This window comes from Rufibacter immobilis (genome assembly GCF_003721565.1).
In the GTDB taxonomy this organism is placed as follows: Bacteria; Bacteroidota; Bacteroidia; order Cytophagales; family Hymenobacteraceae; genus Nibribacter; species Nibribacter immobilis.
Genome location: NZ_RJJE01000007.1, coordinates 57,672 through 150,322, shown reverse-complemented (window position 1 = coordinate 150,322; position 92,651 = coordinate 57,672). Strand labels below are relative to the sequence as shown.

At 48.2% G+C, this 92,651-nt stretch carries 79 protein-coding genes; 24 read left to right on the top strand and 55 right to left on the bottom strand.

Annotated elements, in window-relative coordinates; all coding sequences use genetic code 11:
• The 13 genes from EFA69_RS07290 to EFA69_RS07230 form a co-directional block, all read right to left on the bottom strand.
• Nucleotides 1–310 (bottom strand): inositol-3-phosphate synthase (locus tag EFA69_RS07290; RefSeq protein ID WP_183906720.1); only part of this gene is annotated, 310 nt, incomplete at its 3' end.
• Nucleotides 311–630: 320 nt separating this feature from the next.
• Nucleotides 631–834: an Arc family DNA-binding protein gene (locus EFA69_RS07285; RefSeq protein WP_123132445.1), complete on the bottom strand. Its 204-nt coding sequence runs from the start codon at nt 832–834 to the stop codon at nt 631–633.
• 3 nt (nt 835–837) lie between these two features.
• Nucleotides 838–1,689: an SPFH domain-containing protein gene (locus tag EFA69_RS07280; RefSeq protein ID WP_123132444.1), complete on the bottom strand. Its 852-nt coding sequence runs from the start codon at nt 1,687–1,689 to the stop codon at nt 838–840.
• Nucleotides 1,690–1,918: 229 nt separating this feature from the next.
• Nucleotides 1,919–2,878, bottom strand: a complete 960-nt coding sequence (locus tag EFA69_RS07275; RefSeq protein WP_123132443.1) for a bestrophin family protein — start codon at nt 2,876–2,878, stop codon at nt 1,919–1,921.
• 45 nt (nt 2,879–2,923) lie between these two features.
• Nucleotides 2,924–3,814 carry a hypothetical protein gene (locus EFA69_RS07270; protein ID WP_123132442.1) on the bottom strand — a complete coding sequence of 297 codons (891 nt, stop codon included), beginning with the start codon at nt 3,812–3,814 and terminating at the stop codon, nt 2,924–2,926.
• 130 nt (nt 3,815–3,944) lie between these two features.
• A complete protein-coding gene (locus EFA69_RS07265) occupies nt 3,945–4,379 on the bottom strand; it encodes a PepSY-like domain-containing protein (protein ID WP_221175692.1) in 435 nt (144 codons plus the stop codon).
• Between the two features lie 235 nt (nt 4,380–4,614).
• Nucleotides 4,615–5,889: a sensor histidine kinase gene (locus EFA69_RS07260; RefSeq protein ID WP_123132440.1), complete on the bottom strand. Its 1,275-nt coding sequence runs from the start codon at nt 5,887–5,889 to the stop codon at nt 4,615–4,617.
• Nucleotides 5,886–6,563, bottom strand: a complete 678-nt coding sequence (locus tag EFA69_RS07255) for a response regulator transcription factor (protein WP_123132439.1) — start codon at nt 6,561–6,563, stop codon at nt 5,886–5,888. The genes EFA69_RS07260 and EFA69_RS07255 overlap by 4 nt, the downstream gene beginning before the upstream one ends.
• Nucleotides 6,564–6,766: 203 nt before the next feature.
• Nucleotides 6,767–7,027: a hypothetical protein gene (locus tag EFA69_RS07250; RefSeq protein ID WP_123132438.1), complete on the bottom strand. Its 261-nt coding sequence runs from the start codon at nt 7,025–7,027 to the stop codon at nt 6,767–6,769.
• An 11-nt stretch (nt 7,028–7,038) separates the two neighbouring features.
• Nucleotides 7,039–7,227, bottom strand: coding sequence for a hypothetical protein (locus EFA69_RS07245; RefSeq protein WP_123132437.1), 189 nt, complete (start codon nt 7,225–7,227; stop codon nt 7,039–7,041).
• 24 nt (nt 7,228–7,251) lie between these two features.
• A complete protein-coding gene (locus EFA69_RS07240; RefSeq protein WP_123132436.1) occupies nt 7,252–7,680 on the bottom strand; it encodes a hypothetical protein in 429 nt (142 codons plus the stop codon).
• 374 nt (nt 7,681–8,054) lie between these two features.
• Nucleotides 8,055–9,401 carry a hypothetical protein gene (locus EFA69_RS07235; RefSeq protein ID WP_148041292.1) on the bottom strand — a complete coding sequence of 449 codons (1,347 nt, stop codon included), beginning with the start codon at nt 9,399–9,401 and terminating at the stop codon, nt 8,055–8,057.
• Nucleotides 9,402–9,738: 337 nt separating this feature from the next.
• Nucleotides 9,739–11,997: a Tex family protein gene (locus EFA69_RS07230; protein ID WP_123132434.1), complete on the bottom strand. Its 2,259-nt coding sequence runs from the start codon at nt 11,995–11,997 to the stop codon at nt 9,739–9,741.
• Between the two features lie 258 nt (nt 11,998–12,255).
• Between EFA69_RS07230 and EFA69_RS07225 the strand changes: the two genes are divergently transcribed.
• A complete protein-coding gene (locus EFA69_RS07225) occupies nt 12,256–12,642 on the top strand; it encodes a hypothetical protein (RefSeq protein ID WP_123132433.1) in 387 nt (128 codons plus the stop codon).
• Nucleotides 12,643–12,819: 177 nt separating this feature from the next.
• Entirely contained in the window at nt 12,820–13,005 is a 186-nt protein-coding gene (locus EFA69_RS07220; protein WP_123132432.1) for a hypothetical protein, read from the top strand.
• A 281-nt stretch (nt 13,006–13,286) separates the two neighbouring features.
• Here the strand turns inward: EFA69_RS07220 and EFA69_RS07215 are convergent, their stop codons facing one another.
• Nucleotides 13,287–13,895 (bottom strand): hypothetical protein, encoded by a 609-nt coding sequence (locus tag EFA69_RS07215; protein ID WP_148041291.1) that lies wholly within the window; start codon nt 13,893–13,895, stop codon nt 13,287–13,289.
• A gap of 243 nt (nt 13,896–14,138) precedes the next feature.
• Here EFA69_RS07215 and dinB point away from each other — a divergent pair, with 243 nt between their 5' ends.
• Nucleotides 14,139–15,200 (top strand): DNA polymerase IV, encoded by a 1,062-nt coding sequence (gene dinB / locus EFA69_RS07210; RefSeq protein WP_123132430.1) that lies wholly within the window; start codon nt 14,139–14,141, stop codon nt 15,198–15,200.
• 111 nt (nt 15,201–15,311) lie between these two features.
• Nucleotides 15,312–16,121, top strand: a complete 810-nt coding sequence (locus EFA69_RS07205; protein WP_123132429.1) for a class I SAM-dependent methyltransferase — start codon at nt 15,312–15,314, stop codon at nt 16,119–16,121.
• A gap of 19 nt (nt 16,122–16,140) precedes the next feature.
• Here the strand turns inward: EFA69_RS07205 and EFA69_RS07200 are convergent, their stop codons facing one another.
• Nucleotides 16,141–16,677, bottom strand: coding sequence for a DUF7935 family protein (locus tag EFA69_RS07200; RefSeq protein WP_123132428.1), 537 nt, complete (start codon nt 16,675–16,677; stop codon nt 16,141–16,143).
• 204 nt (nt 16,678–16,881) lie between these two features.
• Here EFA69_RS07200 and EFA69_RS07195 point away from each other — a divergent pair, with 204 nt between their 5' ends.
• Nucleotides 16,882–17,232 (top strand): HesB/IscA family protein, encoded by a 351-nt coding sequence (locus EFA69_RS07195; RefSeq protein ID WP_123132427.1) that lies wholly within the window; start codon nt 16,882–16,884, stop codon nt 17,230–17,232.
• A gap of 540 nt (nt 17,233–17,772) precedes the next feature.
• Here the strand turns inward: EFA69_RS07195 and EFA69_RS07190 are convergent.
• From EFA69_RS07190 to EFA69_RS07140, 11 genes are all read right to left on the bottom strand, one after another.
• A complete protein-coding gene (locus EFA69_RS07190) occupies nt 17,773–18,648 on the bottom strand; it encodes a ChaN family lipoprotein (RefSeq protein WP_123132426.1) in 876 nt (291 codons plus the stop codon).
• A gap of 115 nt (nt 18,649–18,763) precedes the next feature.
• Entirely contained in the window at nt 18,764–20,074 is a 1,311-nt protein-coding gene (locus EFA69_RS07185) for an ABC transporter permease (protein WP_123132425.1), read from the bottom strand.
• The gene (locus tag EFA69_RS07180) at nt 20,074–20,988 is read right to left on the bottom strand and encodes an ABC transporter ATP-binding protein (RefSeq protein ID WP_123132424.1); all 915 of its coding nucleotides are present in this window, start codon (nt 20,986–20,988) and stop codon (nt 20,074–20,076) included. Before EFA69_RS07180 ends, EFA69_RS07185 begins: the two co-directional genes overlap by 1 nt.
• Nucleotides 20,989–21,970: 982 nt before the next feature.
• The gene (dnaJ, locus tag EFA69_RS07175) at nt 21,971–23,122 is read right to left on the bottom strand and encodes a molecular chaperone DnaJ (RefSeq protein WP_123132423.1); all 1,152 of its coding nucleotides are present in this window, start codon (nt 23,120–23,122) and stop codon (nt 21,971–21,973) included.
• Nucleotides 23,123–23,129: 7 nt separating this feature from the next.
• The gene (locus EFA69_RS07170) at nt 23,130–23,702 is read right to left on the bottom strand and encodes a nucleotide exchange factor GrpE (protein WP_123132422.1); all 573 of its coding nucleotides are present in this window, start codon (nt 23,700–23,702) and stop codon (nt 23,130–23,132) included.
• Nucleotides 23,703–23,944: 242 nt separating this feature from the next.
• The gene (locus EFA69_RS07165) at nt 23,945–24,274 is read right to left on the bottom strand and encodes a DMT family transporter (RefSeq protein WP_123132421.1); all 330 of its coding nucleotides are present in this window, start codon (nt 24,272–24,274) and stop codon (nt 23,945–23,947) included.
• 47 nt (nt 24,275–24,321) lie between these two features.
• Nucleotides 24,322–25,317: a GTPase ObgE gene (obgE, locus tag EFA69_RS07160; RefSeq protein ID WP_123132420.1), complete on the bottom strand. Its 996-nt coding sequence runs from the start codon at nt 25,315–25,317 to the stop codon at nt 24,322–24,324.
• A 136-nt stretch (nt 25,318–25,453) separates the two neighbouring features.
• Nucleotides 25,454–26,035: an adenylate kinase gene (locus tag EFA69_RS07155; RefSeq protein WP_123132419.1), complete on the bottom strand. Its 582-nt coding sequence runs from the start codon at nt 26,033–26,035 to the stop codon at nt 25,454–25,456.
• 135 nt (nt 26,036–26,170) lie between these two features.
• The gene (gene hpt / locus EFA69_RS07150) at nt 26,171–26,710 is read right to left on the bottom strand and encodes a hypoxanthine phosphoribosyltransferase (RefSeq protein WP_123132418.1); all 540 of its coding nucleotides are present in this window, start codon (nt 26,708–26,710) and stop codon (nt 26,171–26,173) included.
• Between the two features lie 414 nt (nt 26,711–27,124).
• On the bottom strand, nt 27,125–29,359 hold the full coding sequence (locus tag EFA69_RS07145) for a sodium-translocating pyrophosphatase (protein ID WP_123132417.1): 2,235 nt from the start codon (nt 29,357–29,359) through the stop codon (nt 27,125–27,127).
• A 106-nt stretch (nt 29,360–29,465) separates the two neighbouring features.
• Nucleotides 29,466–30,380 carry an aminopeptidase gene (locus EFA69_RS07140; protein ID WP_123132416.1) on the bottom strand — a complete coding sequence of 305 codons (915 nt, stop codon included), beginning with the start codon at nt 30,378–30,380 and terminating at the stop codon, nt 29,466–29,468.
• A 211-nt stretch (nt 30,381–30,591) separates the two neighbouring features.
• Here EFA69_RS07140 and EFA69_RS07135 point away from each other — a divergent pair, with 211 nt between their 5' ends.
• The gene (locus EFA69_RS07135) at nt 30,592–31,860 is read left to right on the top strand and encodes a tetratricopeptide repeat protein (protein WP_123132415.1); all 1,269 of its coding nucleotides are present in this window, start codon (nt 30,592–30,594) and stop codon (nt 31,858–31,860) included.
• Nucleotides 31,861–31,875: 15 nt separating this feature from the next.
• Here the strand turns inward: EFA69_RS07135 and EFA69_RS07130 are convergent, their stop codons facing one another.
• The 4 genes from EFA69_RS07130 to EFA69_RS07115 form a co-directional block, all read right to left on the bottom strand.
• A complete protein-coding gene (locus EFA69_RS07130) occupies nt 31,876–32,964 on the bottom strand; it encodes a glycosyltransferase (protein WP_123132414.1) in 1,089 nt (362 codons plus the stop codon).
• A gap of 111 nt (nt 32,965–33,075) precedes the next feature.
• Entirely contained in the window at nt 33,076–33,777 is a 702-nt protein-coding gene (locus EFA69_RS07125) for a polyphosphate polymerase domain-containing protein (RefSeq protein ID WP_123132413.1), read from the bottom strand.
• Between the two features lie 10 nt (nt 33,778–33,787).
• Entirely contained in the window at nt 33,788–34,480 is a 693-nt protein-coding gene (locus EFA69_RS07120; RefSeq protein WP_123132412.1) for a DUF4956 domain-containing protein, read from the bottom strand.
• A gap of 190 nt (nt 34,481–34,670) precedes the next feature.
• On the bottom strand, nt 34,671–36,377 hold the full coding sequence (locus EFA69_RS07115; RefSeq protein ID WP_183906719.1) for a CotH kinase family protein: 1,707 nt from the start codon (nt 36,375–36,377) through the stop codon (nt 34,671–34,673).
• A gap of 590 nt (nt 36,378–36,967) precedes the next feature.
• On the opposite strand from EFA69_RS07115, the gene EFA69_RS07110 reads away from it, so the two are divergent.
• Nucleotides 36,968–38,344, top strand: coding sequence for a hypothetical protein (locus EFA69_RS07110; RefSeq protein ID WP_123132410.1), 1,377 nt, complete (start codon nt 36,968–36,970; stop codon nt 38,342–38,344).
• On the opposite strand, the gene EFA69_RS07105 is transcribed toward EFA69_RS07110, so the two are convergent.
• The 14 genes from EFA69_RS07105 to asnB all read right to left on the bottom strand — a co-directional run bounded on the left by EFA69_RS07105 (nt 38,295) and on the right by asnB (nt 54,969).
• The gene (locus EFA69_RS07105) at nt 38,295–39,014 is read right to left on the bottom strand and encodes a transglutaminase domain-containing protein (RefSeq protein ID WP_123132409.1); all 720 of its coding nucleotides are present in this window, start codon (nt 39,012–39,014) and stop codon (nt 38,295–38,297) included. The genes EFA69_RS07110 and EFA69_RS07105 overlap by 50 nt on opposite strands.
• Before the next feature lie 145 nt (nt 39,015–39,159).
• Complete coding sequence (locus EFA69_RS07100) at nt 39,160–40,335, bottom strand: glycosyltransferase (protein ID WP_183906718.1); 1,176 nt, start codon at nt 40,333–40,335, stop codon at nt 39,160–39,162.
• A 25-nt stretch (nt 40,336–40,360) separates the two neighbouring features.
• Complete coding sequence (locus EFA69_RS07095; protein WP_123132407.1) at nt 40,361–41,347, bottom strand: GDP-mannose 4,6-dehydratase; 987 nt, start codon at nt 41,345–41,347, stop codon at nt 40,361–40,363.
• Between the two features lie 27 nt (nt 41,348–41,374).
• Complete coding sequence (locus EFA69_RS07090; protein ID WP_123132406.1) at nt 41,375–42,577, bottom strand: glycosyltransferase; 1,203 nt, start codon at nt 42,575–42,577, stop codon at nt 41,375–41,377.
• 1 nt (nt 42,578) lies between these two features.
• Nucleotides 42,579–43,478, bottom strand: a complete 900-nt coding sequence (locus tag EFA69_RS07085) for a glycosyltransferase family 2 protein (protein ID WP_123132405.1) — start codon at nt 43,476–43,478, stop codon at nt 42,579–42,581.
• A gap of 199 nt (nt 43,479–43,677) precedes the next feature.
• Entirely contained in the window at nt 43,678–44,598 is a 921-nt protein-coding gene (locus EFA69_RS07080) for a glycosyltransferase family 2 protein (protein ID WP_123132404.1), read from the bottom strand.
• A 92-nt stretch (nt 44,599–44,690) separates the two neighbouring features.
• Nucleotides 44,691–45,809, bottom strand: a complete 1,119-nt coding sequence (locus tag EFA69_RS07075) for a polysaccharide pyruvyl transferase family protein (protein WP_123132403.1) — start codon at nt 45,807–45,809, stop codon at nt 44,691–44,693.
• 3 nt (nt 45,810–45,812) lie between these two features.
• Complete coding sequence (locus tag EFA69_RS07070) at nt 45,813–47,099, bottom strand: ATP-grasp domain-containing protein (RefSeq protein WP_123132402.1); 1,287 nt, start codon at nt 47,097–47,099, stop codon at nt 45,813–45,815.
• Nucleotides 47,100–47,157: 58 nt separating this feature from the next.
• A complete protein-coding gene (locus EFA69_RS07065) occupies nt 47,158–47,856 on the bottom strand; it encodes a WbqC family protein (RefSeq protein WP_123132401.1) in 699 nt (232 codons plus the stop codon).
• Between the two features lie 32 nt (nt 47,857–47,888).
• Complete coding sequence (locus tag EFA69_RS07060) at nt 47,889–49,361, bottom strand: lipopolysaccharide biosynthesis protein (RefSeq protein ID WP_123132400.1); 1,473 nt, start codon at nt 49,359–49,361, stop codon at nt 47,889–47,891.
• Nucleotides 49,362–49,430: 69 nt separating this feature from the next.
• Nucleotides 49,431–50,513, bottom strand: coding sequence for a DegT/DnrJ/EryC1/StrS family aminotransferase (locus EFA69_RS07055; RefSeq protein WP_123132399.1), 1,083 nt, complete (start codon nt 50,511–50,513; stop codon nt 49,431–49,433).
• 149 nt (nt 50,514–50,662) lie between these two features.
• Nucleotides 50,663–51,655 (bottom strand): UDP-glucuronic acid decarboxylase family protein, encoded by a 993-nt coding sequence (locus tag EFA69_RS07050; RefSeq protein WP_123132398.1) that lies wholly within the window; start codon nt 51,653–51,655, stop codon nt 50,663–50,665.
• A gap of 1 nt (nt 51,656) precedes the next feature.
• A complete protein-coding gene (locus tag EFA69_RS07045) occupies nt 51,657–53,009 on the bottom strand; it encodes a UDP-glucose dehydrogenase family protein (protein ID WP_123132397.1) in 1,353 nt (450 codons plus the stop codon).
• Nucleotides 53,010–53,061: 52 nt separating this feature from the next.
• Nucleotides 53,062–54,969 carry an asparagine synthase (glutamine-hydrolyzing) gene (gene asnB, locus EFA69_RS07040; protein ID WP_123132396.1) on the bottom strand — a complete coding sequence of 636 codons (1,908 nt, stop codon included), beginning with the start codon at nt 54,967–54,969 and terminating at the stop codon, nt 53,062–53,064.
• A 650-nt stretch (nt 54,970–55,619) separates the two neighbouring features.
• Here asnB and EFA69_RS07035 point away from each other — a divergent pair.
• On the top strand, nt 55,620–56,705 hold the full coding sequence (locus tag EFA69_RS07035) for a mannose-1-phosphate guanylyltransferase (RefSeq protein WP_394342820.1): 1,086 nt from the start codon (nt 55,620–55,622) through the stop codon (nt 56,703–56,705).
• Between the two features lie 28 nt (nt 56,706–56,733).
• On the opposite strand, the gene EFA69_RS07030 is transcribed toward EFA69_RS07035, so the two are convergent.
• From EFA69_RS07030 to EFA69_RS07000, 7 genes are all read right to left on the bottom strand, one after another.
• On the bottom strand, nt 56,734–57,996 hold the full coding sequence (locus EFA69_RS07030) for a Y-family DNA polymerase (protein ID WP_123132394.1): 1,263 nt from the start codon (nt 57,994–57,996) through the stop codon (nt 56,734–56,736).
• Between the two features lie 10 nt (nt 57,997–58,006).
• Nucleotides 58,007–58,435 carry a LexA family protein gene (locus EFA69_RS07025; RefSeq protein WP_123132393.1) on the bottom strand — a complete coding sequence of 143 codons (429 nt, stop codon included), beginning with the start codon at nt 58,433–58,435 and terminating at the stop codon, nt 58,007–58,009.
• Between the two features lie 334 nt (nt 58,436–58,769).
• Entirely contained in the window at nt 58,770–60,560 is a 1,791-nt protein-coding gene (locus EFA69_RS07020; protein ID WP_123132392.1) for a hypothetical protein, read from the bottom strand.
• 205 nt (nt 60,561–60,765) lie between these two features.
• Nucleotides 60,766–61,572, bottom strand: a complete 807-nt coding sequence (locus EFA69_RS07015) for a 2OG-Fe(II) oxygenase family protein (protein ID WP_123132391.1) — start codon at nt 61,570–61,572, stop codon at nt 60,766–60,768.
• A 334-nt stretch (nt 61,573–61,906) separates the two neighbouring features.
• Nucleotides 61,907–62,833 carry a glycosyltransferase family 2 protein gene (locus EFA69_RS07010; protein ID WP_183906716.1) on the bottom strand — a complete coding sequence of 309 codons (927 nt, stop codon included), beginning with the start codon at nt 62,831–62,833 and terminating at the stop codon, nt 61,907–61,909.
• A gap of 97 nt (nt 62,834–62,930) precedes the next feature.
• Nucleotides 62,931–63,866 carry a GNAT family protein gene (locus EFA69_RS07005; RefSeq protein ID WP_123132389.1) on the bottom strand — a complete coding sequence of 312 codons (936 nt, stop codon included), beginning with the start codon at nt 63,864–63,866 and terminating at the stop codon, nt 62,931–62,933.
• Nucleotides 63,857–64,258 (bottom strand): sugar 3,4-ketoisomerase, encoded by a 402-nt coding sequence (locus EFA69_RS07000; RefSeq protein WP_221175691.1) that lies wholly within the window; start codon nt 64,256–64,258, stop codon nt 63,857–63,859. Before EFA69_RS07000 ends, EFA69_RS07005 begins: the two co-directional genes overlap by 10 nt.
• A gap of 394 nt (nt 64,259–64,652) precedes the next feature.
• On the opposite strand from EFA69_RS07000, the gene EFA69_RS06995 reads away from it, so the two are divergent.
• Entirely contained in the window at nt 64,653–66,230 is a 1,578-nt protein-coding gene (locus tag EFA69_RS06995; protein WP_123132388.1) for an NAD(P)/FAD-dependent oxidoreductase, read from the top strand.
• Entirely contained in the window at nt 66,208–67,791 is a 1,584-nt protein-coding gene (locus EFA69_RS06990; RefSeq protein WP_123132387.1) for a hypothetical protein, read from the top strand. Before EFA69_RS06995 ends, EFA69_RS06990 begins: the two co-directional genes overlap by 23 nt.
• Before the next feature lie 126 nt (nt 67,792–67,917).
• Here the strand turns inward: EFA69_RS06990 and EFA69_RS06985 are convergent, their stop codons facing one another.
• From EFA69_RS06985 to EFA69_RS06975, 3 genes are all read right to left on the bottom strand, one after another.
• Nucleotides 67,918–70,002 carry a ComEA family DNA-binding protein gene (locus EFA69_RS06985; protein WP_123132386.1) on the bottom strand — a complete coding sequence of 695 codons (2,085 nt, stop codon included), beginning with the start codon at nt 70,000–70,002 and terminating at the stop codon, nt 67,918–67,920.
• Nucleotides 69,999–70,835 (bottom strand): PorV/PorQ family protein, encoded by an 837-nt coding sequence (locus tag EFA69_RS06980; protein ID WP_123132385.1) that lies wholly within the window; start codon nt 70,833–70,835, stop codon nt 69,999–70,001. The genes EFA69_RS06985 and EFA69_RS06980 overlap by 4 nt, the downstream gene beginning before the upstream one ends.
• Before the next feature lie 951 nt (nt 70,836–71,786).
• A complete protein-coding gene (locus tag EFA69_RS06975) occupies nt 71,787–74,096 on the bottom strand; it encodes a S46 family peptidase (protein ID WP_183906715.1) in 2,310 nt (769 codons plus the stop codon).
• 65 nt (nt 74,097–74,161) lie between these two features.
• On the opposite strand from EFA69_RS06975, the gene yidD reads away from it, so the two are divergent.
• The 6 genes from yidD to EFA69_RS06945 all read left to right on the top strand — a co-directional run bounded on the left by yidD (nt 74,162) and on the right by EFA69_RS06945 (nt 78,207).
• A complete protein-coding gene (yidD, locus tag EFA69_RS06970; protein WP_123132384.1) occupies nt 74,162–74,392 on the top strand; it encodes a membrane protein insertion efficiency factor YidD in 231 nt (76 codons plus the stop codon).
• 137 nt (nt 74,393–74,529) lie between these two features.
• A complete protein-coding gene (locus tag EFA69_RS06965; protein ID WP_123132383.1) occupies nt 74,530–75,273 on the top strand; it encodes a DUF4184 family protein in 744 nt (247 codons plus the stop codon).
• Nucleotides 75,274–75,283: 10 nt separating this feature from the next.
• Entirely contained in the window at nt 75,284–75,724 is a 441-nt protein-coding gene (locus EFA69_RS06960; protein ID WP_123132382.1) for a nucleoside deaminase, read from the top strand.
• Nucleotides 75,725–75,878: 154 nt separating this feature from the next.
• The gene (locus tag EFA69_RS06955; RefSeq protein WP_123132381.1) at nt 75,879–76,418 is read left to right on the top strand and encodes a metal-dependent hydrolase; all 540 of its coding nucleotides are present in this window, start codon (nt 75,879–75,881) and stop codon (nt 76,416–76,418) included.
• A gap of 173 nt (nt 76,419–76,591) precedes the next feature.
• Nucleotides 76,592–77,173: a peptide-methionine (R)-S-oxide reductase MsrB gene (gene msrB / locus EFA69_RS06950; RefSeq protein ID WP_123132380.1), complete on the top strand. Its 582-nt coding sequence runs from the start codon at nt 76,592–76,594 to the stop codon at nt 77,171–77,173.
• Nucleotides 77,174–77,367: 194 nt separating this feature from the next.
• Entirely contained in the window at nt 77,368–78,207 is an 840-nt protein-coding gene (locus tag EFA69_RS06945; protein ID WP_123132379.1) for a hypothetical protein, read from the top strand.
• 114 nt (nt 78,208–78,321) lie between these two features.
• On the opposite strand, the gene lgt is transcribed toward EFA69_RS06945, so the two are convergent.
• Nucleotides 78,322–79,149: a prolipoprotein diacylglyceryl transferase gene (gene lgt / locus EFA69_RS06940; RefSeq protein ID WP_123132378.1), complete on the bottom strand. Its 828-nt coding sequence runs from the start codon at nt 79,147–79,149 to the stop codon at nt 78,322–78,324.
• Between the two features lie 208 nt (nt 79,150–79,357).
• Here lgt and EFA69_RS06935 point away from each other — a divergent pair, with 208 nt between their 5' ends.
• The 8 genes from EFA69_RS06935 to EFA69_RS06900 all read left to right on the top strand — a co-directional run bounded on the left by EFA69_RS06935 (nt 79,358) and on the right by EFA69_RS06900 (nt 92,592).
• Entirely contained in the window at nt 79,358–80,371 is a 1,014-nt protein-coding gene (locus EFA69_RS06935; protein ID WP_123132377.1) for an NAD(P)/FAD-dependent oxidoreductase, read from the top strand.
• 4 nt (nt 80,372–80,375) lie between these two features.
• Entirely contained in the window at nt 80,376–80,699 is a 324-nt protein-coding gene (locus EFA69_RS06930) for a 2Fe-2S iron-sulfur cluster-binding protein (RefSeq protein ID WP_123132376.1), read from the top strand.
• A gap of 218 nt (nt 80,700–80,917) precedes the next feature.
• Complete coding sequence (locus tag EFA69_RS06925) at nt 80,918–81,682, top strand: helix-turn-helix transcriptional regulator (RefSeq protein ID WP_123132375.1); 765 nt, start codon at nt 80,918–80,920, stop codon at nt 81,680–81,682.
• Between the two features lie 447 nt (nt 81,683–82,129).
• Nucleotides 82,130–84,646, top strand: a complete 2,517-nt coding sequence (locus EFA69_RS06920) for a TonB-dependent receptor domain-containing protein (protein ID WP_123132374.1) — start codon at nt 82,130–82,132, stop codon at nt 84,644–84,646.
• A gap of 367 nt (nt 84,647–85,013) precedes the next feature.
• Nucleotides 85,014–85,868, top strand: a complete 855-nt coding sequence (locus tag EFA69_RS06915) for a carboxypeptidase-like regulatory domain-containing protein (protein ID WP_221175690.1) — start codon at nt 85,014–85,016, stop codon at nt 85,866–85,868.
• Nucleotides 85,869–85,994: 126 nt separating this feature from the next.
• Nucleotides 85,995–86,909: a carboxypeptidase-like regulatory domain-containing protein gene (locus EFA69_RS06910; protein ID WP_123132372.1), complete on the top strand. Its 915-nt coding sequence runs from the start codon at nt 85,995–85,997 to the stop codon at nt 86,907–86,909.
• A 300-nt stretch (nt 86,910–87,209) separates the two neighbouring features.
• On the top strand, nt 87,210–89,729 hold the full coding sequence (locus EFA69_RS06905) for a TonB-dependent receptor domain-containing protein (RefSeq protein ID WP_123132371.1): 2,520 nt from the start codon (nt 87,210–87,212) through the stop codon (nt 89,727–89,729).
• Nucleotides 89,730–90,162: 433 nt separating this feature from the next.
• On the top strand, nt 90,163–92,592 hold the full coding sequence (locus tag EFA69_RS06900; RefSeq protein ID WP_123132370.1) for an outer membrane beta-barrel family protein: 2,430 nt from the start codon (nt 90,163–90,165) through the stop codon (nt 92,590–92,592).
• Nucleotides 92,593–92,651 lie beyond the last annotated feature (59 nt).

The window sequence follows — 92,651 nt, the reverse complement described above, 5'->3', positions numbered from 1 at the left end:
CGTGCAGCAGCATGGGCTCCAGCACCCTGGCCTTCGAGGCCGCCTCGAACACGTTGTCCGAGTACACGTCCCAGCCCCCGAACACGATATCCTCCAGACTAGCCAGGGGAACGAACTCCCTGATGAGCGGGAACCGGCCGTCGGTGCGCTTGCCCAGCCGGATCCGGCCCATCTGCGTGAGCGAGCCCACCGGCTGCGAGAAGCCCTTCTTGATCGACTCAACCCCCGCGATCAGCGTCGTCGCCACCGCCCCAAGGCCCGGCAGCAGGATCCCCAGCTTACCGCTCGCCTCTTCTACTTGATACTCCATGATTTTAATTTGATGTAGTGTGATGAGTGGTTATTACTGATAACCAAAGATTAACTTTGGCTTAAGTTATCTATATTTTATTCAAGTACAATCAGAATAATTCTCAATTTACAGTCGTATTTCTACCAATTCAGCCTCTCTGAGGTAAAATTGGCAAACCTGACAAAATAGTAACCGGTAAATATATAGAACAGCAGTCATACCCAATGCTATGGAATAAGAGATTTTCTACAGCAATGGAGCTAAAAAAAAGGGCGCCAGTGGCCGGGAAATGATGGTTCCTAGCCACTAGCGCCAATAATTCACTATACCTCAATTGATTAGGCACCCTCAGCAGTACCTGAGGGCTTTTCTTTATTGTTCTCGTGTCCAGGGGCAGGCAACCGCCCAGATTTTCTCAAAGCTTCCTGGATGATCCACTCAATCTGGCCGTTGGTGCTTCTGAACTCGTCGGCTGCCCATTTCTCCACTGCCTTCATCATCTCTGCGTTCATGCGCAGGGCAAACGATTTTTTATCGGCCATAGGCTAGTGGTGTAAGGTTCCGGCATTTACCACGGGGTGGACGCTTCGGTCTGAGCAGAGGACCACCATGAGGTTGGTAACCATGGCGGCTTTGCGCTCTTCATCAAAGTCAACGAGGCGTTTATCATTTAGTTGGGCCAGAGCCATTTCTACCATGCCTACCGCCCCTTCCACTATCTTGGCGCGGGCGGCCACAATGGCAGTAGCCTGCTGGCGCTGCAACATGGCGCTGGCAATCTCCTGGGCATAGGCCAGGTAACTGATACGGGCTTCCAGCACATGGATACCGGCAATAGCCAGCCGCTCCATGAGTTCGCGCTCCAGCTCATCGTTCACTTCCTGGCTGCTGCCCCGCAGGGAGATTTCGCTTTCGTCTTCAAAGTTGTCGTACGGGTAGGCGCCCGCCAGTTTCCGCATGGCAGATTCGCTTTGCACTTTCACGAAGGTCTCATAGTTGTCTACCTCAAAAGCGGCCCTAAACGTCTCTTCCACGCGCCACACCAGCACCACGCCAATCATGATGGGGTTGCCCAGTTTGTCGTTCACTTTGATGGGATTGGTATCTAGGTTGCGGGCGCGCAGGGAAATGCTTTTGGCCGCGAAGAATGGATTTACCCATAAGAACCCGTTTTGCTTGATGGTGCCTTTGTACTCGCCAAACAACGTGAGCACCCTTGATTCATTGGGGTTCACAATCTTAAAGCCTTTGCAGAGCAAGATAAATACCAACCAGAAGGGCACCATGGCGCCCGTTCCCAGATAATAGACTGTAGCACCGGCGGCTCCCAACAGCAACAGCAGCAGGATAAGGAAGGTATAGCCCGAGGCCGGATGATAAGGTTTCTCTGTTTTCATAGCTTATAATTTATTTTGATATCATTTTAATATCAACTAAGATAGTAAACTCACCGGCTATTCCAAAGAAAGGCAGTAAAAACCCATAACCAGCAACTATTTAATCTTTAAGCGGAGAGAAAAGACAAAGACAGCCCCAAACAGCGAAGGCTTCTCTGTTCTAACACAGAGAAGCCTTCGCTGTTTGGGGCTGATTCAGGAAAAAGAGCCGCTAAACGCATTTCATCCGTTACAGCACCACCCCGTTAGAGGAATCTTTTTGGGCCGGGAAATTGCGGTCTCCCAGGTGCTTTTTGAGGTTAGTCTCAATACCCAATGACAGAGCCGTGAGCGGTACGTCTTCCAAGCGGTTCTCAAAAGGATCTTCGGTGCGTTCGCCTACCAGGTCCAGGCACAGGAACACAAACGAGATAATCACCGACACCGGAATACTGGCCCACCTTAGCTCCTCCACAAACACAAACGGCAGCAGAGACGCATGGATGAACACAAACACCCGTGAGAAGAAACTGTACTGCCGCGGAAAAGGCGTGTTCTTGATGCGCTCACTGCGGCCCTGGATGTTGTTAAACTCCACCAGCGTCTGCTCCAACTGCACAAACCGGTAATCTGACAGCCAGCCCCGGTCATAGGCGCGGCGCAGATCATCGCCCTGCAGGTTGAGCAGGTAGTTGGGCGGGTTGTTCTTGTGGCAAAACACCTTGTACTCGTTAGGGGAGAGAAAAGAGACCGTGTCTGTGTATTCATTGGTCTCTTCGTAAATCTCCTCCTGGCGGGTTTCATTGTACGCCTTGGGCCTACGCAGGAACACCCGCAGCCCGTGCACGAATGCCAGGTGCCGGTACACCATACGTTTCTGCAACGCCCTAACCTCCTGGGCTTCCTGAGCATTGGCCGGAATGATCATGGTAATGACCTGCCGGGCCCAGGATCGGCTGCTGTTCACCAACTGGCCCCAGATCTGCCGCGCCTCCCACCAACGCTCATAGGCATTGCTGTTCTTAAAGCCCAGGAAAATGGCCAGCGCCGTGCTCAAGGCGGTGAGCGTACTGAACGGCAGATGCAGCTTTATAACCTCAAAATAGTCATGCAGTAAAAACACCGCCACAGAGAGCAGCAGGTAATAGAGCATACTTTTCCAGGTATAGTAGGCAATGGCACTCCAACTTAGATTCCGATGAACGAGCATAAAGAAACCTTTAGAATCAACAGAACCACTAACGGGCTATCTTGTTTACTTTAAACTGACCAATAGAATATTCCCCTGCTCTTTTTTGCCCTCATTGGAAATAAACAACTCCCCTTCCGGGCTGAATGTAATGCCCTCCGGTTTATAGAAGGCGGTGTCGCTCAGTTTGTGCCGGGTTCTGATGCTGCCGTCCTGGTTGAGGATGAACAACTGCGGATTGGAAGCCTCGGTCAAATAAATGTCGCCGGTTTTAGGATGGATGGCGATTTCTGAGGGCTGCCATGCTTTGCTCAGGCTTTTCTTCTGGTTGGGGGCCAGCAAAGAATCGCGCAGGCTCAACTTGAAAATCGGCTCCGCCGATAGTTTCTTGGCTCCCAGACTGAACGCGTAAACGCCTTTGTAGTCTGCCCCGTTGGCTTCCTCGCCTTTGATGGCCAGCAACAGCCGCTCGTTTTTAGGGTCATAGGTTAAACCTTCCACGTTGTGCGCCTCCGTAAGAGAGGTGGTGTGCTCCTGAATTTTAGGGGCCTGTGACTGCCAATCGGCTACTTCAAACAGATGCCCATCGCTGCGTACCACGTAGGCTGTGGTGCCTACCAGCGCAATGCCCTCATAGTCACCGGCCGCCCCGAAGGTAACCTGACGGTCAATCTTCTGGGTTTTGGTGTTGTAGATGAAAATCACGCCAGCTTCGTCCTGCACGCAGGCAAACTGGCCGTTGCCCAGATACGCAATGCCAGACACTTCGCGCAGTATCTCGGGCACCTCCCATTTCTGGTTAATAAGCACCGCCGCAGAAGCAGCCTCTGGCGCTTTTTTCTTTTTTTTGGCTTTTTTAGGTTTGCCCTCTGCCATGGCATGGGCATTGCCGTTGTCGCAGGCCAGCACGGCGCAGGACAGCAGCAGACTCGCTAAAATTATCTGAAAGCGTTTCATAGGTTTATTCTTTTGGGGTTATAGATATCGGGCCCCGGCGGGAGCCCTGTTGATCTTCTACTTCTCATTTTACTGTTTAGGGGCTCTTTTTCCTAAAATTGGCCTAAAACAGCGGCCGTGGAGACGCTCATTAATCCCAGTAAGGCACGTCTGCCACAGAACCATCCAAGGCATATACTTTCTTAAGGTCCTGGTTGTTGTTCTCCAACTCTACCTGGTAATACGTTTGGCCGTTTTTCTCCACTTTCTCCACGTCATCTACCAGATACGCCTGATAATCTCTTTGGAGAGCCCCGGAAACCGGTTGGGGTAGCTCAGCAGTGGCTACGTCTTGTTTGCGCATGAGCACCTGGCCGCTGGCATCAATCAAGACGGTGTGTTCCTGGCCCTGAATGTCGAACTCAGCCTCAAAGTGGTCCCCTTTCTTTTCCCACTCCGGGTTGGTGGCCGCAGGGTAATGGTTCTTCAAGCTGTTTTGTACCACAGAAGGCAAGTTGCTCATGTTGATGCGCTGGGTGCAGTTCATCAGTAATCCACTCAACGCCAGCATAGAAAGCCATGTCATTTTCATCGTCTATCTCTTTAAGTTAAACTCTAATTTCAGCCCAAAGCTCGGGCACAAAACAGGAAAGACTTGGGAATGAACAGCAGAGGAAGGATTTTTTTGAAAAAATTTCTAAGCGTAAAGAAGCTGAAATAAGCCTGATGCCCAGCTACTTATTCACGCCACAAAAAGCCGGGAAGGCTTAATTGCCCACCATTTATTTTCCGTTTAGGGGCTGTTTTTGGAAAAAGAGCCCCTAAACGGAAGGTCTGAACTGTACCCGCAGGATATGTTTCTGCTGGTAGTCATAGCTGATCTGGAAACCGTAGAGGTCACAGATGGCTTTGGCAATGGCCAGACCTAAACCGGTAGACGCGCCGGAGGTGTCTTCTTTGTAAAACCGGTTGAACAGCTTCTCAGGGTGCAGCGGCGTGTCTTTGCCCAAATTTTCTATGGTAAAGGAAGTAGCCGTCAGCAGGACTTTGATGGAACCTCCGTTCACGTTGTGTACCATGGCGTTCTTGAACAGGTTGAGGGACAGCATCATGGCCAGGTCTGGGTTCATGGTCACCTGCGGAGCTTCTTCTCCCTCTAACGTGACCGTGAGGTTCCGGAAGTGGCACTGGTCTGAGAAATCGCTTATAATATGCTCCAGAAGGGTCTGAAAGTTAACCGGCTCCTCAGCGGCGAACTGCCGGTTCTCAATCTTGGACAAGAGCAGCAAGGACTTGTTCAGACGGGTGAGCCGCTCCAGGCTCTGCATCACAGTGCCAATCTGCTCCAGTTGCGCTTCCTGGAGGTTGTTGCTCTCCGCGAGCAGCTCCAGTTTGTTCAGGCTGATGGCCAGTGGGGTCTGGAGCTCATGCGAGGCATTCTCAATGAAGGCTTTCTGGCTGTTGTACGTACTGATGTTGCTTTGCAGCAGCTTCTCTACCGTTTGGTTTAGGAGCCTGAACTCGTCAATGTTGGTTTCTTCTACGGCAATGGGCTGGGGGTCTTCCAGCCTGAACTGCCGGAGCCGCTGCAGGAGCTGGTAAAACGGCCGCCAGATTCTTTTCAGCAACAGATTGTTGAGCAGCAGAATACTGGCAATCAAACCCACGTACAACCCTAGCAGGGAGTAGAAAAGGTCTTCTATGAGGTCGTCTTCCTCCACCATGGAGGTGATGAGGCGCAGCTCGTAGAACTTACCCTGGTGCCGGAAAACGGTGGTGAGCAGCCGCACGGGCTCAAAGTCCTTCTCGTTCTGCATGTACATGAGGGTGTCCTGATACAGGTCTTTCTGCTGCCGGGCCACCGCCAGGGGCACTTCCCTGAACTTGTAATAGCCTTCCTCAAACTCGGTCTGCTGCAGGATGGTACTGTCCCGCGCGGCTTTCTGCATCACCAGTATTTTCTGGTTCTCCAGGCCATCGTCCATGCTGTCATAGATTTCATCCAGCATGTTCACGTAGAAAAGCGCCGCCCACACCGAGATGACCACCAGCAGGATTCCGGCCAGATAGGAAGTGGCGTGGTTGAGTAGTTTCATGGCGTGACCAGTTTATACCCAATGCCGTAAATGGCCTGTATCTCTACTTGGGCGGCGTGGTCTTTGAGTTTCTTGCGGAGGTTCTTGATCTGGGAATAGATGAACTCGTAGTTATCGGCTTGGTCAATATAATCGCCCCACACGTGTTCCGCTAAAGCGGTTTTGCTCACCAGCCGGTCTTTGTTAGTGACCAGGTACAGCAGAATGTCAAACTCTTTGCGGTTGAGCACCAGCTCCTGCCCGTTTACCCAAACCAGGTGCTTGTCTAAATCAATTTGCAGGTTTTGGAGTTGGTGCAGATTGCTGCCGTCAAACTTGCGGCGGCGCAGCACAGACTTTACGCGGGCGTGTAGCTCAGCCATGTGGAAGGGCTTGGGCAGGTAATCGTCGGCGCCCAGCTCCAGACCGGTGATGCGGTCGTCCAGTGAATCCTTAGCCGACACGATGATCACGCCCTCGGTTTTCTGTTGGTTCTTGAGTTCTTCCAGAAGCTGCAGACCACTGCCGCCGGACAGCGTGATGTCCAGTAAAATGCAGTCATAGCCGTACAACGAGATTTTCTCCAGCGCCTCGTCAAAGGTGGCGGCCGTCTCCACCAGGTACTGTTCCTGCTTCAGTGACTGCACCATGTTCTGCTGCATCTCGGGCTCGTCTTCAATCACCAGTATTTTCATAGTGTGGGCGGTTTTCCGCAAATACGCAATAGAATCTGGAAAGAGTTGGGAATTGAGACAGATCTATTCCCTACAAAAGATTAAACCCGGCGGAGGTATTGGCCACGGTTCTACATACAGGTAAACCTGAACTAAGAAGTGCGCCCCAAGAACGTGGGAAGGATTTCCTGTTTAGCGCCCGTTTTTCCGAAAACAGACGTAAACTAGGAGCGGGTTACTTTGCCTTTGTTTTCCCAGTGACTGGAGATTAAGGTTACCCCGTCTGGCCCCAACTTGAGCCGCCGCACGTAGCGTTCGCCGGTGATGGCTCCATCTGGGCGGCGCTTGCCAATGAACAAGGTAATGGGGTGCCCCTGTTGGTCTGTGATAAACGTGAGGTCATTGCCGGCAAATACGTCATCTATCCGACTATCTGGGGCGTACAGCTTGTTCAGTTTGGCTTCCAGTTTGGGGCTCAGGGGCATAGGCAGAAAAATTAGGCGGTGTACGATTGCATAATGGCCAGGGCCTCGGTCTCGCTGGCTTCCACCACCTCATCAATCACTGACTGTATTTCCTGATCAGACCACTGGGCTTGCTCAGCGGCTTTCACAAATACACCAAGGGCCACAAAACGGCCACCTTCCAGCGGAAGAATCACTTTCACTTTTTTCCGGATGTTCATGCAGGGTAAAAATGGGTTTAGGTGCTATTTTACGGAAAACAGGCCAAAATCGCTAAGCCCACCGGTATTTTCCTGCGCCCAGCGCGATGCTGAAACCAGCTCCTGGAAATACTCCACATCTGAGTGGAACTTGGGGCGTAAGGTAGCCACCATGCTACTTACGGCCATTTGGTTGAAGATGTCATCAGAAACCACAAAGGCTAAACGCCTGATGCCCAGCAACTGGAACTGCGGAAACCAGGTATTGATGGTCCAGTCCTGATCGGCCTGCCGGATCACCTTCATGAGTTTCATGTCCATGACCCAGTTCTGCAGCCCTTCCCTCCTGGATACCTGAATTGCTTCCAACAGCCCCTCGCGGTATACCTCACTGGGCACAAAATCCTTCCAGTGCAGCACCAAGGCATGGTGCAGCCGGTCGACTTCCAGTTGTAGGTATGGGTCTGTTTGCATTTACTTCAACACATCTATAAGTGCCCCTCTTCCGCAGACTGCAGGAAAGGTATTGGCTATCATTGTATTAACTTGATTTCAATACTTCAGGTTTTGCAAAGAATTAATAAATGCATTGTACAAAACGCATATATTATCTTCCTGAGAGTTACTACTGTTACTATATAAAACGCACCACTCAACACCTAACATCTTATTTATTAACGCGTTGATAAAAAATCTTATCTAGTAAACCCTACCTAAACCTAGCGCTGTGGTTTAGACCTATTTCTGGAAAAAGAGGCGCTAAACGGCAGCAGTTCCTAATTAGAAACTAGAAACAAAGAAGGCCAGAGAAATTCTCTGGCCCTTTGGCTTTTAAAGTTTATTCAAGATTACAACTTAGTACCCGCTGGCATAGCGGCCACCTGCTTTAGGTGCTCGTTTCTGGGGTCATAAGCAAGGCCTTTCTTTGCATATTCTTTCATTCCCGCAGGACTCTTTGCCCGATAGTAAGACTGGCAGGCTACCAGAAACAGCTCACCCATCATACGATCTGTAATATCACCTTTATTTTGCTTATACAACGCCTCAAGAGAAAGAAGCATTTTCTTACCTTCGGTTCGTTTATCTTCGCTGAAGGCGTTCTGCACGGCACGGGCATACGCCAGAAGACAGACATTGTGGAACGTTTGGTCTCCTTTCAAGAAGCTGAAGTTCTTCTGATACTGCTCTACTGTCTTAGAGAGATCCTCTGAAAACCGGTTACGGTTTAATTGGTCATAAATAACAGATTTCATCACTCCTGTTAATTCCGCACTGGCAGGGTTGAACCCATAGGCTTTGGTCAGATACTCCATAGCCTTGGGGTATTGGTTGTTCATTGCCTGCACACGCCCGTTGTGGAAGTGATAGACATAGCCAATATCTTTCATGGAAACACTATCTCTAGCGGTACCCTTGAAAGCTGCGTAGATCTTGTTGTAGAATGCAGTGTCTGGTTTTTCCAGTAGATGCTTTTGCGTAAGGCGTTTGAAGTCATTGGCAAACTCATCTCTGAAAGCATCGCCGGGTTGCATGGCATAGAAGTTTGTTAATAATTCTATCTGTTCCATTTTGTCATAGTTGATGCCTTCCAATTGTTGGGCTAACGATGATGTGAGTAGATAACGTGTCTCATGGTTAGGATAGAGGCGGTACGCTTTTTGAAACGCTTTGCTGGCCTTTTCATAAGCCTGCTCCTCATATTGCTTTACCCCTTCGTTATAGTACTGTAGAGACACCAGCTGTTGGAAGTTAATGTTCTTGTCTGCCCTGAACTGCTCATTGAAAACACCTTCTACCCCTTTGGTCCGGACATCTTCTTCACTTACCAGTTTACCTTTCTGTAAGTATTCTACATAACTCTTTTTGAATTTGGGGTCTGGCATAAAATAACCACCCGCTGGATCTGTGGTTTCCACCATAATATGACTGCCTTTAGGATCTGCCACCAGATAAACGTGCGTAGGTAATTGCTTTATTTCATAGCCAATATTATAATGCTCTAAAACAAGAACATACAGGGCTGTGGCGCTGACACAGTTGTAGGTGCCCGTTTTCATGATTTGGTCAAATGAGGCAATATTCTCATACTTCTTAAGGAAGTTTCTGTGCGCCATTTCAAAGATCATCTTCACCTGTTTGTTGAGTGGCTTATCCCGAACTTTGGCCAAGTCCAGAGCTGTGTAAAGCTGCTGCATCTTTTGTCTGGCATTTTCTAGCTCTGTCTCTGTGATAGCTGGATTTACCACCAATAAAAGAGCCAGTTTGTTTAAGTCACCAGTGTCTACAGCGCCTAGATACTTTTGCTCGAACGGGGAAGCATAGGTGATATTTTTAATGCGTAAGGTGTCTTTCTGAGCCTGAACAGTAACAGTAAAAAATACCAGTAAAAGGAAGGGTAAAAGTTTTTGCATTGAAAAATGAAATTATAAATAATTGAATATTTTGCACTTAAAGTTAAAGAGAAGTAAAGAAACTAGAAACAAAGAAGGCCAGAGAAATTCTCTGGCCTTCTTTAGTAAATGTATGTATGCCTTACCTGAACATACTCTTCAGCTTGTTCAGCTTGGTAGCCATATCTTCTTCCTCTACCGGCGCTTCCCGGCGAGCACCGCTTTGCTTGCGGTCATTGCCGCGGCTTGGTTTAGCACCGGCAGCGGTGGGGTCGCCTTTCATGGAGAGGGCAATGCGCTTGCGGCCTACTTCTACTTCCAGCACGGTCACTTCTACCTTCTGCCCCACTTTCACCACGTCATGCGGGTTGCTCACGAAACGGTCAGACAGGTGGCTCACGTGTACCAGACCGTCTTGGTGCACCCCAATGTCCACGAATGCCCCGAAGGCGGTGATGTTGGTCACAATGCCGGGTAGTTTCATGCCCGTGCGCAGGTCTTTGATTTCATTTACCCCTTCGGTGAAACTGAAAGCTTCAAAAGATTCACGTGGGTCACGGCCCGGCTTGGAAAGTTCGCTTAAGATATCTTGCAGGGTAGGCAAACCCACGGTGTCAGACACGTATTTCTTCAGGTCAATCTGCTTGCGCAATTCTGCGTTTTTCAACAGGTCTTCTACCGTAGCGCCTAAATCTTTGGCCATCTGCTCTACCAACTCGTAACGCTCTGGGTGCACGGCGCTGGAATCCAATGGGTGTTTCCCTTCCCTGATGCGCAAGAAACCGGCCGCCTGTTCAAAGGCTTTATCGCCTAAGCGGGCCACCTTGCGCAGCTCGTTGCGGGTCTTGAACGGACCGTTCTGGTTGCGGTACTCTACAATGTTCTGGGCCAACTGCGGCCCTAAACCAGATACATAGGTCAACAATTGCTTGCTGGCGGTGTTCACTTCCACGCCCACGGCGTTCACGCAACTCATCACCACATCGTCCAGACTGTGCTTGAGTGCGTTCTGGTCTACGTCGTGTTGGTACTGGCCTACACCAATGGATTTAGGGTCTATCTTCACCAACTCCGCCAATGGGTCCATTAACCTACGACCGATGGAAACGGCACCCCGAACGGTGATGTCCTGGTCTGGGAACTCCTCCCGGGCCACTTCTGAGGCTGAATAGATAGAAGCACCGCTTTCATTCACCATGATGATGGCAATAGAATTGGGCAGGCCGAGGCCGCGCACAAAGGTTTCAGTCTCGCGGCTGGCGGTTCCGTTGCCAATAGCGATGGCTTCAATGTTGTATTTATGACATAACACCATCACTTGCTGTCCGGCCAGAGTGGCTTGGTTGGCGCCGTTGTGCGGGAAAATGGCCTCGTAGTGCAGGAGTTTGCCTTGCTCATCCAGGGCTACTACTTTACAGCCGGTTCTAAAGCCCGGGTCAATGGCCAGCACGCGCTTCTGCCCCAGCGGAGCCGCCAGCAGCATGGGCCGCAGGTTATCGGCGAACACTCTGATGGCTTCTTCATCGGCGCGTTTCTTGGAAGACAGCCGCACCTCCGTTTCCATGCTCAGGCGCAGCAGACGCTTATAGGAATCTTTCACGGCCAGCTTCACCTGTTGGGCAGCGGCATTATTGCCTTTCACGAACTGACGTTCCAACGCTTCAATGGCTTGTTCCTCATCGGGTTGGGCATCCAGCATGAGCACCATCTCCTTTTCGCCGCGGCGCATGGCCAGAATGCGGTGACTGGGGGCTTTCTCAATGGGCTCGTCCCACTCAAAATAATCTTTGTATTTCTGGCCTTCCTCTTCCTTGCCGGGAATGACGCGGGCTTTGAACACGCCTTGTTTCTCAAACAGGTTCCGGATGCTGGCACGGGCTTCGGGGTTCTCGTTCACCCACTCGGCAATGATGTCACGGGCTCCGGCCAGGGCTTCCTCAGAAGATTTCACTTCTTTTTCTTCGCTCACGAATGCGGCGGCTTCGGCCTCCACGTCCACGTTCGCCTGCTCAAACAGGGTTTGGGCCAGAGGCTCCAGTCCTTTCTCGCGGGCGATGGTGGCGCGGGTGCGGCGTTTGGGTTTGAACGGCAGGTAAATGTCTTCCAGCACGGCCATGGTCTGGGCGGCCAATACCTGCGCCTCCAGTTCCGGGGTGAGTTTCTCCTGGTCTTTCAGGGACTTCAGGATGCTCTCACGGCGTTTGTCCAGGTCGCGGAGCTGTTCAATGCGGTCCCGGATGGCGGCAATGGCCACTTCATCCAGCGTTCCGGTTACTTCTTTGCGATAACGGGCAATAAAAGGGACAGTGGCACCTTCATCCAGCAATTGCACGGTGGCTTCTACCTGACGCTCACTTACCTGCAACTCCCCCGCAATCTTCTTGAAATGGTTTTCTGGCATGCTAAATTTAATCGTTCTAAAAGACTCTGTTCTCTGTGTGCTGCGTTCTGGAATAGCGGACCACAGATGTCAAAGATACGGCGAAAATAGCGGAACCTGTATACCCGGGCAACGGCTTTTGTGGCCCTTAACCGCCTGGGCAGACTGGCCCGGTTTTTGTAAATTGCCGCTCTGTTACCGGAACTATTCCGGTGCGCCCGGGCTTCTGCCAACGGATGCCGAGCCTCGGGTTCCTGAGCATTAATGCGAATAACCAATATGAAGAAGTTTATTTTTTTGCTGGCCCTGGCCTTCACCACTTTCACGAGCCAGGCTCAGACGGCCCAGGCCAATCCAGAGGCCCGCGCCCAGGCCATGACCACCACCATGACCCAGCACCTGAAGCTAAACCCGGCGCAGGCGGCCAAGGTGAAGGAAATTAACTTGGCTAGCGTACAGCAACTGGAGAAAGCCAAGAAGGACCACAAAAACGACCCGCGCCAGCTCAAAGCCACCATGGACCTGATCAGCGCCACCCGTCTGGAGTCCCTCAAAGGGGTACTCTCCGTGACCCAGTTCCAGCAGTACCAGCAGCAGCGCGAGCGGAAATTAGGCATTCCGTCCCAGGCGGGTACCGGCGGCGTGCCGCAGGAATACAACAACTAAGCCTAAGGCCGGTTACTCTCCATCTTCACCCGCCCGCGTTTAGGGGCCGTTTTTAGAAAAACTGCCCCTAAACGCGGGCGATCTTTTTTTAGATTCTCTCGCAATGCTTTGTGGAATATGGCGGGCAACTGCATCATTTGCTATATTCATACTGTACCGCTTCCTAACTGTTCTTCTATGAAATACTTGGGCTTGCTTATCTTTCTGATGGGGGTGGTTTCTCTGCTGGTGGCTTCGTTTGGGGCCAATCATTTCCTGCTGCTGTGGGTAGACAACTGGGGCCGACCCTTAGGCTGGATACTACGGGCATCCATCACTATTGCCGGTTACGTGCTCTACTACCTCCACCGCCATGATGATTAGCTTCTTTGAAGCTCTTTGAGCTTTTATGTAAAGCTGGTTAACGAACTGCGGTAATCTCCTTTCCTTGGGGAAAAAGTATGCTCTTCTGAGTTTGAAGTACAGAAGCATTGGAGCGGGAATTATAATCGCATCGGGAAAGTCAATCTGAACTTTGAATGGCAGCCAGAGCCCCTAAACGTATAGGTTTACGTTTAGGGGCCATTTTTCTAAAATCGAGGCTAAAACAAAAGGCACCGCCCAGAGAGAGCGGTGCCTTTTGCGTGAGAAGGAATGGTGCGGGGTTACATTTCCAGCAAGCCCAGCAAGATGAACACCAGACCTACAATGGCGGCCAGCGCTCCCACCAGTCCTAAGCCTGGGATCACGCTCAGCAGCACACCGGCCACCAGCAGGATCAAACCAATTTTCACGTACTGGTTCAGGGCGTTCGTTTTTTTAACGGCTTTGGCCTCCCGCATGATTTTCTTGGTAGCCATTTTCACGTCTTTCTTGCTTTTGGCAGACGCCAGTTCATTGGCCAGACCCTTCACGTGCGGGTTGGCTTCCAAGGCAGACGCTACCGCTGCCGAGGTAAGCGGGGCTGTACGGGCTACCTCTCTTGAAGCGGTTGGTTTGGCGGCGTTGGCTTCCATCACGGGTGCTTTCTCCGCCTTAGCGGTGGCCAGCGGGGCAACAGTTGTTTCAGGCTCTCCCGGGGCTACCACCGCCACGGCCTCTGCCTGCGTGGCGGCCGGGGCTATAGCAGTTGTTTCCGTAGACTTGGGAGCCGCTTTATGGTAGGTGGTGGCAGGCACACTGAAGTCAAAATACTGATTAGAGGAGCTGCAACCAATCATGAGCTGGCTAGCCACACCACAAGCAACAAGAGACAGTAAAGATTTGAGTTTCATAGTAAATTGGATTAATAGAGGTTGGTTGAAAGCATTGTTTAAGGTTGTCCCGTTTCCCGGTTAGTCCAAGAGCTTTTTAGGAGCTAACTTCGCAGTACGTAGGGGAAACGCCGCAAGTTCATGAATCATTTTACAAGGATAAACCTTTAAAAGTTTTTGGCTTGTAAATCAAGGAAATAAAATTCAGATTACCCGGCTGCTTCCCTTTTTGGCCCTGTTTAACCTAGAAACCAACCCTGCCCGTTGCGCAAAATCATTCACATAGACATGGATGCCTTCTTCGCCTCCGTGGAGCAGCGCGACAACCCTGCGCTGCGCGGAAAGCCGGTGGCCGTGGGCGGCACCAAGGCCCGGGGCGTGGTGGCGGCGGCCAGCTATGAGGCGCGGCAGTACGGCGTATTCTCAGCCATGCCCTCACAGGTGGCCCTGCGCAAATGCCCGCACCTCATCATGGTGCCCACGCGCTTTGAGGTGTACCAGCAGGTGTCCAGGCAGATACGGGAGATTTTCCTGCGCTACACAGATTTGGTGGAACCGCTTTCCCTAGACGAGGCCTATCTGGACGTGACCGAAAATAAGATGGGGCTCAAATCGGCGATGTTCATCGCGCAGCGCATTAAACATGAAATTTTGCAGGAAACCGGGCTCACGGCCTCGGCGGGGGTGTCCTTCAATAAGTTTCTGGCCAAAGTGGCTTCCGGCAAGAATAAGCCGAATGGGTTGACGGTGGTATTGCCAGACGAGGCCGAAGCCTTTGTGGAAGCTCTGCCCATTGAAAAATTCTATGGCATTGGCGATGTGACGGCGGCCAAGATGAAGCAACTGGGCATCCACAACGGGGCCGACCTCAAGGCGCGTTCTGAAATGGACCTGCGCCGGCACTTCGGCAAGTCTGGGTCTTATTTCTACCAGATTGCGCGGGCCCTGGACGAACGCCCCGTGGAACCCAACCGCATCAGGAAGAGCATTGGCTCTGAGCGCACCTTCGGCGAGGACCTGGAAACCGAAGACGAGATGCTGCCCCAGTTACAGCGGCTCGCCGAGGAGGTGGCCTATGACCTGCACCGGCTGGAAGCCAGCGGCAAAACCATCACGCTCAAACTCAAGTACCACGATTTCACCCTCAACACCCGCAGCAAAACGTTCTACTCCAGCGTACGCGCCGAGGAAGTGCTCCTGGACATTGCCACCGATTTGCTGCGTACGCCCTTTCTTCCCACCAAACCCGTCCGGCTGCTGGGCATCACCGTCTCCAACCTCAGCTACGGCAAGCACCAGAGCGGGCAACTGTCGTTTCCGTTTTAAGGAGGTTTGTCTTCAGATCTAGACGATAGACGTCAGAAATGCACCAAATACTATTTTAGATAGGGATAATTCTTCTTTCAGTTGTCTATTATCCAACCTCTAACGTCTATCATGGAATCTTCTATTGACTACTTTGAGATCAACCGCCACGCCTGGAACCTGCGCACCGGCGTGCACAAAGACTCGGCCTTTTATGATGTGGAAGGGTTCAGGCAAGGTAAGAACAGCCTGAATCCGCTGGAGTTGGAAGCCTTGGGAGACGTGAGCGGCAAAACGCTGCTCCATCTCCAATGCCACTTCGGGCAGGATACCCTCTCCTGGGCCCGCTTGGGCGCTAAAGCTACCGGAGTGGATTTGTCTGACGAGGCCATCGCCCTGGCGCGGCAACTGAACCAGGAGCTTGGCTTAAACGCAGAATTTGTGCACTGCAATGTGTATGACTTGCCCCAGCACCTCAAGGGCCAGTTTGACTACGTGTTCTCCTCCTACGGTGTCATCGGCTGGTTGCCGGATCTGGAGAAGTGGGCGCGGGTGGTGGCGCATTTCCTGAAGCCGGGCGGCACGTTCTTCCTCGCTGAGTTCCACCCCATGGTCTGGGTGTTTGACAATGATTTCACGCGCGTGCAGTATTCTTACTTCAACAACGGCGGCCCCATTGTAGAGGAATCAACGGGAACGTACACAGACCGCGAGGCCCCCATTTCCTATACCGAATACTCCTGGAATCATTCCCTGAGCGAAGTCTTAGGCGCTCTGCTGCGGCAGAAACTGCAACTGGTGGAACTTCAGGAACTGCCGTACTCTTACTACAACTGTTTCGCCAACATGGTCTCTGGGCCCGACGGTTACTGGCGGATCAAAGGGTTAGAGGAGAAACTTCCCCTCCTGTACAGCCTCAAACTTCTGAAACCGCAGGATTAATCACCTAACCCGCTGATTCTCAGAAAATCTCATGTAGCTCCCGCTTTAAAAGTTGCAGGGCCTGGCTGGTGGGGTCTACTTCATTGTGCAGTACGGTTTCCAGTACTTTTTTGGCCAGATCGGTTCCCCGCGCTTTCTCGGGCAGGTGCTGGTAATTCTGGTTGATCATGGACACCACGTCTTCCTTCGCCCGCTTTACCTGCTGCCAGGCCACTTCGCTCATATACAGCTGCTGCGAAAGGTTGTGGGTGTACTCGGCTCTGATCTCCTGCAACAGGTGCGCCTGGTATTCGGTGGCCGTCAGCCCGGCGGGGCTCACCCTGATCAGCAGATTGCTGGGCGTGATGCGCTCCAGAAACAGAATAATGCGCTCGTAGGCCTGTAACCTGATGGGCAGGATAATCTCGCTGTTCTTCAGCCTTACCTCCAGCAGCTTTTTACGGTAATCGCGCTCCAGGTAACGCTGGGTGAGCAGGTACATAGCGGCCCCCACCAATAAAGCGGGTATGGCGCTGAGCAGCACTAAAAGAACAATAGAGGAAGTGTCGGTGGTCATGGCGGTGCTATTTGGCTGTATTTGGAGAATCCCCTTCGGGCATTTCTGTACGTTTTACAGGCAGGTCTTGCCGGGTAAATATCGGTAAAAAAATGATGCGGCCCCGGCTGAATCATTTTCTGGCGTATTTGGTTACCCTTAGTATAGCGCCTTTGTTTAGAAACAGTCTAGTTTTTAGTAAATTGCAGCGCAAACCTTACTACGATGGAAAGCACAACTGTAAAAAAAGCCCCAATTTCACTTACTGAGCGTGCCCTGCACGAGGTTAAAGTGATCATGCAAGATAAAAACGTACCCGAAGAATACGGTTTACGCATTGGTGTACAAGGCGGCGGCTGCTCCGGCATGTCTTACCTCTTAGGGTTTGACAAAGCCAAAGACGCCGATGAAATCTATGAACTGGACGGCGTTCAGCTCATCATGGACAAGAAGCACGCGATGTACGTGCTGGGCATGGAAGTAGATTTTCAGGATGGCCTGAATGCCCGTGGTTTTGTCTTCAACAATCCGCAGGCCAAGAGCACCTGTGGTTGCGGAAGCTCCTTCTCAGCGTAATTTTTCGTTTTAATGTTTTAAAAGGGCCTGCTTCTTGAGCAGGCCCTTTTTGTTTTATTCATGTTGCAAATGGCTGCTGTTGTATTGGGCTGATGCCTTGGCTGTGTGGCTTCTCTATGGCTTTATGAGCATTATTATTTCATCTTTTCAGGTAAGCGCTCACGGCCGCGGGGCCTCGTCTTCCCCTCTCGCAAGCCCTTGCGGCCAGGCAATGCAGCTTCCTCTTAGCTCTTGTTTTCTTTGGCCACAAGCGAGGCGCTCTAGGGAAAGACTGGAAAGGGTGCGGGTAGTGGAGGCTGTTGCAGCTTGAGGCAAGAAATCACCTCCATTTAGCTGCCGTAAACCACTTAAAGGAGGCTTCTGGCGCGAGTCTCCTGACTCGTGCCTTTGGATGAAGGGGAGTCTCCAGACTACCCTCGCTGCTTTGCAGCAAAAACGGGACAGCAGATAAAATCAGTGGCAAAGAAAGGTCTTCCGCAATGCCAGATGCGTTTAGGGGCTCTTTTCTGAAAAAGAGCCCCTAAACGCATCTTTGCTTTCTTAATACGTTTTGGTCATGCTTTCTGGGACGGCCAGCACAATGTCGGCGCGGTTCAGGTGTTCTTTCTGTAGTTTCTCCAGGTGCGGCTGTAGCACGGTGGAAATGGTTTTCACCTTCAGTTCGGGCCGAAGGCGGCGCAGGAACCAGATGATGCCTTCGTGGTGGTCTGAGTGGTAAGCGCCGTTGAGGTGCAACAAATACTGGCCTTTCTGGAGGTTTTTGCTGATGAACTGCGCCATGGTGGCGTCTTTGAGCGCCTGGGCCTCCACAATCTGCGCCGAAGCCATGGAAGAGCCGTGGGTCTCGCCCCCGAACATCTGGAGCATATTCTTATAAGCCGGCAGTTCCAAGTCAACGGTGAGGGGCAGCAGCGCGAGCCACTGCTTTTCCTGGGCGGGCACGGCATCCAGGCCTTTCAGGCTCTCGCGGGCCACCACCCGGGCTAGGCGGCGCGGCGCGTTGGTGGCAATCACTTTGATTTTCTTTTCCCTGGCAAAGAGCAGCAGCGGTTTATAGTCGGTGAGGTAGTTGGGCCAGGCCCGGCTGCTTTGCTGGAACGTAGGCTCCTCCAGTTGCCCCAGCAGAAACGAATCCAGGGCGGTTTGGGTATCGGTTTCCCACATTTCGGCGCCCAGGAGCAGTTGTTGGCCGTGCCGCTGGTATAGGTCTTTGGCCAGCTCCAACTGGAGCCAGTGGGCAATGGGGTCATTGTGCTGCTCACCAAAGAACACCACATCGGCGGAAGCCAGCTCCTGGAGCATTTTCTGGTACGTGACCGCTTTGCCGCCGCCCGTGAACAGCCGGTACGCCGGTTTGTCAGATTGGAAGGAACTTAACACCATCACCAACAGCAGGAAGGGGAATATCTTTTTCATGTACAGGAATCTTCATCGGGCCAGCGGCCCCATGGGAAATTTTGCCTTTGCGTTTAGGGGCTCTTTTTTAAAAAACGGCCCCTAAACGCAAAAGCGGGGGGAAGAGGACGCCGGTTCAGCCTTTGTAGAACATCCATTTAGAGAGTTCGCGGTAGGTGATCTTTTTGCCGTACATGAGAATGCCCACGCGGTAAATGCGCGCTGCCACCCAGATGGTGCCCACAAAACCGGCCATGAGCAAGACCATGGAAAGGGCCAGCTCCCAGCCCGGCACCCCGAACGGCAGGCGCAGCATCATGACCACCGGCGAGGTGAGCGGAATCATAGACATCCAGAAGGCCACCGGGCCGTTGGGGTCTTTCATGATGATGGTCTGGGCCACAATAAAGGACAGAATGAGCGGAATGGTGATGGGCATCATGAATTGCTGGCTATCTGTCTCGCTGTCTACGGCGGCGCCCACGGCCCCGAACAGCGCCCCGTACAGCAGATATCCGCCTAAGAAGTAAAACAGGAAGCCCCCCACCAGCAACGGCAGGTTCAGGTTTTGTACCGCGCTTAGGGCTTCATGGATTTCCTGCGCCTGGGCCGCGTCTTTTTCGGTCTGCATGGTCTGCACGGTCTGCCCTATCTTGGCCTCTGAGAAACGGTCTAGCTTGAAGGCAGACGACACGCCCGCGTACACCGCCGAGGTGAGCACGATCCAGAGCAGAAACTGCGTGAGCCCCACAGCGGCAATGCCCATGATTTTACCCGCCATGAGCTGGAACGGCTTCACGGAGGAAACCATCACCTCCAGAATACGGCTGGTTTTCTCCTCAATAACGCCGCGCATGATCTGCGCCCCGTAAATGAAAATGAACAGATAAATAAGGAAAGCCCCCATGAAACCAGCCAGCGACGTGATGCCTACGTTGCTGCTTTTCTCGCCCTCGGTGCTCAGATTCACTGTGTTAATGTCTACGCTGGTTTTGATCTGGTCCAGCACTTTCTGGTCAATGCCCGATTTGGCAAACTTGATGGCCTCCAGCTCCTGCTTCACCTGTTTTTCCAACGCGGAGATTACCGTCATGCTGGCACTCTTCTGCGAAAACAACTGGATGCCGCGCGGCTTGTCTATGTCCAACTGAGGGATGTAGAGCAAACCGGCATCTTCTGAGGCCAGGTAGTTGGTTTTGGCCGCCTCCACGGGACCGGGCACGGGCACATACCGGAAGTCTTCATTAGACACGAATTTGTCTGCGAACAGCCCGCTTTCATCCAGCACCTGAATGGTTTTGGTGTCGTCAGACATCATCATCAGCCCCACGGGCACAATCATGACCAGGGCCATAAGCAGCGGCCCCAGAATGGTCATGACAATAAAACTTTTCTTGCGCACCCGCACCAGGTACTCGCGCTGAAACACTAGCCAGATTTTATCCATTATTGACGGGAGGTTTGCTGAACGGTTTGAACAAAAATATCATGAATGCTGGGCACCGTCTCCTGGAGCAGATGCACCTCTACCCGCTCAATGAGGTAACGGAGCAGGTCATTGGGGCCGGTATTGTTCTCCAGCTGCACCTGGGCCGTGAACTTATTGCCCTGCTGGGTTTGCTGCAGCACCTTAAAGTCTGGGGAAGTGATGAGCAGTTTCCCGCGCCCCTCCACCAGATAGGTCTGCGTCCTGAACCGCGCCCGCACCTCCCGCACAATGCCAGACAGCACAATCTGCGACTGGTTGATGAGCACGATCTCATCGCAGAGCTGCTCCACCGATTCCATGCGGTGGGTGGAGAAAATGATGGTACAGCCCTGGTCTCTGAGCTGGAGGATTTCGTCTTTGATGAGGTTGGCGTTTACGGGGTCAAACCCGGAGAAAGGTTCGTCCAGAATAAGCAGCTTGGGCTCATGCAGCACTGAGGCGATGAACTGCACCTTCTGCTGCATGCCTTTAGACAAGTCCTCTACGTTTTTGGTGAGCCAGGTGGTGAGGTCCAGGCGCTGGGCCCAGGCCTTTATTTTCTGCACGGCTTCTGCTTTAGACAAGCCCCGCAAGCGCGCCAGATACACCAGCTGCTCCCCCACTTTCATCTTTTTGTACAGCCCCCGTTCCTCTGGCAGATAGCCTATTTCCTTCACGTGGTGCGGCTGCAACGGCTGGCCCTCAAAGAAGACACGACCTTCGTCTGGACCCGTAATTTGGGTGATGATTCTGATGAGCGACGTTTTCCCGGCTCCGTTTGGCCCCAGCAGTCCGAAGATGCTGCCCTTGGGCACCTCAAAGGAGACTTGGTTCAGGGCCTGGTGCGCCTCATAGCGTTTGCTCACGCCTTGTATCTGGAGAATGGGTTGCAAGGGTCTGGCGGTTGATTTGTGTTGTTAAAACTACGCCAAAGACTTGCGCCAAGCAAACAGGTGCTCTTGCGTTTAGGGGCTGTTTTTGGGAAAAGAGGCTCTAAACGTTTCAACTATTTTCTGTTTGAACTGCTTTTATCGTTTCTGCCCGTTGTTCACTCCGCCACTAGCTTGGCACTAGTATTCTCATCCTTGGCAATAGTATTCTCATCAGCAACAAAAAAACTGCTTCTCACCCCGCAGAGTCCCCCTTTGAAGGGGGTAGGGGGATGTTTACACAAGTAGGTCTATTTTCTGCTGAGCTGTCTGCAAGGGCAACTACCTTTCACTCCCGTTCCTGCCGAACCTCGGGCTATATTACCTTCCTTGCGAACCTCCTGCTGCTTTCGCCGTTGTTGGTGTTCTCACCGACAACCAAGACTGCCGCCCCGGTGAGCTATCCGTCTTTGCTTTCCATTGCCGTTCCTGCTAAGCTCTTGGCGCGTGATGCGCTCTGCCCGCGTCTGTCACTTTTCTCCTTGATGAGAAAAGTAACCAAAAGAATCAAGAAGCTCCGAACTCGCTGACGCTCAAACAGGCGGAGCTTCAGTTCAGTACCACCGGGCAACCGCTGTCTGTTCCATAGGGAGCGCGGGCCGTTGCAGGCTTAAACCGTCTAAGCGTGCTCCCGCTAAGCGCCTCGGGGCCTGCCGCCCCTGCGTTGCCCGCTCCCGCAGGCAAGCCTACGGCCAGAGGGATCGCTGTTATTCCCATTAGCTTGCGGGCGTGGCTGGAGTGCGGGGCCAAATGAATCAAAGGCATTGCGTATTGATCCTTGACTGCGGGATTCCCCTCCTGGGAGGGGTAGGGGTTTAAGTGCGTTTAGCGGCTCTTTTTCTGGAATCTGCCTTAAACTGGAAGCGCCCGCTCTTCCAGACGGAAAAGCGGGCGCTCTATAGGTTCTTGCTCAACTCAGAACTCTGGGCTCAAGACTCAGAACTCACTATTGAAAGTACTCCTTCATTTTTTCGAAGAAGCCTTTCTCGTTTTTACCTGGGTTAGGCACGAAGTTCTGGGACTCGCGGAGGCGCTCCAGAATCTGGCGCTCATCTGCGTTTACGTTCTTGGGCGTCCAGACGTTGATATGGATGAGTTGGTCTCCCCTACCGTACCCGTTGATGTCTGGAATGCCTTTGCCGCGCAGGCGGAGGATTTTGCCAGACTGCGTACCCGGATCTATCTTGATTTTCACCTTGCCCTCAATGGTAGGCACTTCCACGCTGGCACCCAAAGTGGCGTCTACAAAGCTCACGTACTGCTCGTACATCACGTTGTTGCCGTCGCGGCGTAGGGTTGGGTGGTGCTCCTCCTCAATCTGAATGAGCAGATCGCCGGGGATACCACCACGTTCTGGCACGTTGCCTTTGCCGCTCATGGAAAGCTGCATGCCGTCTGCCACACCGGCCGGTACGTTGATGGAAATCACCTCTTCGCGGAGCTGACGGCCTTCGCCGTGGCAGGCATCGCATTTCTGGGTCACCATCTTGCCTTCCCCATGACAGGTGGGGCAAGTACTGGAAGAAACCATCTGGCCCAGCATGGTATTCACCACGCGTTTCACCTGGCCCTGGCCCTGGCAGGTACCGCAGGTTTGCAGAGAAGCGCCGTTTTTGGAACCGTTCCCGTCACAGACCTGGCAGGCCTCATAGCGTTTCACTTTGATTTTCTTCTCAACGCCTTTGGCTACTTCCTCCAGGTTGAGTTTGAGTTTGATGCGCAGGTTGCTGCCTTTGCGTACTCTCCGGCCGCCGCGTTGTCCGCCGCCCCCGAAGAAGCTCTCAAAACCACCGCCTCCGCCGCCGAAGATGTCACCGAACTGGGAGAAAATGTCTTCCATGTTCATGCCACCGCCGCCGCCGAAGCCGCCGTTCATACCCTGGTGCCCGAACTGGTCGTAGCGCTGGCGTTTCTGCTCATCGCTCAGGACCTCGTAGGCCTCTGCGGCTTCCTTGAATTTGTCCTCGGCGGTAGGGTCGTCGGGGTTCTTGTCGGGGTGGTACTTGATGGCGATTTTGCGGTACGCCTTCTTGATCTCATCCGCCGAAGCCCCTTTGGCTACGCCCAGCACTTCATAATAATCTCTCTTCGTTGCCATGGCTGTCTTATGCTCCAATCACCACTTTGGCAAAGCGCACCACTTTGTCATTGAGGTAATATCCTTTCTCTACTTGGTCAATCACTTTCCCTTTCATCTCTTCGCTGGGAGCCGGAATCTGCGTGATGGCTTCGTGCACATCGGCGTCAAAAGGCTGGCCTACGGCTTCCATGGCTTTAAGGCCTTTCTGCTGTAACAGGCTTATGAACTTGTTGAAAATCAATTCCACGCCTTCGCGCACCGCGTTCACATCCTGGGCATCTTTCATGGCCGTTTGGGCACGCTCCAGGTCATCTAGCACCGGAATCAGCGCCACCATCAGTTCCTGGTTCGCAGTTTTGAACAGCTCCAGGCGCTCTTTAGAGGTACGCCGTCTGAAGTTGTCAAACTCAGCATGCAGGCGCAGGTATTTGTCACGCATTTCATCCAGCTCAGCGGTGCTGTTTTCTGAGGCCTGCGGCGCCTCTGTTTCCAGGTTCTGCGTGTCTGCTTGCTCTGCGGCGGCCTCTGTAGCCGCATTGTTTTCAGGCTGCGTATTCTCTAATTCTTCTTGAGGATTTTGTTCAGCTGCTGTACTCATATATCTTTTATCCTTACAGATTAATCTTCTTCACTTGGGTGCCTGACAAGAGGCAACAATTTTGCCAATCGTGGTTTTATGTCATTCTGGCATTTTATAGGGCATGTGGCGCAACTTTTACGCCGCAGGATTGGCAGCCCCGGCCCTCTCTGCCCCTGCGTGGCAGTAACCTCTGTTCTCTCGTTTAGCGCCTCTTTTTGGAAAAACGGCCCCTAAACGCAAAGTGACTTGTACCTGAAGGCTTAATGCCCGCCCATTCTGGAGAACACATTGATGATGAGCACTCCGGCCAGAATCAAGGCAATCCCGATGACGGCGGGCAGATCTGGCGTCTGTTTGTACACCACTACCCCCACCAACGTGACCAGCACAATGCCCACCCCCGACCAAATGGCGTAGGCAATTCCCATGGGGATGGTTTTAAGGCAAAGGCTCAGGAAATAAAAGGCAGCCCCGTAGCCCAACACCACAATGACGCTGGGCACAGGTTTGGTGAATTGCTCCGAAGCCTTGAGGGCACTGGTGGCAATCACCTCAGACAGAATGGCAATGAATAAGTATAGAAATTTCATGCGCTCGTTGCTCTCCTGTGGCCTTGTTTCCCTATCCTCTAATCAACTTACGCGCTGTGCAACGCCTGCCAGATCATGTCTTTGAGCTGGGTGATGTTCTTGTTGGTCATGCTGGAGATGAACACGGTGGGCAGATCTTTGGGCAGTGTGGCGCGCATTTCGGCCTCCAGTTCATCGTCTATGAGATCGGTTTTGGTGATGGCCAGCAGGCGCTGTTTGTGCAACAGCTCTGGGTTATAGGTTCTGAGCTCGTTCACCAGCACCTCGTATTCCTGGGCAATATCTGGGCTTTCCACCGAGATCATGAACAGCAGGATGGAATTGCGCTCAATGTGCTTCAGGAACCGGATGCCCAGCCCCTTGCCCTCTGAGGCGCCCTCAATGATGCCGGGAATGTCTGCCATCACAAACGACTTGTAGTCACGGTAGGCCACTACGCCCAGGTTAGGCACCAGCGTGGTGAACGGGTAATTGGCGATCTTCGGCCGCGCCGCCGACACTACCGACAGCAACGTGGATTTCCCGGCATTGGGGAACCCCACCAACCCCACATCGGCGAGCAGTTTGAGCTCCAGAATGGTCCATTCCTCCAGCCCCGGCTCGCCCGGCTGGGCATGCATGGGCGTTTGGTTCGTGGGCGATTTGAAGTGGGCATTGCCCAGACCTCCCCGGCCGCCCGGCGTGATGATCTCAGTCTGCCCGTCTTGGGTGATCTCCGCTTTTATCTCGCCGGTCTCGGCATCCCGAGCAATGGTCCCGATGGGTACTTCCAGGATAATGTCTTTCCCGAAGGCGCCGCTGGAGTGGCTGGGCCCGCCGTTACCGCCGTTCTCGGCAATGACGTGTTTCTGGTACTGCAGGTGCAGCAGGGTCCAGAGCTGGGCGTTTCCTTTTAAGATGATGTGCCCGCCCCGGCCGCCGTCGCCGCCGTCTGGGCCGCCTTTGGCCGTCTTCTTGTCGCGGTGCAGGTGGGCAGAACCGGCCCCTCCGTGTCCTGAGCGGCAGCAGATTTTAACGTAGTCTATAAAGTTAGATGATGACACGGTCTGGTATTTAGAGAATGATAATCGTTTATGAACAAGTTTCTGATGCAGGGTCGCTAGCGGTTCTACATCAACTAAAAACCATCTGACAATTGCTTATCAGATGGTTTCCGGTGTTTACTACATAGAAAGGAAACTACACCGTCTGGCAAGCCCCAATGATTTCACAGCTTTTGGCGAAGATCTCGTCAATTTCCCCAATCCCGTCTACGGCGTAGAACTTGCCTTGCTTGGCGTAGTAATCTGCCACGGGCGCGGTTTTGGTGTTGTATTCCTGCACGCGCTTCTGGATAAGGGTCTCATCGGCGTCGTCTGGTCTACCGGAGGTCTGGCCGCGGAGCAACAGGCGTTTCACCAGCTCTTCCTCGGCTACCTGCAGCGCAATCATGCAGCTAATGCCCTGGTCATATTTTTCCAGCAGTTGGTCCAGCGCCTCGGCCTGTGGCACGGTGCGCGGGAAACCGTCAAAGATGAAACCGGCCACCTCGCGGTTATCGGCTATCTTGGATTCAATCATGCCAATGACTACTTCGTCTGGCACCAGAAGACCTTCATCCATCAGTTTCTTGGCCTTCAGCCCCAGCTCAGTTCCCTGAGCAATCTCTGAACGCAGCAAATCACCGGTAGAAAGGTGGATAAGCCCGTATTTTTCGATTAGTTTCTGGCTCTGCGTGCCTTTACCTGCCCCTGGAGGACCAAAGAGTACGATGTTAAGCATGAATAATGACGTTGTGAGAATACAAAAGTACAAATAAAATCTTGAAAATGACAGCTTTTGCGCCTGCTGCGCGGCCCGCCGCGTTGTGTTTAGCGCCTGTTTTTGGAAAAAGAGCCGCTAAACGCCCCCGCAACGCTACATGACTTTGTATATGTCGCGCAGGTTTCGGCCCAGGCCGTTGTAATCCAGCCCGTAGCCCACCACAAAATCATTGGCGATGGACATGGCCGGATACTTGATCTGCAGGTCGTGCTGCAGGCATTCTGGCTTAACGAGCAGGGTAGCCACCTCCACGGAGGCCGGTTCCTGCTGGTGCAGCTGCGGCAACAGCCCCGCAACGGTATGGCCGGTGTCTACAATATCTTCCAGCACCACCACATGGCGCCCTTTGATGCTCTCTTTCAGGCCGATGATCTCTTTCACCTTACCGGTGCTGTGCATGTCTGTGTAAGAAGAGAGCCGGACAAACGAAATCTCGCACGGGATGCTCATCTCTTTCATCAGGTCTGAGGCAAACATAAACGAACCGTTCAGCACCGACAGGAAGAGCGGGGTTTTGCCCCGGTAATCATGGCTCAATCGGGCCGCCACAATCTCCACGCTATGAAGGATTTTGCGCTCGGGCAGGTAGATACTGAACTGTTTGTCGTGAATGGTTACCGGTGGGTGATGCATTGGCGTAAAATCTAGAAGCATCAAATTTGGGGAATACGGGGGGAAAATAAAAGCAAAACAGCCTTTTCTGCGAGCGAAGGGTTCTAACTTACCGGCATTGTCTCAGAAACATTGTGGTTACGCGCAACTTTCACCAGCCTTTACTGACGCAAGCGACAGCCTGTCCCCTAACGCGCTGTGGAACGCATAGGCTTTTCCGTTTAGGAGCCATTTTTCCAAAAACAGCCCCAAATCAGGTGGAGGCAACCAAAGTTTTTCTTCTGAAAATTATCCTGCGGAAAGGGAAGCCCAGGCAAGCCGGATGAACTGAAGCTAATGCCTGCGCCAGATATTCCGGTTATTTTTAGAGCAGGCTGCGTTTAGGGGCTGTTTTTGGAAAAACAGCCCCTAAACGCAGCCTGCTACATAAGTGATTTATTTCTGCGTAGCCAGATAGTGCACGGTGGTTTCCGGGGCAACTTTCTCCACCTTCTCAGCAGCTCCCTCCAGATCCAAGCGGTTTTCTGGGGCGGGCTGCGGATTCTCGCGCACGGCAATGTGCGGGGCAATCACCAAAGACACAATGGACATGAGTTTGATAAGGATGTTCATAGACGGCCCCGAGGTGTCTTTAAACGGATCTCCCACGGTGTCGCCGGTCACGGAAGCCTTGTGCGGCTCTGAGCCTTTGTACTCCATCACGCCATTGATGAGCACGCCTTTCTCAAAAGATTTTTTGGCATTGTCCCAGGCCCCGCCCGCGTTGGACTGGAAAATCGCCATCAGGACGCCGGCCACGGTCACCCCGGCCAACACACCGCCCAGAATCTCGGCGCTGGAAACCTCTTCAAACACACCGCGCAGACCAAAACCCACTAAGATGGGCACAATCAGGGCAATGGCCCCGGGGAGCATCATTTCCCTGATAGCGGCTTTGGTGGAAATGGCCACGCATTTGTCATACTCCGGTTTGCCGGTTCCCTCCATGATGCCCGGAATCTCGCGGAACTGCCGACGCACTTCCTGCACCATGGCCATGGCCGCCCTGCCCACGGCACTAATGGCCAAGGCCGAGAAAACAAACGGAATCATGCCACCGATAAACAAGCCCGCCAATACCGGGGCTTTGTACAAGTCAATGGTTGTGATGCCGGCAATGCCCACAAAAGCAGCAAAGAGCGCCAGGGAAGTCAAGGCCGCGGAGGCAATGGCGAAGCCTTTGCCGGTGGCGGCGGTGGTGTTACCTACGGCATCCAGGATATCGGTGCGTTCGCGTACTTCCTTGGGCAGTTCGCTCATTTCGGCTATACCGCCCGCGTTATCGGCTATCGGCCCGAAGGCGTCAATGGCCAACTGCATGGCCGTAGTAGCCATCATACCGGCGGCGGCAATGGCCACTCCGTATAAACCAGCCACTGCATAGGAGAACACAATGCCCGCCGCCAATACAATAATCGGCAGGGCCGTACTCATCATGCCCACGCTCAGGCCGGCAATTATATTGGTAGCCGCCCCCGTAGAAGATTGCTGCACAATTGAATTTACCGGCTTTTTGCCCATAGCCGTGTAATATTCTGTAATGATGGAGATGAGCGTTCCTACCACCAGGCCAATGATCACGGCCCAGAAGATACCCATAGACGTGAATGCATAGCCGCGCAGGGTTAAGGTCTCTGGCATGAGCCAGTCAATGACAAAGTAAGAGGCCACCGCGGTGAGGGCCACCGATGACCAGTTGCCCATGTTCAGGGCTGCCTGCACGTTTCCGCCCTCTTTCACGCGCACGAAGAGTGTCCCAATCATGGAGAAGAGGATGCCCAAACCGGCAATAAGCATAGGCAAAATGATGGGCGACAATCCTCCGAAATTATCTGTCACGGTAATTTCCCGGCCCAGCACCATGGTAGCGAGAATGGTAGCCACATAAGACCCAAACAAGTCGGCGCCCATGCCGGCCACGTCGCCCACGTTATCTCCTACGTTATCGGCGATGGTGGCGGGGTTTCTGGGGTCATCTTCCGGAATACCGGCTTCCACCTTCCCTACTAAGTCGGCTCCCACGTCGGCCGCTTTGGTATAGATACCGCCGCCTACCCGCGCGAAAAGGGCAATACTCTCGGCCCCCAGGGAGAAGCCGGTCAGTACCTCCAGGGCTACTTCCATTTGCTCACTGCTGGCAGAAGCCCCGGCCCGCTGTACAAACCAATAATAAAAGGCAATGAAGAGAGAACCTAACCCTAACACGGCCAACCCCGCTACGCCCATGCCCATCACGGCACCGCCGGTGAACGACACATTGAGGGCCTTAGACAAGCTGGTACGGGCGGCCTGCGCCGTGCGTACGTTGGCTTTGGTGGCAATGCGCATGCCAATGAAACCGGCCAATGCTGAGAATACGGCGCCAATTAAGAAGGCAACCACAATAATAGGCGACGATTTTTCGCCTACATACCCTAAATAGAACAGAAAGATGGAGGCAATAATGGCAAAATAGGCAAGGACCTTGTATTCTGCCTTCAGAAAGGCCATTGCCCCCTCCGCAATGTAACGGGCAATGGTACTCATTTTGAGATCACCGGGGTCTTGCCGGGTCACCCACGCAGATTTAATGGCTGTGTACAACAGAGCCACCAAACCAAAAGCAGGAATGGCGTAAAGAATTGTCTGCATAGAGTAAAATTTTGTTTGTTTTTAGATGAGTGAGCGAAGGACTGTACTGCAAGCTAACGTTTCTCACCTAAAAAACAAATATCTATTATACTCTATACAAGCAAAGTTATAGTTTCTGCATCAACACCTTATACAAGTTTACCATGCCGTAAATGTCATTCTTATGCACCAACTCATCTGGCGAATGCACTTGCTCCTCAGGGGCTCCTATAAAGCACCAGTCCCAGGGAATATTGCCGTAGTGAAGTTCTTTTCCGTCTGAGCCACCGGCGCTTTCCACCTCCACCTGGTAAGGAATGTTTGCCTCTTCTGCCAGGGCAATAATTTTCTGGACGTAGCTGCGGCGTGGAATGAGAGAATCCCGTAAAGAGATAGCCACCCCTTGCCCGGCGTGTACGCCCTCCGTCACCCACGTGATATCTGAAATTAAGGCTTGGGTTACTCCATAGGTTTCATATATATACTTAGCCAAATAAGCCACAGAACCTCCCCCCGTTTCTTCCCAGCAACCAAAGGCTATGATACCATCTTCTAACGTTTGCGCTACCTGTAAAGCGTTCCATACTCCTAAACGGTTATCAAGGTAGCAACTTTGCACCGTCTCCTCCGTCTCCCTGAAGTCGCATTTGAACACCAGTTCTGTACCGCGCTCAATGTCGCGGTCGTAGTTGTAGTATAATTCCCGCTCTTCCTCGTCTACTTCCAGCGTACATTCTATAGGTCCTTGCTTGTCTTGCCCTACCAAGGTATAACCGGTTTGGGCCACCGGTCCGCCAATCTTGATGAGTTGCTTACCATACCGCACCATAAACCCAATAGAATCCATATGAGCGAAAATGACCGTGCGGGGTTTCCCGAATATCAGCAGTAGACAGTCCTGAAAGCCTTGCCCATGGATGATCTGCGGCTGCACGGCCCAGGAAGCCTGGTGTTCCTGCACATAGTTCAGGAGGAACTCCTTCATTTTAACTTCATTGCCAGAAGGCGCATGCACTTGACAGAGTTGGCGCAATAATTCCATAGATCAGCGTTTTTTCAAAGATAGCAGATTCTTGCATAGCAGTTCCTGTCCGTATTTAGGCTAATTTTGAGAAAACATCCAGAAACAGCCTCAGTATAAATAACATATTGAAACCTACCGCGAACAGTGCATGTTGTGTGAGCGGCCAGATTTCAAACAAAAATTCAGATCTGTGCCCAACGGCGTTTAGGAGCCGTTTTTTCGAAATTGAATGAAAAAGACCCTCTTCCTATTCCTGCTGCTCTTCAGCGTTTTTCAGAGCAAAGCCCAAGTAGCGGACTCTAGCCAACAGATTGACCAGAAACTCCTGGACTCTCTCCAAGCCACTATTATCTTAGATTCTATTGATGTCTTGCCCCAGGCATTGGATATCAAAGGCTGGCTTCTGCTCAATGAAAGTATCATGAATGAGCTGGGGGGTGCCGTGGATAATATGTATAATTTCAAATTCGCCACGGCAGAGAAACAGTTTAAATCATTGCGCAGGAGGTACCCCGAGCACCCTATGCCCTATTTCCTGCTGGGCCTAAGCCAGTGGTGGAAAATGGTACCCTCCAACATCACAGACCCTAGTTATGATAATTTCTTCCTGGCGTACATGGATACCACCATTACCCTGGCCGAAGAACTTTATGACGACGATAATAAAAATTTGGAAGCCGCCTTTTTCCTTTCTGCCGCCAATGGCTTTGGGGCCCGCCTGCACGCCGAGCGCAAGAACTGGCGCAAAGCAGCCATCATGAGCAACAGGGCACTGGATTACCTGCAGAAAAGCAAGAAAGCGAATGGGTTAAGTGACGAGTTCCTCTTTGGCGAAGCCTTATTTAATTACTACGCCGTCTGGATTCATGAAAACTATCCCCTCCTACGCCCCATCCTCTACTTTTTCCCGAAAGGAAACAAAAATTTAGGGCTCAAACAGCTGCAGCAAGTCGCCTTCAACGGGTTCTACACCGGTACTGAAGCCAAGTTTTTCTTAATGAAGATCTACGCCAATGACGCTAAAAATGGCGCTGCCGCCATGTCCTTAGCACAGTACCTGGCCAGTACCTATCCAGACAACCCTTATTTTCAGCGGTTCTATGCCCGCATGGCTTTCACTGAGGGCAATTTTAGTATTGCCGAACTCCTCTCTACCCAGATCCTGGATAAAATCGATCGAAAAGTGTTTGGCTATGAAGCCATCAGCGGACGTTACGCCAGCTTTTTCCTGGGCTACATTAACCAGTACCGCAACAGAGATTATGCAAAAGCAAAGGGTTATTACCAGCAATGCATTAGTTTTGCAGAACAAAGCGGGGAGCAGGAATCTGGCTATTACATTTCTTCCTTCGTGAACTTGGCCAGGATAAGTGACAAGGAAAAGAACATCAGACAAGCCAAGCAGTACTATGAAACGGTTCTTAAACTAACTGAAGCCAAATCTGCGAACGGGAAAGAAGCGAAAGCTTATCTGAAGAAGAACAGAAAGGTAAAGTAACTCCAGAACTTTATTCTAGTTGAATAACTGGACAAAGTTCTCAGCATTTGACTTAACAGAATATCTTGCTTCCACTGTTTCACGCGCCGCAATCCCTAAAGTTCTAGAATTAGCTTTTCCGGTTAAAAGCTGTCGCAAATACGTTTCCCATTCTTCTGGGGTGGCACAGATATACCCATTTACTCCGTGTTCAATAATTTCAGTATTGACACCCACCGGAGACACTAAGGTAGGCACCTCCAAAGACATATACTGCAACGCCTTGAAGCCGCATTTGCCCTTAGCCCACTTATCATCTGTGAGCGGCATGACTCCTATGTCAAAATATCTTAAATCAGCGATCTCTGTTTCCTTCGACCATTTCCTAAAGGTAAATGACCTCAGGGGCAATAGCGGATTTTGATTTGAAATTACGCAAAACTCAAAGTCAAACTCTTGTTCCAGCCTCTGCAAAACAGGCACAAGGGGCAAAAGATAAGGCATGGTAGAATGGGTACCAGTCCAGCCAATAACAACCCTCTCCTTTTGCTGTTGTGGATATAAGTGCGGGTTGTGCAAATTTACAGTATCTATGGTGGTGGGATTATGTACTACTTGCGCATTAAATTGTGCGGCATAATTGCACAAATACCTGTTTCCACAGCTTACTTTCCATGCCCATTTACAAATGTTATCAACCTTTTGATGCCATTTTAATCCTGCAGCTATCTTATTTTGTTCTGAAGTATTAGCCAACCAAATAGCGTCGTCAAAATCATAAATAAGCTTCTTTTTCCAAACTTTTGCAGTAAGCCATTCAAAAATGGGAGGTCCCAACGGTGCGGCTTCACGGTGCATAAACACGAAGTGATATTGAGGAGCAACTATTAGCACCTGCCATAAACGCCTTAAGAACCCTTTTAAGATCCCTAATGCTTTTGGCACCACTTTACCAGGAAGATAAAGAATACGCCAAGTGGCCTCATCCAGAAAAGGAGCTAACTTATACTCTATCTCGTGTTGGTCTAAAGCAGAAAAGTATTGCTCAAATCTAAATCGCTGTGAGGGAGCTTCTCCTGGAGGATAAGGAATCCAGAAAAGTACTTTTTTTTTCTTCTTGTCCATAATCAAAGACTCATCTGGAAGCACTAAGGCTATGTCTCTAAATTGTTATAGGGAGCGCAGGCTAACTATGAAGAGGCCTTCTAACTATTGTGATATTATGCCCCACCTTTCTCAATCGGTTCTGAAGTAAAGGCTATCTACCCCACGTACGTATTTAGAACTCTTGGTCAGCAGGAATGGGAAATGGGTGGAAATATTCCGGGCTTCTATATCATCTTCTCGGCTATATTTCATTTCCATAATTACAGAATCTCTCTCCAGATACTTCTCAAGAGAGATAGGCTGTAGAAAACTTATCTTGTGAAAAGTTAGGTTACTATCAATCGTTATTCTGAACTTTTTATCTAAAGATAAATAATAGATTCTATCATACCGGTTCAGGAGCATGGGATGCAAAGAAGACAAAGCATCTAAAACGTGCTGAGGCAAATCTGAATTTTTAAGAACCTCCAGAAACGTTTCTCTAGTGAAGCTGCGGTCAAGAGTGAAAGGGGCTAATCTATATGAGTCTTTATACCCCATAAGCCCGTTCTTCACCTTAAACTCTAAAACAGGTTTCTTCTTATAGCCATAGAGTTCTCCATACCACCTAATACGCACCTTTATCCGGTTCTGATCTCCCTCCACATTATCGAAATAATCCCTCAGCCCAAGTGTATCAAAGTAAATATTATTAATTGTTCTTGGATGGAAAACCGGCACAAACCCTTTTGGGTTAAACAGGGTGGCCTGCTTTACCTCATTAAGGGAAACATTCTTAATGAGGTACTTCCGCTCAAATCGGTATACGTTACTGTCAACCTTCTTTGCCAAAGTAGCCTACTTAAAAGTCCCGACTTGTGTCCATGAAGGTTACATTCAGATTAGGATATGTACCTTTCAATGAATTACGCATCTTCTCTAATTGATCAAAATCACCAACCTCCACCACAAATGAAGCTTCTAGAGATGTATTAGTTTCATCTGTGCGCTTCAGTTTCACACCAGTAAGACTAGATCTCAAGATCTGCACTATTTGATTCAGATCTGGTACTTGATCATCATTATTTGAGATAGTGAGATATAGATTCTGATAATCAAGCGGCTTTTGAGAACGATTCTTAAACCATATGACAATAGCAAACCCTATAAAAGCAATTACAGTTAGAATAGTTAAACCCGCACCACAGCCTAAACCAATAGCAATTGTCAAGAAAATATAGGTCAATTCTTCTGGCTCCTTGATAGCAGATCTAAAACGTACAATAGAAAGTGCTCCTACTAAGCCTAGAGAGAGAGCCAAAGAACTTTTCACTACAGAGATGATAAACATTGTAGTAAGCGATAATATCACAAAGTTTCTGGCAAAGACTTTCCTATTAGAAAGGGAGTGACCAAACTTCTCATAAAGCTTGCCTAAAATATAAGCCAGCGAGGCACATACTAAAAAACTAAAGATGAAGTTTGGTAGATTTCTGTAGGAAAAGCCTGCCAAATTATCAATGACAAACCCACGTAGAAGTTGAGCAATATCCATTTAAGAAAATGTTATAGAACGAATGGTTACAAAGTTAAAGTAAAAGCTGCTCTTATTCAATTCTCAGCAATGAGTAAAATCAGCTTAATTTGTAGTACTTTTACAATATTAGCTAAGCTGTTCAGTTTCTGTATTAGTTCAAATCTCTAAAGCAGACAAAGTAACAAAGTTAGGATCAGATCATCCTGATTCAGGAAATAAATTGCTGACGGAGCTTCTCAAGCTCCTTTTTTAAATATTCGGGGCGTTTACGGGCAAACTCTCTTAAAGATTCTACTTCTTTCTCCCAAACCTTAACAGAAGCAGGCGTGCGCCACCGTTCCAAATGCTCCTTTATCTCAGGCATAATCCGTTGCTGTTTCGCATTGATTTCAGCAATAACTCTATTAACTTCAAATGTATGTGAGAGATGGTATTCTGCCCTTTCGAAGAATTTATTTCTAAAAGCAGGATTTTTAAGGAGGGCTGAAAACAATGGACCAAGTTGCTCACTTTTCAATACCCGACTCACCATATTATATGAATGCTTCCCCTTTAGAAAGCCATTGTCTATGTCCATCAGCATCCATCGCCAGCGGCCATCTTTATAATACACTTTCTCAGATGCGCCCATTGGCACTTTATACCGCCACATCTGCAAGTTACTGTTAGGCCAGTCTTGGTTGGCATAGTATAACTCAGCAAGGAGATAATCAATAAAATTATCAATATCTATCTGTTTGGTGACGTATTGATAAAAAGCAAGATTAGACAAATCATGACTTCTAATGTATGCTAGAAGGGCGTGGTAAGGTTTTTGGTCTCCCTCTACTCCTAAGATAACCCTACCCACGCGTTGGTCAACTGTAAGTTCAGTTCCTCCCAAGTTACTTTTAACCCCCACAATAGCAAGACTGTCCTGTGGAATGCGATATTTATGCTGGAAGTAATACTCATCATACCTATGCCTAATGTTATTAATGCCCCAGTATTCTCCATTGATGAACATGATGGTAGGACGGTACTCCTGAATATCCAGTTGCGTGTACCCTTTGACGAAGCTTTGCAGCAGAGCATCTCTAAACATAGTAGAATGTCGGTCTTGGCTGCTGCTCCTCAACACAAAGCTAGATAGGGTATCTGGCTTGGTTGGCGAGAACACTGGGTAAATCAATTCTTTAATCTGGCCATTGTTCTCTAAAATAACTTTAAGGGACTTGTGTTGCTGCTCTCTGGAAGCATTACCATGTATACCAACTTTGGCTTTTACATGAAAGCCTTTATTGCTCCCCTCTTCAAAGAAATCTAAGGTTACAGGACGGTACCATTGCTGCCCTCTCCTTTTATAATTTGCAGGAAACCCTCTGCGTGTATCATCTATTTTGATGGAGTTCCTAATATAAAAGTCTTTATCATCTGCTGTAGCACCGCCTACATAAATCCCTGCTTTATACCCAAAGAGACTATCTGCATCTGTAACCAAGGAAATCACGGGTAGAGAGTAACGTTCCCTTCCCTTTGGATGCACAAAGAAGGAAGCTCTCGCCTCCTCACTTATAACTGAGTCGTTGAGGGCGGTGATTGCCCTTACTATAGTACCTTTATAAACATTATAAAGAGGGTAATTAAAGACTGGCGCTGTTTTGATCTCTGATAATTTATTGGGCTCATCAATCTTTTCCTGAATTAAAACGGGCCCAGTATAAATTTCAGAGTCAAAAGTTGGTCTTGAACCATCTGTTGTATAGTAGATTTTCGCGCCACGGTGTGTGGTAGACAAAGACAGCCTGAGTCCATTCCCATAGAAACCCGAACTTTGGGAAAAGACCGGAACAGGAACCTTAGTGCTAGTTCTCACAATGGTAACCTTTTCAGGTTTGTACCCCATACCTACCAAAGCCAATACTACAGTTGTCACTAGTATTAAAAGGGCGGGTACTAACACAAAGAGTGTTGCACCATTCCTTCTCCTTTCCGCTATAGGCCTCATTTAAATCAATTTTGTACAAAAATATGTCAATTAACCAGCAAAGGTACATCTTTTAAAACGAATCCTTCTTCAAGGTCTGTCTTATGTTACCAAGTTGCTATACTCCTGGGGCAAAAGTTGGAGGAACAAATATAGGTTGTCTTGTATCACTATACCCAAATAATTATCCTTCCTATAGCTTCTTACCTCTCTCAAAGCAGAAACAGACGCTTCTTAAGAACGCAGAAACATGGAATGCTTAACACTTGCAGAACTTAGTAGACATAGTTTTATGTTTATTAGAATAGAAATTGACAATCACTGATATAGAGGGGCCATTAATTGCTTAATCATGCCGTTGAAATGCTGTTCTTAACATATTCTCATCATAGAACAGGTGAATCTCAGCGGCAATGAGCCTGCTTGCTTAGAATTGCAGCAATTTTAGGACTTACCTGTATGTTCAAATTGACTAACTTGCAAAATATTTCTGCTAACCAAGTTGGTCTTGCCGCTTGTTATAATAACTGAAGACAACAATGATGGACCTGAAGGACTTGCTCCTTACACCAATATATTTGATCATGATATACGCAATAGCGTATGCAAGCCGAAATAAATTCACTACTCCTAAAACCAAGAAGTATTTTATCCCCGCATTAACTGTAAAGATATTTGGAGCAATCGCATTAGGTCTTGTATATCAGTTTTACTATCATGGAGGTGATACTTTTAGATTTTTTATTGAGAGTGAGAAAATCTATAATCCACTTCTAGATTCACCCAAGATTGGAATAAAGTTACTTCTAGCTACTGGAGAATTTGATCCTGAGACGTACCAGTACGCCTCTACCATGCGGTGGTACACCGCCCAGAATAATCAATTGATAGTCAAAGCATGTGCATTCTTTAGCTTATTCTGTTTTAGAACGTACGCTGTCATAGCCATAATCTTCGCTTCTATCTGCTTCACTGGTGTATGGGCATTATACACAACACTTCTAAAAATCTTTCCCAAGTATTATAATCAATTAGCAGTAGGTGTCTTCTTTGTTCCTTCAGCGTTTTTCTGGGCTTCTGGAATCATGAAAGATACCGTTTGTTTAGCTATGCTTGGATGGGCTTTCTGGGCTTTTTATCAAGGGTTTGTAGAGAAGAAAAATATTCTTTTATCTATTCTAGTACTATCCCTTGCCCTATTTATCATCAAAGTAGTAAAGATCTATATATTACTCTGTTTTGTTCCTGCGGCTGGTCTATGGATTTTCATGGAGAACAGCAAGCGGATTAAAAGTAAGGCACTAAGACTTATAGCCACTCCCTTGCTAATTGCTATTGGTTTGGTTGGAGGTTACTTTGGCAGTACCTATTTAACCAGCGACGATGACAAATACTCTGTTGACAATATAGCTGAAACAGCAGCTGTAACATCAGATTACTTGGACAGAAGAACTGATAAAATAGCTGGAACAGGCAGAAGAACAGGATCTTCCTATAATGTAGGCAAATTAGATGGATCAACTGCAAGTATGATAGCAGCGGCACCCCAAGCTATATTTGTATCTTTATATAGACCATTTCTGTTTGAAGTTAGAAATCCGGTTATGTTACTCTCTGCACTGGAAAGCACATGGTTTCTTTGGATAACTCTAATGATGATCCGAAAAAAAGGGCTGACAAAAATTATTCAGTTAATAACTAAAACTCCTCTATTAACCTTTTGCTTAGTATTTTCATTGATGTTTGCTCTAGGAGTAGGGCTTACATCAGGAAATTTCGGGACATTAGTAAGATATAAAACTCCCATGCTGCCCTTTTTTGTATCAATGTTACTGCTCCTGAGAGCATACAGCAAAATACCTAAGTCTAAAAATTCTGGACGAGTTCTGGCCAGTAAATATCAGGTACGGGGGTAAAGGGTGGATAAAATTTACCATGTCTTGAATAAAGACCATACACATAAGTGAATGGCTTTTGAAATATTATCCTCTTATGTACGTCATTTGAAGCTATCCATTTGACATTATAGAATCCTTCCTGCTTTAGCCGCTTCATATCTACTGGTTGGTTGTCTGCAGTAAGGCCTATCAAAGTACTATTTGAGTCAACAAACATCCATCCCTTTGAGGTTTTAACTTCGCTTAAAGCATGAGACCTCACCCCAGGAACTAAAATTGCTTTTAGGGGAGAGTTATACTTTTCTAAAGAAAAGACGGAAATGTGCCTTGTCTCAAATCCATTAGAGCGTAGTGCTTTCTCAATTACCCGGCTTCTATCAAAGCACAGCCCATACCCCGCTTCATATAATTGCTGAGGCTCTCTTGGCTCACCATGAGATAATCCTTTATTGGTGGGCGCTGCTTGCAAAACAGACGCTTGAACATACTGTATAAAATTGACCTCATCCTGAAAAGAAGAGATTGTTTGGTAATCAATAGATTTATTATTTAAAATTTTACCTATGTATTCTTTATCTGCAACAGTAATATCATTATCTACTTGACTGTAAAGTATTAGACCCACCATTAGTACTAAAACCCCCACAATGACTAACGCAATACCTCTTGTTTTACTCTTATTCCTCATAACACAAAATAAAAAGCACCTATTACAACCAACACCTCAGATAATAGGATCATACTAGACAGAAACTCAGTACAGCTTAATCAAAAATCATATTTATGACCTTCAAGAGCATAGTACCAATATTATCTACAAGTCAACTTATCTACTAAGCTTTACAATAGTTAGTATAGTAAAATTCAACTCCCTTGCTCACGTCAAAATAATCAACAGCTGCTTCTCTAAGAATACTTCTATCAGGAGATCTATCAAACAGGAGGGTTCTAAAAGCAGACTGCAATTCATCTTGCACAAGAGAATCTACCAACACTCCTCCTTGAGGATACTTTTCCATTATTGTGTCTAAATCACCTACTCCCTTAAGAGAAATAGCAGGAATACCCCCAGCCCAATACTCCCCAAGTTTAGTGGGGCTTCTACCTATAACTGAATAAGTAATACTATAGATGATTAATCCAACATCAGAAGCATGTATGTATTTGTATACTTCATCATAATCGGCGGAAGTAATAATGATGGAGCTAGCATCTATCCCACTCTCTTCAATAAACTGAAGCACAGGCTCAGGCTCTGTCTTAGAGAGGATCAAAAAATAGCCGTTAGGCGATACTGTCTTGAAGGCCCTATACACTTCCAGAAAATCTTCCAGCTTATAGTTACCTCCAAGGGAGCCACTATATAGTAGCACTTGAGCATCCAAGGGAATCTTTAATTCTGCTCTGACAGCGTTTCTGGTTACCTCCTCAAAAGGTTTGAAGATTCCAAAATCGACACATGTTGGAATCACTCCAATGGCATCAGCCTCTTTCCACTTATTCTTTACTATTTCGTCTTTACCTGCATATGTTAAAGACACAGTAAAATCAGAGTTTTTAAAGAACTGCCGTTCTAGCTTCTTAAAATAAGAATAGACTGGTTTATAAACAGGCGAGTTCCAAAACCCACTTTCCAGCTTTTCATCTGGCCACCAGCCTCTCATGTCAAAGATGAAATGAGTTCCCCAACGCTTTTTCATTCGCTGCCCAAGTATAGCGGCTATATAGCCTCTACAGTGAACAATATCAAAGGTTCCTGTTTCCTGAAGCTCTTTTATCTTAGCCCAGCCTCTATTTATATCTTTAAGAGTAGATAAGACAGGTGGCTTTTTGGTGTACGACAGAGGATGCCAGATAATAGAAGAATCTTTAATTCTTGCAGCAATAGTCCCTTTCTTTTTCTCAAAAACCTCAGGTTTCTCAAAACTAATGAGATGGTAATCGACACCTTTTTTTGCTATTTTCTCTAAATAGGCTATTACTTGTGACTGACCTAAGGAATCGGTCATACCGTCATAAGACAGGTAGAGCGCTTTAATTCTTCTCATTATACCACTCATTAAAAGCCTTCAATCCATCTAGCAGACTAGTCTGCGGATTATAGCCTAACATTTTTTTAGCTTTATCAATGTCGGCGTAAGTTATGTCTACATCGCCTGGTTGCATGGGCTTGTACTGAATATTAGGGTCTTTCCCTATTACCTCATAAATGTTTTTAATCAGATCTTTTAGTGCAACCGGTGAGTTGTTCCCCAGATTGAACGTCTCAAACACGCCTTCATTTTTCATCACAAAACGTAGAGCTGCTACTATACCGGTTACGGTATCTTGTACAAAAGTATAGTCGCGGGCGGTACCCCCATCTCCGTAGAGAGTAACAGGTTGGCCATCATAAATGAGCCTAAAGAATTTGTGTATAGCTAAGTCAGGTCGTTGCCTAGGCCCAAATACAGTAAAGAACCGCAGATTTACTGTATCAATATTGTATAGGTGATGGTATGTATGGTTCAATAACTCACCAGACTTTTTTGAAAAAGCATAAGGAGAAATTGGGTTATCTACTGCATCGGTCTCTGAAAACGGGATTTTTTTGTTGTTCCCATAAACAGAGGAAGAGGAGGCGAACACATACTTTTTTATGTTACGCTCTCTCATAAACTCCAGCAGAGTCATAGTAGCACCTAAATTAGCATCTAAATAACCCTTAGGATCTTTGATAGACGGCAAAACCCCTGCTTTGGCAGCCAGATGCACAACCGCATCTACTTTCTCAGTGATTTGCTGAATCTCTTCAGGCGCGATAAGATCTGCTTCATAGAAAGAAAAACCTGGCATGCCTTTTAAGCTAGCCAGGTTTGCTTCCTTAATGCTCCTATCATAGAAAGAATCAAAATTATCAATGCCAATCACATGAAAACCTTCCTTGAGCAGCCTTTCACTTAAATGAGAACCAATAAAACCAGCAGCCCCGGTAACTAATATATTTCCAATCTCACTAATGAAATTAAAAGGTTGATACATATCCCAAATTATAAATATAAGAAAATATTATTTAAAGAGCTTTAACCATAGTTCAGAAATCATTTCCTTGCCATAATTCTCAATAAAGCTCGTATTATCACAGGTCAAAGAATTAGATTCTTTTGCGTTTAGTAAGCGAGATATACAATTCATCCAAATCATATATTCTTTATGATGATTATATTGATCATCAAGTTGAAAAGCAGGTAATAAGACACCGCAATTACTGAACAGAGGGTAATTCACACGGTCCTCATAAGATAAATTATCAAACAACAGTTCTCTAGGTCCACTTAAACAATCAGCGCTAACAACAAATGTTCCACAAATTATTGCTTCAGCTAGTGCATTAGGGAATCCTTCCCATAGTGATGTAAAAACAAATAAAGAGCTTTTAGCGATATATGAATATGGATTAGATACAAATCCTGTCAGATAAATATCATATGATGAATCTAATACATCATTATTACGCCAACTATACACTTTTAAATTATGTTTATATGAGAACGATAAAATGTATTCATACAATTCACCATCACCCAATATAACTAATTTAAGATTCGACTTATTTTTCTTTAGGTCTTTGTATATGTTTATTAAATGATGATGGCCTTTGGGAATTGATAGCCTGCCTGTGGTAATCATCACAAGATTTTCCCTAAAAATAGGCTCATAATCTCCCACATTAGCTGTAGAACTAGAAATAATATCATGATAATCATAAAAGTTAGGAATAACTTTTATCTTTTTCTGATTCACTCCCAAATTTAAATAGAGATCCTCCGCAATACCTTTACTAGCTGCTACAACATAATCAGCAAAGTTGTAAAGCATCCTTATTGCAACTTTCTCAAACCACCATTTCCAGTTTGACTTCTTGTAAAAAGAACTCTTATGCCCTCTTACACTTATTAAAACCTGATCTTTATATCTTGATAGTATATTGTTAAAATTAGGCCCCTCAAGAAAACTCAGTGAAGCATCAATCGCATATTTCTTTTTTATCGACTTAATTAATAATACTTTCCTCAGTGGATTTAGGCTCTTACCGTTAAGAAAGTCATCTAAAAATAATATTTGTCCAGAATATTCGTAATCTATCCTTTTATGTTTATCAATAATTAAAATATAAACAACAAAAAACTTAGACAAAAGAAAACTAAGTTTTGACATGGATCTTTCTGCCCCTCCATTCGAAAGACTTTGTGTTATAAGCAATATATTCATGCTATTTTTCTGTATAAGCCTCAAAGAGGTACACTGCAAAAAGAATATTTAACACTTTGGAGTATAGCCAATCTAAATACTTTTTATTAGGTATGTAATTTTCAATAAAAAATAAAACATTTTTATATCTACTAAAAAGCTTTAATAGTATTTTCTTGATTGGATTATAATTTGGAATAGCAACCATTTTATGTTTTACTAATTGTTGAACACCAAACTTTCTTCGGTTCAACCAACTATGTAAATTTAATTTATCACGCTCATTATGAAAAGCCGATATAAATGGAGCAATATAAAGTTTTATTCCAGATGCTTTAATCCTCAATGAGAAGTCACGGTCATTCCCGAAGACCATGTCAGTATCGTATCCTCCAGTCTTGATAAAATTTTCTCGGCTTATAGCCAACAAGCCACTACTTAGCCCGTTAACTCTCTCAAAAATTGAATCATTAATCCATCCATAATCTTTCATTCTATCTTTTAGAGAAGTAAATCCTTCACGAATAATATACCTCCCAAACTTCATCTTACTAGCGTCCTCTAATAAATCAGGAGGATAAATCCATGAGGGATTGAAGACTTTGTCTGGATGTATGATTAACAACTTAACAAGACCCAAAATACTCTCCTTACTTATTAAGAAATCATCATCCATGAAAATTATATACTCCCCCCTACTTGTTTCAACACCATAGTTTCGTGCTGCACCTACTCCTTTTTTAGGATTATTTACAATCTTAACATTTGATAGAAATTTCCCATTGACCTGCGGAACTCTCTCAGGACAATCATTCACAACAATTATCTCAGCATCAATACCATCAATCACTTGAACTAATGAAGACAATGTTAAGTTTAACATCTCATCACGATTGTATGTAGGAATTATAATGGAAATCATAAAAAATTTTAGTGTTCTTTTTCAGTTAAACCCAATATATAAATCATAATCATACTTTAAATTACAATATATTTTCAAACTCCAACACATTATATTCTATATATATGCAAAACAACCAATGTCTCGACCTAAAAGATTAAAGAATAAAACACAATTATATCACAATATCTAACATACGACCAATACTTTACAAAGTAAATTACCTCATCAAAGATCTATATAAAAACCTTAATAATCCCTTCATATAGAATTTTAAAGATCTGAACTTATACATTATATCTACAACTTTGAAAATCCTATAAAAAAGCAGATAAAACTTCTTAAGCTCAATTAATTTATATATATATTTACTAGCACCATCTAGATGATCAATAAGTTGATTTTGAACTCTTTTATGCCCAGGCAACATCTTTAACAAAATAAGACGAGTATCAATCAAATGCTGTTTCTCTTCCAGTTTTGAAAGTGAGCTAAAAATCCCCCCTGAATGTATCCTATATGCACTAGACACATAATCAAAATATTTAATATTCCCAAATTTCATTAACCATGCGCAAATAAAAGTATCCATTCCTTTTGCTTCATACACAAGTTCCGGCACCGAACTCCAATCGAAATTCCTAAAAGTTCTTGTGTGATGAGGAGCAAATACAGGCACATCATTCAATGTATATGTTCCTTTTTTGTTATTCACAACCTGATAGTCCTGTACAACCCTTTTATCCGAGTCAACCACACAACCGTTGGTAAAACACATGATATAGTCAGGATTATCTTCTAAAAAATCAACTTGCTTTTGTAGTTTCTGTGGATCGATCCAGAAATCATCGCACTCGCATGTAGCAATATATTTTCCTTTCGCCGCTGAATAAGCTATTTTAGTAACGAGCCCATTGCCTTTCGACTTTTGGTTTTCACTTTGACATATAGCTCTAATAATTCCAGGATATCTTCTTTCATATTCTAGAATTATTTTTTGACTATTGTCTGTTGATGCATCATCATGAACAATAACTTCATAATCAAAACTAGTTTCTTGCATCAAAAAGCCATCTAAAGCATCCTTTATATATGGCTCATGATTATAACACAAAGCAACTATACTAACGAATGGTTTCATATAATTAAAAGTGTACTCATTTATACCCTTAGAAATATTTCCTTACGCTATTATAGAACGTTAAAATAAAATAAGTATATGCGGGGAGGAAATTAATGGGATAAAATTTTAGTACATAATTCGTCAAATACTGATTTCAGCTTCTCCTTCATGAAATCAGCGTATAACTTCAAAGCTGGCTTCTGCTCATCTCTAGTGTTATACAACTTCATCAACATATCATACGTCATATTAAAATCACTAGAAAGAAACTCTGTTCTAAATTGGAGGCCAAATAAATCCTGTAATTTGGTTCCCTGCCATTTATTGATGATCGCGGAAGGAATGCCAAAGGCCAAGGCAGTAATAGCGGTATGTAGGCTTGAGCATAAAACTAACTCTGCATGAAGAATCACATCCGCAATTTCCATAGTAGTCAAAGTAGCAGGTAACATCTTCACTTTCCCCTCAGAATACTCTTCTATAAGGGCCAGATATTTTTCGTCTTCCCATGGATGAATCACGGGCAGTAAATAAACTTTTAAACCCGTTTGTGCTTCAAAAGCTAACAAAGCTTGCGCTATTAGCTTCGCTTCTTCATTATTGATATTATTTACCTGGTAAATAACATATTTCTGGGAAGAGATAAATTTTCCAAAATGTACCCCATACTCCCCACTAGACAGCAACAGATCAGGGAATAACCATCCTAAGTCTGGCGTGATTGTTATTTTAGAGTTATAGGTATCTATCTTGTTTTCCAGAATCTTTTTAGAAAGGATTCCTCTAACGGAGATGTAATCAAGAGTATTTATTACTGAATCTACTTTTTCTGCGTTAGAAGTATCTTCAAATGGTCTTACGCCCACAGATAACCACGCTTTGAAGCTAGATTTACAATTTAACGCCCAATCCCATACAACGTCTGAAGGTTTTGCAGACGCAACCTCCAGATTACTTTTCTTATAGATAGGGAACCAGGTGCGTTCATCATAGAAATGGACTACTTCCCCACCGGCCAATATCAAAGCATCATATTTTTCATTAACCTTTTCAGAGGTATACGCTTCATAGGAAAACCCTTCAACCAGAGCATCTGCGGGCGTAAAGAAGGTTATCTTTACATTAGGAATTCGCGCCTCAACCTCTCTTTTGAAAATATGCGAGAAAAGAATATCTCCATAGTTATTGATATCGGCGAAGGAAAACATTCCTATCTTGATCATCTTCATAAATTAATATCCACTTAATAAGCCATCAATTGCATCCACATCAAATACAGGAATTCCTAGCGCTTCTTTAACTTCTTTTCTTTCTAAATACCAGTTATCAATGAAGATTGATCTATGTTTTTTAATCGCTTCAGATTTTCTATCAGTAAGTTTTAAGACAACTATTTCATCAAATAATACCGGACTAATCCTATATTTTCTCAAAGTTACAGTTAAATCCTCTGCGTGCTTAGTAATTAGTATGATTCTTTTGTTTTTTGATATACATTGATAAATAAACTTTATTAAAGACAAATTTACCTTGTTGTTAACAATTAATGTGTCATCAAAGTCTATATAAACGTTATCATAATCAATACCTAACCTATATCTGTTTGTGGTGCTTCTAAACAATTCTACCGTAAATTCATTAGAATTTATTTCCACATTCATTCCCATTGCATCAAAGATGCTTAGGAGAGGAAAATTTACGCCCTTCTGCCTGAAGAAGCCCATAGAGCTGGCTACTCTAGTAGAAACCTCAAGTAGTTTCAGATGGCCATTCTTATCTTCTTTCAGTTGAAAAAACCACAGCCCCCTTAGTGAAAGCTTAGTATTAATGGCATCTGCGATGTTTTTTATGTCTTCTGTGACGGCAAACTCCTTATTATGAAAAGAGATCCCCATGGACACATGCGCCCGCTCCCTGGCTCCACAAAAAAGCAACTTCCCATTTCTGTCTGTGAAGCAATCAATGGTATACTCTTTGCCTGGCAGATACTCAACAAAAACTAAATCACGTGAAGAGACCTTAGCCTGTAGTTGATTATACTCTTCAAGGTTAGAAATTTTGGAAGCTCCTTTGGCTCCCTCACCTACATCTGGTTTCGCAAAGATTGGAAACTCATTCGGGATGACATTATTGAATACTATGGGAACAAAAGGCTGTGAAGAAAACACTTCATAAGTTTTTGACTTATACCTACAGATCTCATTCGTCACATAATCTGACGTAATAACTCCCGCCTTGATGACCGCTTGATATTTTGCTAAGTACAACGCAACTGTATCATGCGTTGGAAAAATAAAGTCAATCTTTTCCTGAAGAATGAGATCATTAACTTCTTCTACAAAATTTGTATCTACAACATTAGGAAGAATAAACACCTGCTCCTCATAAATCAAGTCACTGTGGTCATACTTGCTGGTAGCGGCAACAACTTGAACATGTACGCTGTGTCTTATGGCAGCATAAACTTCAAGAGCATTCTCAGCTCCACATGGATATATCAAGACTTTGATCTTCTTCATTATTAGATAAGTTTACACCTACTTTATTTGTATGTAGAATACATATTTTTCTGTTTGCTTAAATAAGTTCGTATTTATCTAGCATTATTTTGATCTCGGCTGGAGAGTTAAACATCAAGACATCAATCATTGACAACCAAGGCACAAACTCTGAGGTATATTGCTTATATCTTACATCTAATGACTGTATAAACTGCAGCTTCACTCCCTCTTTTTCAAATATCTCTTTATTGTATAAATCCATTCCTCCTTTAGGATTTATGTAGACCTTTGAATTTTCCTGCAGACAGATATCCAAAATTCTGGCTTGTCCTTTTAATTCTTGATTGTTATATATTGCCGATGACCTGATTATTTGAGTGGTTAATCCAAGATATTCAACTACGGCTACTAATGATGCATAACATAGATCAGCTATATTCTGATGCTCAGAATATAGCACATTCTTCAAGATGGAAATTGTTGCATTATAAAAAGGAGCTTTCTTATAACTCTGCTCAATTGTCTTAAAAAATGTATTACTCCATTTCTCAAGGTCCGTAACGGTAACTTCCTTAATCAGTTTATTTTGGCTCGCACCTGTCAAAGGTATTGTAAATAAAGATGGCTTGTTATTTATCAAGATATTATTCCTGTTAATCCAACCTCTCTTTATAAAGTTCACATCATCATATATTACAAATTTATCAACAGCATGTAGCAATTGATAATATCCAATATATGGAAAGAAATAGGGCTGCATGATAGCAAGCTTCATATGTCCAGTCGCTTATATATTATAGAACTTCTTTACACCCTTTCTTTAAACTTAAAGGCTGAAAGCTTTATCCTTCCATGCAGGAAAGATCTTAGATATTTAAATTCAGTATCATTAAATAGAAAGGAGAGCCCTACATATATGCCTGAACCTACCATTATCCACACAATTAAACTCCACCAAGTAAAGACAGACAGAACCTCACTTCCCCACATTAAAGCCAATCCCATTGCTACAGAAATAATTAATGAAATCAGGATATCTTTGAATTGTTTCAATATCCCATAATCAATTAATTTATCAGTAAAATATGTATTAATAAAGAGAAACAAACAAGATTGTACAATTTGACCATAAATTAACCCCAGTATTCCCCATCTGTAACTAATGACTAACACGATAACAATTAAAATTTTCTTCACGACTTCCAAATAAAGGAATAAGTTTGACTTCCCTTTAACCGTAAGGAGGTTTAAATTTATAGAATGTATAGGATGGAGCAGACCCACGAATACCAATAGCTTCAACATTGGCACTACCTCTAACCACTTCTCCGTAAGTAATACTAAAACAATATTTTTGCTCAAACCCATTATTCCCATAAGCAGCGGAAAATATATAAATGACACAAGCTTTACCATACGGCTATATCCTGCCCTTAAATCGCTATTTTCATCCTGTAGCTCAGCAAAAATGGGATAAGTTACTTTAGAAGTAACATAGATGATTAGATTTTGGGGAATATCTTTAAAAGCAACTGCTCTGCTATACAAACCTAAAGACGCAGCTGAGAAGTACTTCCCAATAATCAAAGGATATATGTTCTTAAAAGCAACATCAAGTAAATTTGCTATTAGAAGTTTAGAACCAAACCCAAACAACTCCTTAAATACTTGTAAAGAAAATATAAGTGAAGGTTTCCATCTACTCAAAGACCAAAGCAGAATAGAAGATATTAAAGCACCAATCAAGGAGCGCACTACTAATGCCCAATAACTCCATCCAACATATGCCAAGTAAAGCCCTATTACTCCAGAAATAACAGAACTAGTAATAGTACGAATAGCCAAAGGCTTGAAGTCAAGCCTTTTTAAAAGACGATTAGTTTGTATAATACTTAGTGATTGTATGATAAGTAATAGTCCCATTACTCTCATTATATCTACCAAAAGAGGTTGATCATAGAAATTGGCAACAACAGGTGCGCATAAATAGATCAACAAATAGACTATAATAGAAAGTCCCAGATTCCACCAGAATACAGTAGAATAGTCTTCATCAGACGGCTCCTTTTTTCTAATCAAAGCTTTGCCTAATCCTGCATCTACAAATGGAGACAAGAAAGCAGTAAAGACAGCTACCATTGCTATTAACCCAAATTCCTTAGGAGAAAGGATTCGTGCAATAAATATAGAAATAACAAAATCACTTATTAAAGTACCAAATCTTTCTATAGATGACCATACAAAACCTTTATAGGCCTTTTCTTTCAAATTTTTAGACATAATCTTTCTCTCTTGCTCTAGTTTCTACCATTGAACCACAGCAACTATCTAAGCCAAATCTAACTTCTTTCAATAATTTTGCGTTCTAAGAATTGCTCTTGATATCATGTCAACCTCTTCAAAAGACAGATCATGGTATAGAGGTAGGCACAGTACCCGTGAAGAAACATCATTAGAGTTTTTTGCTTCTTGCTTTGGAGTAATGTAACTCAATGTTTCTAATGATGGATAAAAATACCGCCTTGGGTGAACATATATTTTGTGCAACGCCTCTATTACTTTTAGAAGGATTGCTTCATTTTTGAACAAAATTGGATAATATGCATAATTAAATCCATTAGGGGCATGGCTGAATATTTCTCCAATTCGCAAAGGCTCAAGCATCTTTGTATATCTGGCAGATAAAACAGCTCTCTTCTCAAGTATCTCATCTATATACTTAAGATTACAAAGACCCATAGCAGCATGGAACTCACTATTTTTACCATTTATACCTACGCATTTTATACTCTCTCCCCCCTCTAGCCCAAAGTTGCGCATGCGTGCTATTTCATTTGCGATGGAAGCATCATGGGTAATAATTGCTCCTCCCTCTATGGTATGAAACAACTTTGTTGCATGAAAACTAAGTGTACTTATATCGCCAAAAGAAAAAATAGACTTATTATTTCGCTGAGTCCCAAAGGCATGGGCTCCATCATAGATAACCTTTAAGTTATGCTTTTTAGCTATTGCCTCTATCTGTTCCACTTCACATGCATTCCCAAATACGTGAGTAGCTACAATAGCGGTTGTTTCTGGAGTGATAGCTTGTTCAATTAACTTTGGATCTATATTATATGTCTTTGGATTTATATCAACAAAAATCGGTCTACAGTTCTCCCATACAATACTACTTGTAGTAGCTACAAACGAAAAAGGGGTAGTAATAACATCCCCTTTAAGACCTAATGCTTTGATTGCAATTTGAATAGCTATTGTTCCATTATTTACATAGAACAAATGAGGCACATCCAAATACTCCTTCAGCTTTAGCTCTAATTCATTCACTAATGGGCCATTATTTGTCAACCATTCTCTACGCCAAATTTCCTTTAAATAATGGTTGTATTCCTCTTTGGGAGGCAAAAATGGTTTAGTCACATTGATCATAAAAAATCTATTCTCCGTTATTCTTCTGTTCTTGCTATTTTTCTGATCCTTACAGTTACTTTATTTATAAAGTTGCTACTCCACAAATTGATTAACTTTATTATTGTTTTATTTTAATTATTGATATATCTAGAATTCCTCACAGCACTCTATTTCGAATCCTTATTAAAAAAAGATCTATGAACAGGCTCTGCCGTTTCTACGTTCTCTTTGAAATATTCCAAAGTACGCCTTAATCCCTCCGTTCTTGTAACTTTAGGTTCCCACCCAAGTATCTCTTTGGCTTTTGTGATATCTGGCTGTCGTCTCTGTGGATCATCTTTGGGAAGAGGTTGATAGCCCAACTTTAATTCCACTCCTGTTAATTGACAGATCTCTTCGGCAAACTCTTTGATGGTTATCTCTGCTGGATTCCCTATATTCACAGGAAGGGCATATTCACTTAATAACAAACGGTAAATACCTTCTACTAAATCATCTACATAGCAGAAAGACCTAGTTTGTGAACCATCACCAAAAATAGAAAGTTCTTCACCTCGTAGCGCTTGCCCCATGAAAGCTGGCAATACCCTCCCATCATTCAGGCGCATCCTAGGTCCATAGGTATTGAAGATGCGCACAATTCTAGTCTCTAAGCCATGATGCATATGATACGCCATCGTCATTGCCTCTTGAAAACGTTTGGCTTCATCATAGCACCCACGTGGGCCTACGGGATTGACATTGCCCCAATACTCTTCTGATTGTGGATGCACTTCAGGATCACCATAAACTTCAGAAGTGGAAGCAATTAAGATACGAGCTCCTTTATCTTTGGCTAATCCCAAAAGATTATGAGTTCCCAAAGAACCCACTTTCAAGGTTTGAATTGGAATCTTAAGGTAATCAATAGGCGAAGCAGGCGAAGCGAAATGGAGGATATAATCCAACCGCCCTGGTACATGCACAAACTTAGACACATCATGGTTATAGAACTCAAATTGCTCCAGTCTAAATAAATGCTCTATATTTTTCAGGTCACCTGTAATGAGATTATCCATAGCAATGACATGGTAACCCTCTTTGATAAACCTGTCACATAGGTGCGACCCCAGGAAGCCGGCGCCACCGGTAATGAGTACTCTTTTTCTTGCCTCAGCCATGTTAGTTCGTCATTTCAGTTACTGGTTGCACTTCTTGTACGCCAATACCATAGTATGCAAAACCTAAATTTTGCATTTCTTTTGCTTCATAGATATTGCGGCCATCAATAATGACTTTATTCTTCAACAGCTTTCCAATTACCTGGAAATTAGGCGAACGGAATTCAGGCCATTCTGTCACTACCAATAAAGCATCTGCATCAATGAGGGCATCATATTCATCTTTAGCATATGTTACTTTCTCATTGTCACCAAGCATGTGCTGGGCTTCTTTCATGGCGACAGGGTCATAGGCTACCACACTAGCGCCTTCTGCAAGAAGTTTCTCAATGATAACCAAAGATGGCGCTTCGCGCATATCATCAGTCTTAGGCTTGAAGGAGAGCCCCCACAAAGCAAAAGTCTTTCCTGCAAGGTCCCCGCCGAAGTGTTTTATTACTTTATTGAAAAGCACCTCTTTCTGGTTTTCATTCACAGACTCTACCGCCTGCAAAATCTGCATTTGGTAACCATTCTCTGCCGCAGTTTTGATTAAGGCTTTCACGTCTTTAGGAAAGCAGGAACCACCGTAGCCAATCCCTGGGTAGATGAACTTATTACCAATACGAGTATCACTGCCAATACCCCGGCGCACCATGTTCACGTCTGCCCCCATGATCTCACAAAGGTTCGCGATGTCATTCATGAAACTAATCTTAGTTGCCAGCATGGAGTTGGCAGCATATTTCGTCATTTCAGCAGAAGGTACATCCATGAAGATGATTGGATGGCCGTTCAACAAGAACGGTTTATACAGCTTCCGCATCACTTCTTCTGCCTGCTCAGACTCCACCCCAATGACAATACGGTCTGGCTTGAGGAAATCTTCAATAGCGGCCCCTTCTTTCAGGAACTCAGGATTGGAAGCTACATCAAACTGAAGGTCAGACTGACGCTTTTCTAACTCTTCCGTTACGGCTTGTTTCACTTTTTTAGCCGTACCTACCGGCACGGTGCTTTTGGTGACTACCACTAGGTAATCATTCATGTGCTGCCCAATTTCCCGGGCCACACCTAATACATATTTCAAATCTGCGCTGCCGTCTTCTCCCGGAGGAGTACCTACCGCAATAAAGGCAGCATCGCACCCCTGAATGGCAGTAGCCAGATCTGTGGAGAAATGAAGGCGATCTTTGGCCACATTGCGCAACACCATCTCTTCAAGCCCAGGCTCGTAGATAGGCAGAACACCTTGTTTTAGGTCTTCTATTTTTTTGACGTTCACGTCTATACAAGTCACCTCAATACCTACTTCTGCAAAGCAAGTACCTGTCACCAGCCCTACATATCCTGTTCCTACTACAGCTATTTTCATGGGTAAAAATCGTTATATAAGAATGATTATAGTTACGAATAATCTATCACTTCTATGCCATCCACTTCTTCCACCAGTGCTGGAACACTACCAGCGCCCAAATGCGGGCATGAATATCACCTGGATTACTGGAAAAAAGCTGTGCCTTTAAGCGCTGAATCTCCTTCAAATTAAAAACCCCCTGTTCCTCAATAAATGCATCAGACAACAAATCATCCATGATCATGGGGCGCAGTTCATTCTGGAACCATTTGAGCAGTGGCACCTCAAAACCATGTTTGGGACGTTTGTACAATTCTGGAGGCAGCATGCCCCTAAAAGCATCCTGTACAATCTTCTTCTTCATACCTCCGTCAATCTTAGAAGATTGCGGCAAGGAGAAGGCAAAGTTCACTACTTTATAGTCAAGAAAAGGCGTACGTACTTCCAAACTATTGGCCATAGACATGAGGTCTACCTTGGTGAGCATGTCATTGGGCAGCACTAACTGCATGTCAGTGTACAGCACCTCATTGATGTCACCTTTCTGTGACAAATGGCTCAGTATTTTTTGGCGGCGCTTCTTGTAGACATCTTTGGAAAGAATACGTTTGGCCTTACCGCTGAGCAAAGATTTGGCATCATTCTCCGTGGCAAAGGAAGCCCAACGCCAATACCGGTCTTTCGCAGAAAGATTCATTCCTTCCGCAAACCGCTGGAACTGCCGTATGCGGTTACCAAAAGACGAATTACGCGACTTTGGCATCATCTCCCATAGTGGCAACAGAGCAGTTACAGTTTCGGCCAAAAAGCCGCCCTGGCGCACCTTGTACTCTGCCATATGTTTATTATACCCGGCAAACAGCTCGTCTGCCCCGTCTCCAGACAAGGCTACTGTTACCTTCTGCCGCGTGTAGTGGCTTAAGATATTAACTGCCAGGGCAGATGAATCGGCAAAAGGCTCATCTATATAATCAATAGCTCTGAACAAATGCTCATACAAGTCATTGTTGGTGAGCGAAAAGACGGTATGGTTGGTCTTGTATTTCTCTGCTACAAGTTTGGCATACTTGGTCTCATCAAAGAAAGGTTCATCTTTGTAGCCAATGGAAAAGGTGTTCAATTGCTGCGTATGTCGCGAAGCCAGAGCTACAATCACAGAAGAATCTATCCCACCGCTCAGGAAAGCCCCTAAAGGCACATCTGCAATCATACGGCGCTGCACAGCTCCATCCATCAGGTCCACCAGCTTTTTCTGCTGCGCTTCATATGAGAGGTCATTCTTTTTGGCTTTCTTCTCGTCGTAAGGAATTTTATACCAGCGCTTGATCTCTACTTTACCTTTTTTGCCCACCATGAAGTAGTGGCCAGGCATCAGTTTCTTCACGCCTTTGAAAATAGAGGCTGGGGCAGGAATATAGTTCAGCTGCAGATACTCGTACAGAGAAACATAATCCAGTTTACGCGGAATCCCAAAAGCCAGCAATGATTTCATCTCTGATGCGAAGACTAACTTATCTTCATCCTGGAACATCAGCAGGGGCTTCACTCCCATACGGTCACGGGCTACAAACAAGGTTTCTTCTTCCTTGTCATAGATGGCGAAGGCAAAGAAACCATTCAGTTTCTTTAAAAAAGAAGGCCCCTCTTCCATGTAATACTTGAGCAACACCTCTGTGTCTGACTGGGAAAAGAAGGTGTACCCCTTATCCAGGAGCTGCTTTTTGAGCTCTTGGTAATTAAAGATTTCGCCGTTAAAGACAATGGTATACCTGGCTGTCTCATCCACCATTGGCTGACACGCCACATCACTCACATCAATGATAGACAGCCTTCGGTGTCCCAATCCTACAGAACCATGGGTAAAATGCCCCCCAGAATCCGGACCACGCAACTGTAGCGCATCTGTAGAGTCTGGCAAACGTTGAATGACGTCACGTCCTTCTTGAGTAAAAGCGTAGATTCCTGATATTCCGCACATATTGCCGCAAAGATACGACATATCCTCGATTTGGTTTTAGCATATTGTTAAATCCCAATTATAAAATTAGGTTTGACCACTCACTTGGCTCTGCAACAAAACATTATCACCAAACTACCTTAACTAAATTGCCAAATACGCAAAAACGAAAAGCCATTACGCCCTGTTATTGCCATATTTAAAACTGATCCCTACTTTCATGCATCAGAGTATTCACAAAGAAATACCAATTCATTTGAAAGTATAAACAATAGTTTTTGAACGAGAAGGCACCCTCTTACTTAACTACTGTCGGCATCTTCTAATTGCCAGAAAGCGGTTTTGTGCCTACTACACCCAGCCCCCTTACGTTACTAAGCAAGCCCTGCCTAATAAAGAAGAACATGAAAGCCTTTATTAAATAGAAATCAATTTCATACCCATTCATTCTCTTTCATCTTTCACATCGCTCTCTGTTTTGCAGCTGTTTTCAGAAAAATAGGCGCTAAACAAATTTAAATTCAGCTTTCTCTTCATTTAAAAGGCCATTAGCCACAACACACAGTATGAATGCGATATTATTCAATAAATAGTTGGAATTTTAACAACAACTTATATATTTGGTATTGTGCTCACAAGCCAAAGAATAAGCGTTTCAAATTAGAATGGATATGGCTGGTTTCGCAGAGAATACTTTTGTAGTGATAATGGCAGGGGGTATAGGAAGCAGGTTCTGGCCTTTCAGCAGGAACAACCATCCTAAGCAATTCCATGATGTTCTAGGGATGGGAGAAAGCATGATTCAAACCACCGTAAGGCGGTTTACAGGCCTTTGCCCTATAAGCAATATCTATATTGTTACTAACCGAGAATACGCACACCTGGTACGCCAGCACCTACCGCAACTGCAAGATGAACAGCTCTTACAGGAACCAATAGGCCGCAATACCGCTCCCTGTATTGCCTATGCCTGTTTTAAAATAGCCCAGAGGAACCCGGAGGCCAATATTGTAGTAGCTCCGGCAGACCATGTAATTCTCAAAGAAGAAGCTTTTACCATCATCATCAGGCAAGCCTTGGAAGCAGCCTCAAAGAGAGATATTTTGGTTACCTTGGGCATCAAACCTACCCGGCCCGATACTGGTTACGGCTATATCCAATACCTTACGGAGGAGCATGGTCCATTGCAAAAGGTGAAGAACTTTACGGAGAAGCCAACCTTAGAAACAGCCCAATCTTTTCTTAACAGCGGTGATTTTGTCTGGAACGCGGGCATTTTTATCTGGAACGTTCAAACTATACTCAAAGCATTTCAGGAGAACTTAAAAGAGCTAGCCGCTCTGTTTGAAGCAGGCAGCCCCGTTTATTATACACAGGCTGAACCCACTTTTATAGATAGCGCTTATTCTCAATGCCAGAACATCTCCATTGATTATGGCATCATGGAGAAAGCCAGCAATGTGTATGTCATCTTATGTGAATTTGGCTGGTCTGATTTAGGCACCTGGAACTCTTTATACAACCTGGCCGAGAAAAACGCGGAAGGGAATGTCATTGATGGTAACACCCTGCTGTATGACACCCAGAACTGCATCATAAAGACCCCGCAAAACAAGTTAGTAGTTTTACAGGGCCTGCAAGACTATATAGTTGCGGAATACGATGACGTGTTAATGGTATGCCGCCGCACAGATGAGCAAAAAGTAAAAGACTTTGTGTCTGATGTGAAAGCTCAAAAAGAAGCCAATTTTGCTTAACCCCTCTGGCTCTTGTACAGGCGCAGATTTAACACCTCACTTGAAGCAATTCATTCCAGTGGGTAGTAAACCGTTGGGAACACATTCCTTTCAGCATCTTCCATTCTTGTCGCATGCCTACAGCAGCCACCACTACCGTACCGCTTCCCCACCTTTGGTTCAGGAGATCTAATGATTTCATTAATTCTTGATGTGCCACCACAGTAGACTGAGCAAATAAGTCTGGCTGCACCGCCTGCACTGGCACAAGGTCTGTTAAAACAACGCCTGCTTTGCCGTATTGTATCAGCGGCCTGAAAATCTGCTTCACCCCTTCCACCGCCCGCTGCACCAGTTCCACAGTAGAATCAGTGGCCACCGGCATTTCCAAGGTAATACTTTTAAAATACTGCTCTACCGGCGCATAACGGTTGGTGTGGATAAAGACCGTGATGGCTCCCGCCGCCGAACCCTGTCTCCGCAACTTCTCTGCTGCCCGGGTAACATAGGCAGCTACCGCCTCCTGCAACTGCGCCAAACTTTGTACCGGCTTCCCGAAAGACCTGGTACTGGCAATACTTTTCTTCTCCTGAGGCAGCACGGTCTGCAGACAAGGTTTTCCCTGCAATTCCTTCAGCACCCGCACCCCTACCACACCCCCCAACTGCCGCCGCACCCAATCTACGCTGCACTGGGTTAAATCAAAAGCTCGCTCCACCCCTGCGGCTTGCAACCGGGCCGCATACTGCCGTCCCACGCCCCATACGTCTTTCACCCAAACAGCCCGCAGCGCTTCTTCCCATTCTCGCTCAGTACGAATGATCCACACTCCACCGCTCTGCTGCCGCTTTTCCTTGGCTAAATGATTAGCCAATTTTGCCAAGGTCTTGGTAGGGCCAATGCCTACGCAAACTGGTATCCCCAATCCTCTTCCTATTGTTCCCCGAATTTTTTGGGCATACTCCTTCAAGTTGAGGTGCACCAACCCATCTAGACGAAGGAAAGCCTCATCAATGCTATATACCTCCAATTCGGGTGTAAAATCATTTAGCAGCTCCATGACCCGCGAAGACATGTCGCCGTACAGGGTATAATTAGAGGAGAAAACCCTCACTCCCTTCTCCTCCAGCCACTGCTTTCTCTTGAAGTATGGCTCTCCCATCTTTATACCCATATCCTTCGCTTCCTGAGAACGGGAAATAATGCAGCCGTCATTGTTTGACAACACCACCACCGGCTTGCGCTTAATACTGGCATCAAACGCCCGCTCACAAGACACATAGAAGTTATTGCAATCTACTAACGCAAACATAGCCTTCTCCTTAAAACTGGTGCACCACAGAGGTCACGACACCCCAAATAGAGAAATCATCTTCCGGCCTCAACTCAATAGTAGGATACAGATCATTTTCGGCTTTCAGAAATCTTCTGCCGCCAATTTCACAGTAGCGCTTTACGGTATACTCTCCGTTCACGGCAGCCAATACAATCCGTTGGTCCGTGGCCCGCAGAGACCGGTCTACCACCAGCAGATCTCCTGACCGAATACCTGCCTTGACCATTGATTCCCCGCTCACGCGCACCAGGAATGTAGTGGCCGGCCGAGGTATAAGATAACTATGGAGGTTGAGTTGCGCCTCCAGGTAATCATCAGCCGGCGACGGGAATCCGGCAGGGACCAGCGTGCCAAAGAGTGGCATTTCATAAACGGTATATTCTACCTGGGCGGCATATAGTTCTTCTACAAGCATAGATTGAGCAGTAAGAATGATTACAGGCTCAATTTTACTAATAATTTTAGCATTTTGTTTACTTAGTTATCCCTTAACCAAGGTTTATTTTTCCACACGATTGATATAGAAGACAACAAGACGATATTTCATCAAACGAAATCCACTAAAACCATTAGCTATTTTTAAGAAAAAGCCAGCGCAGGTGCTGTTCCTAGAGAGAAGATATAGCCACAAGACTTAGCACCATCTAAGGAAGGTCCTTCTTCCGTTTAGAGGCTCTTTTCCTGAAATTAGCCCTAAAACAGAATCAATTACCCACAAAGGCAGGAATGTTTTATACAAGAAAAAAGAGTTATTCAATATGGTAGATATAATAATCCTCTAACTCATGCAGCACTTCCTTGTTTCTGAAAGCGCTTGAGTATTTGGAGTTCTTGTTAATCCAGACGATGGAAATATCGTATTTCTTTGCGTTTTCTAAGATATCTGTCTCCATAGAAAACAAAGGCTGTGTAATTCTATGCAGGATGGGCCGCGCCGATGGCTCTAATTTCGCAATTGAACCTTTGAACCTGCTTATGTCATAGTTAAACAAGTACATCCTGAAATCATTACTTCTGGCATAGTCAGTAGCCCGGGTTGGATAGTAGAACAAGGCCCATTTCTCGGGCAGTCCTTCTGCCTCGTCAACAAAAAAACCCTTCAACTGTTTCCCCATCCCCAGCAACTCAAGTTTCTTTTCCAGAGCCCCATCGTATACCTTCCCCTCTTCCACTTCCCCAAAGGGATATTTATAATCGCTTAGCAACAACAAAACCACCAGGCAGAGACTGTACATTCTCCTTTTCACTAATTCATACAACAGGAAGACAAACGCCACCGTTGACAGCAACACCGCCACATGTTTAAGTTGCCAGGCATCTAAAGACATATCAGAAGCCACCGCGAAAAGCAAATGATACCCTATAAAGAATAGCACTACCCAATAACCTATATCTGGCAGGAACCTCTTCTGCTTAAGAGGCTCAAAAGAAGCCAGAACAAAATAAGCCACTACTAGCCTGACAGGATACGTCAAGACTGCCAGCAGCAATACCCTATACACTTGCCGGATCTTCTCCGCCGAGAATAAGGCCAGCACGGCATCTCTCGCACCAAGGTCGAAATATTTATTCTCTACCTTTTCTTTGAAGAGATAGAAAAACAAGCCATAGGCTACCAGGAAACCAGCCACCTTCAACAGATCAGTCTTTGAATATTTAGAAAAGAAAAGGCATATGGTTAAACACAGGACGGGTAAAAAGAGGACGTACTCAACAGAGGCAACCATCAATAGCGCCACAGCGACAGTATACTTTTTCAAATACAAAGCCCTGAAAGACAACACCAGCATGGGCATCATGACAATGTCACGCAGATGAATCTTGCTTATGGCAGCCGTGATCCATAAAAACCCAAATACCGTGAAGCAAAAGAGAATAACGAGCACTAAGCCGAGCGCCTTTTTGTCTTGTATCTTATCAGAGAATACTGAAAAGATGGTTAATACCGTGAAGGTTTTAAAGAGAGGGTAGACAAAGTAAAACAGCACGAGATCACTCTTCGCGTTGTAGAGGGTTTTAAACAAGCTCCCCAGCCAGAACTCCAGAAAATGGTACAGAGACACGCCGGAAGTTCCGGACAATACAGACTCCATGCTCATGGTTTCTACTTCATCATAGTGCAGAAAGCTCATGATAGTACTGTAAACGTATCTTTCCCCATCAAACGGATGCAGGTGAAACAGGTAGTCTAATGGGTTGTTCAGGACATCAATTTTAAAGTTCACCTGCAAGAAGAACATCCCTATATAGAGCCCGCCCGCACAAAGCAAAAACATGGTCGTTGACACCAGTCTCTCTCTCTCAAATCCTTTAAAACTGTGCCTAAACGAAAGAAGCACCAGCGGTATCAGGATCAGGACTGTTACTAAATTGGCTTTGAACAACGCATACAAAGACACACTCACTAGCAAGCCTACCCAAAAGTTCAGCACATGCTGCGTAACATCATTCTTCTTTTCTACCCTGAGTTGCAGGAAAAAGCACCCAATCAGATAGAAGACAACAAAAAGTAGAACACCTAGAAGTAGAATAATAAACATGATGTGTAAGCGCAAGCAACCATTTAAAAGCGAAAATCAGAGTAATTTATATTTCACTGGCTTAACCAAGCAGTATCCCCTCCCCATTTTCCTCTAGAGGATTTTCTCAGAGAAGAAAATATTTAAAGGAAGTGTTGCAATGATGTCTATTCTATAAGGTAGACTTGTTCTTATTATGTTTTAATCAAAATAGAATTAGGGCCAGTTATTCTCTCCAAAAACGCATCTCTAATGACACTCTTGTTTGGTCATAGTTTAGGTTAGCAGCTCCTCCATGAATAAGATAGGGAGAGAATACTAATATCTCATTAAATAAAGGATTAGGCCTAATTAAATTCAATTCTTTTTTAGCCCCCGTTAAACCAGGAACATTATATTTCGAACCATTCATAACGGCTCCAGCAATTGTGCGCTCCACCTCAGATTCAGGCCAATAATGACTGCCTGGTACAACTGGCAAAGAAGATTCACTTGTGCTCCCTGCCACAGGAACATATATATTGACACAATCCCGATATATGTCTAACCACACATCCCGGTGTAGCGGGTTGAAATCACTGTAACCCGGTCGGATAACCCGTAAATGAAAAACCTGCTCGTTTGTTTGTGGATTATGGGCTTTCAGCTTTACTCCCACCAAATCAGACACCCGGCTGGTTAATTTACGCACATCTGTGGGGAATTGATGAAGTTGAAGCAGCTTTGTATACGCCATTACCTGCAAATGCAGAATTTGATTATCCTTCACAAGATGATGGTAATGCTCAATTTGAAAGTTTGAAGGAATGTTTATTCCGGCTAGCCTTATACCCTCAAAGAAGATACTGGCTAAACCTTCTATTAAGTTATTCCATTCTTTTGCACTATTGAAAAGTGGAGCAACAAGATATCCATCATCATTCCAATCTGTATGGAGAATCAGATTATCATGCTGGTGTAGAAGCACTATGTCTTCACCATAGGCCCGTTCCCCATCTATAGTAACTTTTGATGGGTTATGTTTATTAGTCATGATCTGTTAAAGTTATTTAAAGCAGTACTAATACTAGATTAAAAACGGCTTATACGCACTCTTTGCCTTATTCTATTTATACATCCTATTGAGAAAAAAATTATAAACTAAAATATATGATCAGATATAGAACCTGCTCTAGCCTCCATTAAATGAAGTATCTAGAATCCGCCCAAGGTGTTCTTCCATTATAAGCTCTATAACGGTCTCTGTTATATCTGCCTCCTGTTTTCTAGCTATCTTTTTGGAAGTAAGCCAGAAAACAAGCAAATGCCTGCACAAGAAACTGTATAAAGAAATAACAAGCACTCCTCTGGGTTAATCTTTTACATTTCTAAAGAACTTTGTCTATCAGGTAGAGAGGCCGTTTTCTGGAAGCATCTAGGGCACGCCACACATATTCCCCAATAACGCCAAGAGCAATCATTTGGAAAGAAGAAACAAACAAAAGGACCACCATTAGAGAAGACCATCCTTCCACTAAGGCAGCACCGCTTATTTTAGCTACAATCAAAAACATTCCATACAACAATGCAACTCCCCCCAAGAGTAAGCCCATTATGGCAATAATTCTAATGGGTAGGTAGGAAAAAGATAGAATGGAGTCTAAAAACAATTTTACGTTCTTTCCAAAAGTCCACCGGGTTTCCCCAATTTCTCTTTTTAATCTAACATAAGGAATACTAACATACTCAAATCCCAGCCAGGCAATGAGATACATAACATTGCTATTGCTTTCTTTCATCTTCAATACTTCCTCTCTAATAAACTTATCAAAAAAGATGTAGTCAAAGCCACCCTTTGGTAGATTATTAATAGCGGTTTTACGCATTATAGCATGGAAAACAGACGCAATTTTCTTTTTCAAAAAAGGATCTTGCCTGTCTTGCCTGTTACCGATCACCAGTTTAAATCCTTGCCGCCAATATTCAAGCATCTTCACCATCAATTCTGGTGGATCCTGCAAATCGGCTGAGATAATGACGGTACAATCACCAGTGGCGAATTCCATTCCTGCAATTACCGCATTATATGAACCAACGTTTCTAACTAACTTCACCAGCTTTACCTTTTCAGGATGAGCAGCCTTCACTTTTAAAAGTTCTTCAAAAGTGCGGTCTTGGGAACCATCATCTACAAACACATACTCAAACGCTACATCTTTAGGGAAAAGATTTTCGTTGCGCAGTAGTTTCGTCGCCGTTACCGGAATATTCGCTTCATTGAAATAGCAAGGAATGATAACAGAGAGTAAAGGCATATTGAAGAATAGGATAGAAGGCGCAACTTGATACAATCAGTTAGCGGCTATACAACAGGCCGCATTGGTTACTAATGGGTTTAAAGGTAATTGTTATTCAGGAACCAAAGGCGAAGATATGGGAAGCAGCTCCGTAACTGAATCCTAATTTCTCACATACTCTGAGAGCCGCTCTATTAGTAGCCTGGGTTGGGTATATAAAGAAACACTCTTTTTGCCCTTCGGCATAGCATATCACCTCTGAAAGCAACTTAAACAACCACCCTTTATTCTCTGGAGCTGCTGCCGACAGTTTTATACGGACTGCCTCAAAGAGATGCTTTGGTGAAACTTCAGTATCATGGTCAAACGCTATGAAAGAGGCAACAGGAAGCCCGGGCACATCAGGCACGAACACATGGTCACAAAAACCGTTTACTGCGGCTTCAGCATACGTGGCTAAATAGCGGTCTGCCTCCATGTCTGAGAACGTATAGTCTGCGTGAAGTCTGTCATAGCTATTCCTATTGGAAGCCGCCACGCTGGAGAGTGCGGGAATATCAGCTGCGGTTGCCTCCCGTACAGCATATCTAACAGCATCAACATCTGCCGTTTTTCTCCTGAAGTAATGCAGGCGCGTTTCTACCAGCCGTACACCAGCCTCATTAAGGCATTGAATCAGGAAAATATCTTCGGATGGAATCTCTGAGAAGCAATAGAAGGCCCCTGATTTTTGCAGCTTACTCCTGAAAAGATGGATGGCTTGCACCAAAGCCGGGGCATGTTGCCGGGAGAATAAGACAGTGAACAGCTTAAAGCAGGCTTTGGCAAAGTACTGGCTGTCCCAGGGCAGGTACTCGTACAGAAACACGAAGTCCATCCCCGCCACAGTAGCCGTAAACTGACGCTGGGAATCTGTGGTGCCAAAGACATCGATCTTAGGCCTCACAAAAAGATCAAACTGATCAGGGGGCTTGATCTCCCGCACGAAACTGTAGGGACTGTAATAGACCAGTTTCTCTTCCCGGCTTTCTAATAGTTCTTCTACCCCCATATACTTTTGAACTCTGCGTAATCCCTGATATAATCTCCTTCTTGATAGGCCGTAGACGCCAGCACCATCTGCACCGCACCCTTAGAGTATTGCATAGTGTGCCATACATTGGGAGGAACATACACGCCCTGCGAGGGTTTCTCCAAGACAAAGACCTCTATAGTGCCATTCGCCTGCTCTGTGGTGACCAGAATACGCCCGGCCACGGCTATAATGATCTGCTCTGTCTGGTAATGGGCATGCCTACCTCTCACAATGCTTTCCGGAGTCCCATATGTCCAGAAGATTCTTTGCACCTCAAACGGGAGAGCCCCGCTGCTTTCTGCAACAGAAATAAACCCTATTTCCGGGGCTCCAATTCCGTCAAATTCAATCAAGTAAGGTTTCTTCACGTTGCATCTTATTTCTCCAGCCAAAGCGACTTCCCTTCCCAAAACATAGCCCAACCATCTACCAATCTTAAGGGTAAGCAAGGTACCAAAAAACATCGGGCCCTGAAATCGGTAAAAGTCGAATCTAAATCCCGCACCCACGCAATATTCTACTCTGCTGTTACCGGCCGCTCCCATTACGGCAAAGCAACACGTTTCTTCCGCGGTCTCAAAGGCGTTTAGGGGGTCTTTCCCCAGTTTAGGGCCAATTCTGGAAAATGAGCCGCTAAACGCCTTTACACACCGCTAGCCTCTCGTTCTCCGTCACTGGTGCTGTGGTAAGCCACTTGCTGTGCGGAAGATTAATAATCTCACAATCTACTGTTATCTTTGAACTACGACTTTACTTACCTCTATGTCTTCTCCCTCTACAGCTCTCATTATAGGAGCTGGCCCAGCTGGTTTGACGGCCGCCTTTGAATTTCTGCAGCAAACCCAGGTGCATCCGTACGTGGTGGAGGCCACTGACCGGATTGGCGGCATCTCTGCCACCATCAACTACAAAGGCAACCGTATGGACATTGGCGGACACCGTTTCTTCTCCAAATCGGACCGGGTCATGGAGTGGTGGCTTTCCATTCTGCCGCTGCAACTGGAGGCAGGCCAGACTTTAGGGAACTTAGCCTACCAAGGGAAGAACCGCCCTGTCCCCACCGTTACCGCCGCCACCGGAAACTCAGATGATGTCATGCTGCTGCGCCAACGCAAATCACGCATCTTCTTCCGCAGGAAATTTTTTGCCTACCCGCTGTCTTTCACGGTAGGTACGCTTTCCCAACTGGGTTTGGGATGGTCTATTAAAGCAGTACTCAGTTACCTGAAGCAAGTAGTAAAGCCCATCAAACAGGAGAAGAACCTGGAGGAGTTTTTCATCAATCGCTTTGGCGAACATCTGTACCGCACCTTCTTCAAAGCCTACACGGAGAAAGTGTGGGGAGTGCCCTGCCAGCAGATCAGCGCCGAATGGGGTGCCCAACGCATCAAAGCGTTGTCCATCACCCAAGCCATCAAACACTTTCTGCGCCAGCAGTTCTTCTCGCCCTCGGCGGATTTTAGGCAGAAGGATGTGGAAACCTCCCTCATTGAGCAGTTCCTCTACCCTAAACTGGGCCCGGGGCATTTATGGGAAGTAGTCACCCAAAAAGTCAGAACCCAGGGTGGCGAAGTACATCTGCAGCAGAGGGTGGTACAACTGGAGTTGAGCGGCAACAAGATTGTTTCCGCTACTATTGAGCATACAGCCACGGGCGCCACTTACCTGGTACAACCGGAGTATGTAATCTCCACCATGCCCATCCGTGAGCTGGTGCGGGCGCTGGGCGAGGTGGTACCGCCAGAAGTGCGTGAAATTGCCGAGCACCTCCCTTACCGCAATTTCATCTCGGTGGGCCTGCTGCTGCATAAGTTGGCCATTCCCGCTGAAGACAACGAGTCTATTCAGGACAACTGGATCTATATTCAGGAGCCCGATGTGCTGGCCGGCCGCCTGCAGCTCTTCAACAACTGGAGTCCTTATCTAGTCTCTGATCCTGACAAAGTATGGCTGGGGGTGGAATATTTCTGCCAGGAAGACGATGAACTCTGGCATATGCCGGAAGCTGATTTGCAGCAGCTGGCCACGCAAGAACTGCAAAAGCTGGGCATTATCTCCGCCGATCAAGTCATAGACGGCACTGTGGTGAAAATGCCCAAAGCGTATCCGGCTTACTTTGGCTCTTACGCCCAGTTCCCCAAGGTACAGGCGTACCTAGACGGTATTGAGAACCTGTTTCTGGTGGGCCGTAACGGCATGCACAAATACAACAACCAAGACCACTCCATGCTCACCGCTATGCTGGCCGTGGAGAATATTGCCCAAGGCCGCACAGACAAGAGCAATCTTTGGGAGGTAAACACCGAACAGGAATACCATGAGCATTCTAAAACAGCCTAACCCACTCTTGCATTCTCTCTCCCGCGACAGCTCCTTCGCACTGTTTTTCACGCTCCTGTATGCCATGCTGCTGGCTTGGCTCATGGGCTTCCATGAGTTGTGGTTTGATGAGACCGAGCCCTGGCTCCTGGCCCTCTACAGCAATTCCTATGCGGAGCTGTTGCACAACAAGCGGTTTGAGGGGCACCCCAACCTCTGGTACAGCCTGCTTTTTGTTATCACCAAATTTACCACTAACCTACAGGCTCTGAAAATAACCCAGGCAGCCTTCGCGGTAGGGTTTGTATACGTGTTCCTGCGCCACGCCCCTTTCTCCCGCCTTTTCAGAATATTGTTTTGCTTTGGGTACTACGGCTTGTTTGAGTACGGCCTCATCAGCAGGCTCTACGCCATAGAGCTGTTCACTTTGTTTCTGGTCTGTACTTTTTACCCCAAACGGTTCACGCACTGGTACCTCTACCTGCTTCTTTTGGTACTATTAGCTCAAACCAACTTGTTTGGTTTCCTGATGGCCGGGATATTGGGATTACTGCTTTTCTCTGAAGCCTTCAAGCTATGGAAACAAACACCCCATTGGGCGCAGATTTCTCATCTGAAGAAAGGTGTGGGTATCCTCTTCTGGGCCGCCGGATGCCTTTTCTCTCTCTGGAGCATGGTACGCCCCAATGAAACCAATGCGTCGTTGCTCACATATTTCCACCCCTACTACTTTTACCAATCGGCGGCCCGCGTGTGGCAGGCATTTGTACCCGTTCCTAACTTTATCACCACTTTTTGGAACACTTCCCTTCTCAGGATCAGCCTGGAGATTCCTTTGTCTGCCGTACTGCTGACTTTTCTGCTGGTGGTATTCTATCGAACAAAGCGGTTGCTGTTTCCTCTCTTTCTGCTGTTTGCGGCCTTATTTGTTTTCTTTGCCCTCAAATACGAAGGCAGCCTGAGGCACCATGCCCATTTCTTCTTGTATACTTTGGCCTTTCTGTGGCTTAAAAGCTATTATGACCAAGGCAGCTCCCCTGCTCAACGGCTTAAGCCTGCTCCTACCTGGCCTAGTGCAGCGCTCTCTTTCTGCCTGACTGTTTTTGCCGTTCTACAAGTTGTAGCCGGTGCCTATGCCCTGGCTACAGATTGGCAGAAACCCTTTTATGCCGGTAAGCAGACTACGCAGTTTCTAAAAACGCTGCCATCCAATTACGTCTTCGCCACCGATGAAGGAGTAGCCACCTCCAATATCACAGCCTACCTTGGCAAGCCTGTCTATAATCTTCCTACCGGAAACCTGAAGAGCTTCTATACCCTTGACCCCAATGAAGTCAACGACCTCCGGCCGTACGTCTTATTGGATTGGGCCATGGCGCTCGCGCAACAGAAGAATGCTCCCGTCATCCTCATCTGCCGGTCTGAGCTGCCGTACACGTGGGCTTTCTCCCCAGCTACGTTTATTGCCCAATTCAGGGGGAATACCATCACGCAGTTCGCTTTCTTCCTTTACCAAATAGACCCGCTGCCTTTCCCCAAAAAACAGATGACGGCTGAATATCCCGCGCAGCAAGTGCAGTAACTGCAATTTGCCCGCAACTCAGAATAGCTCCAGCACATCCTTTTTAGGGTCTTACTCCTGGCTCCTGCCTTCTGTCTGTTCTCTATAGAAGGCGTTGCGTTTAGCGGCCGTTTTTCCGGAATCTGCTTAAAACCGGTACCGCGCCTGCGCCCGCACCTCGGTAAGCCGGGGGCCTTCAATCTGCTCTAGACCAGAGCTCACAGTTTGCTGCCCGCGGTAGTGGGTGTGGCTCAGTTTCAGCCAGAAGTCCAGTTGCCGGGTGAGCCGCTGTTGCAGTAACAGATACAGGTGGGTACCCCGGCCGGTAAAAACCGGAATAGAGAAAGCATACAGGACATCCTGCTCCGGCACGTACAAGCGGGTATCATAGTCATCGGTGTCAAAGAGGGCGTAGCGGGCACTGAGGCGGGTGTACCGGTACTCCCAACTTACGTCTTGTGATGTGAAATAGCCTGTGCTGCGAGGCCCCGTTTGCCTGAACTGACTGGCCTGCACCCGTGACCGCAACCGTACTGTAGGCAACGGACTTACATCCAGCAGCAGTAAGTAGCGGTGCGCGTGTGTGTCGGTTACCTGTTGCAGAGCCTCCTCGGCTATGCGTTCATTGCGGGCTTTGTGCTCATACTGGTACTGGCCGTAAAGCAGCGTGGTTTTGGAGGGCATAAACTGAAGCCGCAGCAGGTACTCCTCGCCGGTAGAAGGAGCGTCTACCCGGTACCGGAGCCACGGAAACGAGAAGCGATCATAGTAGCCGGTGAGTTGCCAGCGGTTGCTCAATTTTAGCTTAAGGCCCGTGTACAGGCCGCTTTCATTCTGGTTCCGGCTGCTTTCACCGAAGGCGGCTCCGTAGAGCGTCTGAAAATCGCGGGCGTAGTAGCGGTACAGCATGGCCACCTCCACCTTCTCTGACAGACTCACCAACACCCCGTTCACCGTACCAAGGCCGCCGTTCCCGGACCGCGCCGTTTCCCCGAAGAAATTCAGGTTCTGCCAAAGATAACTGTAGTGTACGCCCACCGCCGTGTTCCGGCTTCCGCTGAAGGTGAACAGATTGTACGGCTCGGGGTGCTGTTGCAGGGCCAGGCTGTACCAGGTATGCAAAGCCGTTATTCCCACACTGAAAGTCTGCTGCGGATTGCGGTAGCTCACGTTACCGCCCAAGACCTGTTCCCGCGCCCGCTGCCGGTTAGCCAACTCCGTGGGCGTACGGTGCAGGCCCGAGGTTTGCAGCCCTCCCAGCAGAAACAGCGTGGTGTCTTCGGCCAGCGCCCCTCCCATTGAGGCATCTACCCTTCTGTTGGAGTAAAAGAGCGTGGTTTCCAGTCTTCGCCAGCGGTGCGTGGTCGCGGCCCCTCTGAAGAAATTGGTTTCCAGCGTAGACGTGTGCGGCCTAATACCCAGCTGGCTGCGCCGAACGGTGGTAATAGTTTCGCTTCCTTTGCCCACGCTCAAGCCACTGGACAGCAACAGCCCCTGCCCGAACTGCAACTGGTAATCGCCCAGCGCGATGGTTTTGAAGCTGCCTCGGTTGTACAACTGCGCGTGCCCCGACAGGAAATCGAACCCGTACTGGCGCTGGCCGGGGTTCCACGTGAACTCCTCCCCCGCGTCCTTTTCGGCGGTGACGCCAAAGCTGAAATCGCGCGGGTGGCTGAGGCGGTACCGTAGCAGGTATTTATCTGGGGAGCCGGCGTAGCGGGTGGTGGAGCGGCCCTCGGGAGGCGTGTAGCCGCGGCGCTCCTGCACGGTACGGTCATAGCGGAGCAGCAGTGAGTGGTTATCAGCGTTTCTGAAACGTTCCCGCCAGGGCCGCTGTCCCGCCTGCCCCAGCGCCTGCACCGTCACAAACGGGAGCAGCCGCCGGATGGTGAGCAAATCAAACCCCTGAATGGCCTGCAACTCATACAAGCTCAGCAGGCGGCCATTGTCCTGAATGTGTTGGAGCAGGGCCGAGATCTGGCCTTCAGAGAGCAGCCAGAGACCGCGGAGTTCCTCGCGGGAGGCGCGGTTCAGGTCCAGGGGTTGGCGGTAGTACTGGAGCAGGGTCTCATAGAGGTCTTCGTAGGCCACGGTGTTCTCATCGGTCTGCTGGGCGAAGAGTTCCTGCACCAGCAGCTCCACGTCTACCGGCGGGCGGGGCACCTCCTGCGCTTTGAGCGCCAGCTGGTTTAGGCCCAAAATCAGAAAAACGAGCCCGAAACGCACCTTCATGGCTGGGAGGCTTTTTGCAGCGTATAGCCCACGCTCAGGTAGTTGCTGAGGCCCAACTGATGCTGCGTTCCCACCGCGTACGCCACCTGAAACTGCCTGAATTTGACGTCTACCCCCGCCGTGCCCGCCCTGGTGCCGGAGTTAAAGCCGGTGCGTAACCCCAACGACGGCAGCACCCGGTACTCAATTCCGCCCTTCACGGCCACCGGGTACTCCAGTTCTTTTTCGGCCTCCACTACCAGCAACACCTTGGCGGCCGCCTGAAAGCCCAGGCCTATTTTCATGACCGTGGGCACGCGCTCGTCCTCAAACTGGGCCAGTTTGGCCTGGTTCAGGTTGAAAATATGCGCCCCGAACGTGAGGCCCGGCACCAGCTCAGACTGCACGCCCACACTTAGCGCCACCACTTTCCGGCTGCCCCACTCCTTTACCCGCACCTGCAAGAGATCAGCTTTCAGGCCCAGTCGCACCACGCCTAGCTGGTGCGCCAACCCCAGGCCCAGCCGCTGCTCATTATACAATTCCCCTCCGAAACGCTGCAGGTCCACGCCCACGGTTCCATATTTTTGTGTGGGGTACACCGCCAATAGTCCTACCGTGGTGAGTTCTTTCAGGGAGAAGCGGTTGTGGGCGTAGGCACCCAATTCCAGCTGTTTCAGGGCTGCGATGCCCGCCGGATTATTGCTCAGGGCCCAGACATCTAGCAACGTAACGGCCGCCCCGCCCAAGCTCACGGCCCTGGCGCCCACGGCGGTATTGTTGATTTGCCCATGGCTCTTGAAGGAGTTGCATAGAAACAGGAAAAGCAGACTAACGCGTAGAAGATGCTGCATAGGCAAAGGGGATTGGCCGATGCTTTTACTACGGGAAAATGATCTTCAAGTAGTAGCTGATATTGTGGATTTTATGGGAATTTCAGGCGTGGGTGGAGGATGATGGAATTTTACCAAATTCGCCACCCCGCGCAGAGTCCCCCTTTGAAGGAGGTAGGGGGATGTTTACACCTACCGGTCTTTCCTGCTTTGGATAACTTCTTAGTGATATTACTGCCTATTTCTGTTCCTGCCGAACCTCTTGTCATTTATTCGCCGTTGTTGGTGTTCTCACCGACAACCAGGACTGCCGCCCCGGTTAGCTATCCGTCTTTACTCTTTACTTCCTTTTTACTAAACTCTTGGCGGCTGATACGCTCTGCCCACGTCTGTCACTTTTCTCCTTGATGAGAAAAGTAACCAAAAGAATCAAGAAGAAAAGAAACTCGCTGACGCTCAGACAGTCTTTTCTTCATCTTTGTACCACCGGGCAGGCGTCCTCTGTTCCATAGGGAGCGTGGGCTTTTGCTGGTTTTAAGGTCCAAGCGTGCTCCCGCTAAGCGCCTCGGGGCATATTGCCCCTGCGTTGCCCGCTCCCGCAGGCAAGCCTACAGCCAGAAGCTGCCATGCCTCCAGCATCCTGAGGACGTGGCAGAAAGATGAAGACTACTTAACGGAACTGCGTGTTGCTCCTTGGTGGCGGGACTCCCCTCCTGGGAGGGGTAGGGGTGGGTTAAGTGCGTTTAGGGGCTCTTTTTCTGAAAATGCGACAAAACTAAGCAAGCGTCTCTACTATTAGTTTAGATTCAAAAACCCTGCCTCCTGTAAAAAAACCTCTTTGCGTTTAGGGGCTCTTTTTGGAAAAAGAGCCCCTAAACGCTACTTAGTACGGAAAATGATGGGCACAAAAAAACGCCCGGAGCGTCTCCGGGCGTTTTGGGGCTTATTTTGGAAAAAGAGGCGCTAAACGGCTTAGCTGTTTTTCTTCTTCTTGGTCTCTTTCTTGATCTTGGTTTCGTTGCCTTTCTTCTTGATTTTGATCTCAGAATCAGCGGTTTCTATCTCCATCTTGCCGTCCATCTTCACGTCATTCAATGACGGGTTGAATTGGGTGTTGGGGTTGCCGTTGTCTACCAAGGTCATCTCGTTCACCAGGTGGCCGGCTCCGGCGAATTTGTCCATCACGAAAAGCACGTATTTGATATCTACGTTGATGCAGCGCTTGTACTCGGGGTCAAATACCAGGTCGCCGGTCATAGCTTCCCAGTTGCCGTCGAAGGCGAGGCCAATCAGTTCGCCGCGGCCGTTGATCACCGGTGAGCCGGAGTTACCGCCCGTGATGTCATTGTTGGTGATGAAGCCCACGCGCAACTCGCCGTTCTGGCCGTACCGGCCGTAGTCTTTCTGACGGTACAGTTCCATCAGCTTGGCGGGCACAATAAACTCTGGGTTGGTGGGGTCTTCTTTCTCGGCAAGACCGGCCAGGGTAGTGTAGTACTTGTATTGTACGCCATCGCGGGGCTCATAGTCTTTTACGGTACCATAGGTAAGCCGAAGCGTGGAGTTGGCGTCTGGGTAAAACACGCGGTTAGGCTGCATCTCGCGCAGACCGGCCACAAACAGACGGTTGGCACGGGCCAGCGCGGCGTTGTACTCGGTCATCTTAGGCAGGATGTTCTGCTGATAATTTACCTGTACGGCGCGCATCACCTTGAAGGCGGGGTCGCTCTCCAGCACTTTCAGGCTTGGGTTAGCCAGGAACGCGTTGGCTTTGGCTTCTGAGGAAAGCAGAGATTTACTATACACCTCGGCGGCCCATTTCTTGAAATCGCCTTTGTGCTTGCTGGTCAGGTCTTTGAAGATATCGCCGTGCTGGGCTTTGGGAACATCATTGTAGTACATCTGCATAAGCTCCGCGAAGATGCGCTGGTCTGAGGACGGAACGTAGTTCTTGTAGAACTCGGCGTTCATTTCTTTGTAACCGTTTAGCAATTGCTGCTGCTTAGTTTTATCTGCGTTGCCTTCTTTGAGGAAGTTGTACAGCGGCGTGTACTGGTAGGCGTGCGCCATGAGCTGGGCGGCCAAAGCAGCCTCAGAGCGGTAAATGGTAGACAGGTTGTAGCTGCGCTGTCCGGCGTAGGAGGCGTTGATGTCTGTCAGCACGTTGCCATACAGGGCTTTGCGGTCGGCGTTGGCATCGGCCCAGGCCTGGAAGGCTTTCTCTTCGGCGGCTTTCTTGTCCAGGGTTTTCATGCGCTTGATGCCCTCGTTCTGCCCGATGAAGTATTTGTAGTAGTTGCTGATGCTGGCGTACTCAGAGGCCAACTTAAGACGATCTGCCGGCGAGGCATCCATGGCTTCTTTCATAAGCGCCAGACGACGCTCCCGCAGCTTGATGCGCGAAGGATTGGATTGCTCCACGGCCATACCCAAACCGGCACCGGTCATGAAACGGGTGGTACGGCCCGGGAACCCGAACACCATGGAGAAATCACCTTCTTTCACGGGGCTCATAGAGATGGGCAGGTGGTGCTTAGGACGGTACGGCACGTTCTTCTCAGAATAAGTAGCCGGTTTTCCGTCTGGGGCCATGTACACCCTGAACATGGAGAAATCACCGGTATGGCGCGGCCACATCCAGTTGTCGGTATCGCCCCCGAACTTCCCGATGCTCTCCGGCGGAGTTCCCACCAGGCGCACATCTGAGAAACGCTCGTACACGAACATGTAGAATTCATTGCCGTTGAAGAAATCGCGCACGTAAGACACGTATTGGCCGTTGTTCTTGGCAGCATCGGCCAGGGATTTGGAGCGCTCCGCTACCAATTTGCTCCGCTCCTGCTCTGGGGTCTGCGGTGTAATGCCCTGCAACACCTGGCCGGTCACGTCTTCCATACGCACCAGAATGTCTACGAACAGGCCTTCGTTTTTCTTTTCCTGCTCGCGGGTCATGGCCCACCAGCCGTTTTTCAGAATATCGTCCTGCGGGGTGGAGTTTGCCGCGATGGCGTCATACCCGCAGTGGTGGTTGGTGAGCAACAGGCCTTCTTTGGAGATGAACTCGCCGGTGCAGAAGCCCCCGAACTGCACGATGGCGTCTTTGAGGCTGGCGTTGTTCACGTTGTAGATTTCCTCGGCGGTCAGTTGCAGGCCTTGTTTCTGCATATCCACGTGGTTGAGGCGCTTGATGAGCAGCGGCAACCACATGCCCTCGTCGGCGCGGGCCAGGGAAGTCAAGCCCAGCACGCCTACCAGGAGTAGACTATAAACTTTTTTTAGCATAACGTGTGTTAGTTAGAAAGCCCAAAGGTAAGGATTTGTGGCTTTTTTTCCCGATACTAGCGGATATGCAGGCAATCAACTGGCTTTTTAAACATCTCTTTCTGGGCTTGGTGTGGGTGTACCGCTACATGATCTCGCCGCTCACGCCGGGCAGTTGCCGCTTCACGCCCACCTGCTCTGCATACGCGCACCAAGCCATCATGAAATATGGCCCGTTTAAAGGCGGCTGGATGGGCTTGAAACGCATTGGCCGCTGCCACCCTTGGGGCGGTCATGGGTATGATCCGGTGCCGTAAACTGTTTTGGGTCTGTTTCTGAAAAAAGGGCCGCTAAACGCCCTTCGGCTTTGCCCGAAGAATTCCTCTATAAATAAGAATGTGTCTGTACCAATTCTCTGTTTTGCCCGTTTAGAGAACTCAAGATGTAGTGCCATATGCCCTTCACGTTCTCGCACCCTGCCGCGGTTTTGCCTTTGCTTCCCCTGCCCAAAAGATGGCGCTCCATGACCGGACTCATCATTGGCAGCATGGCCCCGGACTTTGAGAAATTCATTACCATGAGCGAGCATGACCCGCACAGCCACTCCTGGCAAGGCCTGTTCTATTTCAACCTCCCGCTGGGGCTGATGCTGGCTTTTGTGTTTCATCTGGTGGTGCGCGATGACTTCATTGCCCATTTGCCCCGGTTTCTGCGGGTGCGCCTGAGCCGGTTCACCGGGTTTGACTGGCGCACCTACTTCCGGAAGAATTATGGCGTCATAATCTTCTCAATACTGGTAGGCGCGGTGTCACATTTGGGGTGGGACAGTTTCACGCATGAAGACGGGCGCGGCGTGCGGCTTTTCCCTATCTTGAAATCAGAAGTGCTGGGCGGCGTGCTGGGCATGAAAGTCTACTCCCTGCTCCAGAAAATCACCTCCGTGGCAGGGGCGCTCGCCACTGCCGCCTACCTTTTGCAGTTGCCCAGAGGAAAAGAGTTGCCCATGTCCAGACAACACATGATCCAGTTTTGGGCGCTGGTGGCGGCAGTGAGCGTGGCGGTGGTGGGCATCCGGTCACAGATTGGGCAGGGCATTGAACTGGGCAGCCTTTACCACCTGTCCATCGTAGGTATTTCTGCCGGACTCACCAGTTTGGTTCTTTCGCCGGTACTTTTGAAACTCAGACATTCCTTTTAACCCATAAGACATGACAGATCAATTTTTACAGGCCGCCCTGGAAGAGGCCCAGAAAAGCTTCGCCGAAGGCGGTATTCCCATTGGGTCGGTGCTGGTGCACCAGGGCCAGATCATCGGCCGGGGCCACAACAAACGGGTACAGAACGGCAGCCCTATCTTGCACGGCGAGATGGATGCGCTGGAGAATGCGGGGAGGCAACCGGCTAAGGTGTACCAGGAAAGTGTGCTGTATACCACTCTTTCGCCCTGCCCCATGTGCTCAGGCACCATTCTGCTCTACGGTATCCCCAAGGTGGTGATAGGCGAGAATAAATCCTTCATGGGCGAAGAAGAATTGCTCCGCTCCCGCGGCGTAGAAGTGACGGTGGTAGACAACCAGGAGTGCTACGCCCTTATGCAGCAGTTTATTAAGGAGAAGCCCCAGGTCTGGAACGAAGACATTGGCGTGTAACTCTCTGCCATCACTGGAAACAGAGTAGTGCGTTTAGGGGCTGTTTTTCCAAAAACAGCCCCTAAACGTTTTTCAGGAGATTGGCAGTTTGTCCAGTGGGCCTTTTCCTGGTGCCGTAAAAAATGTAGCTTGCCTTTTCACCAACACCGCACCCATGGCGTCTGCATTTGCCCATGCCCTGCTGGCCGTTACGCTGGGGAAAGACTACCCCAGAAAAGGCCGCCTCTGGAAGTTCCTGCTGCTGGGGGCGTTCTGCGCCGTCATCCCAGACGCAGATGTGGTCATGTTCAAGCTGGGCGTGCCGTATGAGCATTTTCTGGGGCACCGGGGTTTCTCGCACTCGCTGGTATTCTCGCTGCTGCTGGGCGTGCTGCTTACGCGGCTCTTTTACCGGGGCACACCGCTCACCAGCCGGGCTGGTCTAGCGCTTATCAGTTTTTTCTTTCTGTGCACCGCCTCGCATATTCTGCTGGATGCTCTCACCAACGGCGGCTTGGGCGTGGCCGTTTTCTCTCCCTTTGACAATACCCGCTATTTTCTGCCGTGGCGCCCCATCCAGGTGTCGCCCATTGGGGCTGGGAAGTTCTTCAGCGAGCGCGGACTGGCGGTGCTGAAAAGCGAGGCGGTTTGGGTGGGTCTGCCGTGTCTGGCCTATGTGCTGGCGGTGGCCGTTGCCAAGAAGCTTCGCCGATAACTTTCCGCTAATATTCCGGTGGGTGAACTGTCTGCGCACCTGTTTTAAGCCTGATTTTCAAAAAACAGCCCCTAAACGGAAATAAGCAAGAAAACCTGATGGTTCTAAATCCGCAAACTTTCTGTTTGCCGTAGCTGTTGTACAGACACCAACCCATGATGCACGTTCAATCCATGAAAAATAGCTTTTTGTACGCTGTCCTGTTCCTGTTGCCCCTGCTCAGTTGCCAGCGCGCCACTGATACAACTACCCAACAGGCCGCTCCGCCGCTGGCCCTTACCGCCGCCCAATCGCAGCCCGCTGGCCAGGGCAAACCCAACAACCCGTATTACTCCCGCACAGATACCAGCAAACTGCGCATTTCTGACGCCGAGTGGAAGAAAGTGCTGCCCGAGGATGTCTACTACATCGCGCGCAAGAAAGGCACTGAACGCGCTTTCACCGGCAAACTCTGGAACTTCACTGGCCGGGGCACCTATTACTGCGCCGCCTGCGGAAACAAGTTGTTCAAGTCAGACGCCAAGTTCGCGAGCGACTGCGGCTGGCCCAGTTTCTTTGAGACCATCCGGAAGAACGCGGTCATTTACCAAGCAGACAATTCACTGGGCATGGAGCGCATAGAGGTCCTGTGCGGCCGCTGCGACGGGCACCTGGGCCACCTCTTCGATGATGGCCCTGCCCCCACCGGCAAGCGCTACTGCATGAACTCCATCTCCCTTGATTTTGAGCCGAACAACCCCTTGCAGGTAAATTAAAGGCACCTGCCGCTAAACGGAAAGGCCCCGCAGTTACTCTCAACTGCGGGGCCTTTCCGTTTAGCGGCCGTTTTTCCTAAAACAAGGCCAAAACGTCTTTCGTACTAGTTTCTTGGCCAAAACAGGTGAACTCCTGCCAACCGGCCCGTTAAAAATCGGTTTTATTTTTTAACCTATACTACATTATCAGCAAGATGAAACGTCCCCCTTCATTTCTTCTGTTCACCCTCATTTCCCTGCCTTTTATCTTCTTCCTCAGCGGTTTCACGTTCTCCTACCTCACCGCCAGTGATCTGCTCAGGCTGGCCAAACTGCCTAGCGCCGTGACCGAAAGCTCTGGCCTGGAACTGGCCGATGCTCCCAACACCTACTGGACCCACAATGACGCCGGTAACGCGCCCGTGCTTTACAAGATAGATGAACAGGGGAAACTGCTGCAGGAAATCACCGTGCCCGGCACCACCAACACAGACTGGGAAGACCTGGCCAAAGACAACAAAGGTTACCTCTACATTGGTGACACCGGCAACAACAGCAACAAACGCAAAGACCTACACATCTATAAAGTCTCCACCAAAAACGGCCTGAAAGCCCAGGAGATACACTTCACCTACCCAGATCTGCCCAAGGGCAAGATTGCCAAGGAAGACCGCAACTTTGACTGCGAGGCCTTTTTCTGGCACAACGGCAAGCTGTACCTCCTCTCCAAAGACCGCGGGGCCTCCCGGTTCGCCAAGCTCTATGAACTGCCAGACCAACCCGGCACCCACACCGCCCGCCTGGTGGGCAAGAAAGAACTGCCCGGCCTGGTCACCTCCGCCGACATCAGCCCCGATGGCCGCCAATTAGCCGTGCTCACCTACGGCAAAGTTCACCTCTACTCCGTGGCCAAAGGCGTGACTCAGTTCCTGACCCAGCAACCAAAAATCCTGGACCTGCAGGAGAGCGGCCAGGCCGAAGCCGTACTCTTCAAAGACAGCCGCACGCTTATGCTGACCAACGAGGAAGGCCATCTGTTCAAGTATTCCCTATAGCGCATTCCGGCTACCGCCGATGTTCCTCCCATAGAAAACGCCCGGGCCCCGCAGCAAGCACTGCGGGGCCCGGGCGTTTAGGGGCCGTTTTTCCAGAAACTGGCTAAAACTGGCTTACGCCTTGGCCTGCCCCGGTACCTTTGGCTGCTTCAGGGCATATACCAGCACCGCAATGCCAATGAGCACCAACGGAATGCTCAGCCACTGGCCCATGTTCAGGGGCAGCGCGTCTTCAAACTTCTCCTGGTTCTCCTTGGTGAACTCAATCAGGAACCGGAACGTGAACAGCAGCGTCACAAACAAGCCAAACAGCAGCCCTCTGATCTGGCCCGCCCCTCTTTTCCAGAGCAGGTACAGCAGAATGAACAGCACAATACAGAAAAGGCTCTCATACAGCTGCGACGGATGGCGTGGGTCCAGGTACGCGGGTACGTTGTTGAATAATTCGCCGTTGCGCACAAACTTGAAGGCCCAGGGCAGATCTGTGGGTTTGCCAATGATCTCTGAGTTCATGAGGTTCCCCAACCTGATACAGGCCCCGCCCAAAGCGGTCACAATCACAATGCGGTCCAGCACCCAGAGGTAGTCAAACTTGTATTTGCGGCAGAACAGGTACAGTGAAATAAGAATGCCTATGGTACCGCCGTGGCTGGCCAGACCGCCTTCCCAGATCTTAAGAATGTCAAGGGGGTTAGACAGGTAGTACACCGGGTCATAGAACAGGCAGTGGCCCAGGCGGGCGCCAATCACGGTGCCCACAATCATGTACATGGTCAGGATGTCCACGTCCTCATCGGTGCGGCCGTCTTTGCGGTAAATGTATTTCTCAATGGGTTGCGTGAGCACAAACGCCAGCGCGAAAAGCAACCCGTACCAGCGCACCGTTACCGGGCCCAGCGAAAAGAGATCAGGGGAAACGTCCCAGGTAATAAAGTTCAGCATCTCAAAACAGTTAGAGGGCTAAAATTACAATTTAATCTAGCAGTGACAAGAATCACTTATTTAACTAATCACTAACCGAAACACTTTACCTTAAAATGATGTTACTTTGCAGGCGCAAATGCAAGAGCGATAGAACAGAACGTTTTGCCGCTATTCCAGAACGGCAGAGAGCCGCGGGCTTTGCTGCCACAGCAACTTTATACCTTATATGTCAACTGTAACTACTGATATCTGTATCATCGGCGCTGGGCCGGTGGGGCTGTTCGCGGTGTTTGAGGCGGGCCTACTCAAGATGAAATGCCACGTCATTGACGCATTGCCCCAGGTGGGCGGCCAACTCTCTGAGATCTACCCCAAGAAGCCTATCTATGATATACCGGGTTTCCCGTCTATTCTGGCCGGCGACCTCATCAAAAACCAAATGGAGCAGATTGCGCCCTTCCACCCAACTTTCACGCTGGGTGAGCGGGTGGAGGAGCTGGAGAAGCTGGAAGACGGCTCTTTCAAAGTGGTAAGCTCAGAGGGCACTGAGATTTTCTGTAAAGTGGTGGTGATTGCCGGTGGCTTGGGTTCTTTTGAGCCCCGCAAACCGGCCATTGAAAACCTGGCCAACTATGAAGGCGGCAAAGGCGTGAACTACATGATCCTGGACCCAGAGCACTTCCGTGACAAGCGCGTGGTGCTGGCCGGCGGCGGAGACTCTGCTCTGGACTGGGCTATTTTCCTAGCCGATGTAGCCAAAGAACTAACCTTGGTACACCGCGGCACCACCTTCAGAGGGGCCCCGGAATCGGCGGCCAAGGTAACCAGCCTCGCGGAGGAAGGCCACATGCGCCTGCTCCTGAAGTCTAACGTGACCGAAGTACACGGCAATGGCCAATTGGAAGCCGTAACCGTGGTGCCAGACGGCGCAGACGCTTACCAGATTGAGACCGATTACTTTATCCCGCTCTTCGGGTTGGTGCCTAAACTGGGTCCGCTGGAGAACTGGGGACTGGAGCTGGACAAATCAGCCATTGTGGTCAACACCTTTGACTACAGCACCAACATTCCGGGCGTATACGCCATTGGCGACATCAACACCTACCCCGGTAAGCTGAAGTTGATCCTGTGCGGGTACCATGAGGCCGCTCTCATGGCCCAGAGCGCTTACAACGTGATTTACCCAGACAAGAAATTCGTGCTCAAATACACTACCGTGAACGGAGTGCCAACCCTGTAAGCTTATGCAAGAAGACATCACCGTTTACGTAGAAACCGCCACTGGCGAACGCGTGGAGGTTCTCATTCCCACAGACATGGGCCTAAGCCTCATGGAAGGCCTCAAGGCGAACGAGCTGGATATTCTGGCTACCTGCGGCGGCATGGCACTCTGCGCCACCTGCCACGTAGAACTGCTGCAGGCGCCGGAACTGCCCGAGCCGTCAGACGATGAACTGTACATGCTGGAGAACCTGCCTAACCTCACAGACAGTAGCCGGCTTTCCTGCCAGATCAAGGTAACCCCAGCCCTTAACGGAACGGTGCTGCGCCTGAAAGGCAACGACTAGACTTTTCCGGCCTCTGGTTGACAGCCCCATCTGGTACTGCCTATTGCAGTACCAGATGGGGCTGCTATTTTTTTATATAATAGAACTATTCCTACACAGAATTACGTATCTGTTTAACTATGCAGTGATTTTTACAGTACTTTCAGAAGGATTTTTTATATTGTAACCCTAAAAAATTTGATATAATATCTTATTCATCCTGTTAAAGCATCTTATAGATGGAAGTGATTGCATATGAGGAAGCACAAAAAATTTGGCGACAAGCTTTCAGAGAGTCTACCGTAACAGACCTCAAGCTTGAGCTGGAAATTCATAAAAAGCTAGTAAACATCTTTCAGGTAGGAGACTATTACTATTTCATTTTCAACTGCCAAGACCCTCAATTTGAGTTTGTCAGTGATACTGTGGAAACAGTATTGGGATACCCGTCAGAGGAGTTCACGCTGCCTCTAGCTTTGGAGCGCATTCACCCAGATGACTTGCCTTGGTTTCTGAGCTTTGAGCAAAGCGCGGTAGAGTTCTTCAAACAGTTACGGCCAGACCAGGTTCCCAAGTATAAGCTTCGCTATGATTTCCGTATCAAAAAAGCCAACGGAGAATACATAAGGGTCTTACACCAGGTAATTCCTATTCATGTAGACGCAAGCGGTTTGGTGTTGCACACCCTGTGCCTGCACACAGTCATTAGCCACCTGAAACAGGAAGGCAAACCGGTTCTGTCTTTCATTGGCTTAGAAGATGAGCCGTCTTACATAGATGTCAACGTACAAAATGTTTTCTCTTCAAAAAAAGAGATCCTGAGCCGCCGCGAGAAAGAGATTCTGTCTCTGCTTATTGCCGGGCATTCCAGCCACCAAATCAGCGAAAAACTGCACATCAGCACTCATACCGTCAACACACACAGGAAAAATATTCTGGCCAAAACAGGTCTTTCCACCACCTCAGAACTGGTGGCCAAGGCCGTGCGCGAAGGCTGGGTGTAAATATAGCAGGTGCTCCCTCGCTCTCCTGCGCCACGTTAATTCGTGCACTTATGCTTCGGGCGTTTAGGGGCTGTTTTTCAGAAAACAGCCCCTAAACGCCCGAAGTGCTTTCATAGAACGGCGCCTCGCCTGCACAAGAGCACCTTGGGCTATTGCGCCTGTTAGTCCATTACTCCTTTGGAACAGTGGTTTCCCATTTTCTGTGCACACTCTTTTCCCCTCCACAAGTAAAACTCTTTTTCACAACCAGTTACAATTACAGGCTTAAGTACAGCATGTTAAAGTTTCGTTAAAACCCTCCTTTTTCAGCATGCCACTGTAATAATCTGGCTTGGCAAGGTACTAATGGGACAACTGAATGAATCTGAAGTTAGATAACCGAGCAATATGCGGCTCATCTCTTCTTCCACTCTCATCAGGCAAAGCACATACCTTCTATACACTTTTATGAAAAAGTTTCTGCTCTTAACCCTGTTAAGCTGCGCCTCCTCTGCCCCGCTCTGGGCGCAGAACCCAGTCAACACTCCACGTCCGCAGGCGGCTCCCGCCGGTGTTGCCCCGGCAGTACAGGGCACTGGAAGAATCACCGGAACCATTGTAGACGCTGAGTCCTCTAAACCCGTGGAGTTTGCCACTATTGCCCTGATCAACGCCAGCACCGGCAAGACGGTAGACGGCACCGTGACCGACGACAAAGGCCGTTTCTCGTTAGCCAGAGTGGCCAACGGCACTTACACCCTCAACATCAGCTTCATTGGCTATGAAACCAAGGAGATGAAGCAAGTCACTATCTCGCCCAGTGATCAGACAGCCAATCTGAACCGCATCACCCTGGCTCCTGCCCAGACTAAACTCCAAGAGGTGACCGTGGTGGGCGAGAAACCACTCATTGAAGACAAAGTAGACCGTCTGGTGTACAACGCCGAGAAGGACATTACCAACACCGGGGGCACGGCAGCCGATGTGATGCAGAAAGTCCCTTCCATCTCGCTGGACCAGGACGGCAACATCCAGATGCGCGGCAGTGGCAACGTGCGGGTACTCATCAACGGCAAGCCTTCTACCATGATGGCCGGCAGCGTGGCTGATGCCCTGAAGCAGATTCCGGCTGACGTGATCAAGAACGTGGAGGTGATCACCAGTCCCTCGGCAAAATATGACGCCGAAGGTACCGCGGGCATCATCAACATTGTGACGAAGAAAAACAGCCTGGCCGGCGTAACTGGCTCCACCACCCTTACCGCCGGTACCCGGGGCAGCAATGGCAACGCGAACGTGAGCATGCGGCAAGGCAAACTAGGTGTCAACGTGACTGCAGGCGCAACCCGCTTCTACAGCAAAGGCACCATGGACCAGACCCGCACAAATCAGGAAATATCAAAAACAGGGGAGAAATTTGAGAATACGACCACGCAGTTGGGCACCAGCACCGTAGACGGCATGTTCGGGTTTGGGCAATTGGGTCTGGACTATGACATCAATGAGAAAAACACGCTTTCAGCCGGCATTAGGGTGAACAGTGGTGAATTCAAGCTGCGTTCACACCAGCTGACCAACACCTTTGAAGCGGCGCAGAATGAAGCAAGGAACGGGTTTCTTTCTCCCCGCCTTACAGATGAATACAACCTGTCCATGAAGAACAACAACAACCGGTTGAGCATGGACCTGAACCTGGACTACACCCACCAGTTCAAGAAACCGCAGCAGGAGCTTACGTTGTTAGCGCTCTACAGCCAGACCGACCAGGACAACAACATGAACCTTGGCTACTATGAACTGGAAGGACCGTTGCGGTTCAACAACATGAACGAGAACGAAGGCCTGAACAAAGAGCTTACCTTCCAGGCAGATTACGCCCACCCTATGCCTAAAAACACCCTGCTGGAAGTAGGGGCCAAAGGAATTCTGCGCGATGTTTCCAGTAAGTCTCTCTATAACGGGGTGGACCTCAACGGAGCATTCAACTATGACCAGAACGTGATTGCTTCCTACCTCTCTTACGGGTTCAACCTGAACAAGAAGACGGCCCTTAGATTTGGCGGCCGCTATGAGTATACAGACGTAGCCGGCGATTTCGTTAACCCGGCGCAGGACTTCGCCACCAACTATGACAACTTCATCCCCAACATCACGCTGGCGTATGACCTGAAGCCCAACATGAAGTTGCGCACCACTTTTACCCAGCGTATCCAGCGGCCCCAGTTGTTCTTCCTGAACCCGTACCGCCAGCAGCAAGGCATTAACGTTACGTACGGTAATCCCAGACTGGATGCCGAACTCACCGATTCCTACGAGATTAACTACAGCACGTTCTTCAAGACCACCGCGCTCAACGTGTCGGCGTACATGCGGGTAACCGACAACGCCATTGAACAAGTGACTGAGGTATTGCGGGATACTACATTTACCACCTACAACAACATTGCCAAGAACAAGACCTACGGCATGAGTTTGTCTGGCTCCACCAAACCGGTACCGGCCTGGAACATCAACGGGAACATCAACCTGTATTATGTGGAACTGAACGCCCCCTTCGCCTCTAATGATGGGGTGATGTACAACATCAATGTGAGCTCTGGCTATACGTTTGGGAAAGGAATCAGTGCCCAGTTCTCCGGCGGCTTCAACTCTTCCCGCGTGCAGCTTCAGGGCGAGGCTTCCTCGTTCTCCTACCATAACCTAGCCATCCGGAAGGAATTGTTTGAGAAGAAAGGAGCCATCAGTTTGGGCATGGACAACCCTTTCCGGAGAGCGCTTACGTTTGAGAACCGCCTGGCCGGAGAAAACCAAACAGATAGGCTACCTTTCAGCACGTATTCTCAGGTGCAGCAGTACAACCGTGGTTTCAGGCTGACGTTTGAGTACCGGTTCGGGAAGATGCAGCAGCAGGGTCCGCCTAAACGCAAGAAATCCATCCGGAACGATGACGCCAAGCAGGGCGACAGCACCGGAGGCGTTCAGTAATACTTTCAATAAAGATCACGAGAGAGCGATGGCAGCAGTGTCATCGCTCTTTTTGTATAGGGTGTTTTAGGGGCGTTTTTCAGAAAATAAGCTTAAATTGATAATAAACTGCTTTTCGCCAGCAATATACCCTACTTCTATATACAATAGTTTATATATACGAGCCGTTACAGTAGAGTAAAAAGAACAGCAAACCCATGGCTGTCGCTAAGGCACTGAGGCTACCCGCAAATGCTGCTTATGACGGTTGTGCTTACCCGGTAATTTTTCTCAAGCTTTATATTTTCATCACTTAATCAGGCCTCCAATGACCCAGTGTATGAATGCCCTGTTTTCAATGTGCTTGCTTTTGGTGCTGTGTTCGCCCATGGTTTCCCAAGCCGCTCCTTGGCTGGAGAAAACCCCGCAAAAAGGTCTTGTTACCGGCATTGTAGTGGACGCAGGTACGGGCGAGACCATTGGGTACGCCAGCGTGGGAGTAGTGGAGACGGAGACCGGTACCATCGCTGATGAGGAAGGCAGCTTTTCGCTGACCGTTCCCGAGGCGCACTTCGGGAAAACGCTCCGGATTTCGGCCATCGGCTATGCCCCTAAAGATGTGAAAGTAGATGATCTGATAACCCAAACCACGCGGGAGAAACGGGTGAAGGTCTCTTTAACGGCCACGCCCGTGGCCTTACCCGAGGTTCAGGTAAACGCCAGTACCTGGAAAAAGAAGCTGATGGGCGGCAAGCTGGGAACCCAGACCAAGTTCACCCATTCCTTCGTCATTTACCCGCGGCCGCTGCTGGCGAACTTCGGGCGGGAGATTGGTATTCAGATTGGCAACGGGAAACACCTCTCGTTTCTCAACGAGCTGAATTTCTATCTCCACACCAATAAATATGAAGAGGTCTTGTTCCGGCTCAACGTCTACTATCTGAAAAACGGAAAACCCGCCCAGAACCTGCTGTCCGAGCCTATTTACGTGAGCGTAGAGGACCGGAAAACCGGCTGGATAAAGGTGGACTTGGAGCCCTACAACCTCTACGTGGAGGAGGACTTTGTGATCTCATTGGAGTGGGTGGACTGCTACCCTAAAACGCATTCGCAACGGCTTGCCCTCTCGGCCTCGTTGCCCGGTTTACAGACCACTTTGTTCAAAGACGCCAGCCAATCTAAATGGACCAAAGTACCAGCGGTTAATATGGGCATGAACGTAGTGTTACAGCAGAAAGAATAGTCCCTCCGGCAGTGAACAGGTCTGCTCTGTTTTGGGCCAGATTTTGGTAAAACACCCCCTAAACGCGACTGGTTCGCCTCTATTGAATTTCCTGCTTCTGGTTTCCCGCACAAAGTCCCCCTTGTTATGATCTATCTTCTGAATGCCTTTGCCTCGGTTGTCCTGCTGGCAATGGTCTGTGCTCCCTTCACCGGGCAGGCTGCTTCCCGCTATCAGCACCCTGAAAAGGAACTTCTTTCCGGTAAGGTGATCGCTGGCGGCGGTTCTGGTCAGGCCATTGCGTACGCCAGTATAGGAATTCTGGAGGAAGCCGTGGGAACCGTTTCTGATGAGGCCGGTCGGTTTTCTTTGTCCGTGACGGCTGCCCAACGCACCAAGAAGCTCAGAATCTCCGCCATTGGGTATGAGGCCCAAGAACTGAACATCGAAGAGCTGCTGGTCAGCCAAACAGCCCAAAATGCGCTCACCATTACCCTGACTCCGGCCCCGGTGCAGCTAGCCGAGGTAAAAGTGGGCACCAGGAAATGGAAGAATAAAACACTAGGCGGCCATGCCGGGCCCATCACCTTCTTCCACCATAACTTCGGGGTTTTCCAGCGCCCTATTGAGGAAAACCTGGGCCGCGAGCTGGGCATTCTGATCAACAACGGCCCTAAGCCTTCTTTCCTAAGCAAACTCAATTTCTGTCTCACCTCCAACAAATATGATCAGGTAAAACTTAGGGTGAAGATTTACATGCTTAAAGACGGAAAACCGGCCCAAAACATCACTCCCACCAATATTCTTTATACGGTTAAAAACCAGAAAAAAGGCTGGCTGCAAGTTGACCTGGAGCCCTATGGCATGTATGTAGACCAGGATTTCGCGATAGCTCTGGAATGGATTGACTGCGCGCCCAGAACCCAGAACAACAGCCTCACTATTGCCGCCTCCATGCCTGGCTTTCATACCAGTTTCTACAAAGATGCCAGCCAGGCGAAATGGGATAAATGGTCTGCCGTGGGCATGGGCATGAACGTAGAGGTGCAGCAAGAAAATTAAGCTATAACTAAAAAAATAGTTTATATTTAAGCTACTTTTCGGAAAATACCTTCAAAACAGAATGGCCAAATAAACAGAAGCAACCTTTTCCTTTTTGCGCTGTCTTTTGCCAGAAAACGCTTATTCAATCAAAAGAATTTTATCAATTATAGACAGTGCCTTCTTTCCGCCTCGCTTTTATCCTTCTTCCTCACTTTTCTAGAACTGCGTAACAGCAGCTCTTTCCAGTATAAAAAATTACTATTCGGTTTATAATATCTTACCCCTACTTATACTTTAATCTCTCTACAAACCCTCTTCATGCGTCATTCTTTCCTGATTGCTTTCCTGTGTTGGGCGGCAGTGTCTTCTGTACATGCTCAGGCGCCTTCCCATGCCCCTACTCCCTCTACGGCCACAGCTCCGGGCGGAGGTGTTCAGCGGGCTACCGGCAAAATTAGCGGCGTAGTCACCGATTCCTCCACCAACAAGGCCGTAGAATTTGCCACCATCTCCTTGATTAATTCTGCCACTGGCAAACCCGTAGACGGCACCGTCACCGATGACCGGGGCCGTTTCACGTTGTCGCGCGTGGCCTTCGGGAGTTACTCTGTGTCGGTGAGTTTTATTGGCTATGAGAGTTTTACCCGTACTGGCATCATAGTTTCAGAGAAAGACCCGGAGATTGAGCTAGGCCGCATCATCCTGAAACCCATCCAGAACAAACTACAGGAAGTGACGGTAGTGGGCGAAAAACCACTGGTGGAAGACAAAGTGGACCGCATGGTCTACAACGCCGAGCAGGACATCACCAACATTGGCGGTAACGCCTCAGACGTGCTCAAGAAAGTACCGTCTCTGAGCGTAGACCTGGACGGGAACGTGCAGTTGCGCGGCTCCTCTAACGTGCGGGTGCTCATCAACAACAAACCGTCCAGTATCATGGCCAACAGCGTGGCCGATGCCCTGCGCCAGATTCCCTCAGACATGATCAAAACGGTGGAGGTCATCACCAGCCCCTCGGCCAAATATGACGCCGAAGGCACCGCCGGCATCATCAACATCATCACCAAGAAGAACACCCTATACGGCGTGAACGGGAGCACAACTATCTCAGTAGGTAACCGGACCGCTAACGGCAACGGCAACGTGAACGTGCGGCGGGGCAAAGTGGGGTTCAACGCCAGCATGGGCACGCACCAGCAGTTCAACAACCGCAATGAGAGCCTGCTGGAACGGACCGTCACGTACGGCACCGGTGCGGAGGCTTACCAAAGCAACCTTACTCAGAACGGAGAATCGAGAAGCCGGGGCGGCGGGGTGTACGGGCAGGCCGGTTTTGACTTGGACATTGACTCCACCAACAACGTGACGGCCGGCGTAAGCCTCTACCAGGGCAGTTATCATAACCGAGGAATCCAGCAGTCCTTCCAGAACGCACCTGATTTGGCGCAGCAGATTGACAACTTCGGCTGGGGCCGAAACAAAAACCAGTCTGTGGATCTGAACATGGGTTACACCCATATCTTCAAACCGCAGCAGGAACTCTCCGTTCTGGCCCAGTGGAACAAAGGGAACAACACCAGAATCAACAACCAGGACATTTTCCTAAACCAGGAAACGGTGCTGGATACGCTGCTGCGCAACAACAACGAAGGCACCAACCGCGAGGCCACGTTCCAGATAGATTACGTGCACCCGTTCCAGAACAAAACCCAGCTGGAGATTGGCACCAAAGGCATTCTGCGCCGCGCCGAAAGTGACGCGCTTTACCGCCGCATCCGGTACTCCACCGGCACCGAGGAACTGGACCCCAACGAGTTCACCTATGACCAGGACGTATACTCCACCTACGCTTCCTACGGCTTCAAGCTCAAGAACTACAACGTGAAAACCGGGGCCCGCTTTGAGTACACCAACATTGATGGCCAGTACATACGGCCCGCCCAAGACCCTTTCACCGACAGTTACGCCAACTTCATCCCCAACATTCTGGTATCCAGAACCATCAAAAGCCAGACGTTCAGGGTGGGTTATACGCAGCGCATCCAGCGCCCACAGATCTGGTACCTGAACCCTTACGTGAATATCATTGACGCCAAGAACGTGTCGTTCGGGAATCCGGAGCTGGAGCCGGAGCTGGCCCACGCGTATGAGCTGGGTTACAGCAATTATTTCAAGACCAGCTCTATCAACCTCTCGCTGTATTTGCGCCAGACCAACAACGCCATTGAATCCATCCGCCGGATTGTGGGCCGGGATGGTAACCTCCCCATTGTGGCCGGAACCTGGCAGCAGGAGGATGTGGCGTACACCACGTATCAGAACATCGGGAAAAACGCGACGTACGGTGTGAGCCTTTCGGGGAACACCAAGCCGGTGCCCAAATGGAACGTGGGCGGCAGCATGAACCTTAATTACATCACGCTGCGGAGCACGTTACAGAACAACTCGGGCATGCAGTACAGCTTTAACCTGAACTCGGGCTATGACTTTGGCAAAGGCTTGGCGGTACAGGCATTCGGGTCGTACAGTTCGCCGCGGCCTAGCGTGCAGGGTAAGTTCTCGGGCTATTACTTCTCCAGCTTCAGCGTACGCAAGGAGCTCTGGGAGAAAAAAGGCAGCCTGACCCTGGGCGTAGACAACCCGTTCTCCAAAGGCATCAAGTTCACCTCAGACCTGAAGAACGACAATTTTACGCAGTACACCGAGAACCTGAACTACAACCGCGGCGTGCGGATGAGTTTCTCGTACCGTTTCGGGAAAATGGACATGAAACAGCAGCCCCGCAGCAAACGCTCCATCCGGAACGATGACGCCAAGGGCGGCGAATCTAACTAATCACTATTCCCAAATAAAAAAGGAGCGCCTGCCACGGGTGCTCCTTTTTTGTTTGGGAGCGTGAAATAAACTTCCGTTCAGGTGCAACCCCTGGGAAAATCCCTTGTCTTTAGCCCATTAGTACCGGCCTACCTTCAACGGCCCATTTACCCGCTTATGCTAATCTTCCGGCTACGCTATGGCTTCCTTTACCGGGAGGCACGGGCGTTTAGAGCCTCTTTTTCCGGAAATAGCATAAAAACAGAAAATAATTGAATAGGGAGGCAACCGCTTTGAGCTGTTCTTCATCTATTAAGTACATGCGCGCATTACCCGTTCTGTCTGCTTTATGCCTTTGCCTTGACTGTTCCTGTGGTACCCCAGGAAGAGTGTCCCCTAACGGCATCCATGAGTCCTTACTGTAATCTGTACCTCTACCCTTAAGAAATCCAATATGCGACGGTCTCCCCTTTACGCGCTGCTTTCCCTTTGTCTTATCTGTTTCTTTGCGCTGCACACGCATGCCCAAACGCCCGGCAAAATAACGGGCATGGTGCAAGACTCTACCACCGGCAAACCCGTTGAGTTTGCCACGGTAAGCCTGCTAAGTACGGCTACCGGCAAGCCCGTAGACGGAACTGTGACCAATGAAAAGGGGCAGTTCAGTTTCTCTAAAGTAGCAGACGGAAGCTATTCCCTTGCCATCAGCTACCTGGGCTACGCCACTACTACTTTACCTTCCTTTAGCGTGTCTGGCCAGCAGCGGGAGTGGTCATTCCCTGGCATAAAACTGCGCTCCAACACCACCAAGCTGCAGGAAGTAACGGTGGTGGGCCAGAAGCCGCTGGTAGAAGACAAAGGCGACAAACTGGTGTACAACGCCGAGCAGGACATCAGCAACATAGGGACCACCGCCTCAGACGTGCTCAAGAAAGTACCTTCCGTGACCGTAGACGCCGAGGGCAACGTGCAGCTGCGGGGCAGCGCCAACTTTAGGGTGTTGATGGATGGGAAACCTTCCAGCATACTGGCCAACAATCTGGCCGAGGCCCTCAAGCAAATTCCCGCCGATATCATCAAAAACGTGGAGGTGATCACCAGTCCCTCGGCTAAGTATGACGCCGAAGGCACCGCGGGCATCATCAACATCATCACCAAGAAGAACAGCATGCAAGGCGTGAGCGGCAAGATAGGCGGCACTCTGGGCAGCCGTTACAACAACGCCAACGGCAACCTGAATGCCCGCACCGGCAAGTTTGGGTTCAGTTCACGGCTCAGCTTCTATGACAACAACAACCGCCGCACCACTACCACCGACCGTACCGGGGAGTTTTTCAGGCAGGAGGCAGGATTACGCCAACTGAACCACGGGTACTACGGCCAAGCCGAAGTCACTTTTGACCCAGACACGCTCAATGCGTTTAACCTCAACGGTTCCATGCGCCGTAACTACTTTACCGGCCGTGGTAAGCAGACCACGTATGCCGGTCCCACCGTGCGCTACTCTGATCTGGAGAACCTCTGGAACGGCTCGGGCTTTGACCTAAACTTCGGCTATACCCACACCTTCAAGCCCCAGCATGAACTTTCGGTGCTGGCCCAGTGGAACCACAACAACTCGCATGACGTGTATGACAACCAGCTGTACAACGCAGAGAACGCGTTTATAGAAGGTCAACTGAATGACAATGACGCCCCCAGCGACGAGAAAACCTTCCAACTGGACTACAACCGCTCCTTCAAAAACGACAGCAAACTGGAGTTAGGCGCTAAAACCATTCTGCGGGATGCCATCAGCAATAACACCTACCAGTACTCTTTCGCGGGCAAGGCAGACTCTTTGGCCATCAACAACTTTGACTATGACCAGGATGTGGTGGCGGCATATTTCACCTATGCCTTCAGCCTACAGAAGAAGTACAACTTCCACTTGGGTACGCGCTATGAACACACGGCCACCAAAGGGCAATTCCTGAACACCCAGAAAGACCCGGTTACCCAGTTGGCTAAACTGCAGCGCAGCTCCTTCAAAGACCAGTACCAGAACGTGATTCCCAGTTTGTCTGTGTCGCGTACGCTGGACTCTATCCATACGGTGCGGGTGAGTTACACGCAGCGCATTCAGCGGCCGCAGATCTGGATTCTGAACCCCTTCCTGCAATTAGAGGACTTCAACAACGCCTACCGCGGCAATCCAACCCTAGACGCTGAGCTCACCCACTCCTATGAGGTTGGCTACAGCACGTACTTTAAAACTACCTCTATCAATGCCTCTGTGTTTATGCGCCAGACTGACAACGCCATCCAGAATGTGGCCCGGCCCGAGCTCATGGTCATTGACGGCGTGGAGCGCAATGTGCTGGTGATCACGCATGACAACGTTGCCAAGAACCGCGCCTACGGCCTGAGTTTATCCGGCTCCACCAAACCGGTGCCCGCCTGGACCATCAGCCCCAGTTTCAACTTGTCTTACCAGATGCTCAAGACAGATTCACTCTCTAACGAAGGCCTGCAGTACAGCGCCAACCTGAACACCAGCTATGAATTCAGCAAAGGCTGGAGTGGTCAGGTGTACGCCGGCTACTTCTCCGGTGGCAAAGTGCTGCAGGGCGAATGGGGGGCCAGCTATTACACCAATTTCTCAGTGCGCAAGAAAATCCTGAAAGACAAGGGCAGTATCAGCTTTGGGGTTACCAATCCGTTCAGCCAGACCATTGAGAACAGCTACACGGTTAAAACCAGAGACTACACCCAGACTACCCGCAACTACAACTATAACCGCACCGTGCGCATCAGCTTTGACTGGAACTTTGGCAAGATGCAGGCCAGCAATCGGCAGAAGAAATCCATCCAGAACGATGACGCCGCCGGCGGCGGAAAATAAGTATGCACTGAATCTTCCCTGAGAATGCGTTTAGGGGCTGTTTTTGGAAAAACGGCCCC

Coding starts and splice junctions, on each gene's coding strand:
- yidD (WP_123132384.1), top strand. CDS start 74,162: ATGCAGGCAATCAACTGGCTTTTTAAACATCTCTTTCTGGGCTTGGTG.
- EFA69_RS07085 (WP_123132405.1), bottom strand. CDS start 43,478: ATGATTTCCATTATAATTCCTACATACAATCGTGATGAGATGTTAAAC.
- EFA69_RS07240 (WP_123132436.1), bottom strand. CDS start 7,680: ATGCAAACAGACCCATACCTACAACTGGAAGTCGACCGGCTGCACCAT.
- EFA69_RS06910 (WP_123132372.1), top strand. CDS start 85,995: ATGATCTATCTTCTGAATGCCTTTGCCTCGGTTGTCCTGCTGGCAATG.
- EFA69_RS07195 (WP_123132427.1), top strand. CDS start 16,882: ATGGAAAGCACAACTGTAAAAAAAGCCCCAATTTCACTTACTGAGCGT.
- EFA69_RS07220 (WP_123132432.1), top strand. CDS start 12,820: ATGAAATACTTGGGCTTGCTTATCTTTCTGATGGGGGTGGTTTCTCTG.
- EFA69_RS07135 (WP_123132415.1), top strand. CDS start 30,592: ATGAAAAAGACCCTCTTCCTATTCCTGCTGCTCTTCAGCGTTTTTCAG.
- EFA69_RS07065 (WP_123132401.1), bottom strand. CDS start 47,856: ATGAAGCTTGCTATCATGCAGCCCTATTTCTTTCCATATATTGGATAT.
- EFA69_RS07130 (WP_123132414.1), bottom strand. CDS start 32,964: ATGGACAAGAAGAAAAAAAAAGTACTTTTCTGGATTCCTTATCCTCCA.
- EFA69_RS06905 (WP_123132371.1), top strand. CDS start 87,210: ATGCGTCATTCTTTCCTGATTGCTTTCCTGTGTTGGGCGGCAGTGTCT.
- EFA69_RS07280 (WP_123132444.1), bottom strand. CDS start 1,689: ATGAAAACAGAGAAACCTTATCATCCGGCCTCGGGCTATACCTTCCTT.
- EFA69_RS07045 (WP_123132397.1), bottom strand. CDS start 53,009: ATGAAAATAGCTGTAGTAGGAACAGGATATGTAGGGCTGGTGACAGGT.
- asnB (WP_123132396.1), bottom strand. CDS start 54,969: ATGTGCGGAATATCAGGAATCTACGCTTTTACTCAAGAAGGACGTGAC.
- EFA69_RS06915 (WP_221175690.1), top strand. CDS start 85,014: ATGGTTTCCCAAGCCGCTCCTTGGCTGGAGAAAACCCCGCAAAAAGGT.
- EFA69_RS07145 (WP_123132417.1), bottom strand. CDS start 29,359: ATGCAGACAATTCTTTACGCCATTCCTGCTTTTGGTTTGGTGGCTCTG.
- EFA69_RS06900 (WP_123132370.1), top strand. CDS start 90,163: ATGCGACGGTCTCCCCTTTACGCGCTGCTTTCCCTTTGTCTTATCTGT.
- EFA69_RS07030 (WP_123132394.1), bottom strand. CDS start 57,996: ATGTTTGCGTTAGTAGATTGCAATAACTTCTATGTGTCTTGTGAGCGG.
- EFA69_RS06975 (WP_183906715.1), bottom strand. CDS start 74,096: ATGCTAAAAAAAGTTTATAGTCTACTCCTGGTAGGCGTGCTGGGCTTG.
- EFA69_RS07060 (WP_123132400.1), bottom strand. CDS start 49,361: ATGTCTAAAAATTTGAAAGAAAAGGCCTATAAAGGTTTTGTATGGTCA.
- EFA69_RS07080 (WP_123132404.1), bottom strand. CDS start 44,598: ATGAAACCATTCGTTAGTATAGTTGCTTTGTGTTATAATCATGAGCCA.
- EFA69_RS07170 (WP_123132422.1), bottom strand. CDS start 23,702: ATGAGTACAGCAGCTGAACAAAATCCTCAAGAAGAATTAGAGAATACG.
- EFA69_RS07190 (WP_123132426.1), bottom strand. CDS start 18,648: ATGAAAAAGATATTCCCCTTCCTGCTGTTGGTGATGGTGTTAAGTTCC.
- EFA69_RS07035 (WP_394342820.1), top strand. CDS start 55,620: ATGGCTGGTTTCGCAGAGAATACTTTTGTAGTGATAATGGCAGGGGGT.
- EFA69_RS07285 (WP_123132445.1), bottom strand. CDS start 834: ATGGCCGATAAAAAATCGTTTGCCCTGCGCATGAACGCAGAGATGATG.
- EFA69_RS06990 (WP_123132387.1), top strand. CDS start 66,208: ATGAGCATTCTAAAACAGCCTAACCCACTCTTGCATTCTCTCTCCCGC.
- EFA69_RS07005 (WP_123132389.1), bottom strand. CDS start 63,866: ATGGGGGTAGAAGAACTATTAGAAAGCCGGGAAGAGAAACTGGTCTAT.
- EFA69_RS07025 (WP_123132393.1), bottom strand. CDS start 58,435: ATGCTTGTAGAAGAACTATATGCCGCCCAGGTAGAATATACCGTTTAT.
- EFA69_RS07095 (WP_123132407.1), bottom strand. CDS start 41,347: ATGTATCAACCTTTTAATTTCATTAGTGAGATTGGAAATATATTAGTT.
- EFA69_RS07015 (WP_123132391.1), bottom strand. CDS start 61,572: ATGACTAATAAACATAACCCATCAAAAGTTACTATAGATGGGGAACGG.
- EFA69_RS06980 (WP_123132385.1), bottom strand. CDS start 70,835: ATGCAGCATCTTCTACGCGTTAGTCTGCTTTTCCTGTTTCTATGCAAC.
- EFA69_RS07100 (WP_183906718.1), bottom strand. CDS start 40,335: ATGACCGATTCCTTAGGTCAGTCACAAGTAATAGCCTATTTAGAGAAA.
- EFA69_RS07140 (WP_123132416.1), bottom strand. CDS start 30,380: ATGGAATTATTGCGCCAACTCTGTCAAGTGCATGCGCCTTCTGGCAAT.
- EFA69_RS07230 (WP_123132434.1), bottom strand. CDS start 11,997: ATGCCAGAAAACCATTTCAAGAAGATTGCGGGGGAGTTGCAGGTAAGT.
- hpt (WP_123132418.1), bottom strand. CDS start 26,710: ATGCATCACCCACCGGTAACCATTCACGACAAACAGTTCAGTATCTAC.
- EFA69_RS07250 (WP_123132438.1), bottom strand. CDS start 7,027: ATGCCCCTGAGCCCCAAACTGGAAGCCAAACTGAACAAGCTGTACGCC.
- EFA69_RS07155 (WP_123132419.1), bottom strand. CDS start 26,035: ATGCTTAACATCGTACTCTTTGGTCCTCCAGGGGCAGGTAAAGGCACG.
- EFA69_RS06985 (WP_123132386.1), bottom strand. CDS start 70,002: ATGAAGGTGCGTTTCGGGCTCGTTTTTCTGATTTTGGGCCTAAACCAG.
- EFA69_RS07225 (WP_123132433.1), top strand. CDS start 12,256: ATGAAGAAGTTTATTTTTTTGCTGGCCCTGGCCTTCACCACTTTCACG.
- EFA69_RS07070 (WP_123132402.1), bottom strand. CDS start 47,099: ATGAAGAAGATCAAAGTCTTGATATATCCATGTGGAGCTGAGAATGCT.
- EFA69_RS07010 (WP_183906716.1), bottom strand. CDS start 62,833: ATGCCTTTACTCTCTGTTATCATTCCTTGCTATTTCAATGAAGCGAAT.
- EFA69_RS06955 (WP_123132381.1), top strand. CDS start 75,879: ATGGCGTCTGCATTTGCCCATGCCCTGCTGGCCGTTACGCTGGGGAAA.
- EFA69_RS06960 (WP_123132382.1), top strand. CDS start 75,284: ATGACAGATCAATTTTTACAGGCCGCCCTGGAAGAGGCCCAGAAAAGC.
- EFA69_RS07260 (WP_123132440.1), bottom strand. CDS start 5,889: ATGAAACTACTCAACCACGCCACTTCCTATCTGGCCGGAATCCTGCTG.
- EFA69_RS07215 (WP_148041291.1), bottom strand. CDS start 13,895: ATGAAACTCAAATCTTTACTGTCTCTTGTTGCTTGTGGTGTGGCTAGC.
- EFA69_RS07105 (WP_123132409.1), bottom strand. CDS start 39,014: ATGAGGAATAAGAGTAAAACAAGAGGTATTGCGTTAGTCATTGTGGGG.
- EFA69_RS06995 (WP_123132388.1), top strand. CDS start 64,653: ATGTCTTCTCCCTCTACAGCTCTCATTATAGGAGCTGGCCCAGCTGGT.
- EFA69_RS07185 (WP_123132425.1), bottom strand. CDS start 20,074: ATGGATAAAATCTGGCTAGTGTTTCAGCGCGAGTACCTGGTGCGGGTG.
- EFA69_RS06945 (WP_123132379.1), top strand. CDS start 77,368: ATGAAACGTCCCCCTTCATTTCTTCTGTTCACCCTCATTTCCCTGCCT.
- EFA69_RS06965 (WP_123132383.1), top strand. CDS start 74,530: ATGCCCTTCACGTTCTCGCACCCTGCCGCGGTTTTGCCTTTGCTTCCC.
- msrB (WP_123132380.1), top strand. CDS start 76,592: ATGAAAAATAGCTTTTTGTACGCTGTCCTGTTCCTGTTGCCCCTGCTC.
- EFA69_RS07090 (WP_123132406.1), bottom strand. CDS start 42,577: ATGAATATATTGCTTATAACACAAAGTCTTTCGAATGGAGGGGCAGAA.
- EFA69_RS07020 (WP_123132392.1), bottom strand. CDS start 60,560: ATGTTTATTATTCTACTTCTAGGTGTTCTACTTTTTGTTGTCTTCTAT.
- EFA69_RS06935 (WP_123132377.1), top strand. CDS start 79,358: ATGTCAACTGTAACTACTGATATCTGTATCATCGGCGCTGGGCCGGTG.
- EFA69_RS07075 (WP_123132403.1), bottom strand. CDS start 45,809: ATGAAGATGATCAAGATAGGAATGTTTTCCTTCGCCGATATCAATAAC.
- EFA69_RS06925 (WP_123132375.1), top strand. CDS start 80,918: ATGGAAGTGATTGCATATGAGGAAGCACAAAAAATTTGGCGACAAGCT.
- EFA69_RS07235 (WP_148041292.1), bottom strand. CDS start 9,401: ATGCAGCAGCTTTACACAGCTCTGGACTTGGCCAAAGTTCGGGATAAG.
- EFA69_RS07275 (WP_123132443.1), bottom strand. CDS start 2,878: ATGCTCGTTCATCGGAATCTAAGTTGGAGTGCCATTGCCTACTATACC.
- EFA69_RS07165 (WP_123132421.1), bottom strand. CDS start 24,274: ATGAAATTTCTATACTTATTCATTGCCATTCTGTCTGAGGTGATTGCC.
- EFA69_RS07200 (WP_123132428.1), bottom strand. CDS start 16,677: ATGACCACCGACACTTCCTCTATTGTTCTTTTAGTGCTGCTCAGCGCC.
- EFA69_RS07265 (WP_221175692.1), bottom strand. CDS start 4,379: ATGACATGGCTTTCTATGCTGGCGTTGAGTGGATTACTGATGAACTGC.
- EFA69_RS07110 (WP_123132410.1), top strand. CDS start 36,968: ATGATGGACCTGAAGGACTTGCTCCTTACACCAATATATTTGATCATG.
- dnaJ (WP_123132423.1), bottom strand. CDS start 23,122: ATGGCAACGAAGAGAGATTATTATGAAGTGCTGGGCGTAGCCAAAGGG.
- EFA69_RS07120 (WP_123132412.1), bottom strand. CDS start 34,480: ATGGATATTGCTCAACTTCTACGTGGGTTTGTCATTGATAATTTGGCA.
- EFA69_RS06930 (WP_123132376.1), top strand. CDS start 80,376: ATGCAAGAAGACATCACCGTTTACGTAGAAACCGCCACTGGCGAACGC.
- lgt (WP_123132378.1), bottom strand. CDS start 79,149: ATGCTGAACTTTATTACCTGGGACGTTTCCCCTGATCTCTTTTCGCTG.
- EFA69_RS07270 (WP_123132442.1), bottom strand. CDS start 3,814: ATGAAACGCTTTCAGATAATTTTAGCGAGTCTGCTGCTGTCCTGCGCC.
- EFA69_RS07255 (WP_123132439.1), bottom strand. CDS start 6,563: ATGAAAATACTGGTGATTGAAGACGAGCCCGAGATGCAGCAGAACATG.
- EFA69_RS07050 (WP_123132398.1), bottom strand. CDS start 51,655: ATGGCTGAGGCAAGAAAAAGAGTACTCATTACCGGTGGCGCCGGCTTC.
- EFA69_RS06920 (WP_123132374.1), top strand. CDS start 82,130: ATGAAAAAGTTTCTGCTCTTAACCCTGTTAAGCTGCGCCTCCTCTGCC.
- EFA69_RS07245 (WP_123132437.1), bottom strand. CDS start 7,227: ATGAACATCCGGAAAAAAGTGAAAGTGATTCTTCCGCTGGAAGGTGGC.
- EFA69_RS07055 (WP_123132399.1), bottom strand. CDS start 50,513: ATGATCAATGTGACTAAACCATTTTTGCCTCCCAAAGAGGAATACAAC.
- EFA69_RS07205 (WP_123132429.1), top strand. CDS start 15,312: ATGGAATCTTCTATTGACTACTTTGAGATCAACCGCCACGCCTGGAAC.